The 108,134-nt window shown below is 65.8% G+C and carries 119 protein-coding genes and 4 tRNA genes (2 of these 123 running past the window's edge); 65 read left to right on the forward strand and 58 right to left on the reverse strand.

Translation table 11 applies throughout. From position 1 onward, the window contains the following. Both ACTF4R_RS01780 and ACTF4R_RS01785 read right to left on the reverse strand, forming a co-directional pair. A protein-coding gene (locus tag ACTF4R_RS01780) for an aldehyde dehydrogenase family protein (protein ID WP_440005772.1) crosses the window boundary here: on the reverse strand, positions 1-329 show its 5' end (the start). It extends 1,210 nt beyond the left edge of the window; 329 of the gene's 1,539 nt are visible here — the first part of the coding sequence; it begins with the start codon at positions 327-329; the stop codon falls past the left edge of the window. Positions 330-511: 182 nt separating this feature from the next. Continuing rightward, on the reverse strand, positions 512-1,333 hold the full coding sequence (locus tag ACTF4R_RS01785) for an RIO1 family regulatory kinase/ATPase domain-containing protein (RefSeq protein WP_433623931.1): 822 nt from the start codon (positions 1,331-1,333) through the stop codon (positions 512-514). Positions 1,334-1,574: 241 nt separating this feature from the next. Here ACTF4R_RS01785 and ACTF4R_RS01790 point away from each other — a divergent pair, with 241 nt between their 5' ends. Next, complete coding sequence (locus ACTF4R_RS01790) at positions 1,575-2,579, forward strand: DHH family phosphoesterase (RefSeq protein WP_440005773.1); 1,005 nt, start codon at positions 1,575-1,577, stop codon at positions 2,577-2,579. A gap of 97 nt (positions 2,580-2,676) precedes the next feature. Here ACTF4R_RS01790 and ACTF4R_RS01795 read toward each other — a convergent pair whose 3' ends face one another. Continuing rightward, positions 2,677-3,444 carry a DUF3179 domain-containing (seleno)protein gene (locus tag ACTF4R_RS01795; protein ID WP_440005775.1) on the reverse strand — a complete coding sequence of 256 codons (768 nt, stop codon included), beginning with the start codon at positions 3,442-3,444 and terminating at the stop codon, positions 2,677-2,679. Positions 3,445-3,545: 101 nt separating this feature from the next. Here ACTF4R_RS01795 and ACTF4R_RS01800 point away from each other — a divergent pair, with 101 nt between their 5' ends. Both ACTF4R_RS01800 and ACTF4R_RS01805 read left to right on the forward strand, forming a co-directional pair. Then, a complete protein-coding gene (locus ACTF4R_RS01800; RefSeq protein WP_440005777.1) occupies positions 3,546-4,037 on the forward strand; it encodes a TlpA family protein disulfide reductase in 492 nt (163 codons plus the stop codon). Next, on the forward strand, positions 4,034-4,741 hold the full coding sequence (locus ACTF4R_RS01805) for a cytochrome c biogenesis CcdA family protein (RefSeq protein WP_440005779.1): 708 nt from the start codon (positions 4,034-4,036) through the stop codon (positions 4,739-4,741). Before ACTF4R_RS01800 ends, ACTF4R_RS01805 begins: the two co-directional genes overlap by 4 nt. A 13-nt stretch (positions 4,742-4,754) precedes the next feature. On the opposite strand, the gene ACTF4R_RS01810 is transcribed toward ACTF4R_RS01805, so the two are convergent. Next, entirely contained in the window at positions 4,755-4,937 is a 183-nt protein-coding gene (locus tag ACTF4R_RS01810; protein ID WP_440005781.1) for a hypothetical protein, read from the reverse strand. Between the two features lie 143 nt (positions 4,938-5,080). On the opposite strand from ACTF4R_RS01810, the gene ACTF4R_RS01815 reads away from it, so the two are divergent. Together ACTF4R_RS01815 and ACTF4R_RS01820 are read left to right on the forward strand one after the other, a co-directional pair. Continuing rightward, complete coding sequence (locus tag ACTF4R_RS01815; RefSeq protein ID WP_440005783.1) at positions 5,081-6,109, forward strand: Gfo/Idh/MocA family protein; 1,029 nt, start codon at positions 5,081-5,083, stop codon at positions 6,107-6,109. 45 nt (positions 6,110-6,154) lie between these two features. Further along, on the forward strand, positions 6,155-6,325 hold the full coding sequence (locus tag ACTF4R_RS01820) for a DUF7838 family putative zinc beta-ribbon protein (protein WP_433623947.1): 171 nt from the start codon (positions 6,155-6,157) through the stop codon (positions 6,323-6,325). 204 nt (positions 6,326-6,529) lie between these two features. On the opposite strand, the gene ACTF4R_RS01825 is transcribed toward ACTF4R_RS01820, so the two are convergent. From ACTF4R_RS01825 to ACTF4R_RS01875, 11 genes are all read right to left on the reverse strand, one after another. Further along, positions 6,530-6,916: a hypothetical protein gene (locus ACTF4R_RS01825; RefSeq protein ID WP_440005785.1), complete on the reverse strand. Its 387-nt coding sequence runs from the start codon at positions 6,914-6,916 to the stop codon at positions 6,530-6,532. 200 nt (positions 6,917-7,116) lie between these two features. After that, on the reverse strand, positions 7,117-8,553 hold the full coding sequence (gene gcvPB, locus ACTF4R_RS01830) for an aminomethyl-transferring glycine dehydrogenase subunit GcvPB (RefSeq protein ID WP_440005787.1): 1,437 nt from the start codon (positions 8,551-8,553) through the stop codon (positions 7,117-7,119). 43 nt (positions 8,554-8,596) lie between these two features. Further along, the gene (gene gcvPA, locus ACTF4R_RS01835) at positions 8,597-9,937 is read right to left on the reverse strand and encodes an aminomethyl-transferring glycine dehydrogenase subunit GcvPA (RefSeq protein WP_440005789.1); all 1,341 of its coding nucleotides are present in this window, start codon (positions 9,935-9,937) and stop codon (positions 8,597-8,599) included. Beyond that, positions 9,934-10,317, reverse strand: coding sequence for a glycine cleavage system protein GcvH (gene gcvH, locus ACTF4R_RS01840; RefSeq protein ID WP_440005791.1), 384 nt, complete (start codon positions 10,315-10,317; stop codon positions 9,934-9,936). The genes gcvPA and gcvH overlap by 4 nt, the downstream gene beginning before the upstream one ends. After that, positions 10,314-11,450, reverse strand: coding sequence for a glycine cleavage system aminomethyltransferase GcvT (gene gcvT, locus ACTF4R_RS01845; RefSeq protein ID WP_440005792.1), 1,137 nt, complete (start codon positions 11,448-11,450; stop codon positions 10,314-10,316). The genes gcvH and gcvT overlap by 4 nt, the downstream gene beginning before the upstream one ends. 68 nt (positions 11,451-11,518) lie before the next feature. Continuing rightward, a complete protein-coding gene (locus ACTF4R_RS01850) occupies positions 11,519-11,683 on the reverse strand; it encodes a hypothetical protein (protein WP_433623959.1) in 165 nt (54 codons plus the stop codon). A gap of 142 nt (positions 11,684-11,825) precedes the next feature. Further along, complete coding sequence (locus tag ACTF4R_RS01855; RefSeq protein ID WP_440005794.1) at positions 11,826-12,059, reverse strand: hypothetical protein; 234 nt, start codon at positions 12,057-12,059, stop codon at positions 11,826-11,828. A gap of 77 nt (positions 12,060-12,136) precedes the next feature. After that, on the reverse strand, positions 12,137-13,831 hold the full coding sequence (locus ACTF4R_RS01860; protein ID WP_440005796.1) for a Na+/H+ antiporter: 1,695 nt from the start codon (positions 13,829-13,831) through the stop codon (positions 12,137-12,139). A gap of 261 nt (positions 13,832-14,092) precedes the next feature. Beyond that, positions 14,093-14,689: an NUDIX hydrolase gene (locus tag ACTF4R_RS01865; RefSeq protein WP_440005798.1), complete on the reverse strand. Its 597-nt coding sequence runs from the start codon at positions 14,687-14,689 to the stop codon at positions 14,093-14,095. Positions 14,690-14,759: 70 nt separating this feature from the next. Next, positions 14,760-15,551, reverse strand: a complete 792-nt coding sequence (locus tag ACTF4R_RS01870) for an ABC transporter permease (RefSeq protein WP_440005799.1) — start codon at positions 15,549-15,551, stop codon at positions 14,760-14,762. Next, positions 15,548-16,573: an ABC transporter ATP-binding protein gene (locus ACTF4R_RS01875; protein WP_440005801.1), complete on the reverse strand. Its 1,026-nt coding sequence runs from the start codon at positions 16,571-16,573 to the stop codon at positions 15,548-15,550. The genes ACTF4R_RS01870 and ACTF4R_RS01875 overlap by 4 nt, the downstream gene beginning before the upstream one ends. Before the next feature lie 134 nt (positions 16,574-16,707). On the opposite strand from ACTF4R_RS01875, the gene ACTF4R_RS01880 reads away from it, so the two are divergent. The 9 genes from ACTF4R_RS01880 (at position 16,708) to ACTF4R_RS01920 (ending at position 22,127) form a co-directional block, all read left to right on the forward strand. Further along, complete coding sequence (locus tag ACTF4R_RS01880) at positions 16,708-17,532, forward strand: NAD(+)/NADH kinase (RefSeq protein WP_440005802.1); 825 nt, start codon at positions 16,708-16,710, stop codon at positions 17,530-17,532. 111 nt (positions 17,533-17,643) lie between these two features. Then, positions 17,644-18,357, forward strand: a complete 714-nt coding sequence (locus tag ACTF4R_RS01885; protein WP_440005803.1) for an NRDE family protein — start codon at positions 17,644-17,646, stop codon at positions 18,355-18,357. A 25-nt stretch (positions 18,358-18,382) separates the two neighbouring features. After that, entirely contained in the window at positions 18,383-18,733 is a 351-nt protein-coding gene (locus tag ACTF4R_RS01890) for a helix-turn-helix transcriptional regulator (protein WP_113275538.1), read from the forward strand. A gap of 132 nt (positions 18,734-18,865) precedes the next feature. Beyond that, a complete protein-coding gene (locus tag ACTF4R_RS01895; RefSeq protein ID WP_433623976.1) occupies positions 18,866-19,249 on the forward strand; it encodes a DUF7971 family protein in 384 nt (127 codons plus the stop codon). Further along, entirely contained in the window at positions 19,246-19,761 is a 516-nt protein-coding gene (locus ACTF4R_RS01900) for a hypothetical protein (protein ID WP_440005806.1), read from the forward strand. Before ACTF4R_RS01895 ends, ACTF4R_RS01900 begins: the two co-directional genes overlap by 4 nt. Before the next feature lie 301 nt (positions 19,762-20,062). Beyond that, entirely contained in the window at positions 20,063-20,332 is a 270-nt protein-coding gene (locus ACTF4R_RS01905) for a ubiquitin-like small modifier protein 1 (RefSeq protein WP_113275541.1), read from the forward strand. Further along, a complete protein-coding gene (locus tag ACTF4R_RS01910; RefSeq protein ID WP_440005808.1) occupies positions 20,333-20,587 on the forward strand; it encodes a MoaD-like domain-containing protein in 255 nt (84 codons plus the stop codon). 6 nt (positions 20,588-20,593) lie between these two features. Next, positions 20,594-20,983, forward strand: coding sequence for a DUF8048 family protein (locus ACTF4R_RS01915; protein WP_440005810.1), 390 nt, complete (start codon positions 20,594-20,596; stop codon positions 20,981-20,983). 31 nt (positions 20,984-21,014) lie between these two features. Then, positions 21,015-22,127 (forward strand): M48 family metallopeptidase, encoded by a 1,113-nt coding sequence (locus ACTF4R_RS01920; RefSeq protein ID WP_440005811.1) that lies wholly within the window; start codon positions 21,015-21,017, stop codon positions 22,125-22,127. On the opposite strand, the gene ACTF4R_RS01925 is transcribed toward ACTF4R_RS01920, so the two are convergent. Together ACTF4R_RS01925 and ACTF4R_RS01930 are read right to left on the reverse strand one after the other, a co-directional pair. Continuing rightward, on the reverse strand, positions 22,063-23,301 hold the full coding sequence (locus ACTF4R_RS01925) for a trans-sulfuration enzyme family protein (RefSeq protein ID WP_440005813.1): 1,239 nt from the start codon (positions 23,299-23,301) through the stop codon (positions 22,063-22,065). The genes ACTF4R_RS01920 and ACTF4R_RS01925 overlap by 65 nt on opposite strands. Before the next feature lie 228 nt (positions 23,302-23,529). Beyond that, positions 23,530-25,461, reverse strand: coding sequence for an aldehyde ferredoxin oxidoreductase family protein (locus ACTF4R_RS01930; protein WP_440005815.1), 1,932 nt, complete (start codon positions 25,459-25,461; stop codon positions 23,530-23,532). 224 nt (positions 25,462-25,685) lie between these two features. Between ACTF4R_RS01930 and ACTF4R_RS01935 the strand changes: the two genes are divergently transcribed. Next, on the forward strand, positions 25,686-25,811 hold the full coding sequence (locus tag ACTF4R_RS01935; protein ID WP_440006668.1) for an HVO_2523 family zinc finger protein: 126 nt from the start codon (positions 25,686-25,688) through the stop codon (positions 25,809-25,811). Here ACTF4R_RS01935 and ACTF4R_RS01940 read toward each other — a convergent pair. Further along, positions 25,808-26,446 (reverse strand): TVP38/TMEM64 family protein, encoded by a 639-nt coding sequence (locus ACTF4R_RS01940; protein WP_440005817.1) that lies wholly within the window; start codon positions 26,444-26,446, stop codon positions 25,808-25,810. The two genes, ACTF4R_RS01935 and ACTF4R_RS01940, sit on opposite strands and share 4 nt — an antisense overlap. An 82-nt stretch (positions 26,447-26,528) precedes the next feature. On the opposite strand from ACTF4R_RS01940, the gene ACTF4R_RS01945 reads away from it, so the two are divergent. Then, complete coding sequence (locus ACTF4R_RS01945; protein WP_440005819.1) at positions 26,529-26,999, forward strand: DUF5830 family protein; 471 nt, start codon at positions 26,529-26,531, stop codon at positions 26,997-26,999. Here the strand turns inward: ACTF4R_RS01945 and ACTF4R_RS01950 are convergent. Then, positions 26,983-28,233: a DUF7115 domain-containing protein gene (locus tag ACTF4R_RS01950; protein ID WP_440005820.1), complete on the reverse strand. Its 1,251-nt coding sequence runs from the start codon at positions 28,231-28,233 to the stop codon at positions 26,983-26,985. The genes ACTF4R_RS01945 and ACTF4R_RS01950 overlap by 17 nt on opposite strands. A 166-nt stretch (positions 28,234-28,399) precedes the next feature. Between ACTF4R_RS01950 and ACTF4R_RS01955 the strand changes: the two genes are divergently transcribed. Further along, the gene (locus ACTF4R_RS01955) at positions 28,400-28,618 is read left to right on the forward strand and encodes a DUF8015 family protein (protein ID WP_440005821.1); all 219 of its coding nucleotides are present in this window, start codon (positions 28,400-28,402) and stop codon (positions 28,616-28,618) included. A 220-nt stretch (positions 28,619-28,838) separates the two neighbouring features. On the opposite strand, the gene ACTF4R_RS01960 is transcribed toward ACTF4R_RS01955, so the two are convergent. Together ACTF4R_RS01960 and ACTF4R_RS01965 are read right to left on the reverse strand one after the other, a co-directional pair. Continuing rightward, positions 28,839-30,383, reverse strand: a complete 1,545-nt coding sequence (locus ACTF4R_RS01960; RefSeq protein ID WP_440005822.1) for a phosphoenolpyruvate carboxykinase (ATP) — start codon at positions 30,381-30,383, stop codon at positions 28,839-28,841. Positions 30,384-30,676: 293 nt separating this feature from the next. Then, a complete protein-coding gene (locus tag ACTF4R_RS01965; RefSeq protein WP_440005824.1) occupies positions 30,677-30,820 on the reverse strand; it encodes a hypothetical protein in 144 nt (47 codons plus the stop codon). A 262-nt stretch (positions 30,821-31,082) separates the two neighbouring features. On the opposite strand from ACTF4R_RS01965, the gene ACTF4R_RS01970 reads away from it, so the two are divergent. Beyond that, entirely contained in the window at positions 31,083-31,367 is a 285-nt protein-coding gene (locus ACTF4R_RS01970) for a translation initiation factor eIF-1A (RefSeq protein WP_433624004.1), read from the forward strand. A 189-nt stretch (positions 31,368-31,556) separates the two neighbouring features. Here the strand turns inward: ACTF4R_RS01970 and ACTF4R_RS01975 are convergent, their stop codons facing one another. Together ACTF4R_RS01975 and hpt are read right to left on the reverse strand one after the other, a co-directional pair. Then, positions 31,557-32,936 (reverse strand): uracil-xanthine permease family protein, encoded by a 1,380-nt coding sequence (locus ACTF4R_RS01975; RefSeq protein ID WP_440005826.1) that lies wholly within the window; start codon positions 32,934-32,936, stop codon positions 31,557-31,559. A 130-nt stretch (positions 32,937-33,066) separates the two neighbouring features. Next, complete coding sequence (gene hpt / locus ACTF4R_RS01980) at positions 33,067-33,612, reverse strand: hypoxanthine/guanine phosphoribosyltransferase (RefSeq protein ID WP_440005828.1); 546 nt, start codon at positions 33,610-33,612, stop codon at positions 33,067-33,069. 127 nt (positions 33,613-33,739) lie between these two features. On the opposite strand from hpt, the gene ACTF4R_RS01985 reads away from it, so the two are divergent. Both ACTF4R_RS01985 and ACTF4R_RS01990 read left to right on the forward strand, forming a co-directional pair. Then, entirely contained in the window at positions 33,740-35,350 is a 1,611-nt protein-coding gene (locus ACTF4R_RS01985) for a spermidine synthase (RefSeq protein WP_440005830.1), read from the forward strand. A 140-nt stretch (positions 35,351-35,490) separates the two neighbouring features. Next, on the forward strand, positions 35,491-36,288 hold the full coding sequence (locus ACTF4R_RS01990; protein WP_440005832.1) for an aldo/keto reductase: 798 nt from the start codon (positions 35,491-35,493) through the stop codon (positions 36,286-36,288). Between the two features lie 421 nt (positions 36,289-36,709). Here ACTF4R_RS01990 and ACTF4R_RS01995 read toward each other — a convergent pair whose 3' ends face one another. Beyond that, positions 36,710-36,904: a cold-shock protein gene (locus ACTF4R_RS01995; RefSeq protein ID WP_113275558.1), complete on the reverse strand. Its 195-nt coding sequence runs from the start codon at positions 36,902-36,904 to the stop codon at positions 36,710-36,712. 254 nt (positions 36,905-37,158) lie between these two features. Beyond that, positions 37,159-38,592, reverse strand: coding sequence for an FAD-binding oxidoreductase (locus tag ACTF4R_RS02000; protein ID WP_440005834.1), 1,434 nt, complete (start codon positions 38,590-38,592; stop codon positions 37,159-37,161). A gap of 146 nt (positions 38,593-38,738) precedes the next feature. Between ACTF4R_RS02000 and ACTF4R_RS02005 the strand changes: the two genes are divergently transcribed. After that, entirely contained in the window at positions 38,739-39,656 is a 918-nt protein-coding gene (locus ACTF4R_RS02005) for a helix-turn-helix transcriptional regulator (RefSeq protein ID WP_433624017.1), read from the forward strand. Between the two features lie 106 nt (positions 39,657-39,762). Here the strand turns inward: ACTF4R_RS02005 and ACTF4R_RS02010 are convergent, their stop codons facing one another. After that, on the reverse strand, positions 39,763-40,776 hold the full coding sequence (locus tag ACTF4R_RS02010) for a DUF7972 family membrane protein (RefSeq protein WP_440005836.1): 1,014 nt from the start codon (positions 40,774-40,776) through the stop codon (positions 39,763-39,765). Between the two features lie 285 nt (positions 40,777-41,061). Here ACTF4R_RS02010 and ACTF4R_RS02015 point away from each other — a divergent pair, with 285 nt between their 5' ends. Together ACTF4R_RS02015 and ACTF4R_RS02020 are read left to right on the forward strand one after the other, a co-directional pair. Then, positions 41,062-42,156, forward strand: coding sequence for a GNAT family N-acetyltransferase (locus ACTF4R_RS02015; RefSeq protein ID WP_440005838.1), 1,095 nt, complete (start codon positions 41,062-41,064; stop codon positions 42,154-42,156). Positions 42,157-42,428: 272 nt separating this feature from the next. Next, entirely contained in the window at positions 42,429-43,679 is a 1,251-nt protein-coding gene (locus ACTF4R_RS02020; RefSeq protein WP_440005839.1) for a hypothetical protein, read from the forward strand. 196 nt (positions 43,680-43,875) lie between these two features. Here ACTF4R_RS02020 and ACTF4R_RS02025 read toward each other — a convergent pair whose 3' ends face one another. The 4 genes from ACTF4R_RS02025 to ACTF4R_RS02040 all read right to left on the reverse strand — a co-directional run bounded on the left by ACTF4R_RS02025 (position 43,876) and on the right by ACTF4R_RS02040 (position 47,462). Continuing rightward, positions 43,876-44,712, reverse strand: coding sequence for an RAD55 family ATPase (locus tag ACTF4R_RS02025; protein WP_440005841.1), 837 nt, complete (start codon positions 44,710-44,712; stop codon positions 43,876-43,878). Positions 44,713-44,736: 24 nt separating this feature from the next. Next, positions 44,737-45,765 carry a beta-ribofuranosylaminobenzene 5'-phosphate synthase family protein gene (locus ACTF4R_RS02030; protein WP_440005843.1) on the reverse strand — a complete coding sequence of 343 codons (1,029 nt, stop codon included), beginning with the start codon at positions 45,763-45,765 and terminating at the stop codon, positions 44,737-44,739. Positions 45,766-45,960: 195 nt separating this feature from the next. Then, complete coding sequence (locus ACTF4R_RS02035) at positions 45,961-46,923, reverse strand: glycosyltransferase (protein ID WP_440005845.1); 963 nt, start codon at positions 46,921-46,923, stop codon at positions 45,961-45,963. Between the two features lie 131 nt (positions 46,924-47,054). Continuing rightward, a complete protein-coding gene (locus ACTF4R_RS02040; protein WP_433624059.1) occupies positions 47,055-47,462 on the reverse strand; it encodes a hypothetical protein in 408 nt (135 codons plus the stop codon). A gap of 89 nt (positions 47,463-47,551) precedes the next feature. Here ACTF4R_RS02040 and ACTF4R_RS02045 point away from each other — a divergent pair, with 89 nt between their 5' ends. Beyond that, positions 47,552-48,517 (forward strand): succinylglutamate desuccinylase/aspartoacylase family protein, encoded by a 966-nt coding sequence (locus ACTF4R_RS02045; protein WP_440005848.1) that lies wholly within the window; start codon positions 47,552-47,554, stop codon positions 48,515-48,517. Here the strand turns inward: ACTF4R_RS02045 and ACTF4R_RS02050 are convergent. Continuing rightward, on the reverse strand, positions 48,445-49,059 hold the full coding sequence (locus ACTF4R_RS02050) for a S26 family signal peptidase (RefSeq protein ID WP_440005850.1): 615 nt from the start codon (positions 49,057-49,059) through the stop codon (positions 48,445-48,447). The two genes, ACTF4R_RS02045 and ACTF4R_RS02050, sit on opposite strands and share 73 nt — an antisense overlap. Positions 49,060-49,141: 82 nt before the next feature. After that, positions 49,142-49,804 carry an RNA 2'-phosphotransferase gene (locus tag ACTF4R_RS02055; protein ID WP_440005851.1) on the reverse strand — a complete coding sequence of 221 codons (663 nt, stop codon included), beginning with the start codon at positions 49,802-49,804 and terminating at the stop codon, positions 49,142-49,144. Between the two features lie 103 nt (positions 49,805-49,907). Here ACTF4R_RS02055 and ACTF4R_RS02060 point away from each other — a divergent pair, with 103 nt between their 5' ends. Further along, a complete protein-coding gene (locus ACTF4R_RS02060; protein ID WP_440005853.1) occupies positions 49,908-51,356 on the forward strand; it encodes an aryl-sulfate sulfotransferase in 1,449 nt (482 codons plus the stop codon). Positions 51,357-51,370: 14 nt separating this feature from the next. Here the strand turns inward: ACTF4R_RS02060 and ACTF4R_RS02065 are convergent, their stop codons facing one another. Then, the gene (locus tag ACTF4R_RS02065) at positions 51,371-51,643 is read right to left on the reverse strand and encodes a DUF7111 family protein (protein ID WP_440005854.1); all 273 of its coding nucleotides are present in this window, start codon (positions 51,641-51,643) and stop codon (positions 51,371-51,373) included. Positions 51,644-51,748: 105 nt separating this feature from the next. Here ACTF4R_RS02065 and ligA point away from each other — a divergent pair, with 105 nt between their 5' ends. The 5 genes from ligA to ACTF4R_RS02090 all read left to right on the forward strand — a co-directional run bounded on the left by ligA (position 51,749) and on the right by ACTF4R_RS02090 (position 55,366). Further along, a complete protein-coding gene (gene ligA / locus ACTF4R_RS02070) occupies positions 51,749-53,440 on the forward strand; it encodes an ATP-dependent DNA ligase LigA (RefSeq protein ID WP_440005856.1) in 1,692 nt (563 codons plus the stop codon). Positions 53,441-53,619: 179 nt separating this feature from the next. After that, positions 53,620-54,453, forward strand: coding sequence for a spondin domain-containing protein (locus tag ACTF4R_RS02075; RefSeq protein WP_440005858.1), 834 nt, complete (start codon positions 53,620-53,622; stop codon positions 54,451-54,453). 135 nt (positions 54,454-54,588) lie between these two features. Continuing rightward, positions 54,589-54,864, forward strand: a complete 276-nt coding sequence (locus tag ACTF4R_RS02080; protein WP_440005860.1) for a winged helix-turn-helix domain-containing protein — start codon at positions 54,589-54,591, stop codon at positions 54,862-54,864. 6 nt (positions 54,865-54,870) lie between these two features. Beyond that, positions 54,871-55,170: a DUF8036 family membrane protein gene (locus tag ACTF4R_RS02085; RefSeq protein WP_440005862.1), complete on the forward strand. Its 300-nt coding sequence runs from the start codon at positions 54,871-54,873 to the stop codon at positions 55,168-55,170. 28 nt (positions 55,171-55,198) lie between these two features. Continuing rightward, on the forward strand, positions 55,199-55,366 hold the full coding sequence (locus ACTF4R_RS02090) for a hypothetical protein (RefSeq protein ID WP_440005864.1): 168 nt from the start codon (positions 55,199-55,201) through the stop codon (positions 55,364-55,366). 6 nt (positions 55,367-55,372) lie between these two features. Here the strand turns inward: ACTF4R_RS02090 and ACTF4R_RS02095 are convergent, their stop codons facing one another. The 3 genes from ACTF4R_RS02095 to ACTF4R_RS02105 form a co-directional block, all read right to left on the reverse strand. Then, positions 55,373-55,744, reverse strand: a complete 372-nt coding sequence (locus ACTF4R_RS02095) for a DUF7344 domain-containing protein (RefSeq protein ID WP_440005866.1) — start codon at positions 55,742-55,744, stop codon at positions 55,373-55,375. 283 nt (positions 55,745-56,027) lie between these two features. Beyond that, positions 56,028-56,112: transfer RNA gene (locus tag ACTF4R_RS02100), tRNA-Leu, on the reverse strand. A 259-nt stretch (positions 56,113-56,371) separates the two neighbouring features. Further along, positions 56,372-57,379 (reverse strand): hypothetical protein, encoded by a 1,008-nt coding sequence (locus ACTF4R_RS02105; protein WP_440005868.1) that lies wholly within the window; start codon positions 57,377-57,379, stop codon positions 56,372-56,374. 141 nt (positions 57,380-57,520) lie between these two features. On the opposite strand from ACTF4R_RS02105, the gene ACTF4R_RS02110 reads away from it, so the two are divergent. Next, positions 57,521-58,861: an HNH endonuclease gene (locus ACTF4R_RS02110; RefSeq protein ID WP_440005870.1), complete on the forward strand. Its 1,341-nt coding sequence runs from the start codon at positions 57,521-57,523 to the stop codon at positions 58,859-58,861. Positions 58,862-58,888: 27 nt separating this feature from the next. On the opposite strand, the gene ACTF4R_RS02115 is transcribed toward ACTF4R_RS02110, so the two are convergent. From ACTF4R_RS02115 to ACTF4R_RS02130, 4 genes are all read right to left on the reverse strand, one after another. Next, complete coding sequence (locus ACTF4R_RS02115; protein WP_440005872.1) at positions 58,889-59,524, reverse strand: DUF4145 domain-containing protein; 636 nt, start codon at positions 59,522-59,524, stop codon at positions 58,889-58,891. Between the two features lie 300 nt (positions 59,525-59,824). Further along, complete coding sequence (locus ACTF4R_RS02120) at positions 59,825-60,091, reverse strand: hypothetical protein (RefSeq protein WP_440005874.1); 267 nt, start codon at positions 60,089-60,091, stop codon at positions 59,825-59,827. Then, the gene (locus ACTF4R_RS02125) at positions 60,088-60,354 is read right to left on the reverse strand and encodes a hypothetical protein (RefSeq protein ID WP_440005875.1); all 267 of its coding nucleotides are present in this window, start codon (positions 60,352-60,354) and stop codon (positions 60,088-60,090) included. The genes ACTF4R_RS02120 and ACTF4R_RS02125 overlap by 4 nt, the downstream gene beginning before the upstream one ends. A 1,988-nt stretch (positions 60,355-62,342) precedes the next feature. Further along, the gene (locus ACTF4R_RS02130; protein ID WP_440005877.1) at positions 62,343-62,588 is read right to left on the reverse strand and encodes a hypothetical protein; all 246 of its coding nucleotides are present in this window, start codon (positions 62,586-62,588) and stop codon (positions 62,343-62,345) included. 577 nt (positions 62,589-63,165) lie between these two features. Between ACTF4R_RS02130 and ACTF4R_RS02135 the strand changes: the two genes are divergently transcribed. Next, complete coding sequence (locus tag ACTF4R_RS02135) at positions 63,166-63,369, forward strand: hypothetical protein (RefSeq protein ID WP_440005878.1); 204 nt, start codon at positions 63,166-63,168, stop codon at positions 63,367-63,369. A gap of 1 nt (position 63,370) precedes the next feature. Then, positions 63,371-64,018 (forward strand): hypothetical protein, encoded by a 648-nt coding sequence (locus ACTF4R_RS02140; RefSeq protein WP_440005880.1) that lies wholly within the window; start codon positions 63,371-63,373, stop codon positions 64,016-64,018. Positions 64,019-64,084: 66 nt separating this feature from the next. On the opposite strand, the gene ACTF4R_RS02145 is transcribed toward ACTF4R_RS02140, so the two are convergent. Further along, positions 64,085-65,236 (reverse strand): tyrosine-type recombinase/integrase, encoded by a 1,152-nt coding sequence (locus ACTF4R_RS02145; RefSeq protein WP_440005882.1) that lies wholly within the window; start codon positions 65,234-65,236, stop codon positions 64,085-64,087. A 48-nt stretch (positions 65,237-65,284) separates the two neighbouring features. Next, positions 65,285-65,369 (reverse strand) — tRNA-Leu (locus ACTF4R_RS02150). Between the two features lie 84 nt (positions 65,370-65,453). Between ACTF4R_RS02150 and ACTF4R_RS02155 the strand changes: the two genes are divergently transcribed. Continuing rightward, positions 65,454-65,774, forward strand: a complete 321-nt coding sequence (locus ACTF4R_RS02155) for a transcription initiation factor IIB family protein (RefSeq protein ID WP_113276152.1) — start codon at positions 65,454-65,456, stop codon at positions 65,772-65,774. A gap of 12 nt (positions 65,775-65,786) precedes the next feature. On the opposite strand, the gene ACTF4R_RS02160 is transcribed toward ACTF4R_RS02155, so the two are convergent. Then, the gene (locus ACTF4R_RS02160) at positions 65,787-66,275 is read right to left on the reverse strand and encodes a phosphopantetheine adenylyltransferase (RefSeq protein WP_433624083.1); all 489 of its coding nucleotides are present in this window, start codon (positions 66,273-66,275) and stop codon (positions 65,787-65,789) included. 205 nt (positions 66,276-66,480) lie between these two features. Here ACTF4R_RS02160 and ACTF4R_RS02165 point away from each other — a divergent pair, with 205 nt between their 5' ends. From ACTF4R_RS02165 to ACTF4R_RS02175, 3 genes are all read left to right on the forward strand, one after another. Beyond that, positions 66,481-66,933 carry a universal stress protein gene (locus ACTF4R_RS02165; protein ID WP_440005883.1) on the forward strand — a complete coding sequence of 151 codons (453 nt, stop codon included), beginning with the start codon at positions 66,481-66,483 and terminating at the stop codon, positions 66,931-66,933. A 60-nt stretch (positions 66,934-66,993) separates the two neighbouring features. After that, on the forward strand, positions 66,994-68,286 hold the full coding sequence (aroA, locus tag ACTF4R_RS02170; RefSeq protein WP_440005885.1) for a 3-phosphoshikimate 1-carboxyvinyltransferase: 1,293 nt from the start codon (positions 66,994-66,996) through the stop codon (positions 68,284-68,286). A 101-nt stretch (positions 68,287-68,387) separates the two neighbouring features. Next, positions 68,388-69,281: a bifunctional methylenetetrahydrofolate dehydrogenase/methenyltetrahydrofolate cyclohydrolase gene (locus ACTF4R_RS02175; RefSeq protein ID WP_440005886.1), complete on the forward strand. Its 894-nt coding sequence runs from the start codon at positions 68,388-68,390 to the stop codon at positions 69,279-69,281. Here ACTF4R_RS02175 and ACTF4R_RS02180 read toward each other — a convergent pair. Both ACTF4R_RS02180 and ACTF4R_RS02185 read right to left on the reverse strand, forming a co-directional pair. Continuing rightward, entirely contained in the window at positions 69,278-69,667 is a 390-nt protein-coding gene (locus ACTF4R_RS02180; protein WP_440005887.1) for a hypothetical protein, read from the reverse strand. The two genes, ACTF4R_RS02175 and ACTF4R_RS02180, sit on opposite strands and share 4 nt — an antisense overlap. Before the next feature lie 77 nt (positions 69,668-69,744). After that, complete coding sequence (locus ACTF4R_RS02185; protein ID WP_440005889.1) at positions 69,745-70,464, reverse strand: DUF7117 family protein; 720 nt, start codon at positions 70,462-70,464, stop codon at positions 69,745-69,747. A gap of 150 nt (positions 70,465-70,614) precedes the next feature. Here ACTF4R_RS02185 and ACTF4R_RS02190 point away from each other — a divergent pair, with 150 nt between their 5' ends. Further along, the gene (locus ACTF4R_RS02190) at positions 70,615-71,742 is read left to right on the forward strand and encodes an acyl-CoA dehydrogenase family protein (RefSeq protein WP_440005890.1); all 1,128 of its coding nucleotides are present in this window, start codon (positions 70,615-70,617) and stop codon (positions 71,740-71,742) included. A 27-nt stretch (positions 71,743-71,769) separates the two neighbouring features. Here the strand turns inward: ACTF4R_RS02190 and ACTF4R_RS02195 are convergent, their stop codons facing one another. After that, on the reverse strand, positions 71,770-72,513 hold the full coding sequence (locus tag ACTF4R_RS02195; RefSeq protein WP_440005892.1) for a four-helix bundle copper-binding protein: 744 nt from the start codon (positions 72,511-72,513) through the stop codon (positions 71,770-71,772). 801 nt (positions 72,514-73,314) lie between these two features. Between ACTF4R_RS02195 and ACTF4R_RS02200 the strand changes: the two genes are divergently transcribed. Beyond that, a complete protein-coding gene (locus ACTF4R_RS02200) occupies positions 73,315-74,499 on the forward strand; it encodes a pyridoxal-phosphate-dependent aminotransferase family protein (RefSeq protein ID WP_440005893.1) in 1,185 nt (394 codons plus the stop codon). A 211-nt stretch (positions 74,500-74,710) separates the two neighbouring features. Here the strand turns inward: ACTF4R_RS02200 and ACTF4R_RS02205 are convergent. Together ACTF4R_RS02205 and ACTF4R_RS02210 are read right to left on the reverse strand one after the other, a co-directional pair. Then, a tRNA-Leu gene (locus ACTF4R_RS02205) sits at positions 74,711-74,794 on the reverse strand. A gap of 151 nt (positions 74,795-74,945) precedes the next feature. After that, positions 74,946-75,239: a hypothetical protein gene (locus ACTF4R_RS02210; RefSeq protein WP_113275577.1), complete on the reverse strand. Its 294-nt coding sequence runs from the start codon at positions 75,237-75,239 to the stop codon at positions 74,946-74,948. A gap of 256 nt (positions 75,240-75,495) precedes the next feature. Here ACTF4R_RS02210 and ACTF4R_RS02215 point away from each other — a divergent pair, with 256 nt between their 5' ends. From ACTF4R_RS02215 to ACTF4R_RS02225, 3 genes are all read left to right on the forward strand, one after another. Next, positions 75,496-76,308 carry an inositol monophosphatase family protein gene (locus ACTF4R_RS02215; RefSeq protein WP_440005895.1) on the forward strand — a complete coding sequence of 271 codons (813 nt, stop codon included), beginning with the start codon at positions 75,496-75,498 and terminating at the stop codon, positions 76,306-76,308. Between the two features lie 76 nt (positions 76,309-76,384). Beyond that, positions 76,385-76,852, forward strand: coding sequence for an Lrp/AsnC family transcriptional regulator (locus ACTF4R_RS02220; protein ID WP_433624105.1), 468 nt, complete (start codon positions 76,385-76,387; stop codon positions 76,850-76,852). A gap of 43 nt (positions 76,853-76,895) precedes the next feature. Continuing rightward, complete coding sequence (locus ACTF4R_RS02225) at positions 76,896-78,029, forward strand: DUF63 family protein (RefSeq protein ID WP_440005896.1); 1,134 nt, start codon at positions 76,896-76,898, stop codon at positions 78,027-78,029. Here the strand turns inward: ACTF4R_RS02225 and ACTF4R_RS02230 are convergent. The 3 genes from ACTF4R_RS02230 to tbsP form a co-directional block, all read right to left on the reverse strand. After that, positions 78,026-78,199 (reverse strand): DUF7479 domain-containing protein, encoded by a 174-nt coding sequence (locus tag ACTF4R_RS02230; protein ID WP_440005898.1) that lies wholly within the window; start codon positions 78,197-78,199, stop codon positions 78,026-78,028. The genes ACTF4R_RS02225 and ACTF4R_RS02230 overlap by 4 nt on opposite strands. A gap of 156 nt (positions 78,200-78,355) precedes the next feature. Continuing rightward, on the reverse strand, positions 78,356-80,098 hold the full coding sequence (locus ACTF4R_RS02235; RefSeq protein WP_440005899.1) for a YcaO-like family protein: 1,743 nt from the start codon (positions 80,096-80,098) through the stop codon (positions 78,356-78,358). 79 nt (positions 80,099-80,177) lie between these two features. Then, positions 80,178-81,002: a transcriptional regulator TbsP gene (gene tbsP / locus ACTF4R_RS02240; protein WP_440005900.1), complete on the reverse strand. Its 825-nt coding sequence runs from the start codon at positions 81,000-81,002 to the stop codon at positions 80,178-80,180. Between the two features lie 336 nt (positions 81,003-81,338). Here tbsP and ACTF4R_RS02245 point away from each other — a divergent pair, with 336 nt between their 5' ends. Next, positions 81,339-81,479, forward strand: a complete 141-nt coding sequence (locus ACTF4R_RS02245; protein WP_433624115.1) for a hypothetical protein — start codon at positions 81,339-81,341, stop codon at positions 81,477-81,479. 140 nt (positions 81,480-81,619) lie between these two features. Here the strand turns inward: ACTF4R_RS02245 and ACTF4R_RS02250 are convergent, their stop codons facing one another. Then, entirely contained in the window at positions 81,620-83,572 is a 1,953-nt protein-coding gene (locus ACTF4R_RS02250; protein WP_440005902.1) for a hypothetical protein, read from the reverse strand. Positions 83,573-83,679: 107 nt separating this feature from the next. On the opposite strand from ACTF4R_RS02250, the gene glyA reads away from it, so the two are divergent. The 3 genes from glyA to trmB all read left to right on the forward strand — a co-directional run bounded on the left by glyA (position 83,680) and on the right by trmB (position 86,877). Then, a complete protein-coding gene (glyA, locus tag ACTF4R_RS02255; RefSeq protein WP_440005904.1) occupies positions 83,680-84,927 on the forward strand; it encodes a serine hydroxymethyltransferase in 1,248 nt (415 codons plus the stop codon). Positions 84,928-85,012: 85 nt separating this feature from the next. Next, positions 85,013-85,759, forward strand: coding sequence for a proteasome assembly chaperone family protein (locus ACTF4R_RS02260; RefSeq protein WP_440005906.1), 747 nt, complete (start codon positions 85,013-85,015; stop codon positions 85,757-85,759). Between the two features lie 65 nt (positions 85,760-85,824). After that, on the forward strand, positions 85,825-86,877 hold the full coding sequence (gene trmB, locus ACTF4R_RS02265; protein WP_440005908.1) for an HTH-type sugar sensing transcriptional regulator TrmB: 1,053 nt from the start codon (positions 85,825-85,827) through the stop codon (positions 86,875-86,877). 30 nt (positions 86,878-86,907) lie between these two features. Here the strand turns inward: trmB and ACTF4R_RS02270 are convergent, their stop codons facing one another. After that, complete coding sequence (locus tag ACTF4R_RS02270; protein WP_440005910.1) at positions 86,908-87,729, reverse strand: DUF8054 domain-containing protein; 822 nt, start codon at positions 87,727-87,729, stop codon at positions 86,908-86,910. Positions 87,730-87,825: 96 nt separating this feature from the next. Between ACTF4R_RS02270 and ACTF4R_RS02275 the strand changes: the two genes are divergently transcribed. From ACTF4R_RS02275 to ACTF4R_RS02305, 7 genes are all read left to right on the forward strand, one after another. Then, entirely contained in the window at positions 87,826-88,818 is a 993-nt protein-coding gene (locus ACTF4R_RS02275; protein WP_440005912.1) for an aldo/keto reductase, read from the forward strand. 377 nt (positions 88,819-89,195) lie between these two features. Then, on the forward strand, positions 89,196-90,656 hold the full coding sequence (locus ACTF4R_RS02280) for a twin-arginine translocation signal domain-containing protein (protein ID WP_440005913.1): 1,461 nt from the start codon (positions 89,196-89,198) through the stop codon (positions 90,654-90,656). A gap of 5 nt (positions 90,657-90,661) precedes the next feature. Further along, positions 90,662-91,651, forward strand: a complete 990-nt coding sequence (locus tag ACTF4R_RS02285; protein WP_440005914.1) for a carbohydrate ABC transporter permease — start codon at positions 90,662-90,664, stop codon at positions 91,649-91,651. Next, entirely contained in the window at positions 91,652-92,566 is a 915-nt protein-coding gene (locus ACTF4R_RS02290) for a carbohydrate ABC transporter permease (RefSeq protein WP_440005915.1), read from the forward strand. 6 nt (positions 92,567-92,572) lie between these two features. Then, complete coding sequence (locus ACTF4R_RS02295) at positions 92,573-93,766, forward strand: ABC transporter ATP-binding protein (RefSeq protein ID WP_440005917.1); 1,194 nt, start codon at positions 92,573-92,575, stop codon at positions 93,764-93,766. Between the two features lies 1 nt (position 93,767). After that, positions 93,768-93,971: a DUF8005 family protein gene (locus ACTF4R_RS02300; RefSeq protein ID WP_440005919.1), complete on the forward strand. Its 204-nt coding sequence runs from the start codon at positions 93,768-93,770 to the stop codon at positions 93,969-93,971. Positions 93,972-94,146: 175 nt separating this feature from the next. Further along, the gene (locus tag ACTF4R_RS02305) at positions 94,147-95,211 is read left to right on the forward strand and encodes a Gfo/Idh/MocA family protein (RefSeq protein ID WP_440005921.1); all 1,065 of its coding nucleotides are present in this window, start codon (positions 94,147-94,149) and stop codon (positions 95,209-95,211) included. A 12-nt stretch (positions 95,212-95,223) separates the two neighbouring features. On the opposite strand, the gene ACTF4R_RS02310 is transcribed toward ACTF4R_RS02305, so the two are convergent. Then, a complete protein-coding gene (locus ACTF4R_RS02310; protein ID WP_440005923.1) occupies positions 95,224-96,294 on the reverse strand; it encodes a DUF2332 domain-containing protein in 1,071 nt (356 codons plus the stop codon). Between the two features lie 75 nt (positions 96,295-96,369). Here ACTF4R_RS02310 and ACTF4R_RS02315 point away from each other — a divergent pair, with 75 nt between their 5' ends. After that, on the forward strand, positions 96,370-97,341 hold the full coding sequence (locus ACTF4R_RS02315) for a sugar phosphate isomerase/epimerase family protein (RefSeq protein ID WP_440005924.1): 972 nt from the start codon (positions 96,370-96,372) through the stop codon (positions 97,339-97,341). A gap of 7 nt (positions 97,342-97,348) precedes the next feature. Here ACTF4R_RS02315 and ACTF4R_RS02320 read toward each other — a convergent pair whose 3' ends face one another. After that, positions 97,349-97,810, reverse strand: coding sequence for an NUDIX domain-containing protein (locus tag ACTF4R_RS02320; RefSeq protein WP_440005926.1), 462 nt, complete (start codon positions 97,808-97,810; stop codon positions 97,349-97,351). Between the two features lie 68 nt (positions 97,811-97,878). Continuing rightward, entirely contained in the window at positions 97,879-98,433 is a 555-nt protein-coding gene (locus ACTF4R_RS02325; RefSeq protein ID WP_440005927.1) for an NAD(P)/FAD-dependent oxidoreductase, read from the reverse strand. 135 nt (positions 98,434-98,568) lie between these two features. On the opposite strand from ACTF4R_RS02325, the gene priS reads away from it, so the two are divergent. The 5 genes from priS (at position 98,569) to ACTF4R_RS02350 (ending at position 103,867) form a co-directional block, all read left to right on the forward strand. Then, complete coding sequence (gene priS, locus ACTF4R_RS02330) at positions 98,569-99,744, forward strand: DNA primase small subunit PriS (protein ID WP_440005929.1); 1,176 nt, start codon at positions 98,569-98,571, stop codon at positions 99,742-99,744. Further along, complete coding sequence (locus tag ACTF4R_RS02335; protein WP_440005931.1) at positions 99,741-100,559, forward strand: hypothetical protein; 819 nt, start codon at positions 99,741-99,743, stop codon at positions 100,557-100,559. Before priS ends, ACTF4R_RS02335 begins: the two co-directional genes overlap by 4 nt. Before the next feature lie 41 nt (positions 100,560-100,600). Next, a complete protein-coding gene (locus ACTF4R_RS02340) occupies positions 100,601-101,632 on the forward strand; it encodes a sodium:calcium antiporter (protein WP_440005933.1) in 1,032 nt (343 codons plus the stop codon). A 167-nt stretch (positions 101,633-101,799) separates the two neighbouring features. Then, positions 101,800-103,257: an RtcB family protein gene (locus tag ACTF4R_RS02345; RefSeq protein WP_440005935.1), complete on the forward strand. Its 1,458-nt coding sequence runs from the start codon at positions 101,800-101,802 to the stop codon at positions 103,255-103,257. A 73-nt stretch (positions 103,258-103,330) separates the two neighbouring features. Further along, positions 103,331-103,867: a hypothetical protein gene (locus ACTF4R_RS02350; protein WP_440005936.1), complete on the forward strand. Its 537-nt coding sequence runs from the start codon at positions 103,331-103,333 to the stop codon at positions 103,865-103,867. Between the two features lies 1 nt (position 103,868). On the opposite strand, the gene ACTF4R_RS02355 is transcribed toward ACTF4R_RS02350, so the two are convergent. Next, positions 103,869-104,174 (reverse strand): DUF7969 family protein, encoded by a 306-nt coding sequence (locus ACTF4R_RS02355; RefSeq protein ID WP_433624155.1) that lies wholly within the window; start codon positions 104,172-104,174, stop codon positions 103,869-103,871. A 117-nt stretch (positions 104,175-104,291) separates the two neighbouring features. Between ACTF4R_RS02355 and ACTF4R_RS02360 the strand changes: the two genes are divergently transcribed. The 3 genes from ACTF4R_RS02360 (at position 104,292) to ACTF4R_RS02370 (ending at position 106,110) form a co-directional block, all read left to right on the forward strand. Next, positions 104,292-104,744, forward strand: coding sequence for a ferritin-like domain-containing protein (locus ACTF4R_RS02360; RefSeq protein ID WP_440005938.1), 453 nt, complete (start codon positions 104,292-104,294; stop codon positions 104,742-104,744). Between the two features lie 108 nt (positions 104,745-104,852). After that, positions 104,853-105,143: a DUF5779 family protein gene (locus ACTF4R_RS02365; protein WP_113275605.1), complete on the forward strand. Its 291-nt coding sequence runs from the start codon at positions 104,853-104,855 to the stop codon at positions 105,141-105,143. Positions 105,144-105,327: 184 nt separating this feature from the next. Next, positions 105,328-106,110, forward strand: a complete 783-nt coding sequence (locus ACTF4R_RS02370) for a helix-turn-helix transcriptional regulator (RefSeq protein ID WP_440005940.1) — start codon at positions 105,328-105,330, stop codon at positions 106,108-106,110. 30 nt (positions 106,111-106,140) lie between these two features. Here ACTF4R_RS02370 and ACTF4R_RS02375 read toward each other — a convergent pair whose 3' ends face one another. Continuing rightward, complete coding sequence (locus ACTF4R_RS02375) at positions 106,141-106,815, reverse strand: VOC family protein (RefSeq protein WP_440005942.1); 675 nt, start codon at positions 106,813-106,815, stop codon at positions 106,141-106,143. A gap of 241 nt (positions 106,816-107,056) precedes the next feature. On the opposite strand from ACTF4R_RS02375, the gene ACTF4R_RS02380 reads away from it, so the two are divergent. The 3 genes from ACTF4R_RS02380 to ACTF4R_RS02390 form a co-directional block, all read left to right on the forward strand. Next, on the forward strand, positions 107,057-107,368 hold the full coding sequence (locus ACTF4R_RS02380) for a twin-arginine translocase TatA/TatE family subunit (protein ID WP_113275608.1): 312 nt from the start codon (positions 107,057-107,059) through the stop codon (positions 107,366-107,368). Between the two features lie 33 nt (positions 107,369-107,401). After that, a tRNA-Arg gene (locus ACTF4R_RS02385) sits at positions 107,402-107,474 on the forward strand. Positions 107,475-108,001: 527 nt separating this feature from the next. Then, positions 108,002-108,134, forward strand: partial view of a type II/IV secretion system ATPase subunit gene (locus ACTF4R_RS02390; protein ID WP_440005944.1) — the 5' end (the start) only. Its footprint extends 3,362 nt past the window's final position; only the first 133 of its 3,495 coding nucleotides appear in the window; its start codon is at positions 108,002-108,004; the stop codon falls past the right edge of the window.

Here is a 108,134-nt window from a genome sequence, read left to right on the forward strand (position 1 = left end):
TCGACCACGTCGGCTTTGCCTTCGCTGATCTCCTTGCCGCACTCCTTGGTGATGATCTCGCCGAGTTCGTCGGTGCGGTCGCGCAGTTCGTGGTAGACGTCCCAGAGGTACTCCGCGCGGTCGATGTACGAGAGATTTCGCCACTCCTCTTCGGCCGCCTCGGCGGCGGCGAGCGCGGCGTCGACGTCCGACTCCGTTCCGCGGTGGAACTCGCCCAGCGTCTCCTGGTTCGATGGGTCGACGCTCTCGAACGTCTCGTCGCCGTCGCCGTCGCGCCACTCGCCGCCGATGTAGTGGCCGTACACCTGCTCGCTGGCTTGCTGGCTCATACGGACTAAACTGGGAGCGGAGCGGTAAAAAAGGCTCTCACTTTCCTCAGCGACCGACAACGAACGGCCACGGTTCGGCGAGGACCGCCGCGCCCGCCCACGGTTCGACGTTCGCGCGAACGTCTCGGCTCGCGCCACAGAATCGAACGCCGGACGGGGCGGAGCGACGTGACGACCGGCGACTACCGGGGGGCTTCCTGTCGCTCCGTGTCCGCCAGTTTCTCTATCTCGCCCTTGACGCTGGCGGCGTCGAAGTCGTGGTCCGGACGGATGTTCACGAAGTCGAGGAACTCCCGGGCGGCGAGCAGTTCCTCGGCGGAGTAATGCTCGCGGGCGGCGACCACGGCGTCCCGGGCGCCGACCAGCGGCGCGAGCGCGGCGAGCGCACACGCGAGGTCGTACGACCGAACCTCGTCCATGCGGTTCTCGTCGACGCCGGTCGCGTCGATGAAGTACACTTCTCCGTCGTGGACGAGGACGTTCTCCCCGCGGAGGTCGCCGTGCGCGAGCTGATTGTCGTGCATCACCGCCAGCGATCCGTACAGCTTCGGGGCGTACTCCCGAACGCGGTCCGGTTCCATCTCCTCGAACGTCTCGAACTCCGGCAGGTACTCCATCACGAGCACGCCCATGCCGTCGTACTCGAACGCTTCGACCGGTTTCGGGACGTTCAGCCCGATCTCGCGCATCCGGCGGGTCGCCTCCAGTTCGTGTTCGGCCATCTCGACGGGGTCGGCGAAGTGCTCGAAGAACCCCTCGGTGCCGCTGGAGAACGCACCGAGGTTGCGGGCACTGGTGAACAGCGCGTGCACCAGCGAGTTCTGGTCGGTCGTTATCTTCACGAACCACTCGTCGTCGACGACGCATGGCGTCGAGAGCCAGTTGTCGGCGTCGATGAACTCGACCCGGACTCGTTCGCGGCCGTACCGCTTGGCTATCTCGCGGCCGACCCCCTCGAGCAGGGACCACTCGACGTTGCCGCGCACCAGCCGCCGGAATCTCATCGTCCCGCCTCTTAGGCCCCCCCGGTCATAAATACTGCCGCCGGGTGACCCGTTGGAGACCCACCGGTTCGTCCGCGTCGGGGGACGCGACGCCAGTCGTGTCAGTCACCGACCACACGCGCATCTCTCGGGATTCGTTCGGGGTCGTTCCCCGATTTCGTATAGCGGTACGAAGTTTACAACCTGCCGAGAACTCAAATATTGGTTCTAATTGATATAGACGAGGCACTAACACGTCGGCATGGGTCGCGCCCAGGAATTGGTCGACTACCTCGCCAGCGTCGATTCGCTCGCCATCGTCTGTCACGACAACCCCGACCCGGACTGCATCGCCAGCGCCCTCGCCCTCGTCGCGATCGCGGACTTCGCCGGCGTGGAGACCTCCGACGTCCTTTACGGCGGCGACATCTCCCACCAGCAGAACCGCGCGTTCGTCAACCTTCTCGACGTTCCGATGGAACGGCTCGTGAACGTGGACCTGCACGACTACGAGGGGATGGCGTTCGTCGACCACGCCGTCCCCGGCGGTCACGTCGAACTCGGCCCGGAGGTCGTCCCCGACGTGGTGGTCGACCACCACCCTTCGGAGGAGCAGGTCGACACCACGTTCGTCGACGTCCGCGAATCGGTCGGAGCCACGACGACCATCTTCGTCGGGTACCTGGAGGAGCTCGGCATCGACCCCGACGCCCGTCTCGCGTCCGCGCTACTGTTCGCGCTCCACCGCGAGCGCATCGACTACCTCCGGCATCCGACCGTGAACGAGTACGAGGCCGCGCTCAGCGTCTATCCGAACGCCGACATCGACCTGCTCGACCAGCTGTACGGAGCGTCGTTCACGCCGTCGACCGTGGACGCTATTGCGGAGGGCATCCGGAACCGAACCCAGCGCGGGGCGAGTCTCACCTCCTGTATCGGGCGGACGTCGGAGCGGGACGCGCTCGTGCAGGTGGCCGACTACCTGCAGAACATCGAGGGCGTCGACACGGTGCTCGTCTTCGGCATCGTGAACGACGCCGTCGAGATGAGTGCCCGCTCCATCGACCCCCGGGTAGACGTCGGCGACGTGCTCGTCGAGGCGTTCGGTGACGTCGGCAGCGCCGGCGGCCACACCGACATGGCGGGCGCGTCCATCCCGCTCGGCCTGTTCGCGGACGTCGACGCCGACGTGGACGAACTGGTAGAGTTCGTCTCCCGGCGCGTCTCGAACCGGTTCTTCGACGCGCTCAATCTCGAGAAGGAGTAGGCTCCAGTGACGGGACGGCTGCGACCTCTCGCGGGTGTCGACGAGCAAGGAAACGGGACGAGAGGCGACGGGTCGAGAAATCCCTCGAAACGACGAGCTACAGCGTCCCCGAGTCCGGCGGTGGCACGAGCACGTCGGTCGTCGAGTGAGACGCCCGCCACTCCCCCCACGTGGCGACCGTCGAAGCGCGGATGGCAAGTTCGTCGCCCGTTCGTGGCCCGCAGATGGCCCGCGCCAGTAGCTGACTCCAGTAGCTCCCGGTCGCCTCGTCGCGCATGACCAGGTTGCCGCTGTTCCTGAGGGAGGCGTCGGGGTCGTCCGACGACGCGCCGAACGCGTCGCCCGACTGATTCCGGGCGGCCGCACGGACACCCGGCGGCTGCCAGAGCAACCCCGTCACGCTGAAGGCTGTGGGTTCGCCGTCGACCACGCGCTCGGCGACGACGCCGCTCCGGCAGATCGGACAGTAGGTGACCAGCAGCGGCCCGCCGAACGCGTCGTTGACCACCTCGTGCCAGACGAGGACGCGCAGCGGATAGGCGCGCGCCCGTCCGTCGCGCTCGACGCCGACGAGGCGGTCGCCGTCCGCCAGCCTCGGCGTGGCCGTGTACTCGCCGAACTCGTCGTTAACCTCCACGGCGACGCCGCTCCAGTCCGCGCCGAACGCGGGGTCGGTGATGGCCGGGATGGCGTCCCGAAGCGCCCCGCGTTCGAGTTCCGCCCCGGGAACCGGAAGGTCGTCGGGCATCGGGTACTCGGCGGCGTTCGCGGTCGTCGGCTCGTCCGACCCGCCGGTCGTTCCAGGCGCGGCACAGCCTCCCGAGACGGCGGCCGCGAACGCTGCGAGATACTGCCGCCGGTCCATACGACGGCTCCGGGCCGGACGGGCTTAGTCCGAAGGCGGTTGTGAAGTTCGCTCGCACGACGGCCCGGACGCTAAGCGGCTCCGGAACCAGAGAGTTCGACATGGGCCTCGGGAGACGGCGGTTCCTCGCGCTCGGGGTGGGAAGCGGCGTTACGGCGCTCGCCGGCTGTTTCGGAGGCCGAAGCGAGGGGCTGTCGGTCGACACGCTGTCGGTCGCCGGGTCACCGGGGGAACCGGTCCGGGTCCATCCGCCGGGCAGAGTCGCGGTGCTCGACTTCTTCGCCACCTGGTGTGCGCCCTGCAAACCCCAGATGGCGCACCTCCGGCGGGTGCGCGAACGGTTCGACTCGAACGTCTTCCTGCTCTCGATAACGAACGAACGCGACCGGACCGCAGTACGGTCGTTCTGGCGGAAGTACGACGGAACGTGGCCCGTCGCGCTCGACCCCGAACTCCGCGTGGCCGAACGGTACGGTGTGCACCGACTCCCGACGCTGCTCGTCGTCGGCCCGGACGGTAGCGAACGCTGGCGGCACGTCGGTCTCGCCAGCGAAGAGCGAATCGCGACCGAGATAGAGCGGGCACTCGGATGACGGACGCCGCGACCGTCGGATTCGCGTTCACGGCCGGTGCGGTGACGTTCCTCGCGCCCTGCGCGTATCCGCTGCTGCCGGGCTACGTCGCCTACTTCCTCGGGAGCGACGCCGAGAGGTCGCCGGAAGTGGGGGTCGCCGGGCGACTGCGCCGGGCGGCGGTCGTCGGCCTGCTCGCCAGTAGCGGCTTCTTCGTCGTGTACGGCGTCCTCGTCGGTACCGTCGTCGCCCTCGGTGCGCGCACTCTCGAAGACGTCGCGATACTCGAACTCGGCGTCGGCCTCATCCTGGTCGTGCTCGGCGTGGCTATGGTCACCGGTCGCGGCTCCTGGCGTCACCTCCCGCTGCCCGAGCGCCGGCGGTCGGCGAGCGGATTCGTGCTCTTCGGCGTCGTCTACGCCGTCGCCGCGGCGGGCTGTACGGCACCGGTGTTCGTCGCCGTCGCGCTCAGGGGCCTGGCCGGCGGACCGGTCACCGCCGTCGCCACCCTCGGCGCGTACGCCGGGGGAATGAGTCTGCTGATGGTCGCGGTCACCGTTCTGTCCGCGCTCGGCCGGGACGCGCTCGTGCGTCGGTTCACCGCCCGGTCCGGACGGCTCGTTCGGGTCGCCGGCGCGCTGCTGGTCGTCGCGGGCGTCGCTCAGGTGTACTACTACCTGTTCGAGTTCGGCGGACTCGCGACGCTCGACGCGCTCGTTCCCTGACGGTCGTCGAGAATCACCGGCGCTCGGATTCGAGTTCGTCGAGTCGGACCTCTATCTCCTCCAGTCGCCGTGCGAACTGCAGGTCCGTACTGCCTCCGTCGTTAGGTTGCTCGTTCCATATCCACAGACAGCTCCGGACGTGCGGCGCGAGTCGCTCGTAAGGGACATCGCTGTGACACCCCGGACATATTGGCATACGGTACCATACTACTCCGACGATACTGTGCCTTTCGGTCTCTCGGGAAGCCAGCGGCGTGTCGGCCGCGAGCGTGGTCGTTCCCGGCACACAGTGCTACGTGGTACCACGTGACTTATGTCGGCCCGGGTGGTGAACGGGATATGGTCGGAATGGGGGCCATCGGACTCGGGGGGCTCGGCCATCTGATGCTCGACGCGTACGCGGAAATAGAAGACGTAGACCTCGTCGCGGGAACGGACGTCTCCCCGAAGGCCAGGGAGGCGTTCGAGACGGGGTACGACGCGCCGGCGTACGACGACTACGAGGCCATGCTCGACGACCACGGTGACGCCCTGGATGCCGTCACCATCGTCACGCCGCACACCCTGCACTACGAGCAGGCGATGGACTGCCTCCGGGCGGACCTCGACGTCCTGCTGGAGAAACCGATGGTGACGGACGTGGACGACGCGGTCGACCTCGTGGAGGCCGTCGACGAGCGCGACCGGGTCCTCCAGGTCGGCTACCAGCGCCACTTCCATCCCGGATTTCGGGAACTCCGGCGCATCGTCACTAGCGGGCGCATCGGCGGCGTCCACACCGTCAACTGTTATCTCGGCCAGGACTGGATAGACGTCCAGCGAGGGACCTGGCGCACGAACCCCGACCTCTCCGGCGGCGGCCAGCTGTACGACACCGGGTCGCACATGCTCGACGCCATGCTCTGGACGACCGCGACGACCCCGACATCCGTCGTCGCCGAGATGGAGTACGCGAAACCGGGCGTCGACTGCAACAGCGCGCTCGGCGTCGCCCTCGACGCGGGCGACCGGACCGCGACGGCGAGCGTGGGCCTCACCGGAGACGGCGTCGACATGACGCCGTCCGAGGGGTACGTCGTCTGGGGGACTCACGGTCAGGTGAGCTACTCCGACGACCGCCTCGTCGTCGCCGAAGGGGGCCAGACCACCGCCGTGACGACCGTCACGGCCGACACGGACTTCGGGACGCTCACGAGGGCGAAGCTGGTGAACTTCGTCGACGCGGTCCAGGGCGAGGACGACCCCGCGGTGCCGGCCGAGTACGGCCTCCAGGTGACCGCGCTCACGGAGGCCGCCTACGAGGCGGACGAGACGGGTCGGCGCGTCGACGTGACGGCGATGCTCGACGCCGCGAGGGAGGCGGAGTGACTCGAAACCAGTAGCTTGAACTTCGACACGCTCGGAGTTCGGGGCATGAGCCTCGAGATCGAACACGAGTGCCCCCGCTGTGGCGGCACCGAGACGTTCTACCGAAGCGCGAGCACCACCCTCCACCTCGGCGAGAAGACGAAGTGGCGCTGTACCGAGTGCGACTTCGGCATCGTCCGCATCGACGGCGACATCGACTCGGCCGCCTCGGCGTAAGCACCCCTTTCTTCGCGCTCTTGCGGACGAGCGGAGCGCTCGCTCTCCCCGGATAAACCGTCGAGAGCTATAGCGAACGTCGGCGGCGGCAGTACCGAATCCGGAGGTTGGTCGCACGAGTCGTCCCCCTTTCCGTTCGATTCGCTCGGGAAGATAGTCGTTCTCCAGCGGTTTGTCGCGCTTCCCTCGTAGAGCCGGTACGCACTACGAGTCCGGGTTCGCGAACGAACAGCCGCCCTCGTACGTCGGAACTTCTCCACAACGGGGGGACACCGAGAAGACGACGTTCTCCGAGTGAATCCTGCCGTATTCGGCGTCCGCGACGACGCAGTCGGCCGTCCCTTCGTCCGAGGAACGGTCCCCGTCGATGGGTCGTTCGACCCACTCGGCATCGCCGACGCGTCCGCGAAGCGTAAACGGGCCGCGAGCGTCCTCCCACGTGCAGTCGACCACGTCGCCCGGAATCGTTGCCACTTCGCCCTGTCGCGTCTCCGGGTATCCCTCCACTCGGTGAGTCGAATCGTGGATCGTCTCCCCGGCGCGTTCGATCTGTATCTGGAATCGCTGCGGTTCGTGGCTGTAGTTGGACACGGCCAGCCAGCCCAATCGCGGGGGACGACCGAACGCGTCCCGGAGGGTGTCGACGCACCCGGTGCCGAAAGCCAGGGCGGCGAGTCAGGCGGACGCGGCGAACGAACGGCGGTCCATGTGGTCGAAACGCGGCGACGAAAAGTATAAGGTTTCTGTCGGCTGCGTCCGAGACGTTCGAACGAAAGCGCCGGCCGCGTCGGCTACTCGTCGTCGAGCGCGTGCCACGACAGCCGCAGGTTCCGGGCGGCGCTGGCCTGGTCGATGCGCTTCGCCGTCGTGCGCTCCGGCGCGGCGGCCAGCGCGGACTCGTCCTCGCCCGCCACGGCGTCGAACGCCTCCGCGAGCTGGTCGAGCGTCTCGCGGTTCTCCACCTCGGTCGGCTCGGTCATCAGCGCCTCGGGGACGATCTCCGGCCACTTCGTCGTCGGCGGGTGGACGCCGTAGTCGAGCATCCGCTTCGCCACGTCGGCGGCGTCCTGGTCGCCCGCGCTGGCGACGAACTCGTGGTGGAACGGGCCGTGGGGCACCTCGTACGATATCTGCTCGGCGAGGTAGTTGGCGTTGAGCACCGCCTTCGCGCTGGCGTCGGCGAGCCCCTCGTCGCCGAGGCGAGCGATGTAAGCGTACGCCTTCACGAGCACGAGCCAGTTGCCGGCGAACCCGTGGACCTTGCCGATGGTCTCCTCCGGGTCGAACCGTTCGTACGTTCCCTCCGCGGACTCGTCGGTCTCCCGCACGCGAGGTGCAGGCAGGAACGCAGCGAGTTCGTCGGTGACGCCCACCGGACCGGCACCCGGACCGCCGCCGCCGTGCGGCGTGGCGAACGTCTTGTGGACGTTGTAGTGCATGATGTCGAAGCCCATGTCGCCCGGCCGGGCGCGACCGAGCAGGGCGTTCAGGTTCGCCCCGTCGTAGTACAGCAGTCCGCCCGCGTCGTGGACGATGGCGGCGATCTCCTCGATGTCGCGCTCGAACAGCCCGAGCGTGTTCGGGTTCGTGAGCATGAAGAGCGCCGTGTCCTCGCTCGCGGCGGCCTCCAGGGCGTCGAGGTCGACGCGGCCGTCGTCACCCGAGGGGAGTTCGACCACGTCGTAGCCGCCCATCGCCGCGCTGGCGAAGTTGGTGCCGTGAGCGCTGTCCGGGACGAGTATCTCGTCGCGGTGGCCCTGGCCGTTGGCCTCGTGGTACGCCTGCGCGACGAGGATGCCCGTGAACTCGCCGGCCGCGCCCGCGGGGGGCTGGAGACTCACGGCGTCCATCCCGCCGATGCGCGCCAGGTAGTCCTGGAGTCCGTACAGCAACTCCAGCGTCCCCTGGACGCTCGCCTCCGAACGGTCCGGGTGGACGGCCGCGCCGGGCAGCGCCGCCACGTCCTCGGTGAACTTCGGGTTGTACTTCATCGTACAGCTCCCGAGGGGGTACGGGCCGCTGTCGACCCCGTAGTTCATCTGCGAGAGACGGGTGTAGTGGCGCGCCAGTTCGGGTTCGGAGAGGTCGGGCAGTTCGAGGCTGTCCCGCGTGAGGTCGTCAGGTAGCGGCGACTCGTCGACGTCGACCGTCTCGCCGTCTTTCTCCGACAGCAGCGGTTCGTAGAGGTCCTCGTCCTCGCGCTGCCATCTGGCCTGGTCGTACTTCACGCGAACCACCCCGCGGTGGGCGCGACGTGGTCGTCGCGAGCCCTCATCGCGCCACCTCCGCCAGCATGGTGACGAACTCGTCGACGGCGTGTTCGTTCGTGTCGGTGACACAGACCTGTATCTCGTGTTCGCCGACGTCGTGGACGGCGAACCCCTTCGATTCGAGGTCCTCGACGATAGGTGCCGCGGGCTGGTCCGTGTGGGCGACGAACTCGCGGAAGTGGTGGCGGTCGTGGACCGGTGCCTGGACGCCCGTCACGTCGTCGATGCGATCGGCGAGGTCCCGGGCCAGCGTCACGCAGTCCTCCGCGAGGTCGAGCAGGCCCGACGGGCCGAGGTAGGCGGCGTGAATCGCCGCCCGGAGCGCGACCCAGGCCTGGTTCGTGCAGATGTTGCTCGTCGCTCGCTCGCGGCGGATGTGCTGTTCTCGGGTCTGGAGCGTCAGCGTGTACGCCCGATTGCCGTCGCCGTCCTCGCCCGCGCCGACGAGGCGGCCCGGCACCTGCCGGACGAACGCCTCGCGCGTGGCGAACAGGCCGAGTCCCATGCCGTAGCTCGTCGGCAGCCCCAGCGTCGCGGCGTCGCCGACGACCACGTCGGCGCCCACCGCCGCGGGCTCCTGGAGCAGCGACAGCGCCACGGGGTCGGAGCCGAGACAGAACAGCGCGCCGTGGTCGTGCGCGAGGTCCCCGACCGCGTCGAGGTGTTCCTCGATGGTCCCGCGCGTCGTCGGGTTCTCGGCGTACACCATCACGCAGTCTTCGTCCAGCGCCGCCGCCAGCGCGTCCACGTCGACGTTGCCGTCGTCGGTCCCGTACGTCTCTACCTCCAGGCCGGGACCGGCGGCGTAGTTCTCGAGGACGCTCCGGCGGTCGTCGAGCAGGTAGTCGGGGACCAGCACGCGGTCACCGCTGGTCTCGCGGACGCGCGCGGCGAGCAGCGCCGCCTCCGCCAGCGCCGTCGCGTGGTCGTACATCGAGGCGTTGACTATCTCCAGGCCCGTCAGCTCGACCAGCATCGACTGGTACTCGAACAGGGCCTGCAGGAATCCCTGGGTCACCTCGGGCTGGTACTGCGTGTAGGAGGTGAGAAACTCCGAGCGCAGCGAGAGGTGGTCGACCAGCGAGGGGACGTAGTGGTCGTAGTGGCCGCGACCGAGGAACTCGGTGAGGTCGCGGTTCTTGCCGAGCATCGTCCGGAGTTCGCGCCTCGCCTGCGCTTCCGTGCGCCGTTCGATGCCGAACTCGCCGTCGAACTGGACCGGCCGGGGGATGTCGAACAGCTCCTCGACCGAGTCCGCGCCGACGGCGTCCAGCATCGCCGCCGTCTCCGTCGCCGTGTGCGGGGCGTACGGGCTGCCCGCACTGCTCTCTCGTCCGCTCATTCGATCTGCTCGCGGTACTCCTCGGCCGAGAGCAGGTCGTCGAGTTCTCCCGCGTCGTCGAGTTCGACCTCCATCATCCAGCCGTCACCGAACGGGTCGTCGTTGACCAGTTCCGGTTCGTTCTCCAGCGCGTCGTTGACCGCCGTGACGCTGCCCGAGACGGGGGAGTACAGGTCCGAGACGGCCTTGATGGACTCGACGACGCCGAACTCATCGCCCTGCGTCACGTCGTCGCCCTCGTCCGGCAGTTCGACGAAGACGACGTCGCCGAGTTCGTCCTGCGCGAAGTCGCTGATGCCTATCTTGGCGGTGTCGTCGCTCTGTTCGACCCACTCGTGCGATTCCAGATACTTGCGGTCCTCGGGTACTTCGAAGCTCATTGTTTGTCCTTGAGGAACGGCGTGCTCTCAATCTTTGCCTTTTTCGACTGGCCGCGAACGACGACCCTGACGACCGTGCCGGGGTCGGCGTACTCCACGGGAACGTAGCCCAGCGCGACGGGTTCGGACAGCGTCGGACTCATCGTTCCGCTCGTCACTTCGCCGATGATGGTGTCGTCCGTGTCGGTGATGTCGTAGCCGTGGCGCGGCACGCCCCGGTCGATGAGCCGGAGGCCGACGAGCGTCTCCTCGACGCCGTTTTCCTTGGACACTTCGAGCGCGTCCCGGCCGACGAACTCCGTGTCGAGTTTCACGGTGAATCCGACGTTCGCCTCGTAGGGGTCGCGCGGGTTCTCCTCGGGGTCGAAGTCCTGCCCGGACAGCAGGAATCCCATCTCGATGCGGAGCGTGTCGCGCGAGCCGAGTCCGCAGGGCTGGGCCTCGATAGCTTCCCAGACGGTTTCGGCTTCGTCCGACGACAGGATTAGCTCGAACCCGTCCTCGCCGGTGTAGCCCGTCCGGGCGACCCAGCAGGTGACGCCCGCGACGGAGGCGTAGCGGGCCTCGAACTTCGAGATGTCGACGACTCCGTCGTCGGCCGCGTCGTCCAGCGCGTCGGCCGCCTCCGGCCCCTGGACGGCGAACATCGCGTAGTCGTCGGTGAGGTCGTGGACCTCGGCGTCTAAGTCCCACTCGTCCCGGAACGACGTCCAGCGCCGATGCATCTCCTCGTCGTGACCCGCGTTCGGGACGAAGAGGAACTCCGCGCCGTCGTCGCTCGGCGTCCGAGTGCCGGTCGACTCGACTTCGTCCGCGTCGGGCAAGCGGTAGACGACGGTGTCGTCGAGGACGACGCCGTCCTCGTCGGTTATCATCGCGTACTGGGAGTCGCCTACCCCGAGTTCGGTCACGTCGTTGGTCGTCAGCCGCTGCATCAACTCCTCGGCGTCGGGGCCACGCACCGCTATCTCGCCCATGTGGGAGACGTCGAAGATGCCGACGTCCTCCCGGACGCTGCGGTGTTCCTCCGTGATGGAGTCGAACTCGACGGGCATGTCCCACCCGCCGAACTCCGTGAAGGTCGCGCCCCGCTCGTCGTGGTGGTCCCGCAACGGCGGTTTCCGAAGGGCCATACCTCACCCTCCGGAGCGGGACAAGTAATGCTTTGTTTTCTCGGCGAGCTGGCCTCCCATCGTTCCGGTCAGGCCGGCTCGACGATGATGTCGCCGTCGCGCTTCTTGAAGACGAGGCGGTCGCCCTCCTCTACTTCCTGGTCGTCCGCGGCGAACTCCTCGCGGACGGCCTTGATCAGGCTGATCCGCCACCGCTGGGTCACCGTCGTCGTACCGAGTATCTGCTCTGCCATGTATCGTCCACTCGTGATTCGGCATTATTAGACATTCTTAGCTATTCCGACGATATAGTCTAGATGGACAACTCGCTCGTCTGCGGCTTCTGACGCGGTCTCGCGGGTGAACGACGGTGGCTGGCGACGGCGCGCCCGACGCCTACGACCGCGTCGCCGCGGCCCGAGACAGCAGCGTCGTCGCGTCGACCGCGACGTCGGTGCTGTCACAGGCCGGACACCGGGCCGTCAGCGACCACTCCCGTTGCCGGCAGCGGTCGTCGGGCTCCGCGTCCGGGGATGCCCCCGAGTTCGCGGGAGCGTCGAGCGTGACGAGCGCCGCGAGGTCGACCAGCAGGACGAACGATCCGGCGTGTCCGCAGTTGTTACAGCTCATGGATTGTCGGACCGACTGGTGCGTTCGACGCGTCGGCCGTGCCGGAGTGGTTCCGTCCCCGTACTTGAAGGTTCGGCTCAGTCGTCGGCCGCCGGTCTCGTCTCCAGACCGTACTCGGCGGCGCGCGTGCGCCAGAACTCCTCGTACCCCTCGTGGTCGGGGTCCTCGCGGACCGTGCTCTCGCCCACCTCGATGCGGTCGAGTTTCATGTTCACCTCCTCGATCAGGCGTTCGCCGACGTCGTCGCTGATGACGCCGGACCGCATCGCGTCCATGATGGCGCTCTTCTCCTGTTTGAGGACGCGACGCTCGCCGACGAGGAGCTCCTCGTGGCGTATCTCGGGGTTCTCCCGGAGGAGCTGGGAGATGGTGTCGTTGAGGTCCTCTTTCTCGCGCTCGTACTCGCCCCGGAAGTCCTCGTACACGTCGGGTGGGAGGTCGCCCTGGTCGTGCAGGCGCTCGGCGGCCTCCAGCGCGGAGTCGACTGCGCGGGCGCGACCGGTGAGCAGTTCGTACAGCTCTTCGGCCTCCGACCGGGTGACGATTCCGAGCCGGTCGAGCAGGTTCCCCATCGTGAGGCCCTGGACGACGAGGCTGAAGGCGGCGACGCCGAACACCATCGAACGCAGTTCCGTCTCCCGGGGGAAGTCGCTCGGGAGTCCCAGCACGAGCGCGATGGGGATGGAGGCGTGCAGGCCGCCCCAGACCATCACGTGCTGGTACTCCAGCGGCACCTTGCGGCCGTCGAAGTAGTTCGCGAGCGCCGTCGACGGGTAGACGATGACGGCGCGAACGACGACCGTCAGGACGATGGCGACGAGGATGAGCTGCCAGTTGTCTATCATCTGGGCGATGGGCGTCTTCGCGCCGATGAGGACGAAGATGAGAGTGTTGACGAGGAAGGCCGCAGTGTCCCAGGTGTTGAACACCGATATCTTCGTCTGCGGACTCATCGCGTACTCCGCGCCGCGGTTGCCGATGAACATCCCCGCGGTGACCGTCGCGATGACGCCGCTGACGTGCAGGTAGTGTTCGGCGAGCATGAAGCTGCCGTAGGCGAGGATGAGCGTCAGCACTATCTCGGTCATGTGCTCGTCGAGGTTGACCATCACGCGGTAGACGACGTATCCCGCGGCGAGTCCGACGAGCATACCGCCGACGCTGGCGACCACGATCTCGACCGTCGCGTCCCCGACGGTCCCCAGCGTCGCCAGTTCGCCGAGGTCGGTGGAGGGGTCGGTCTCCGTTATCAGCACGAAGAGCGTCGAGAAGACGACGACGCCGACGCCGTCGTTGATGAGGCTCTCGCCCTCGACGAGGGTGGCGAGGCGCTCTGGCGCGCCGAGTTCCTCGAACAGCGCCAGCACCGAGACGGGGTCGGTCGGGAGGACCATCGACGCGAACAGCAGCGAGAGCAAGAGCGGGTAGCCGAAGGCGTAGCTCCCAAGCCACCCCAACAGGAGGATGGACAGTATCAGCCCCGGAACGGCCAGCGTTATCACCGGTCCGAGGTTCTCCCGGAAGCTCTCGAGGTCGGTCGTCGCCGCGCCCTCGAACAGCAGCGGCGGTAACAGCACGAGCAGGATGAGGTCGTGGGAGAGCGCGATGTCGATGTGGATGTCGAGAATCGAGACGCCCAGTCCGGCGAGCAACAACGCGATGGTGTAGGGGAACCGGCCGATTTTCGCGACGAACACGCCCACAGCCGCTGCGATGATGAAAACTTCGAGCAGGTTGATGAGCCCCGTCGTGATTCCGGTCGGTGCAGCCATTACCGAACGTTTCGCGTGAGAGCCATTAAAGTCGCATCATCCGGAATCTGCCCTGAGCGCTGGTGACAGCCCGGAAACCACTCTGCGCCGTGATAGTGGTGAACCGTCGCACGCTTTGGGGACGGAGCCTGGACTGCAGCGGCCGCTCGTGGTCGTCGCGAACGGCGATCTCCGCGACTCCGGGTCAACGAGTCGAGTTGCGAGAGAACGGCACCGAATCCCCGCCGGAGCGGTCGATTCGTCGCCGATGGGCGGACTCCGTCACTCGTCCGGCCCGAACGCGTCGTAGTAGAGCACCGCGAGTACGGTCCGGCCGTCTCGAACCTCGTCGTCGGCGACCGCGTCGCGAAGCGCGTCGAACGTCGTCGTCTCCGGTCGGATGCTCTCGTTGTGGTCCAGTTCCTGTTCGGCCGTCGGCGTGCAGCCCCGGGCGACGAAGTAGTGCAGGACCGAGTCCGCGATGCCGTTGGCGGGCTCGACGGTGGTGAGGTGGTCGACGGTCTCGGCCTCGTACCCCGTCTCCTCGGCGAGTTCGCGGCGGGCCGCCGCGTCCAGGTGCTCGTCGTCCGGTTCGACGCCGCCGACCGGTAGGCCGCGCGAGACCCGCGAGACGGCCTGTCGCCACTCCTCGATGACCACCACGTCGCCGTCCGACGTGAACGGGAGGACGACGACGCTCTCGGGTTCGGAGAGGTAGTCGAACTCCGTCTCCGCGCCGTCGGCCATCCGCACGTCTTCGTTCACCACGTCGAAGCCGGGGCAGGAGTAGACCACCTCGGCGTCGAGCGTCTCCCACGCGAGCGAGTCGTCCGGGGCGGTCGCGTCGTCGACCGCGTCCGGGTCGTCTTCGGCTGGCATGTGCGGGCGTTGGCGGCGTCGCGAGAAAGGGACACCGGTCGCGGTCGCGGTCGCGGTCGAGTGCGGGGTATCAGTCCGTCAGGCCGTACCCGCGCCGGAACAGGGCCACGTCGAGCGCGACGACGGCGACGGTCATCGCCGACAGCACGGCGAGCGACACCGTCGGGTCGACCTCGGAGACGCCGAGGAAGCCGTACCGGACGCCGTTGACCATGTACACCATCGGGTTGAGCAGCGAGAGCTCCTGGTACGGCGAGGGGAGTTCCCGGATGGAGTAGAACACGCCGCCGAAGAAGACGAGCGGGCGGACGATGAACTGGTTCATCATCGTCAGGTTGTCCCAGTCGTCCGCCCAAAGCCCGCCGACGACGCCGATGCTCGAGAACAGCACGGTGATGACCAGCGCGAACGCCACGAGGTAGAACGGCTGGACACTGGCGAGGTCGACGTGCGTGAAGAACGCGCCGACGACGGCGATGAGCGCGCCGACGAGCAGTCCCCGGGTCGCGCCGGAGACGATGTAGGCGGCGACCATCCGCGAGTACGACATCGGCGACGTGAGCGCCTCCTCGATGTACTCGTTCCAGCGACCGTGGAAGATGGAGAACGAGGAGTTCTCGAAGGCGTTCGCGATGGCTCCGAGGACGACCAGTCCGGGCAGGATGTAGAGGATGTAGGGAATCGACTGGCCGCCAGCCCGTACGCTCCCGACGCGCCCGCCGAGGATGACGCCGAACACGGAGAAGTAGAGCACGTTCGTCACGAACGGCGGGACGAACGTGTTCCGCGGCCGACGCAGGAATCGCAGTATCTCGCGCTTCGTCAGCGTCTTGAACCCCGTCAGCCCCGAGACGAGACTCATCGACGCTCACCTCCGTCGCTGGCGACGGTGGCCGCTTCGGTCGCCCGCTCGTCGGCCTCGTCGTCTCCCGCTATCGTCGCGTCGTCCTCGCGAGTCATCTCCACGAACACCTCCTCGAGCGACGTGCGCGAGATGTCGAGGTCGACTATCTCGTGGCCGGCGCGGTCGAGGTCGCGCACGAGGTCCGGCGCGACCAGTCCGCCCTGGCGCGCGGTGACGACGAGGCGGTCGCCGTCCAGTTCGACCGACTCGACGTCGTGGTCGTCGCTCGCGGTCGCGGCGAGCGCGTCGAGGTCGGGCGCGGTCGCCGGCGGGTCGCGCAGCGTGACCGTGATGCGGTCCGGCCCGCGCTCCATGAGGTCCTCGGGGGTGGCGACCGTCAGCAGGTTGCCCGAGTCGAGGATGGCTACCTCGTCGCAGAGGCGCTCGGCCTCCTCGATGTAGTGGGTGGTCAGCAGGACGGTCGTCCCACCCTCGTTCAGTTCGGTGATGAGGTCCCAGAGGTCGTGGCGCAGTTGCACGTCCACGCCCGCGGTGGGTTCGTCGAGGATGAGCAGGTCCGGGTCGGTGATGAGCGCCCGCGCGAGCATGAACCGCCGCTTCATCCCGCCGGAGAGCCAGTCGAAGCGCGTGTTCCGCTTCTCGTAGATGCCGACCCGCCGCAGGACCTCGTCGGCGCGCTCGCCGGCCTCCTCCTCGGGGATGCCGTGATAGCCGGCCTTGTGCTGGAGCACCTCCCGGATGGGGAAGAATCGGTCGACGTTGAACTCCTGGGGCGCGAGACCGATGAGGTCGCGGGCCTGCTGGTAGTCGTCTTCGACGTCGTGACCGAACACCTCGGCGCGGCCTCCGCTCCGCCGAACGAGGCCGACGAGGATGTTGATGAACGTCGTCTTGCCCGCGCCGTTCGGCCCTAGCAGTCCGAAGAAGCTCCCCGCCGGAATCGAGAGCGTGACGCCGTCCAGCGCCTGCACGTCGTCGTAACGCTTCCGCAGATCCTCGGTTTCGATGGCGGCAGTCATTCGGTCCCGCTAGTCGCCTGGTCGCGTTAAGGGCGTTGATGGCGGCCGGTCGCGGTCGGGCATCGTGGCGGTCGCGCCCGAACGACGAGCGGTCGTCGGCGGGTTTTTGGGTCGCGGGGGAGAACTGCGACGTGATGCACGTCGGAATCGTCGCCCAGCGGGGGAACGACAGGGCCGCCGACCTCGCCTCGCGCCTCCGCGAGACGCTGGAGGCGGAAGACGTCGACATCTGGGTCGACGAATCGACCGCGGAGCAGATCGACGCCACCGGCGTCGACGTGGACCGGATGACGGAGTGCAACCTCGTGGTGAGCATCGGCGGCGACGGCACCTTCCTGTTCGCGGCCCGCGGCGCCGGCAGCACGCCCATCCTCGGCGTCAACCTCGGCGAGGTGGGGTTCCTGAACGCCGTCAGGCCCGACGAAGCGGTCGAGGAGGTGTGCTCGGAGGTGGCGACGTACCGCGAGACGGGTGCGATTCCCTCCCGCAAGGCCCCCCGGCTCGTCGCCTCGGGAGACGGCGACTGGTCGACGCATCCGGCGCTGAACGAGATATCCGTGCAGGGCGCACAGCGCGGCCACGGTCAGGGCGGCGAGTTCGAGATTCGCGTCGGCGACACCACGTACGACGCCGGCCACGCCGACGGCGTGCTCGTCTCGACGCCGACCGGGAGCACGGCGTACAACCTGAGCGAGGACGGACCGCTGGTCAACCCCGACGTAGACGGCCTGGTGATAAATCAGATGTGCGCGACCGACCCCATGCCGCCGCTGGTCGTCGACCTCGACGAGGACATCGAGATTCACGTCTCGGAGACTCCGTACGCGGTCGTCAGCAGCGACGCCACCCGCAGGCAGGTCGCGGTTCCCGAGACGGTCAGCGTCTCGCTCACACCGGAACCGGCCCGCATCGCCGGCCCCTCGGCGGACTTCTACAAGGCGCTGGAGAAACTGGACTAGCCTCGGCGGGGGCGTCCGCCGGTCCCGGCGCGGGCCGCCGAGTCGGTGCCTGGGGCGCGGAGTCCGCCGACCGACGAACCACTTTAACCGTCGGCGACCCTATCTGAACTCGTGTGTACACTCATCGTCGCGTGGCAGGTGTTCGACGATGCGCCGGTCGTCGCGGCCGCGAACCGTGACGAAGCGCTCTCGCGACCCGCGCGTCCGCCCGCCGTCATCGACCGGAGTCCGACCGTCGTCGCACCCCAGGACGAGGAGGCGGGCGGGACGTGGATCGGTTACAACGAGGAGGGCCTGTTCGTCGGCGTCACGAACCGCCGGACCGACCTCGACGGTGTGCGCTCGCGGGGGCTGCTGGTCCGGTCGGCGCTCGCCCGCGCGTCGGCGGACGAGGCGGTCCGGTACGTCGAGAACGAACTGGCCGACCGCGAGTACGCGGGGTTCAACCTCTTCGTCGCCGACGCCGACGCCGCGACCGTGATGGAGTGGGACGGCGTCCTCCGGACGAGGCACCTCGACCCCGGCGTCCACGTCGTCGTCAACGACGGCCTGAACGACGCCGCGTCGAAGGCCGAGCGCATCCGCGAGGCGGTTCACCCTCACCGCGGCGGGTTGGACCACGACGAGAGTCTCGACGAGTGGATGGCCCACGCCAAGGACGTGCTCGCCGACCACGACGTCGGCGCGTGCGTCCACGGCGACGGCTACGGCACGCGGTCCTCGTCCATCGTCGTCCTCCGGGCCGACGGCGGGGCGACCTACGAGTTCGCCGACGGGCCGCCCTGCGAGACGGCGTATCGCGACGCCGCGGAAGGTCAGCTTTAAACCGCCGCCGATACCTGTATAGGATATGAGCACGGCTACGTCCGAGGAGGACCTCACCGAGGACGAACGCAGGGGTCTGGAACTCGTGCGCGAGACGGGCGGCATCCACCAGAGCGACTTCTGGAAGGAGATGGACGTCTCCTCGCGGAAGGGGAGTCGAATCATCGAGTCGCTCGTCGAGAAGGAGATGGTCCAGCGCGAGGAGACCGTCTACCAGGGCCACAACACGTACTACATAACGCCCGCCGCTCGCGACCTCGACTTTTCGCTCCTCATGGCGGGCGACATGCTCTCGCCGTTCATCGGCGAGGAGGAGATAGACCCCGAGAGCGACGCCTTCTCGCAGTGGATGATGAACCTCGCCTACGAGGAGTAGTTCGCCCTCGCACGCCGGCGAGACGCGAGTCGTCCGAACGGTCCCGGCCCGCACCGTCAGCGCTCCCTGGCGCGACGAACGGCGTCCGTTTCCGGGCGAGAGTTTTTGAACCATAACGCCCAACGCCACGCCATGGACGAGATAACGCTCTTCGTACCCGAGACCATCGTCGAGTCGCTTCCCGAAGACGGCGGGGACGCCGAACAGGACATGCGGCGGGCGGTCGAGGGCTGGGAGGCTCGACTGAACCGCCTCCGCGAGGAGACCGACGGCGACGAGGAGGTCGCCAGCGCCGTCGTGGACGTGCTGGAGCGATTCGAGGAGCGCTGGGAGCAGTACGACGACTTCGTCGCGGAGCTACGCGCCTGGGGACAGTCGCCCATCTACGCGATGGCGTGGCGCGACCTGATGGGGTCGCTCGTTCGCCAGCTGTACGACCACGAGGAGCTGGCCGAGCGCGTCGACCGCGAGCGCCACGCCCGCCTCGTCAGCGACGGCATCCGCCCCGGCAAATGAGCGACGGGGGACCGACCGAGGACCCGCCGGACGCCGAGGACGACGCACCGCTCTCGCGCGTCCGCCGCGCGAAGACCGAGCGGGCGGCTCGGCCGCCGACGCGCGGTCTCGACGCCGGCGCTGTGGCCGTCGGTCTCGTTCCCGCCCTCGGCGCGAAACTCGCCGCTGCGCTGCTGTCGCTGCTGCCGCTCCCGGGACTCACCGACGTCGCGGCGCTCGCCAGCACGCTGGCCATCCCGCTCGGCGGGTACGTCGCGGGACGCTACGCCGGCACGGGCGACGCTACTCGCACGGGAGGAGACCGACGCCGCGGCGCGCTTCACGGCGCGCTGGCGGTCGCCGGAACGCTGGTCCTGACGGGGGTCGGCGCTGTCGCCGTGGCGACGCGGCCGCTGGCGGCCGTCCGGGCGATTCTCGTCGCGGACGCCGGCGGCCCCGGTCTCCTCGCGGCAACAGTCGTCGCACTCGTGACCGCCGGCGGCGTCGCCGGTGCGCTCGCGCGGCGGCCGTGAGGGCCGCGGGCGTCAGACGGCGGCGAGGACGAGCACCCAGAACCCGAGCGAGACGACGCCGGTGACGACGAACCCCTTCCAGAAGTCCTCGGTCGGCGGCAACGGTGTGTCGTTTCTGTGAGCCATCTTCTCGTTCCCTCCCTGGAACTCGGGAGGGAGAAAGCTTGAGCTTCGATGCGCCGCCTTTTATGAGGGGTTGCGGCGATAGCGGGCCCGAACGACCGCCGGGAAGACGAAACGCTGTCACGGTGGCGGGATGCCACCGACCGGGATTTATGTCGCCGGCGTCCGAGGAGTCGGTATGGACCTGACGCTGCGGTTCTTCGCCAACTTCCGCGAGGCCGTCGGTCAGAAGACGCTGGAACGGGAGTACCCCGACGACGCCACCGTCGGGGACGTCCTCGAATCGCTGGTCGAGGAGTACGACCTCGACCTCTTCGAGGACGGCGAGATGCGCGACCAGTTGAGCATCATGAAAAACGGGACCGACGTGGTCCACATCGAGGGCCCGGAGACGTCGCTCTCGGACGGCGACACCCTCTCCGTGTTCCCGCCGGTCGCGGGTGGGTAGATGCGCCGCGAGAAGTCCTTCCGCGGCATCTCGAAGCGACTCGCCCGGAACTACCTGGAGAATCTGGGCGGCGAGGTGCGGGACGACGGCGACGTCGAGGGCGACGACTGGCGGGCGTCGCTGTCCGCCGAGAAAGTGAACATCGGACCGAGCGTGGAACTGACGGAGGTGACGGTCGTCTTCGAGGGCGACGAGGACGCTCTCGACCCGCTGGTCGAGGAGTTCTCGCAGAAGGCGATGCGCGCCGGGGGGTGACGGGACGTGACGGGCGACCCCCACCCCGTCGACGGGCAGGTCGTCCTCCTGGCGGGCGCCAAGGCCAGCGTCCCGCTCGAACGGATTCCCGACCTGCTCGAACGCGTACAGGCCGACCTCGGCCCGCGCCTGGACGCCGTCCGCCGCCGGTTCGAGTGCGTCCACGAGGACGGCGAGCGCGCCGTCTTCCTCGTCCCGGACGACCACTGGCGGACGGTCGGCGACCGTCTGGACTTCGGCCGACGGGAACGCGACGCCGTCCGCCGGGCGCACGAGGAGCAACTGCTGCGTCTCGGCAGTCGAGAGGACCGACGCGAGGAGTTCGCGTCGGCGCTGGAGTTGCGGACGGCCGTCGTGGTGGGCCGACGGGATGGCTCCGACGCGCCGGAGCGGTAGATTGAATCCCCGGGCGTGAGACGGAGCGGGCGTGTACTCCGCCGTCGTCACGGTTCTCGCCCACGCGACGCTCGCGCTGGCGAGCTACGGCCTCGCCGGCGCGCTGGCGGCTCGCGTCGCCCGGACGCAGGCGTCACGGGTACGGACGGCGGCGCGCCTGCGAACGCTCCGGCGCGCCGGCAGCCTCGTCGGCGGGAGCGGAGCGGTCGTCGTCTCGGAACTCTCGGGAGTCACGCCGTTCGTCGCGGGAACGCTCCCCGCGGGCATCGCCGGCACCGCCTACGGCGCGGTGCTCGTCGCCTGCGTCGTCTTCCTCGGTCCCGTCCTGCTGGTCGTGATCGCGGTCGACCTCGCCGTTCATCCGTACCGGCGCGAGGTGCGGCCGGTGGACGCGACCCGTTCGGACGTGGTTCGCTGGTTCCTCGCCCGCGTCCCGGCGATGCCGCTCGCGGTCGGGGTCGCCGCGGTCGTCGTCTGGGTCGCGCCCGCCGGGTGGGGCAGGGTGGTCGCCGCACTCGCCGTCGCCGTCGCGGGTGCCGCCGGGATGCCCGTCCTGCTCTCGTACGTGCTGCGCGCTCGCCCGCCGACGCCCGGCGAGTGCGCGTCGCTCGCCGACCTGCCCGACGACGTGCGCGTTCGCGTCGTCCCGGACGCCACCCGGGTCGGCGTGGCGTTCGCGGCGGGCGTCGCTCCCGGCGCTCGCTACGTCTTCCTCGCGGAATCGCTGTTCGACGTGCTCGGTCCCGCTGAGCGGCGGGCCGTGCTCGCCCACGAACTCGCCCACCACCGGCGAGGACACGTCGCGCTCCGGGTCGTGCTACCGATGTGTCTGCTCGTCCCGCTCGTCGCGGCGGTCGAGTTTCACGTCGACGGCGCGTTCGCCGCGGTCCTCGTCCTCTCGCTGCCGGCCGCCGTCGCGCTGTTCCGGGTCGTCCGGTGGACGGAGTACGACGCGGACCGCTGGGCGGCCGACCGCGCCGGGGCCAGCGCGCTGGCCGGCGCGCTCTCGGAACTGGCCGACCGCAAACTCGTGCTCGCGGGACCGGGGCGGCATCTCGGCGCTTTCGCCTCCCACCCCTCTATCGAGAGGCGCGTCGCGCGCCTCGGTCGAGCGCCTCCAGGGCGGCGTCCAGGTCCGCGATGAGGTCGCGGGGGTGTTCGACGCCGGCCGACACCCGGAGCAGCGAGTCGGTGATGCCGAGTTCCGCGCGCTCCTCGGGCGACAGCGGCGAGTGCGTCATGCTCGCGGGGTGCTCTATCAGCGACTCGACGCCGCCGAGACTGACCGCCAGTTCGAACGCCTCCAGTTCCGCGACGAACCGCTCGACGTCGGCGAGGTCGCCCGCGAGTTCGAACGACAGCACGCCGCCCGCGCCGTCCATCTGCCGCCTCGCGAGGTCGCGCTGGGGGTGCGATTCGAGCCCCGGGTAGTACACCGTCTCGACGCGGTCGTGTTCGTCGAGGAACGCGGCGATTTCGGCGGCGTTGGTCTCGTGCTGTCGCATGCGCAGCGGCAGCGTCTTCAGGCCGCGCAGCGTGAGGAAGGCGTCGAACGGCGCGAGCACGTTCCCCATCCCGACCTGCTGGAGGAACCCGATCTCGTTCGCGAGGTCGTCGTCGTCCGTGACGGCGACGCCGCCCAGCGAGTCGCTGTGTCCGTTGAGGTACTTCGTCGTGCTGTGGACGACCACGTCCGCGCCGAGGTCGAGCGGGCGCTGGAAGTACGGCGAGAGGAAGGTGTTGTCCACGCCGAGGCGGGCGTCGGCGGACGCCGCAATCGAGGCGATGGCCTCGATGTCACAGAGCCGGAGCAGGGGGTTCGTCGGCGTCTCCATCCAGACGAGTTCCGTCTCCTCGCGGACGGCGTCGGCGACGTTCTCCGGGTCGCGGGCGTCGACGAAGTCGACCGCCACATCGAGGCGGTCCCGGAACAGTTCCTTCAGCATGGTGTTCGTCCCGCCGTAGAGGTCGTCGAACGCGACGACGTGGTCGCCGGGTTCGACGGTCGCCGTGACCGTCGCGACGATGGCCGACGTGCCGGAGGCGAAGGTCATGGCGTGGTCGCCGCCCTCCAGTGCCGCCAGTCGCTTCTCAAGGGCGTGGCGCGTCGGGTTTGCCAGCCGCGAGTAGAGGTACTCGTTGTCCTCGGGGTCGAGGTCCTCGAGGGCGGTGTCGGGGTCGATGCCGGGCACCTCGTACGTCGACGAGAGGTGGACGGGCATCGTCACGTCGCCCGCCCGCTCGTCGTGCGACGGTTGCTCGCCGTGGGTCACCGCCAGCGTCTCGAACCGAGGGTCCGCGTCGGAGGGGTCGGTCATGCCACCGGTCCCTTCGGCATCCTAACTTAGTATCTTTCGATGCGGCAGGTGTTGCCATGCGCCGAGAGAATCGCGCTCGCACACGAATTATCGCCGAACATCGTCCGACATCGTTCCAGACGAAGAGGAGAGAATACAACGGTCCGTCGCGGCGAATCGGCCGGGTCAGGACCGCCGCGACCGTCGCGCGCGCCGCGACGGACGGGACGAGAGCGTCCGCCGGTCGTTTCAGTCGTCGCCGGAGGCCGCGGCACCGCCGCCGCCGACGCCGGTCCCCGGTCCCACGTCGATGCCGAGTTCGTCCAGTTTCTCGTCGGGGACGACGCCGTCCTCCCAGCCGCGGGCCGAGTAGTACTCGTCTTTCAGCTCCGCGAGTTCGACGAGTTCGCCCTCCGAGCCACCCTTCCCGGGGATGGCCTCGGGGCTTCCCTCGACGAACCGGGCGGGCAGGTCGTCGTCGCTCCCGTCGAAGCCAGCGAGGTTGTTGTAGTAGCGTTCGAGGTTGTAGATGCGTTCGCCGGCCGTCAGCATGTCGTCCTCGGACCAGTCGAGGCCGGTCATGCCGTTGAACTGCAGGACGTACTCCTCGATGCCCTCCGCGAAGGCGTTGAACTTGCAGATGTCGAAGCTGTCCGAGATGGCGTGGAGGTCCTGGAAGGTGGCACAGAGTTCGCCCTTCCCCTCCCACTCGGTCGGTTCGACCTTCTCCGGGATGCCGAGAATCTCCGCGGACGGCGTGTAGCCCCGGAGATGGCAGGCCCCGCGGTTGCTCGTCGCGTACCCGATGGCCATCCCCTTCATGCTGCGGGGGTCGTAGGCGGCCATCGTCTGGCCTTTCACGTCCAGCGACATCTCGGGGTCGCCCAGTTCCGCGGCGGCCCGTCCCGCGCCCTCCGCGAGCAGGTCCGCGAGTTCGTCCTCGCGGTGGGCGATGCGCTCTATCATGTCGAGCATCGTGTCGGCGTCGCCCCAGTCGAGACCCTCGTCGAGGTACCCTTCCTCGGTGGCCTCCATCGCCATCGCCATCGTGTTGCCCACGTCGATGGTGTCGATGCCCACGTCGTTACAGCGGTCGATCATCGCCGCTATCTTGTCGCGGTCGTCGTTCATCGAGTTCGGACCGAGCGCCCACGCCGACTCGTACTCGTAGGACTCCATCCGGACGTTCATGTCCTCGCCCTTGTGGTGGACGTCGACCTCGACCTCCTTCTTGCACGCCACGGGGCAGGAGTGACAGGTCGGCTCGTCGACGAGGATGTTCTCGCGGACGTTCTCGCCGGAGACGTTCTCGGCGTCGATGTTCGGCTCGTCCGGCTCCGACTCGGCCTCGCTGTGCGTGCTGGTGTACGAGGCGTTGCGGGTCGGTAGCCCGTCCATCTCCTCGGTGAGGTTCATCAGGACGTTCGTGCCGTACATCGAGAGGCCGCCCTCGTTCGGCGCGGTCACGTCCGACTCCTGGATGGCCTGCATCGCCTGCTTGTGGCCCTTCTGGAACGTCTCCGAGTCGGCGGGCTGGGGCATCTTCGTCGTCGACTTCACGACGACCGCCTTGAGGTTCTTCGACCCCATCACCGCGCCGGTGCCGCCGCGGCCGCTGGCGCGGTCGTCCTCGTTCATGATGCAGGCGTACCGCACCTCGTTCTCGCCCGCCGGCCCGGCCGCCATCATGGAGAGGTTCTTGCCGTAGCTCCCCTCGACCTCCTCCTCGATGGTGTCGCGGGTCTCGTGGACGCCCTTGCCCCAGAGGTGGGAGGCGTCGCGGAGTTCGACCTCACCGTCCTCGACGAAGGCGTAGACGGGGTCGTCGGCCTGCCCCTCGAACAGCAGGCCGTCGAAGCCGGCCCACTTCAGTCGCGCGCCCGACCAGCCGCCGTGGTGGCTGTCCGTGACGGTGTTCGTCAGCGGCGACTTCGTACAGACCGCGATGCGTCCGCTCATCACCGTCTGCGTGCCGGTCAACGGTCCGTTCATAAAGGCGAGCAGATTGTCGGGGCCGAGCGGGTCGACGTCCGGTCCCTGGTCGAACACGTACTTCACTCCGAGTCCGCGCGCACCGATGTACTTCTTCGCGTCCTCGTCGTCGACGCCCTCGTAGTCGACCGCTCCGTCCGTGAGGTCGACGCGGGCGACGTGGTCCTGGAAACCGCCTAAGTCAGTCATAGTAACTTCTATCCGTTATAATGGTGCGCTAGCACGTTATTCGTTCCCATCCTTGGGTAACCGATTTCGGTTACGTCAACGACGGCCGGGCGGTAGTGAAAACAGTGATACGGTCGGCGGCCGGTCGTTCACGCATGGGCGACGAGACGAACGCGGGCGAGGAGTCCGACGGGGGTGCGGCCGAGGCGGTGGGCGGCGCTACGGCGACGGACGCGAACGAGGAGGTGGACGACGCGACGGGCGGTCGGCCGTGTCCGACGTGCGAGGAGCCGATGTTCCGCCGCCACTGCAAGTACGTCTGTCCGAACCACGGCGTCGTGATGGACTGCGGGGACACCTTCTGGAACTAGGTCAGCGCCTCGCGGGCCGGTTGCACGAGCAGGGCGAGCGCGACGACCGCCGCCGCGGCGACGAGCCACCAGTTCTTCCCGACCGACCCTGCAGCGAGCGTCTCCAGCGACCCGCCGGCCAGCACGGCGGCGGCGGTCCAGGGCACCTCGCCGAGCGCCGTCCCGAGGACGAACGCGCGCAGGGGGACACCCGAGAGCCCCGCGGCCGCCGAGACGGGGTCGGAGGGCGCGGGCGCGAGCCGCGAGGCGACCATGCCGCGCAGGTCGCCGGTCGCGTCGAAGAAGCGCTCGCCCGAGGCTCCCAGTCGCCCGGCGACGCCGCCGTCGCCCCGGAAGTACTGCGCGCCGAGGAACGGGACGCAGGCGCTCGCGGTCGTGCCGGCGAGCGCGACGGGGAAGCCGACGACCGGGCCGTAGACGTACCCGACCGCCAGCGCGACCGCCGAGGTCGGCCACGCCAGCACCGGACGGACGAGATAGACGAGGAGGAACGCGCCCGCGGCGAGCGCGGGGCTGTCGGTGACCGCCTCGACCTGCCGGTAGACGAGGTCGGGCGAGACGACCAGCCCCGCGGCGACGACGACCGAGAGGACGGCGAGACCGGCGAGTTGCCGGCGGTGCTGACGCACTGCCATTCACCCCAGTTTGCCCGCCGGACGGCTAAGTACTTTCTTCCGCGCGCAACTTTTAATCCGTCAGGTGGCCGATTCGGAGACGATGAGCGAAGAGGACGATGCACCCCGTGCATCGAAGGGTCCGAGCGGCGAGAGCGCCGAGGCGGGCGAGTCAGGGAGCGGGCCGGAGGCGGACGCCGGTCGGCGCGACGGCGACGGCCGGGACGACCCCGTGGCGCTGGGCGTCGAACTGCTCGGGAAACTCGAACACGCCGAACTGTCGGTCGCGGAGGCGGTCGACCGCATCGAGACCATCACGACCGACCCCACGACGACCCGGACCATCCTCGACGAGGCCGAGAAGCGGGGCATCGTCGAACGCGAGCAGGGCATCATCCGGCCCACGGGCGGCGGGTTCGTCCGGTTCGAGAGCGAGGTCGTGGTCAAGGAGGGCGACTTCACCTGCCAGCGCTGCGGGGCCGGCATCTCCGAGGGTCACTTCGTGAAACTCGACGCCGGCGAGCACGGTCCGTTCGGTTCGTCCTGCATCCGGAAGGTCACTGGTCGCGACTGAGTCGGTCGACGAGTCGCTCGATGGTCCGCTGCTGGCGCTCCAGCAGTTCGTTCTGGCGTTCGACCGCCTCGGTGAGCGCCGCCAGTCGCTCCTCGACGTCGTCGCCCATGTTCTCCTCGGCGGGCTCGAACCCGGAGCCGGCGAACCCGGACGACTCGCCGTCGGCCGTTTCCTCCCGGGATTCGGCGGTCGACTCGCGACCCGTAGTCGCGAGCGCTCCGTCGCCGCCGGTACCGGCGGGTTCGTCCTCGGACACCGCGTCGTCGGCGCTCACAGCGTCGGCGCTCTCCGTTCCGCCGCTCGCCGCATCTCCGACGGGGTCGTCCGCCACGACGGAGCCGCCGGAACCGGTCTCGACGTCGGCGCTCACGTCGCCGGCGTCGGTCGCGGTCCCGGCGTCCGTGTTCGCCGTATCGCCGACGGCGTCGGCGGACCCGTCGTCGGCGCCGGCGTCGGAATCGGTCTCGACGACCTGGCCGTCGTCGTCGAGTTCCGGCGGGTTCGCCTGGATGGGGTCGACGCCGCCGCCGAACGGGTCGTCGTCACCGGCGTCGTCGGCGTCACCAGCGTCGGACGCTTCGTCACCGGCGTCGTCGGGCGCGGCACTGCGCTCGAACTCGGCGTACGAGTCGGCGTCGTGGTAGGAGAGCAGCGCGCGCTCGACGCGTTCCCGCACCTCTCGCGTTCGGTCGCTGGGCGTCTTGACGCGCTGCGGGCGACCGTCTGCCTCGATGATTATCTGGGAGGAGACGGTGCCCTCCTCGACGTCGAGGCGGGTCACGTCCTCGAAGTGGTACTGCTCGAAGTCCTCGTCCCAGACGGCCTCGCCGACGTGTTTCACGACGCGTGCGCTCGTGACGACGAGCGTGAGTTCGCTGAACTGGTAGGTCTGGATGACCTGCTCGTTGGCGTCGGTGACGCCCGCGCCGTTGAGCACGCCCGCGAGGACCGGGTGGAGGGCGTCGTGGAGGCGCTTGGCGGGGACCGTGAACTCCTCGACGCCGTCGATGCCGTAGTCGAGGGCGACCGTCGCCTTCCGTCGGCCCTCGCTCACCTCGATGCGCTCGGCGTCGTGGGAGTACTCCACGACGGACTCGTCGCTCAACAGGCCGTCGCCCCGGTAGATGAGCGTCCGCGTCGGCGTCACGTAGAGGGCGTCTTCACCGCCGAGGGGGACCGTCGCGGCGACTTGTTCGTCGCCCAGCGTGGACTGTACGATTTCCGGAATACTCATGAAGTGGAATGGATACCCCCGTGTCTTAAATCCGCCGGGTGGTCAGTCGTGACGACGAACCGGCAGGTCGGCAGTCGCATCGACTACTCGACATGGAACGGTCGGTTCCCGGTTTCGACCGCGGACGACCGTCAGAACTTCACGTGAGAACCCCGTTCACTGGGACATGGGATACACCTGGCAGTACTACGACCTCGTTCTCGCTGCCATCTTCGTCAGCCTGATAGGCGGCGTCGCCGTCGGGCAGTTGACCGCCATTCCGACGACGACCACGGCGATAGCCGGCGGGTTCGTCGGCGTGCTCCTGGTCGGTCACGGCCTGTTCGTCAACGGCCCGGTGGACGCGCCGGACGACCTCACCGACGAGATCGACTCGCTGAACTGATTCGACGCCCGCCGCGAGTCGAACTCCCGGTCGAGGAGCAGTCGTCCCCGCGGGCGGCGTCGGAGCGCGGTACGCCGGTCCACACCCGGAGCAGGTGCGGCCTACCCCCTCTGGTGCGGTCCCTCCCTGACGGTGCGGCGCGCCCGTCGCTGGACGGCGACGACCGTCCGAGCGGACGCCCTCGTCCGGCGGCCCACGTCGGGGCGCGACGCGGGAGGGGTCAGTAGACGGCGTCTCGAATCTCTTCGTCCAGGTCCTCGAACGTGTCGAGGTGGACCAGCCGCTCGGTGCGCAACTCCGCCAGCTTCCGCTCGTGGTCGTCGACGTTGTCCGCGACCGAGAACGCGTCCACGTCCATCCCCGGCACCGACGCGGGGACGGTGAGGCCCGTCGCCTCGTCGTCGGTCCACTCGACAGTGCCGCGGGCGAGTTCGCGCAGGATGGTCACCGAGTCCTCGACGCCGATGTCGGTCCCGCCCAGGTCGCCGGTGTTGAGGACGAAGCAGTCGACGTCGAGGTCGGTGACGAGGTCGCGGAACCGGTTGCCCTCCTCGCCCTTCGAGCCGACGATGAAGGGGTTGGTCCCGACCACGCGGATGGCCTCGCCCGCCTTCGAGGGGTCGCCCGCGCTGGTCTGGACGGACTCCCCGAGCATGAACGCCACCGCGGCCTCCTCGGGCGAGAGCTTCGCGACCGGTGGCATCGTCGGGTTGCGCGTGATGAAGAACACCTGGTCGACCGACTCGAGGTCGACGTCCTCCCCCGCGGACGAGAGGTGTTCGCGCTGGATGACCGCCCGACCGTTGGACGTGTGGCGGTCGCTGTCGAAGTCGACGGTGCCGTCGTCGGCCACGTCGACGTTCTCCAGGACGGCGGACTCGTGCGTGACCGCGTCGTACATCGCGGGCTGTTCGTCGGCGTCGAGTCCGATGGTCTTGACGTACAGCCCGTTGCCCTCGCTCCCGGCGACGGTGCCGTCGGGAAGCAACGCACAGACGTCGTCCTGGAGCATCGTCGCTTCCTCGGGCTCGTCGAGTCGGAGACCGTGAGCGGTCAGCGTCGACTTGCCGGTCGCCGACAGTCCGAGGAACAGCTGTCCGACCTCGTCGAGACCGTCGCCGTCGTCGTCCGCGCCCGCTTCGCCGCGCCGGAGTCGGACGCGCTTGCTCCCGGCGTGGAGGCCGAGTCCGCCCCCGCGCTTGGCGTGGTACATGAACAGGCGGAGGAAGGACTTCTTGGCCTCGCCGGTGTAGTCGCTGCCCAGCACGGCGGTCACGCCGTCGTCGGGGAGGACGCGGACGGCGACCTCGTCGCGCTCTGGCACCTGGATGGTGACGAAGTCGGGGTCGGGCGCTCGCTGGCCGTCCTCCGCCGTCACCGGCTCGAACAGCTTCGCCCACGCGAGGGCGATGCGCGCGTACGGTTTCGGCACGTACAGCCGACAGCGGTAGGAGTGGTCGGGGTGGCGGCCCATCCGGCGGTCCAGACAGACCATCTCGTGGTCGCGAGCGTACTCGATGGCGTCCTCGACGTGTGCGTAGTCGCTCGCGTCGAAGTCGTCGTCGACCTCGTTTCTCGTCCGGTCGGCGTTGCGCGAGCGGTGGTCGCTGACGTACGACGGGGAGCCGAACTCGGTCGTCGTTTCGAGGTTCTCGGAGAACTCCCGGAGTCGTTCCAGCGATGGGTCGTAGACGACGCCGTCCGCTTCTACGGGATCGAGCAGGGCGGTCGTCGGCGTTCGGACCCTCGGCGCGGAGTCTGACATCGTGGTCGAAGACAACAGGGGGAGGTTTAATTATTCACCGTTTATCGCCCTCCAGAGCGCCTGTAACGCGAATTTTGTTTTTCACTCCCGAGTAAATCGTCCGGTTCCCCGCATCGTCGAACCGCTCCGCGACGGACGGTCGCTCGCCCCGTGCGGCGTGACCGTGACGGCCCCGGGTGACGCGTCTCCGCGAACGCTCCGAGCGACCCGAGAAGGCGGTCCCTTCCGCCACCGGGGCGCCGACTGCAGCCGTTCCCGCTCCGCCGACCGTCACCCGGACGCCCCGTCGCCGTTCAGTTTTCGTCGTCTTCGTCGTCTTCGTCGGTTTCGTTCTGGATGCGCTCGGTCTGTTCCTCCGCGTCCATGCTCTGTGAGTCCCCGCCGTACTGGTTCTGTTCTTCCTCGGTCTCGTTCTCGCGGTCGTTCTCGTCGGACATGCGTCCGAGGTACCACGCCGAACCGCACGAGCGAACGACTCGCGATAGTCGGACGGTGGCAGACGTCCGGGCGGCACGGTCGGCGTTCGTCGAGGGGGTGGAACGGTCGGCGTCCTTCCAGGTCGGCGGTGTTCGCCGGGGTCTATCGCCGGGAATCGCCGGCAGTGAGCGCCGTACCGGGCGACGACGAACGGTCTACCACCGTGTCAGATGGTACCGGGACTCTCCGATGGTTTATACGTGTGACGTGCGTAGTGAAGGTGTGAGTGAAGAATCCGGGCGTCGGAATCTCCGAATGCCCAACAACGACGAGCTGTTCGCGGTCGTCACCGAACACAACGGCGGGAACCACGTTCGCGTCCAGTGTGAGGACGGCAAGAACCGGATGGGACGCATCCCTGGCCGAATGAAGTACCGAACCTGGATCGACGAGGGCGACGTCGTCGTCGTCGAACCCTGGGACTGGCAGGACGAGAAGGCCAACATCGAGTGGCGGTACACCGGCCAGGACGCCGACCAGCTTCGCGCCGAAGGCCACATCGAGTAATTTCGCTCGGCCAGAGAGGTGACGTTCGCAGAACGACCGTTCTTCGACGACGCTACGCCAGAGACGTCTCCGCTGCTCGCTCGAAGTCGTCCGGTCCGACGACCGAGACAACGGGTTCGGATTCACGAGAAATCCGTGCTCCCTGACGGCGTCGACCGCCGTACTCCCGCGGTCCACTCGGTCGGCGAATCAGTCGCCGCTCGCGGGGCGGTCCCGTGATTCGGTCGGGGTCTCCTCACCCGGCGCGTCGAAGAGAGGGCTCTGTTCGCCGGGGGCGAGGGCGTTGAGGACGAGCGCCGTCAGCGCCGTCACGACGACCGGTTCCCCGAAGAAGGTCCGTGCGGCCTGGGGAAGTCCGCCGAGCGCGTCTGGGCGCGTGGCGACGCCGAGACCGAGTCCGAGGGAGACGGCGACGATGACCATGTTCCGGCGGTCGAGGTCGGTGTGGAGGAGGAGCAGGCGCGTGCCGCTTGCGGCGACCATCCCGGCCATCAGCAGGACGGCCCCGCCGAAGACGGCGCTCGGAATGGTCGCGACGGCGGCACCCACCTTCGGGCTGAGCCCGAGTATCGCGAGGATGACGCCGGCCACGCCGACGACGTGGCGGCTCATCACGCCCGTGAAGTTGACGACCCCCACGTTCTGGGAGAACGACGTCACGGGGAACGCGCCGAACGCCGACCCGACGGAGCTCAGGAGACCGTCGGTGAACAGTCCGCCGCGGAACTCCTGGCCGGTCGGGTTCCTGCCCTCGGCGGCCGTGATACCGGACATGTCGCCGACGGTCTCCATCGCGGAGACGAGGAACAGGAACGCGAACGTGACCATCGGGACGGGTTCGAACGCGAGACCGAACGCGCCCGGTCGTGGAACCGCGAACCAGGCGGCCTCGCCGACGGGCGCGAAGTTCACGAGGCCGAGCGTGACGGCGGCCACGTAGCCGACCGCGATACCGGTCAGCGTGCTCAGGAGTCGCGTGATGCCGTCGGTGAACAGGTTGAGCGCGACCGCGACGAACAGGACGAGTGCGGCGAGACCGACGTTGTGTACCGCGCCGTAGTCGCTGGCACCGACGCCGCCCGCCGAGTAGTCCATGGCGACGGGGACGAGGTACAGTCCGATGATGACCACGACCAGTCCCGTCACGAGCGGCGGGAAGAAGGGCCGGATGCGTTCGAACTGCCAGCCGATGAGCCCCTCGACGAGGAAGCCGGTGACGAGAATCGAGCCGAAGACGGCACCGAGCCCGTAGTTCACGCCGACGGTCGTCGCCGCGCCGACGAACGTGAAACTCGTCCCCATCACGATGGGGAGCCGCGACCCGACCGGCCCGACGGCGTACGCCTGGACGACCGTCGCCAGCCCGGAGAACAGGAGCACCATCTGGACGACGTAGGCGGTGTTCGCCGCCCCGAGGCCGACGGCACCCGCGACGATGTACGCGACCGCCGTCGCCGGAACGATCATCACCGAGACGTGCTGCAGCCCCAGCAGGAGCGACTTCGGCCACGGCGGCCGTTCGTCGAGTTCGTACTCGAGGTCGATCTCCCCGTCCGTGTCGGTCGTCATCTGTACTCCCCAGGAGTCGGCGACCTGCAATAATAGTTTCGCGTTCGAGCGTATATCCGCCTTCTCTACCTCGATAATATGCAAGTTCGTGTATTCTACCTGCGGAGCGCCGCCAGTCGAGTCCGGCCGGTCAGTGAATCGTGACCTCGTAGTCCTCGACGGAGATGTCGACGAGGCTCGTCGCCTCGTAGTCGGTCTCGTCGAGCGCCGTCTCGCCGACCTTCCGGATGACGACCGCGATGTCGGCTATCTCGGCGCCGATGTCGTCGAGCGCGTCGCAGATGGACGCAAGCGTTCCGCCCGTCGACAGCAGGTCGTCGACGATGAGCACGCGGTCGCCCTCCTCGACGTCGTTGATGTACATCTCCGACTCCGAGTAGCCCGTCGTCTGGTGGAGTGCCACCTCGCCGTCGAGGCCGTACTCGCGCTTTCGGATGACCACCAGCGGGACGTCCGTCTGCAGGGAGAGCGCGGTCGCGATGTGGATGCCCATCGCCTCCGGGGCGACTATCTTGTCCACGTCGAGGTCGGCCGCCCGCGTGAGACCGACGACGACCTCGCGCAGCAGTTCGGGTTCGAGCATCGGCACCCCGTTGCTGATGGGGTGGACGAGATACTGGTAGCCGTCCTTGTCGATTATCGGCGCCTCGTGGAGTGACTCGTGCAGTCGGTCCATGTGGTCCGTTACTCGAAACGTGGCAAAAACGGTTCGCTCTCCGATCGGGAGCCGACCTCGACGCCATCTCACGGCCCCTGCCGTGCGGGAGAAGGAATTATTGAGTCGCCTCCCGTACGGGTTCCGGATGGCGGCGTTTCGAGACCGCGAGTGGAGACGGGTGTCCAGGCCGGAACTGGCGGTGTTCGTCTCGGGGGTCACCAGCATGGGGCTGGAGATACTCGCCGGACGCATCGTCGCACCGCAGTTCGGGAGCAGCATCTACACGTGGGGCAGTATCATCGCGGTCTTCCTCGCGGCGCTGAGCCTCGGCTACTACCTCGGTGGGAGACGGGCGGCGTCGCGAGCGACGAACGAGCGGCTGACGTGGCTGTTCCTCGGTACCGCGGCGTACGTCGCGGTGCTCGTCTTCGCCAGCGACACGCTGCTGGCCGTGGCCGCGACGATTCCGCTCCCCGCCCGGTTCGCCTCCCTTCCCGCCGTGACGCTGCTCTTCGGCCCGCCGACGTATCTCCTCGGGTTCGTCAGTCCGTACGCCGCGGAGCTCTCCGAGAAGGAGGGTCCCGGCGAAGCCTCCGGGCACGTGTACGCGCTGGGGACCGTCGGCAGCATCGTCGGCGCGTTCGGGACGACGTTCTTCCTCGTCCCGGCGCTCGGTATCGAGCAGATAGGGCTCGGATTCGGGCTACTGCTCGTCGGGACGGCCCTGTGGCTCGCTGCGCCCGCCGCCCGTCCGAAGCCGGTGTACGCCACGCTGGGCGTCGCACTGCTGCTCGTCGCGGCGGCCGGCGGCGGGTCCGTGGGCTTCTCCGCACACGGCGAGGTCGTCTACCACACCCAGACGCCGTACCAGGAACTGGAGGTCGCGGACCGCGGCGGCGTCAGGACGCTGTACCTGGACGGCCAGCGACACAGCGCGATGGACCTTGACGACCCCGACCGGCACGTCTTCGACTACACGCGGTACTTCCACCTCCCGTACCTCATGACCGACGACGTCGACCGGGTGCTGTTCGTCGGCGGGGGCGGGTTCACCGGCCCGAAACACTTCGCCCGGGAGTACGACGCGACGGTCGACGTCGCGGAGATAGACCCCGAGGTCATCGACGTCGCCAAGCGGTACTTCGGCGTCGAGGAGTCCCCCCAGTTGAACGTCTACAACCGGGGCGGACGGCAGTTCCTCCGGGAGACCAACCGGACGTACGACCTCATCGTGCTCGACGCCTACAAGAAGGACAAGGTCCCGTTCCAGTTGACGACGGTGGAGTTCATGCGGTTGGCCGAGCGCCGACTCTCCGACGACGGCGTCCTGTTCGCGAACCTCATCTCCGCGCCGAGCGGTCCCGCCTCGAAGTTCTACCGCGCAGAGTACGAGACGATGGCGCAGGTGTTCCCGCAGGTGTACGGCTTCCCGACCGCGGGCGTGAGCGCCGTCCAGAACATCGAGGTCGTCGCGACGAAGGACCCGCGACGCATCACGCAGGCGGAACTCCGGGCGCGGAACGCGAACCGCGACATCGGCATCGACCTCTCGCGGGAGATCGACGACTACCGGACCGGGCCGAAGACCGGTGACGTTCCGGTGCTCCGCGACGACCATGCCCCGGTGAACAGCCTCCTCGACCCGATGGCCGGTCAGCGGTACGTCGTCGAACGGGGGCACAATCGGTCGACGGAGCCGTCGGGGAGTCGCGCCGCTCGCCCGACGGTCGCGCGACCCGCCGAAAGCGCGGGATAGCGTCACCCTACCTCGCGCGGCGGACGTGACTCGCCGACGGACGACGGTGCGGTTCACCGTCGACTCGCGAAGCTATAATCTATCTAACGGGAACGGAGTACCGGAAAGAGCCATAACGGGGCCGGTCGACGGCTTGGACGATGGTCGACACACTCCCCGACGTCGGTATCGGAACCTACGATACCGACCCCGACGCGTGCGCGGCGAGCGTCGAGACCGCGCTGAACTACGGGTATCGCCACGTCGACACCGCCGAGATGTACGAGAACGAGGCCGCGGTCGGCGACGCCATCGCCGCTGCCGACGTCGACCGCGACGAGGTGTTCGTCGCGACGAAGGTGCATTCGGCGAATCTCTCGTACGACGACGTGCTGGAACGCGCCCGGACGAGTCGCGACCGGCTCGGCGTGGACGTCATCGACCTCCTGTACGTCCACTGGCCGCTGCGGGCGTACGACGCGGAGGAGACGCTCGCGGCGTTCGCCGACCTCCACGACGAGGGCGTGATTCGCAACGTCGGCCTCTCGAACTTCACGCCGGAACTGCTCGACGACGCGCTCGCACACCTCGACGTCCCCCTGTTCGCCCACCAGGTCGAGTGCCACCCGCTGCTCCAGCAGGAACGGCTCCGGGCGGTCGCCCGCGAACACGACCACTACCTCGTCGCGTACTCCCCGCTGGCGAAGGGTGCGGTGACCGAACTGCCCGAACTGGTCGAGATCGCCGAAGCGTACGACGCGACGCCGGCGCAGGTGGCCCTCGCCTGGCTATCCTCGAAGGAGAACGTGGTCGCCATCCCGAAGTCCACCTCCGAGGCGCACATCCGGGAGAACTACGAGGCACGGCAACTGTCGCTCTCGGACGAGGACCGGGAGCGCATCGACGCCATCGACCGCGAAGAGCGACAGGTCGACTTCGAGGACGCGCCCTGGCGCTGACGACGCGACCGGGAGCGGCGAGGACCACTACCCCGAACGGCGGTGCATCGCCCCGACGAACGGGCAGGTCGATCACCGACTCCGTGCCGGAAGGGACCTCTTTTCGACGTGTGGTTCCGAAGACCACTCAGTCCAGTACGGTGACCGAATCGACGTCGGGCAGCGTCTCCCACTCCGCGTCGGGGGCCGTCGCGTCGACCGGACCGCTACTCTGTGGAACCGGGCCGACGTCGACGCCGGTCGCTCCCCCTACCGCCGCGAGTCCTCCCGATAGTCGTCGACACTGGGGTTCGCCCGGTACTCGACGCGGGAGCGCAGGCCGTCGGAGAGCGACGTTCGAAGCTCTCGCTCCCGGGTAGTAGTACGTCGAAAGAAACGAAGTAACGCTACGTCGCCTCGTGGCGACGGTGCGAAATCCTAGTTATGCGCGGACGACGTTCGTCGCGCGCGGGCCCTTGGGGGCCTGTTCGATGTCGAATTCGATCTCGGTCCCTTCCGTAAGGTCCTCGCCGCCAACGTCCTCCATGTGGAAGAATACGTCGTCGTCAGAGTCCTCAGTCGCGATGAAACCGTAGCCGCCCGTGTCGTTGAAGAAATCAACCTTACCGTTTGCCATTGCAACTAAACCAAAGCCGGGTACACGGTTAAGGGTTCCGAATCTGTGCTCTAAATCGGGTTTTTCTAAGACGAATGTCCGTCCACGCCGCTTATTTTCGGAAATATGAACGAGAAAAAGGGACTTCCCCTGGAAATAGTGCCCAATCAGTCACAACGAGCGGGAAGTCCCGTGGTATCTACAGTTCCTCCCCCGGCGTACTTTCGACGTTTCCCACGGGCACGTTTCCCGGGCGACCCTTTCCATTCTCCGACTCATTCACCGGGCCGGCCCCTACCATCGGTCCGTGCGCTCCCGGACGGCGCGACGTTCTGGTTGCGGCTGAACAGGTTCGTCGGGTCGTACTCGTCCTTCAGCGCGACCAACCGGTCGTATGCCGACCCGAACGTGGTCCGCATCGTGTCGTCGCCTCCTTCCAGGAATCCCGGAAAGTTCAGGTAGACCGATCCGTCCGAGAACTGGCGCACGTCGTCGAGGCAGTCGCGGACCCACTCGACGTTGGCCTCGTCGTTCGCGGCGTCCTCCCAGTTCGCCTCCACGCCGAGGAGGAACGGCGAGTACCGGCCAGCGAAGGCGCTCTCCTCGACGTCGACGTCCGTGATGGCGCCACCGAGCTGCCAGACGTCGACCGTCGATAGCGGGGAGGGTGCGGCGTCGGCCCAGTACTCGATCCGGTCTATGGCAGTATCCGGGAGACCGTCGAGATAGAGCGACTTCCAGTAGTAGCGCATTCCCTCGGGATACTCCTCGTCGAGAAGCTGCTGGAACTCGGCGTAGGGCACCGTGTCGCTGAAATCGGCTATCGGCTCGATGAACTCCCGCAGTGGCGCCAGTTCGTCCTCGCCCACGGTGGCACGGCCGGCGTAGCAGCCCATGATCGCGAACTTCTGCTCGTGGAGTTCGTCGGCCGAGAACAGCTCCTCGTCCGGAAGTTCGCCGGCGAAGACGAGGGTGCTGATCTCCTCGGAGGCCGTCGCGACGAACTCGCGGTAGGCCTGCAACACCTCGGTCAGCCGGTCGCCCGGATAGAACACGAGGCAGGTCGCGACCTCCGGGCCGACGGGGTGGAGGTCGTACTCGAAGGCAGTGACCACCCCGAAGTTGCCCCCGCCACCGCGAAGCCCCCAGAATAGGTCGACGTTCTCTTCCGCACTGGCCGTCACGAACTCGCCGTCGGCCGTGACGAGTTCGACCGAACGGAGGTTGTCACAGCTCAGGCCGTACTTGCAGCGGAGGTGACCGATGCCGCCGCCGAGGGTCAGCCCGGCGATACCGGTATCCGAAACGACCCCGCCCGGCGTCGCGAGACCGAACTCCTGGGTTTCGTGGTCGAGGTCCGCCCACGTGGCGCCGGCCTGGGACCACGCCGTCCGCGTCTCGGGGTTCACCCGAACCCCGGTCATCTCCGAGAGGTCGATGACGAGGCCGCCGTCGCAGACAGCCGTGCCTGCGACGTTGTGCCCGCCACCGCGAACCGCTACGAGAAGCTCTGTCTCGCGCGCGAACTCCACCGCACTGATGACGTCGGCGACGCCCGCACATCGCGCGACGAGGGCAGGACGCTTGTCGATCACCCCGTTCCAGACGGCGCGGGCGTCGTCGTATCCGGGAGTATCGGGACGAATCAGCTCACCGCGCAACCCCACTTCGAACTGGTCGATTCGTTCGTCGTCGACGCGCTGTATCATACCATTTCGGACGACGGCGGGAGTGTTGGCCTCATCTATCGAGCACCGTTCGACGTCGCGAACGGCGTTCACCACGTGAGACGCGGTTCAGCTCGTGCCAGCTAGAACTATTGTCCTCGCTACCGTCTCTCGATAGAGGGATTCCCATGGGACCCCAGGAGGACGAAACGAATCCTGACGACCCGGCTCTGCCGCCGGGGTCGGCGATACTGGAGACGGTACTCGAGAATGCACGGAACCGGCAGTATCTCGGCCAGCGACTGGACGCTGCAGGCGACCGCGTCGATACGGACCTGCTCGGCGACATCGTGCGACACGGGCCGGTGCTCGAAGCGCTTCGCGAGGAGTCGCTCGACCGCGGCGAGATCGAGGAACGGTTGGACATCTCGCGGGCCACGAGCCACCGCCTGACGCAGTGGCTCGACGAACGAGGCTTCGTCGAGAAGGTCGATAGCCGGCTCCAGTTGACGGGGCGTGGCGAGGCCGTCGCCGACGAGGTCCTTCGGTTCGAGGCGAACGTTCGAACCGTCCACCGGTTGGCACCGCTTCTGGACGTCATCTGTGAGGACCACCAGGAGTTCGTCGTGGAGCCGTTCGTCGACGCGACCGTTACCGTCGCCGAACCGGACGATCCGTATCGGCCGGTCGAGCGGTTCGTCTCACTCGTCGGCGAGTCGGAGACCTTCCGCGGGTTCAACACGACGCACATGGCGCCGCTGGTCCTCGGCGAGTTCCACCAGCAGGTGTTCGACGGAACCGACAACGAGATCATCTACCTCCCGCGAACGGTCGACAAGCTCTTCGAGACCTATCCGGAGCAGGCGACCGAGGCGGTCGACGGCGGACACCTGGCTCTCCGGACGCGCGACGATCTCCCGTACGGACTCGCCATCTTCGACGAGCGCGTCGGGATCGGCGGCTACGACGAAGCGACGGGCATGATGCAGGTGTTCGTCGACACCGAATCGCCCATCGCTCGCGAGTGGGCCGAACGCGTCTACGCGTCGGTCAGAGCAGATTCCGAACCGCTCGACGACGAACGATTCGATCCGATGCGCCAATAGGACATCCGGCGTGCGACGAAGCGTCGTACAACCCCTCCCGTGCCGAAATCGATCACGCTGACAGATCGCGTTTCGTTCGAGAACTACCACGACCGCCGGGCGGCGTCTACCCGTCGAATCCCGGTTCGGCATCCGAGTCGAGCGTGAAGACGGTCGATTCGAGGGAGTGTTTCGAGACGGTGAGGATGCGAAGCATGTACGAACTGAGGAGGACGTACGGCGAGAGCGCAACGACGAACGCGATATCGACGTAGAAGAGCCGGGGCTCGACCGCCGGGAGTTCCGTCTGCGGGAAGAGTCCGGCGTCTATCGCGAGCAGCACGTACGAAGTGAAGACGATCACCGGGAGCGAGAGGACGAGGAGGTTGCTCGACAGATCCCGAAGCTCTCGTTTGAAGTAGAGCGTCGTGAAGTACTCGCGGCCGGACGCGAGAACCGTGAGCGTTCGAAGCAGCGCGTCGAGCGACTCGCGGTCCGATTCCGAGAGTTCGGAGCCGTGGACGGCTTCTAGGCGACGGGCCATGTTGATGTGGCGGGCGTACGGGTAGTCGAGACTGCTCAGCAAGACGACCGACAGACGGGAGTTGGTGTTCCGGAGGCGATCCTCGATCACCGACAGTTGTGCGTCGACGTCGCAGACGAAGGCTTGCAGATCTTCTCTCGCCCGCTCGCTATCGGTGCGGGCGTCGGCGTCTCGGAGCGACGTCGTTTCCGAGCGAATCGCCCTGATGACGTACCCCAGGAACGGCTCTAGTCCGGCCGGGCTCACGCCGTCGTCAACGAGCTCCTCCAGTTCGATCTGGAACTCGATGGAATCTTCGATACGTGACAGCTTGACCTGGAGAGGAGCGAACTCCTGGGCGAGGGCAGCGGTGTTGATCGAGAGCACGACGGAGACGAAGAGGATGATTCCACCGAGGAGCGTGTTGAACAGCGTCTGGACCGCCCGCGTCTCCGTGACCAGTCGCTCCATCTTGAACTCCCAGGCACTCCCAACGATCAGGAGCAGCGACAAGATGACGATCAGCATGACCAGCGTGAGCGCCCGTCGATCCCCGTACAGGAGGACCCACTGGACCAGCCGGCGGACCGGACCGTCGGGCCAATCCTCGGAAGACACGAGGTCAGCCCTCCCCGTCGGATTCCGAGAGCCGGAGCCAGATAACGAACATCGAATCGGTCAGTGCAATCGTACCCGACGTACTCTAATTACTCTTTGGCTCCCGAGGATAACACGGCCCATCGACGTTCGTCCGTTTCTCTTCGAGGACCGGGATGGAACGCTGGCCACGGAGCTGGGACAGTACTCAGGTTCACCGTCGTCATCGTGAATCCGACAGACCCGTGCAAGGAACCGAACTCGAACCACCCCAATGCTCATGATTGGTCGATATGACATGTCCGTATGCAGGTTCGTCGTGTTCGCAACGAAGCGGCAGATCTACGCCGCTACGTCGAGGAGTGCTGGTTACCCTACCACGAGGATTTGAGCGAAACCGTCGCCGCGCATTCTCTGATCGACGACCCTGATGTACAGGACGTAGTAGAGTTCCACCTCGACCTGCTCGATTCGCCATCGAACCGTCTGTGGGTCGCACTCGACGACGTCGACGACCCGACGACGTCGCTGTCGACGGCCGATGCGACGTTCGCCGGGTTCGTGCGGACGAGTCTCGAGCCGTCTCCCCAGCAGTTCGACTGGCCCGACAGGCTCGAAGTCAGTGACTTCTGGGTACACGAGTCCTACCGTGGGTCGGGACTCGCCGACGACCTGATTGCACGCGCGATGCAACAGGCGCGGGAGGACGGTTGCGAAGAGCTGACGCTCGACGTCGCAATCGAGAACGAGCGGGCGATCGCCTACTACGAAAATCTCGGCTTCGAGGTTCAGGGCCTCGGGATGCACGTGCCGCTGCAGGACGTCACGCTGGAAGCCAGCGACAGTGAACCGATGACCGGTAATCACTCGTCCGTCCATCTCCGCCGGGTTCGCGTCGAGGAAGACGTCATGGATCGGTTCGTCGACGAGTGCTGGCTCCCGTTCTGGCGAGATCTGGGTGATGCCGTCGGTGAGCAGCATCTCAGTCCGGACCTCGACCGGGACGCGCTGGTCGAGGATTTCCTCGAAGGGTACGACGTCCCGGACAGGCGATGCTGGGTCGCTCTCGACGACGTCGAGGACTCGACGGTCGGCCTCTACGAGATCGACGCCGTCTTCGCTGGCTGGCTGAACGCCGGGCTCGAACCGAGCGACCGATTCCTCGACCCGCCGGAACGGCTGTTCGTCGGAAATCTGTACGTCGGACCGTCCTACAGAGGGTCGGGACTTGCCGACCACCTCGTCGCGCGGGCGATACAATACGCACGTGAGGAGGGTTGTGTCGAACTCTCGCTCGGAGTGGAAGTGGCCAACGAGCGAGCGATGGCGTACTACGAGAAACTCGGGTTCGAACCACATCGACAGCGGATGTCCGTCCCCCTCGATGCCGTCGAGACGTAGCTCGTCCTCCCTTCGCTAGACATCATCCGATGGAAAGCGGATTCTCGGTAATAGTTCGGCCTCGGCACTCGAACGGAGACGGTGTACTCGTACCGCTCAGTCGAATCCATCCGTACTCACTTCGGCAAGTGATATTCGGACAGAATCGAACGCGATGGCACCGCGCTAGCAGTACGCTTCGAATTCGGCAGAGTTGGGCGGTCTGTCGCACGGTACTCACGCGGAGACGTCGCCACCAGCCGTTAAGAACGTCCACGATGAACCGTCAGACGATGTCTCGTTCTCGATCGGGCGACCGCGACGGTCCGACGCTAGTGGCGGCCGAGTGCGAGGGGTCGATCGGGCTGCAGATCGACGTGGGGGTGCTGGTCGCGCACGCGCCGGGAACCGACCCGGGGCGGCTCCAGTCGTTTGCGACGCAAGCTGCCGAAGATACGGTCGACGAACTCGCGTCGGTCACGGACGTCGCCTGGCGGTTCTACCTCGAGGACGCGGTACCGCTCGCAGACCACGACAAGCGACGGCCCTCGGAGTTCCTCGACCGCGCCACGCATCAGATGGTCGAGGGGCCGTACGACTTGATCCTCGTCGTGACGGACGTTCCGCTCGTCTCGAGCAAAGAGCGGTTCGTCCCCGGACTGGCGTCGCCGCTCGCTCGCGTCGCGATCGTCTCGACGAACAACCTCCGCAGTGCGCCCCGCAACGACCCTCGACGCTCGCTCGAGGACGACGCCGTCCGCTGGAATACGGCGACGCTCGTGGTCCACCTCGTCGGACACATGCTGGGCGCCCGTCATCGCGACGCCGACGGGGGCGTCATGGAGCCGTTCCAGTTCGATCCGGATCGACGGGCCGTTCCGTCGATCGACGCGGACGTCGAGCGGTATCTCCATCGGATCGCCGCGGAGCTCTCCGCGGCCGAGGCCCGCCCACGCGGTCCGGTAGAGCGGCTGACCTTCCACGCGGCCAGTGCCGTCCGAAACCCCGGACGGATCCTGCAGGCGCTCGGTAACAGCCGGGCACCGTTGTTGCCGCTCTCGTTACCGAAGCTGTCGACGGCCGCGCTGGCACCGACGCTCGTCATCGTCTTTAGCGCCGAATCCTGGGACGTCGGCTTCCACATGACTAACGTGACGGCAGCGCTGTTCGCGGCCGTCAGTATCTTCACTGCAACGCTCTACCTCCTGTTCGTCCAGAACCTCTCCTTCCCGCGGAAGCGACATCGGATCGTCACCGAACACACGGCCCTGGTCAACGTCACGGTCTTTTTCGTCCTCCTTCTGGCGATGGTCGGCTTATTCGGGCTCGTGTGGGCGATCATCCTCGTCATCGAACTGGTCGTCTTCCCGCCGAACCTGATGTCCAACTGGCCGAGCCTGGAGGAGCCGACCGTGGGCTTCATCGATCTCGTCCGGACCGGTGCGTTCATCAGCACCATCGGGGTGCTCTCGGGCGCGTTGGCGGGCGGGATCGAGAGTCGGATCATCGTCAGCCACCTCGCACTGTTCCCCGACCGACCGTAACCTTCCCACTCGAATTCAAACGTCCCGATTTTCCTGAGAGAAGTGGTACTAGTAATTCGATGGCCTCGGCACTCATAGGGTTCGTCACCGCCGGCCGCCACGCCGACTCGGAACGCTCTCTATCGTCATCGGCCACGCGAGGCTACGGCCCGGCACACAAAAGACCCTTTTCCACGACGGTTCGCGCCGCGGTCGACTACCGTATCTTGCGGACGTTGCTGATGTCGAAGCCGGCGTCGTGAATCTCGGTCTCGAACTGGAGGATGTCCTCGGCCTCGATGCGCGAGAGGACGCCCCGGAACTCCCGGACGAACATGGTGCGGTCGCGTTCGTTGCCGCCGCTCTCCCACTCGAAGTTCAGGGTGCCGTCGGCCGCTCCAGTCAGCGTCCCCATCTGGGTTTCCGTGAGGCTCTCCTGGTTGACGAGCACGAGCACGAGGCCGCCCCACGACTGGGACGCCTTCTTCAGCCCGTGCAACAGCATGGTCACCTCGCTCCAGTCGACCTGCTCGTCGGGGAGCGCCGTGAGGTCGGTCAGCGCGTCGACGAGCACGAGGCCGCCCGGGGCGTGCTCGGTCAGGTAGTCGCCGAACGCTTCGAGGACGTCCCGGCGGTCGTGGGCCTTCCCGAGGTCGGCGAGCGTGCGCCGTTCGCCGACGTACCAGTCGCGCGGGATGGGACTCAACTGGAAGTACTCGCCGGAGAGGTCCTCGAACTCGATCTCGGTCATCGCGGCGTCGACGAGTTCGTCGTCGATGGTGTGGAGTATCTCCTCGCGGATCTCCCGCGGGCTTGCGGTGAAGGAGACGTAGTGAATCTCGTCGGGGGGAGTGGCCGCGTCGGCCACCGAACCGTAGTGGAGGTCGAAGAGTTCGGGGTCCGCGTGCGCGAGAGCGTTGATGGTCGCACTCGTGTAGCAGAACTCGCGCGCGCCCGCTCCGGGGTCGCCCGCCAGCAGGACGACGCTACCGGGCGGCGACCCGCCGCCGATCAGCGAGTCGAGTTGCGAGACGCCGAACGGAATGCGGTCCATGCGCTCGCTTCTCGAGGGGGGTCCTTACCGTTTACGCTCGCCGACAGGTCCGCCGTCGGCGCTCCCCGCGTCGGAACTCCCCGCTTCGGGTTCGCGCACGTTCGCACCGCGGTTGCGCGGCCGGGCGACCAGCACCTCGCCCCCGCAGCCGACCGCGTCGAGCGCGGTCCGGGCCGCCTCCCGCGCCGCGTCCGCCCGGTCGCGGTCGGTGACGCCGTACAGCGCCGGTCCCCACGACGACTGGCCGGCCCCGGTGACGGCGCTCGACTCCCGCAACCGGGCCACCACGTCGCCGACCGGCGGCCGGTAGACGCCGCCCTGTTCGTCGGCGTACCACGCGCCGTTGAGACGACCGATCTCCGCGACGGCGTCGCCGAACGTCTCGCAGTCGCGCTCGGTGATCGCCGGGAGCGCCCGGCGCAACAGCACCGCTCCGATGTCGTCGGCGACGGCGGGGTCCGCGCGCTCGACCACCGAGCGCATGCTGTCGTCCTCGTCGTCGCCGTTGCGGCCCGGTTCGGCGTCGGGGAGCGCGACGACGAACCGCCAGTCGTCGGGCACCGGATGGCGGGCCGCGACCGCCGGCACCGACCACTCCCCGGGAGCGGGCCTGTCGGCCGTGAAGCGCTCGACCGGGTGGCCGGCGTCGACGACGAACCCGCCGCGCTCGAACGTGGCGACGCCGACGCCGCTGCGTCCCCCGCGGTCCAGGTCAGGCGCGCGCTCGCGGACGGCGGGCTCGCGGTCGTGCGCTCGCGCGACGGCGGCGAACACCGAGAGCGCGAGCTGCGTCCCGCTGCCGAGACCGACGTGCCGGGGCAGCGCCTCGTGGACCGTCACGGCCGTCCCCGGCACGTCGAGCAGGTCGACCGCTCGCCGGGCGTACTCGCGGGCGGCCGGGTGGTCGCAGTCGACGCTCCTCGCGGGGGTCGCTTCGACCCGGACCCGCGGTTCGTCGAGCGCGACGCCGACGCCGCCGTACAGTCGCTCGTGGGCCAGCGAGAGGTTCTGGAAGCCGAAGTGGAGTCGCGCGCCGGCCGTCACCTGCACCATGGCGGTAGTCGGGGGAGAAGCGGAAAGGGGGTTTCGGCAGTGGCAATTCGCTCGGGAGCGTCGAACGCGTCCGCCGCCGACCGCTTCGCGCCGTGGTCGCGACTCGGCGGACTCGGCGAGCGCTGCACTGCCGGTGGGACGCGTACATCGAGCCTTCGACCCGAAAATCGTGGCGTCCTCGTCGTTCGACGGTCGTCACTCGGCCATCCGGTCGAGGACGTACTCGGCCGCCGGCTCCGCGCCGTTTTCGTACTCCGGCGACGCCGGCGGGTGCCGGACCGCGCGGGCGACGTGGGGGATGGAGTGTTCGACCTGAAACCCGGTGAGGCCGTTGCGCTCGATGACCCGCGAGACGCCGTGTTGCTCGTCGGTGAACGGGTAGATGATGCAGGGCGTACCGGCGACGCCGGCCTCCATCACCGTCGAGTAGCCCGAGCAGACGACAACGTCGGCGGCGCGTATCCACGGGACCATCGAGGGAACGCAGGTCCAGTCGGAGTCCCCGACGAGCGTGACGCGATTGCCCTCGGCCCGGAGCGTCTCGGCGAGCGTGTCGAAGTTCGTGGAGTAGGTACTCGGGACGACGAGGACGTCGAGGTCGTCCGGCGGGGTCGAGGCGTCGGGTGGGTCGAGCGCGACGGGCGGGAGGTAGACGACCCCGGGCGGGTCGCCCACGTCCGGTTCCCAGACGGTCGGATAGAGGAACCCTTCCGCCACGGACAGCTGGTAGCGGTTGAGGAGCCACGTGAACACCTGCTCGACGGCGGCGTCGTAGTAGGACGCGGCGTTGTGCGTGAGCACGTACAGCGGCGTACCGGTGGTCTGGGCGGCCATAGCGGCGAACATGTCGTCGGTGACGAGCGCGTCGGGGTCCACGCGGCGGAGCCACCGCGCGAGGTCGTACACCCGCTTGCCGCTGCACGGGACGCTCTTGAAGACCACGTCCAGCAGCGACCCGCCCTGGTAGTCGCCGATGAAGTCGACCGTCGCCGGGCGGTACACGTCGTAGCCGTTGTACTCGATGAAGCGAGAGCCGGGGCCACCGCCGGCGAGGACGACGTCCGTTGCTGGCCCCTCGAGCGCCTGAGCCACCGCGAGCATCCGGGTAGCGTGGCCCGCGCCCTCCGGATAGTGTGCGACGGCGACGGTCCGGCTCATGAACCCATGTCTACGGTCCCGGGGGAAGTATATTTGGATTCAGTCGTTCCGTCGCTACATCGCTTCTCTCCCCGGATAAGTTCGACTGTGCCGCCGGATGCAAGTTCGACGCAGTCCGGCCGTCGCCCGGGTCACGCCAGGTCGTTGTCCCGCAACAGGTCCGCGAGCACGTGGACGTACAGGAGCACGGCGGTGAAGACGGCGACGGGCACCGAGACGACCAGGAGCGCCGCGACCAGCGCGCCGCCGACGACGGCGTGCGAGAGGATACGCTCGTGTTCCATGTCGTCGACGTCCTCGAACACCCAGTCCTGGTCGCCGAACGCGGCGGTCGGTTCGGCGAGGCAGGCCCGGAGGTGTCGCCAGTCGCCCGTCCGGAAGCGCGTGAGCACGAAGTGGTCGAGGTCCACGAAGACGCTCAGCAGGACGCCGTAGCCGAACAGCGCCGCCAGGACCAGTGGGCCGAACGTCCGCGAGAGAGGGACGAGCATGAGACCTGCGGCGACCGCGCCGAGGAGGAAGTGCTCCCGCGAGTACATCGTTCGACTCGACGGTGGCACCGCGACGCCTTAACTGCACTCGGTTCGGAAGAGGTACGTTCAACTGTCCCGGGGCCGCCTGTTCCGCTATGGCAGACCACGCCGCCGAGCGCGTGACGCTCGCACGGATGCCCTCCGGAGTGGCGGTGACGACCACCGTCCACACGTACGAGGGGCGCACGGACGGCCCCACGGTGTACGTCCAGGCCGCCCAGCACGGTCGCGAGGTCAACGGCACGGAGGTGTGCCGGCGGCTCCACGACGACCTCTGCGAGGCCGACCTCGCCGGCCGGGTCGTCGTCGTACCGGTGGCCGACCCGCTCACCTTCGACCGCGTGTCCTACACGACGCCCGAGGGGCTGGACAGCGTCAACCCGAACATGAACCGCGTCTGGCCCGGCGACGAGGCGGGGACGCTCCACGAGCGGATGGCCGCCCGGCTCTGGACGTACGTCGAACGCGCGGACGCGGTCGTCGACCTCCACACCGGGAGCCCCGACATGCTCACGCACGTCGTCTTCATGGAGGGCGACGAGGCGTCCCGGGGGCTCGCGGAGGCGTTCGGCACCGACCTCCTGCTGTCCGAGGAGGCGGACGAGGACGCCGACGCCGAGTGGCAGCGACGCGACTTCGGCGGGAAGCTCAGGGTCGCCGCCACACGGGAGGACATCCCCTCGATAACGCCGGAACTGGCCCACAACAAGCAGGTCGTCGAGGACGCCGTCGAGACGGGCGTCGTCGGCACGCTGAACGTCCTCCGGCATCTCGACGTGCTCGACGGGTCCCCGGTCGACGACGGCGACCCGACGCTGGCTCGAAACCACCTCGGCCGGGTCGAGGCGCGCGACTCCGGTCTCTTCGTCCCCGACCCCGACCGGGAACTCGGCGAGCGGGTCGACGCCGGCGAGCGTGTCGGCACGCTGTACGACCCGACGACCTACGAGACGCTCCAGGAGGTCGAGACCGACCGCGCGGGCGTCCTCTACTCGCTGACCCAGGAGGCGACCGTGACCGGCGGGGAGTCGCTGGTGAACGTGGCGCTCGTCCGGGAGTAGCGGCGATACCAGACGACGGGGCGTCCGGCCTCGGGGACGCGGGCGACCACGACGCCGCGAACCCAGCGCGGACGGACCGGTTCCGAGAGGCCCGTTGCCTGGTCGTAGTGGCCGTTCGCGTCTCCCTTCGTGACGAATCCGGCGTGGGGTGCCGGGCAGTTCCGTAGCTCCCGGCAGTCGTCCGCCGCGACGAACGCCGGGCGCGCCTCGTCGTACCAGTTCTCGCCCTCCTCGACCCAGAACCGCGCCCGGTGGACGACGGGTAACCCGTCCGCGCGGCCGTCAGGAGCGAAGAGTATCACGTCGCCGTACCCGCCGAGCGACCGGTAGCCCGTCCCGCGTCCGGCGCGGACGGTCACGACGCCGTCCCGACTTCCCCGGGGGCGGGTGTACTCCTCGTCCACCACGACCACCGCGTCCCCCACCTCGACGTTCGGGGCCATGCTGCCGCTGACGACCGCGTACGTCGGCGGCCGGACGCCGGCGGTCGCGAGGACGACGAGGACGACGGCGACGGGCGCGACGCGACGGAGTCGGGGCACGACGGCGACAGTCGACCGGCCCGCGCTTTGTTATCTGGCGCTTGCCGGGCGCCAGGCTCTGATTTACGCCCGATAGGGGCCGTCAGTCGACCGGGTCGACGTACTCCGGCGGGACGCGTTCCGTCGCGTAGACCCCCTCTCCGCGCCGGGTGACGCGCCGACCGTCCGCGACGAGACCCTTCGCGTCCACCGCCAGCACCGCGGGGTCGTCGGCGTGGCGGCGGCCGACCGCCCGCGCCCCTTCACGCGTCTCCGAGAGGTGGACCTCCTGGCGGCCCATGGGCCGCAGTCCCTCGTCGCGAATCGCGTCGAGGTTTCGCGGCGCAGTGCCGTGGTAGAGTTCGTCCGGGACGGCGGACTCGTCGGTTTCGGACGTCCCGCTCGACTCGGCGTCCGCGTCGAGGGTCACGTCGACCGAGTGGCCGTAGGCGGCCCGGATTCGCCCATCGTGGCGCTCGAACCGCCCCTTCGGGTCGGTGGCGACGACGGCGTCGACGTGTTCGGCGGTGGCCCAGTCGTAGCGCTCCGTCACGGCGGTGGCGAGGGCGTCGTCGTCGGTCCATCCACGGTCGTCCAGTTCGACGCCCGCGTCGTCGGGGAAGTGGCGAAGCGCACCGCTGCAGAACTTCGAGAGGCGCTTCCGCCGGTCCGCCGAGAGGACTCGGCGGCACCGTTCGTCGCAGGCCGGGCAGGCGTCACCGGCGACGTAGCCGTGCTCCGGACAGCGAACGACCGTCTCGGTCACGTTCGCCTCTCGTGGCCGGCGACGGATAGCTCTCCCGGCGCTACGCACGTCGGTTCGTGTAACAATCCGGAACATTCTTGCCGGAGATTTGGGAACTGAGACTATGAACCGGAAGTCCGCCTATCGGGCCGCGTTCGCGACGCTCTCCATCGCCATCGCGCTCGCGCTCGTGACACAGATGGTGCTAGCGGGAGCCGCACCGAACGCCGTCTACGAACGCCGGGCGGACGCGCCGTCCGGTTCGCAGGACGCCGTCGTCGGCGAGCGCGGCGGAATCACCGTCGTCACCACCCAGAACGGGGACATGCGTTCGGTGTCGGGCGAGCTCATCGCGTTCAATCCCAACGGGACAGTCCGCTACCACACCGACGCCCACAGCACGTACTGGGACGTCGACCCGGCTCTCACGGGGTCGGCGTCGGTGACCTACGTCGCCACCGAGCGACTCAACGCGTCGGTCTGTGCGTCCGGACCGCTGTCGGACCCGGGCGTCAACTGCCGGCGCAACGTCGTCGAGCGCCTCAACCTCTCGACCGGCGAGGTGACGCGGCTGTACAGCCACCGCGCGGAGAACGGTCGCTGGCACGACGTCGACGTCATCGACGACTCGCACGTTCTGGTCGCCGACATCGGCGCGGACGCGGTCTTCGTCGTCAACACCACGTCGGGCGTCCGGGAGTGGACCTGGACCGTCGAGAGCGACCTGCCCGTCGAGAGCGGCGGCGCGTACGACGCTGACTGGTCGCACATCAACGACGTGGAGTACCTCGAAGACGGCCGCGTCATGGTCGACCTTCGCAACCAGGACCGGGTCGCGTTCCTCAACGGCAGCGGCCTGATGGAGAACTGGACGCTCGGCAGCGAGGACGAGTACGGCGTCCTCCGCGAACAGCACAACCCCGACTACATCCCGGCGTCGGAGGGCGGTCCCGCCGTCGTCGTGGCCGACTCCGAGAACGACCGTCTCGTCGAGTACCAGCGCGAGAACGGGTCGTGGCACCGGTCGTGGACGTGGCGGGACGACCGGATGCAGTGGCCCCGGGACGCCGACCGCCTGCCGAACGGCAACACGCTCGTCACCGACACCGTCGGCGACCGCGTGTTCGAACTGGACGAGTCGGGCGACGTCGTCTGGTCGGTGCCGGTCGACCGCGCCTACGAGGCCGAACGCCTCGGCACGGGCGACGAGAGCGCGGGCGGTCCGAGCGCGGAGCGCGCCGGCATCGCCTCGCACGCCGTCGAGACGGACGAGCGCGGCGTGGTCGGCAACGTCGAAGCCGGCATCCGCAACCTGGTCCCGCCGGTCGTCGAGAACGGACTGCTCGGCTACTTCTTCCCGTGGTGGATGGGCTTCTGGGACGTGCTCGCCGTCTTCGCGCTGGCCGGCGTCCTCCTCGCCTGGGCCGCGGTCGAACTCCGGTGGGTCGGTCCGTCGGTGACCGTGCAGTTCCCGGTCGAGGTCGAGAACGCGAGCGTCGTCTGGTCTCTGCTCCTGTTGCTCGCGCTCGCCGGCGTGGCGTACGTCCTCGACACCGTCTCCGGACTGCTCTGAGTCGCCGGCCCGGGCTACATCCCCATGTCGCTCGCCGCCTCGGGCACCGGAACCGCGTCCGGACGCACGCCGAGCAGTTCCGCGGCGTGGTCTATCGCCATGTCGAAGCCGTAGTACCGCTCCAGTTCCTCGCCGTCCGCCGTCTCGCGCACCTTCAGCATCCCGTACCCCTCGCGGTTCTGCGAGACCGCCGCCGTCCGCCCGTCGGTTTCGAGTTCGAGGACGCGCTCGCGGTCGGTCTCGCTGTAGCGCGCCGTGACGCCGTTCTCCGCTCGCGTGTCGGTCATGCTCGCCGGTTCGAGCGCCCCCCAGTCGAACGTGTCGGTTCCGGTCCGCGAGCGCTTCGAGGCCGTACCGAGCGATTTAATCCGGGGCGCTGGCAACGTCCGACGATGGAGTTCGCGGAGTTCGCCGGGTGCGCGTCGGAAATCGAGGAGATGAGCGCCGACACCGAGATCGTCGAGGCGGTCACCGACCTGCTGGTGGCGGCCGACGACGACCTAGAGGCCCTGGCGCGGTTCGTCCAGGGCCGGGTGTTCCCGGCGTGGGACTCGACGACGCTCGACATCGGACCGAACTACTGCTACGAGGCCATCGCGCGGGCGGCCGGCCGGAACGTCGCCGCCGACGACGTGGAAGCGAAACTCGCCGAACTGGGCGACGTCGGCGAGGTAGCGGCGAGCTACGACTTCGGCGGTCAGCAGGGTCTCGGCGCGTTCGGTGACGGTAGCGAAGACGGCCTCACCGTCGCCGAGGTGTACGACGAACTCGCCGCGCTGGCCGCCGTCGAGGGGTCCGGCAGTCAGGACACGAAGATAGACATCCTGTTCGGCCTGTTCAACCGCACCGGGTCGGCGGAGGCGCGCTACCTCGCTCGTCTCGTCCTCTCGGAGATGCGCATCGGCGTCGGCGAGGGGACCGTGCGAGACGCCGTCGCCGCCGGCTTCGACGTGCCCGTCGAGGAGGTCGAACGCGCGTTGCAGGTGTCGAACGACTACGGCCGGGTCGCTCGCGTCGCCCGCGAGGACGGCACCGAGGGGCTCGCGGCGCTCGATCTGAGCGTCGGCCGGCCCGTGCAGGCGATGCTCGCGCAGGCCGGAACCGTGAGCGACGCGCTCGACGACTGGGAGGAGGCGGCCGTCGACTGGAAGTACGACGGCGCGCGCGTCCAGTTACACTACGACCCCGACGGACTGGACCTGCCGGGGGACCGCGACGCGCCCGCGGGGTCCCCGAACGTCCGCGTCTTCTCGCGGAACATGGAGGACGTGACCGACCCGCTCCCCGAAATCGTCGAGTACGCGGAGGCGACGCTCGACGAACCGGCGATACTGGACGGCGAGGTGGTGGCGATGGACGGCGGCGAACCGCTGCCGTTCCAGGAGGTGCTGCGGCGCTTCCGCCGCAAGCACGACGTGGCCCGGGCACGAGAGGAGGTCGCGGTCGAACTCCGGGCGTTCGACTGCCTCCACGCCGGCGGCGAGGACCTGCTGGAAGTCCCCCTGACCGAGCGCCACGACTGCCTCCGGGACCTGCTGGGCGACGACGTCTCCGAACTGGTCGTCAGCGACGACCCGGACGACATCGCCGACGTGGAGGCCGACGCGCTCGACTCCGGCCACGAGGGCATCATGCTGAAGAACCCCGAGTCGACGTACTCGCCGGGTCGCCGCGGGAAGAACTGGCTCAAGCGCAAGCCGGACGTGGAGACGCTCGACCTCGTCGTCACCGGCGCGGAGTGGGGCGAGGGCCGCCGCGCGAGCTTCCTCGGTACCTTCCTGCTGTCCGCGTGGACCGACTCCGGCTTCGAGACCATCGGCAAGGTGGCCACGGGCATCACCGACGAGGAACTGGCCGAACTGACGGAGCTGCTCGAACCCCACGTCGCCGCCCAGGACGGCCAGGAGGTCGACCTCTCGCCCGAAGTCGTCTTCGAGGTGGGCTACGAGGAGATTCAGGAGTCTCCCACCTACTCGTCGGGGTACGCCCTGCGGTTCCCCCGCTTCCTCGGCGTCCGAGAGGACAAGGACCCCGAGGACGCGGATTCGCTGGACCGCGTCGAGCGACTGGTCGACCAGCAGTGAGCGCGGGGCTCGCTTCGTGGACCGTCCGCGTCCGCCGCGTTCCACGCGCCGCCGACGTCGTCGCGGAGAGTCCGGACGGATTCTAGAGAGAGTCCCCAGAGACCCCGGAGAGAGCTTGAAAAACGCACTTTCGTGTGTCCGGTGTCCCTCCGTCCGTGCGCCGACGCGCACGATAGACCATGCCACCGAAAACACCGAACGAACCGGGGGAGAGCGAGCGAACGAACGACGTGCGGACGTCTCGGCGGACCGTTCTGACGTGGTCGGCGGGGGTTCTCTCCGCCGTCGGCCTGTCGCGGCTCGGTGTGGGCGGCCACGCGTCCGTCGCCGCACGCTCGGACGACGGCACGAACGCTGCGACGACGTTCACCGTGCGAATCGAGAACGTCTCGAAGCCGACCACGCTCGAGACGTCGGCGAACGGCGACGCCGGGGAGCAACCGATTCCGCTGTCGCCGGGCGCGTACGCCGTCCACGACGAACCGGCACCGATGTTCACCGCGGGGGAACCCGCCCGCGACAACGGACTCGAAGCGCTCGCGGAGGACGGGGTGCCGATGGAACTGGCGTCGTCGCTGTCCGAGCGAATGGAGGTGTCGGACAGCGGAGCGTTCGACACGCCAGTCGGCGCGGACGAACCGGGACCGCTCGGGCCGGGGGACGCCTACGAGTTCTCCGTCGACGCCTCGCCGGGCGAGCGACTGTCGTTCGCGACGATGTTCGTCCAGTCGAACGACCTGTTCTACGCGCCGGACGACAGGGGCGTCGCGCTGTTCGACGAGGAAGAACCGCTCGACGGCGACGTGACCATCGCGGTCGGCCTCTGGGACGCCGGGACCGAGCGCAACGAGGAACCCGGGCTGGGAGAGAACCAGGCTCCCCGCCAGTCCGGGCCAGACACCGGCCCGTCGGAGGACGAACCGGTTCGGCTCGTCACCGACGTCGGCGACGGTTACGCGTACCCGCACACGTCCGACGTGATTCGCGTCACGCGCACGCCGGAGATGAGCTGAGCGGATGGACGAGCACCGGGGACGGCGGCGACAGCCCCGTCTCCCCGGAGCGCTACTCACTCGCTTTTTCACGGGTCGCGACTGCCGTCCGGGGGCAGCATTAACTGGACCGAAGGCGAACATGTCCAGCGTGGAATGGAAAAGGTTCTGTGGTACCTCCTCGTCGGCACCCGCGGCGGGGAGAACCGCGCCCGCATCATCGGGGCGATCGACGAGCGACCACGGAACGCGAACCAGCTCGCCGACTGCCTGGAGCTCGACTACAACACCATCCGTTACCACCTCGACGTGCTGGTGGAACACGACGTACTCGAGACCGGCGGTGACGAGTACGGCAAACTCTACTTCCTCACGGACCGCTTCGAACACCACAAGGAGGAGTTCGAGCGCATCACGGACCACGTGGAGTGACCCGACATGGCAACGATGAACGCCACGACGCTGTTCGGCATCGTTCTCTCGGGCGTGAACGTACTCATGCTGCTCGCGCTGACGCTCGTCTGGCTCCGCAACTATCGGACGTTCCGGACGCCGCTCGCGTTCGGACTGCTCGCGTTCGGCGGAGTGCTGCTGGTCGAGAACGCCCTCGCCATCTACTTCTTCTTCAGCATGCGGATGCTCTTCTCGCCCGACCCGACGGTCCAGACAGTCGTCGCCGTCCTCCGGGGTCTCCAGTTCGTCGCGCTCGGTCTCCTGACGTACGTGACGATGAAGTGACGGAGTCGCCCTTCGGTAGCGTGAGGGTATGCACGAGACTGGATTCGACGCCAACGGCGGCGTCCCGACTGCTGCACCGTTGGCTCGGTCGACGGAGCGCTGGTACCGCGACGTGGAGAGTAGCGTCCTCTATCGCCTCGTCGGCGTCGTCGAACCTCCGAACGTCGAGGTGGTCGTTCGCCGGTCGAACCGATAGCGAAGGTCATTCTTCTTCGAACTCTTCGACGGTAGTTTCTATCTTCGTTAGCAATCGTTCGACCTTCGCGTTCGGATAGTAGCGGATTTCCCTGTTCGGGACGTCGTAGTCTACGATCCCTCCGTCTTCGAGCTTCGGACCGTGGACGTGAACGAGAACCGATAGTAGATGGTCTTCCCCGGGCGATTCGCCGTGTCGCTTCTGTTCGAGCTTCTTGATGTAGTTAATTATCTCTTCGATAGAATGAACCTGTCCCGGTGCGTCGCGAAGATGCTTGATGACTCCTCGTCGCTGGTAGTTACTCAGGATCTCCAGTATCTCGTCTGTAGAGAGCGACTCCTCCCGAGGATCCTCGTTTCCCCGTCCCCCTTCGGCCATACTGTCAACGTCTACTCGGACGCCCATAATGTTATTGGGATAACAAAACGGGGCCGAACGCATCACAATACTATCGATTCTGAAGGGACCCCTATCTTCTGCTCGAACGTTTCAGATGGTGAGGTCGCTCGTGGCAGGGTTCGAATCCTCGATCTACATTCGTCGCTCGCCGTTCGGCGTCGCGACAGAATGCGCGGGACCGGATTCGAACCGGAGGAAACCTCACTCCGTTCGGGTTCCAGGGCTCGAATCGGTCCTGCTCTTCGCTCACTGCGTTCGCTCATGCGCGGGACCGGATTCGAACCGGCGGACTCCTACGAGACAGCGTCCTAAGCGCTGCGCCGTTGGCCTGGCTTGGCTACCCGCGCTACCACGGGTTTCACGCCCTTACACCCATATATTCGGCCTATAACGTTATAAAACCACCCCCGTCACAGCGCCTACCGCTGTGGACAATTGAATTAAGACATCTGAGTTGTTTGCCGACATCTAGTTGCCACTTATAAAAGCAGTAAATGCCCTTACTTGTTTACCCCCGAAAAACGGGCATTTGCGCGGAGAGGCGGAGTAGGTCTAATGGTCCCTACTGATACCTCCGAGGTCCTTCTCATAGACAGTATTGTTATACTATTCGGGGAATTTCGTCCGGTAAACCTTCTCGTCCAATATACTGTAGAAGTTTGCCCCAGTACCGATTTTATCTAAGTCGTCATCTCTAATGATTAGGATAATGTCGCTTCCGTCTTGGAAATGGTTATCAATTAGAAGCTTTGCAAAACGACCATCGTTTTCTCCAGAGACTCCTTCTTGGGCAAAAATAATCCCGAGGTTAGATTTTGATGCCTTCATTTTATTAATGAACTTACTTACTTCACCGACACCTACAGATTGTCCCCAATTCTTGCACTCTATGGGAATAAATCTATTAAAATCGTCAAATAAAGTGATGTCACGAGAACCAACGTATTCCGCAACGATATCGAACTCACCTAGAGACGTTCTATCGTTCCTCTCTCTTATGTTCAGAAATTCTACTCCGCTAATCAGCATCGCAGCAAGGTCCTCCAGCTTGTCCCCTTTATCTGATTCTGGCCCCTCTCTCATCTGTTTTAATAAGGAGTTATATTCTGACCCATCAATCTCGAATTCGTTATACTCAATGGACGAATAGACATATTCTGACTCAGCGACTGCACTTTCTTCAGGAAGGTGTCCGGTATATGAAAGAATATTAACTACTTTTTTAGCGTCCTCCTTGCTGAAGCTTTTTAGGTCATATCTAGCAAACTGGTCTCCTTCCTCAAAAATTACAAGTTCTACGTTTGTAATCAGCAATCCGTACTCCGCGTCTTCTTCGGATAATATAGCCGAGGTTTTACTAAAACGCGTAGATGAAGATTTTCCACGGGGGTAGAATTTGACTTCTGTGGCTAGATAAGGTTTTGTAGCTAAGTTCCTAGCCACTATACAATCAACTCCAACGTCTGCGTTCATACCGTAAAAGATATTCTCATCGGGATAACCAAGTATCTCAATTAATTTCAATGCTTCAGACTCAAATGTTGAGAAATCTGAGAGACCGTTTATTTCGTACTGAGAAAGCCTTTCTAAATGCTGGGAAAGTTCCCTCTCCATTACTTGTATAGACTTTAACTAAGACGATTGTTTATATTACCTTTGGTTGACGACTTGAATAAGAACATTCGTAATAACCTTAGATTTGAGGAAGGAGTGATGATATGGTTATATTAGGTATGCGTAGATAAATGGTGTCAGATGACTGACGACCGACGATTGACTACCGACCGATTCTATGGTGGAACCAGTCAACGTCTACAACTTCTGCAAGAGTTCCTTGCCTTCCTTGAAGATGGGGAGACCAAACGGTCGGAGGCGAAGGATTGGATTTTGGAGAACACTCGTGCCAGTAGTAGAGATGCAATTGACCATCACTTTGGCTTCTTAAATGCAATCGAACTGATTGACCTTGATGGCAACGCGGTCTCGATAGACTGGCGTGGCAAGCAGTATCTGGAATCACCTGAGTCGTCCGTTCTCTATAGCGCCCTCCGTGAGAACGTAAAGGGGTTCGACTCAATTCTGACCCAGCTTCAGGAAGGCCCGATGACTGACGAGGATATCATGCGTCATCTAAAGAACAAATTCGAGGACATCAATATGGATTCTCCAGGGGTTGCTACCCGCCATCGAGAATGGTTGCAAGTCCTCGGTTACCTGGAACGGTCTAGGGGTTCGAACTTCTTAACCGAGAAGGGTGGGGAAGTTACTACGGGCGGGATGACCGACCATGACCGAGTCCAGCAGTTACGTCGTCGGTTATTAGAAACCGAGATGCCTTGCGTCCCTACTGGCCAACAGGACCTCACAGAAGACATCTATCCGGCTGTGAAGCGCGAGTACTCCGACCTATGTGATGACTCCTACCGATGCGAAGATGCCCATGAGAACGGACGTGACCAACCGGAGTGGCAACACGCGGTAAGGGACATCCAACAGCGGATTGCAGACAGGGAGGAGGGGCGGATTCATCGCCACGACGAGGTGGGTAAATGGCTGTATCTGCCGCGGAATTCTCGAACCGAACAAGAGGGGGAAGAGGCTAGTCACAAAGGTACTTCTACCGATGATTCGTCCCAACAGACCGATGATGAGTCCGGAGTCTCCGAGTCGGTGACGGAATTGCCTGGCGGGAGTGAAACAACGCAACGACGTGAAGCCGTTCGCGAAGAAGTAGTTCGGGACGAAGCACTAGTGAACGATATCAAATCCATGTACGACGATAGGTGCCAAATCTGCGGTGAAAAGCGCCTACAGGGGCCTGAAAAAGGATATTCTGAGGTTCACCATCTAATGCCACTTGGCGACGATGGCCCAGACATTCCTGAGAACGTCGTCGTTCTCTGCCCTAACCATCACATCGATTTCGAAAGTGGGATGCTATCGATAGATCCCGAAACATTCGAAATCAGTCATCGATACGACCACGATGTTGACGGTCGTGAACTGCTTCTCAAAGACGGCCATGAAGTCGGAGGAGGGTACATCAACTATCACAACCAAGTCGTTGCCCACCCGGAAGCTGAATCGGGACGCTGACACCCTTAGACAGGGTCCTTTTTACTGTTAATTTTCATCCCGTTGTTGTATACCTTCTAATTTATTCTCGGGAATTTCACCAAAAGACTCCTCAATAAGTTTCTCATTAGAGATAGTCAACTCAACAATTGTATTGACTAAACGGAAAAGACGAAGGGTCGTTTCAGCATCGTCATAGGAATAAATTTCGCCAGCATGAACATAGTCGTTTCCAGTAACTCTGACTGAGTCAAGTGCCTTCTGGATACGTTCATCTATACGACCCTCTTCGAGAAGTTCGCCAATATTCGCATAGAGGCTTTGGTCCTCATTCCCTGTCAATTCTTGTGTAAGTTTTTCCATCGCCAATCGAAGAATCGCGGCAGCAGCCTTCGGGGATTCGCTTACGACCTTACGGGCTTCATTATAGTCTTCTTTCACTTCTGGGGGCATATCCTCATTTGGAAGGGGGGCAGGCGATTCTCCGGGATAAAGTAACTTTTGATTAACCCAAACTCCATATTCCCTACAATTCCTGCAATAACTTAATTTAGCATCGTATGGATTACTTCTAAACCCGCTGGACCACTTTATACTATCCCATTTTTGACTCGCATATGCATCGCAGTGAGGGCAATTGAAGGCATCTGCTTCAAATTTTGGAGGGACATAATCTTCAGACATATTAGTTCTGCTTGCTTATACAATAAAGAAGATTTCGTTACAGAATAGGCACAGACAGTAGAATAGCAGTTAGAGTAGAAATGCATTGGTGACTCGCCGTTTGGAGATATACGAATATCATCGCAGAGGTCTCTCCGTCTCTCGTCTGTCGATTTTGTTCTTTGGAGGTTCTGTTTGTCTCTCACTCATCTGTTCGTAGTCTTCTTTCATTCAGTGTAGTCCGCTACAGGCTTGTAGGACAAAATCTGGCTTCTAACCGTCGGGCCTGTCCATACATAGTGTTTTGCTAAAGGAGATAGGCTATTCTTCGGCTAAGTCCTTCATGACACTACTGATGCCTTGTTGGGCTTCCCTGTTTCCTTCCCTCTCGGATAACTCGTACATATTCCCGTCAGCATCGTATGCGATGACCGTGATACCGACGTGGTCCGGGGGAAGAGGCACATTCTCAAGGTCATCCTCGACGACCTCATACATCTTGATCTCCTCGTCTGGATGGCCCGGCGGCTTCATGCGGTCCCGGTGAACAATTGAATACTGCTTCTCGTCGGGGAGGTGGTCGTTCATGCGTTCTTCTGAAGTGGACTACTACCAGACGGGTCGTCCAACCGGCTAACAGTCCCATCCGCCTGATACGCGATGACCAACATGTTCAACGGGTCGGGCAAATCTGGAACAGCGATACGGTCTGTTTCGTAGCCTTTCCGTGCGTATTTCGGGTCTGAAGGCGGGCGTTGGGAATCAATCAGGGTGATACTGTAGGTCTTCTCGGTCGGTGCGATGTCGTCGTGGTGGTAGTCTCGGAGGGCGTCGATTTGGAGGTCGTCCATTAAGTGTTAGTTCGACTGCCGGAATATAGTTCCTCGCCGGTGTTCTGATAGCCCTATCAGCCCTCTACTTTCGCCGACAGCCCTCACAGAAAAATCGCCCGTCACTTCAACCACTACGTCTTTGGGTGGGTGAGACTGTGAGACTGTCTACAATTTCACTCACCTCTAACCACAGCACCTCTCAGGTTGAAGATAACCGAGGACGATGATTCTCTATATTGGTCAACCACGACCGTCAACGTCGTGCAGCAAGACGTCAGCACTCTCGAATGGACTGCTGTAGAACGGTGACCGACTTCACTTCCAATAGTTGCAGCTACCTCCCAGAAGGTCAGCTACGTACAACTGCCGTGCCTCTATGAATCGTTGAACCTACGAACGATGGAAACCCCTTCAAACACGGTCACGCTGATTAGACGATTTGTTGGCGGCCTTCAATGACCAAGACATGGGACAGAGGAAACTTCCCCAAGAGACCAGTACCGATGCGACTGTCATTCGACGTATGACCTACATGGAACAGGCCAAAGATGAAAGCCAGCAGCTTGTCGGGGAAGCTGGTGACGCTACCACAGGATGGCGAGTGTATCTGGGTCTTCGTCGGGGAGGAACTGCTTATTCAAATCACCCCCCAATGGTGGCTATCTCGTTGACGGTGTACGCTATACCCTCATTGGTCATAGAAGGTGAGTAGTAACACGTCTATCGAGAGGGATAGCGTGAAACGATGATTCCCCTTCAGGACGTAAACGACAGCGATAGACCTCTTCCTACTGTACCTCACTGACCATTGGTGGGCATCTGTTGGTGGTAGCCAGCCTCTATTTGCATACTTTATCAACGGTGGCTGAATGGGGCGTATGAGGGTATAGTTAGTAGGGTACGGGAATTCTCCCTTCCCCGTTAGATAGGTTACCCGTCGTTACAACGTAACCATCCCCGTGGAAGGAGGAAAGGGGACTATAGGGGATAGGAGGAAGGTTACTATCTATACTATATTGTAATCTACTCTCCACCTCCAAGGGGAGGGGTTCTCCATATACTATATTATTGGATTTAGAGAGGTACACCCGGGTTCAGTGAGTGAATTCTATTCTTTTGGGTACCTATTCCGGGATAGATTACAAGTTGATATAGTAAAGGACTGTATCCTCGGGGTATCGGTATCCCTCTTCACCAGTAAGAGAAGTAGAATGGTATATTAAAGGGAGAGAATACATGAAAGGGGAGTTTGCGAAGGCTATCGGAGAAAACAAAGAAGTTGACGGTAGTGGGCGTCTTCCAAGGCCCCATCTCTGCTAAGGGAAGCATCTACAAACGAGGTTGGAACGACGGATACGGACGTGAATAGTCACCACGTTCCGCTGCCTACTGAGGCCGTGTCACAGCATCCTGATGTACATTGACGCCAATAAGGGGTTTCCATCCAAGGAGACGAAGCAGGACCATAGTCGTATAGCAGCTGTACGTGAGTGAGTATAGAGACGGTCACAGAGAGTACCCGAGGAGAGTAATCCTCACCCCATACGCACTATTTCAGAATGACGATTTGTTCGCGGAGGTCTCCGAATTCACCCCGAACTCCCAGTCCGATACCGAGTTTTTCTGGGATTGATTCGGTTGAGACTGCGTTGACTGGGATTGGCTAGTCGTATACCGAGAGACCACATCTGCATGACTCCCGGTACTTCGAGGAGTGGCTTTCACCAGTAGCCCGCCGAGAGGTATCGTCCCCCAGACACCGGTTATTGTTCCTTGACTGTAATCGGCGGAATCTACCCGCCGCCCTCTGACGTTGTTATCGTTCACTCGGTATGCCTTCTTGTCGAAATGTGGGAGTTGAAGGAGACGCCGAGAGACACTCGCCATCTCCGAGTAGACATGAACCTCGGACTGGTCCTTCGCCCATCGGAAGAGGGTTTCTTTCTCCGAGGGGTTGAGTGCTGAGTCCTCCTGAATATTGTCGAGGAGAGTTCGACCAGACGAACTCATTCGTCCTCCCTCAATCGGTGAACTATCGCCATGTGCGTCGTTCCGCGAACACCGGTGATGTTCTGTCCATCCCAATTATCGACTGACGTCCACCTGCCGGACCCTTGTTTGATTCGAACATGCTGTACTGTGACAGCGTCGGATTCAATCATTTCGGTCATTGTCGTCCGATAGCCGGACGCTATATCGAACCAGATGCCGGGTCTATCCTCAACAACATTGGTCCGCTTCTGCTTCGTCATAAGACGCGGGTCTTCTCGGACTGCGTTAATCATCCTGTTCTTACGGTTTCTTCCAATCATAGAGTCGGGTTACTGGTACGGGTTTGTTCATGCGAGATGACCGAATCCGAATCACTTTCTGCCAGCAACCTATAGGAAAGGTTGCGGGAGTGTGATTCGGTCGCCTCTCGCACCGATTCGGCGACGCCGTACACGGGTGATAGCTTGTGAGGCGGCCCGCCCGGCGGCGTCATTCGTTCGGCGTATAGTTCCCATCTATCCACTGCATCTGTAACCGAAGAACTCCCTGCATTTAGTTCTGGCCATTCCTTGCTATCAGGCCCTGATACGGCTATTATCGGCGTCTCCTGATTTCTCTGATAGGGCTATCAACGCCTTTATTTCTACTATATAGATTTAAATAAAACCCTGCAAAAACGTCTGGACTGATAGGGCTAACAGGAAGGAAAATCCTCGAAAAACGCCTTATCGCTAATAGGGGTATCTGCATATATGCTTTAGGAGTTCTCTAGTTAATTGTTCTTTATATTAAAACAAATCGATGATACTAAGGATTCCTATATTTACACCTATAACCATGTCTGGAGGTGAGAATCCTATCGGTCAACTCATCAGTGCTGTATTTATCCTCATTGTCGGACTTACCATTATTCAGGTTCTGGGAGGTTCTGACCCGGGAAATACTTTATTGGTGGAAATAATGGATTCGTCAGAACTTATTATTAAGGGCCTTATACTATTGGTTATAATTGGAGTTATAGCAGGTATATCGGGAGAATAATATGTCATCAAACCAAGCAACTACCGGAAAAGAAAACTCTCCCGATAGAAACTCTCCAGCGATAGAATCAGCTGTAGGGTCTGAACAGGGCCAACAGATTCTCGAATTGCAAGCACAAACACTCCGACGATTAAATGATGAATGGCTAAGGATTATCCGGATTCATTTGATATTTGCTGGTGGGATTGTTACAGGAATCTCATTCATTGGTCTCGAATCTCTTACAGCGCCTTCTCAACCTAATCTTTTGACGGCTATAGCATGGCTATTTACTTCCATATTTACTGCCATGTCTGCTGTAGCTTGGCTAAGCCGGACAATAAGTGAACGTCCTTTGTATACGGATTTAACGCTTTTTGTATTAGATGATGATATAGACTATAAAACTAGAATTAACTTTGCCGACTCCAAAATATCCCTGTTAAAGAACCTATTTTTGAATAATCCAACTATTTCAGAGTTCGAAGATTACATTCAAAAGCCTGATTCAACCAAGGGTTCGAATACTAACGACTATCAAGAAGCAATAGAACATAACAGACATATTATAAAGTCCCGGGAAGAGTACGTTGATTTCGTCCATCGAGAACTGAATATCCTCTTCCTTTTCACCTTGGCAGGAATCATATTTTTAGTGTCTATAAAATAAAACAAGTATATGTGACTGCGCATCATAATAGTTGGTAGTCGTCGATACATTTCTGGGTCTTGACTGTCAGCCCATCCGGTCCAACGCGTCTCGGCGGTCCTCTACGGGGACAGCGTCGTACTTCATGGTCGTTTTGACCGACTTATGGCGAAGCTGGGCCTTTGTCGCTGCGAGGTCACGTTCGTGCGTCATGTACGTGCCGACGCTATGGCGAATCGCATACCATGATAGCTGACGATTGTCGGTCCGAATCCCGGCCTTGTCGCAGAGACGCCGCAACAGACGACCGAGACTCTTCGACCCGTATGGGTTGTCGTGGGTAGTCAACCACAACGTCTCTGTGTCGTCGTATCGAGAGTAGTTCTTGCGTTCCTCCATCCAACGTTCGAGGGCCTTCGCAGTCCGGTCGGTGAGACTGACCATCCAGTTATCCCGGTTCTTGCTGGACTCTTCTTTGGGGATGCGCAAGACCTCGTTCGATACGTCAACCCACGATGTCTTCGCCCGTCGAACCTCGACTGGTCGTAGGCCCGTATCCAGACTCGTCCAGACCAACGAGGTGATTTTCCATCCGTCAACTTGGTTCCAGTCTTCGGGAGTCACTTCGTCAGCTGGCTTATCCAGCGTCTTCGCAACGTATCCCTTCCATTCAGTCCGCTTCTTCGGAGTGAGGCTGTTGTAGCTGGGGATATTCCCATGTTCGAGGGCTGCTTCTCGAATCGCCCGGCGTTCATCTACAGTGAGGAAGTCACGGGGCTTCCCTCCACCGCTACTATCGAAGGTGAAATCGGGTTTCCACTCGTCTTTCCCGTACTTGTGGGCCAGCCACCGAAAATACCGTTTCAGCATTTCCTCGATTTTCCCCTTACTGGCGTGGGACCGGTCGCTGTATGCGACCTCTTGCAGATACTCGTCAGCGTCCTCGTGTGACGGTGGAATCCGATACTCGTCGTGATGGTCCCAGACCCATCGGTCGAATGCAGCAGCCCTATAGCCACTCTCGTAGACCGTGTATGCCGAGTAACCGAGGGCCTTATCTGGGTTCTTCCCGAGGTGGAGTAACCACTTGAGGAACTGTTCGCGGTAGCTGTGGTAGTCCACAAACTGTTTCTCGGACAGTCGGTCTTCGTTGTCCGATGGGACGATTACAATGTTCCTACCTGGGTCCAAATCGGCGTCTATTCTATTGTCGCTGGAGTTCGTTGGATTCCCTGACATGGTCGATGTGCAGGGCGAAAAACCGCGTGACAGCGCAGGGTTAGTCAGTGCGCGGGACCGGATTCGAACCGGCGGACTCCTACGAGACAGCGTCCTAAGCGCTGCGCCGTTGGCCTGGCTTGGCTACCCGCGCTCACCGTTTCGTTCAGAACTGCTCCTCAAGAAGCTGTCGTTCTGGACGAGGGCTTAATGTATCGGCGGGCGCTACCCGGTGTACGTGTACCGCGCACGCGACCAGGTGGAAAACGAGGAGTGGCTCGCCGAACTCCAGCAGGTCGCCGACCGACTCGACCTCGACACGCCCGCGCGTTCGCGGGCCGCCGACCTGTTCCTCTCGACCGTCGCCCGGTCCGACGACGCCGAGGAGCGGTCGAAGCGCGCCGTGGCGGCAGCGAGCCTCTACGCCGGGGCGCTCATCGAGGGGGACCAGCGCTCCCAGCAGGCGGTCGCCGACGCCGCGGGGGTCGCGCGGCTGACCGTCCAGCAGCGCTGGAAGTCGATTCTCGAAGAAGCGGGGCTGGAACCGCCGTCGTGGTAGCGAGAAGGGCCGCTACTCCTGGGGTTTCCGCCCGTCGCGCTCCGGCGTCAGGTTGCCGTGCTCGTCGATTTCGCCCTCGACGATGCGCGTGCTCGAGATGATGTTGCCGTCCTCGGCCTCGACGTGGTCAACGACGATTATCTCCAGGGGGTCGTGGCCGCGCTGCTCGCGAATCTCGTTGATGCGCTGGCCGCCGTCCCGGGTTTCGGGCGAGACGACGAGCGCGTCGAACTGCGGTTCGGTCGCGATGCCGGTCGGTTCCTCCAGCTTTCGAACCTGGAACTCGCGGTCGAACTCCTCGGCGATGGCCCGGAGCTCGGCTTCGAGGTCGCGCTTGCGCTCCTCGAAGGAGCGGACGTACCGATCGACGTGACGCGTCTTCGGCGCGAGTTCGTCGCTCGTCAACCCGACGGTCACGTCACCGCGTTCGAACGCCCGTTCGAACAGTTTTCGGTGACCGTCGTGAACCGGGTCGAACGTCCCCCCCAGCGCAACGTCCATACCCCGGCGAATGGTACCGCGGGGTTTATCACCTTCGGAACATCCTCGCCGCCTACTGCGGTTCGCGTCCGCTTCCAGCCGTTCTGTCGCGACCGGACGCGGACGACGACCGCGCGACGGGACTCGAATCCGGTCCCGCGATACCGAACTCGATAGCCGAAACGGACAACCGCGCAGGGGGCGAACGATGCAGGGGGTGTACGAAATGGGGGGATATCTGGTCGCGATAGACGGCTCGCCAGCGAGCAAGGACGCGCTCCAGTACGCGCTCGAGATGGCGCGAGACACCGGGGCGGCGGTGACGGCGATTCACGTCGTCTCGCCCGAGCAGTTCTTCGTCGGCGGCGACGAGCCGCCGGAGAGCTTCGCGGAGGCCGACGACGAACTCCTGCTGTCGAGCGTCGAGGACGCCGAGACCCGCGGACAGGAGTTGCTCGACGAGGCGACGGCGGTGGCCGAGCGCGCCGACGCGGAGATAGAGACGGGGATGCTGTACGGCGAACCGGTCGAGCGCATCACGGAGTACGCCGACGAGGAGGACTTCGATGCCATTTACGTCGGCCACCGCGGGACGTCGGAACGGTACGAGGGGCTGTTCGGCAGCGTCGCCAAGGCGGTCGCCGGGCGCGCGACGGTACCGGTGACCGTCGTGCGCTGAGCGGCGTCCATAGTTGCGGCAGGCGGTATGCTGATACCGCCCCAGGTAGACGTGGCGCACATGGACACAGAAATCACGCCGTCGACGCTCGCGGGGACGGCGCGCGCACCGCCGTCGAAGAGCTACACCCACCGCGCGATTCTCGCGGCGGGCTACTCCGGTGGCGCGCTCGTGTACGACCCGTTGATAAGCGCCGACACGGAGGCGACGATGCGGGCCGTGGACGCGATGGGCGGCGACGTGACCGAAACCGAGAGCGGGGCCGTCGAGATCGACGGCTTCGACGGCCGGCCCGACGTACCGGCGGACGTGCTCGACTGCGCGAACAGCGGGACGACGATGCGCCTCGTGACGGGGGCGGCCGCGCTCGCCGACGGCATCACCGTCCTCTCGGGGGACGCGTCGCTCCGGTCGCGCCCGCAGGGACCACTCCTCTCCGCAATCGATGAACTCGACGGACGCGCCGAGAGCACTCGCGGGAACGGACGAGCGCCGCTCGTCGTGCGAGGACCTATCGAGGGCGGCACGGTCTCGATGCCAGGCGACGTCTCCTCGCAGTTCGTCTCCTCGCTGTTGATGGCCGGCGCGCTCACCGACGAGGGCGTCGAGGTCGACCTCGAGACGGAACTGAAGTCCGCACCCTACGTCGACATCACGCTCGAACTGCTGGACGAGTTCGGCGTCGAGGCCGGCAAGGGCGGCGACAGCTACCACGTGGAGGGCGGCCAGTTCTACGAACCGACGGACGGCGAGTACCACGTCCCCGGCGACTTCTCGTCCATCTCGTACCTGCTTGCAGCGGGCGCGGTCGCGGCCGACGAGGACGCCGCCGTGCGCGTCGAGGGCGCGTACCCGAGCGCGCAGGGCGACACCCACATCGTTCCCGTGCTGGGGCGGATGGGGGCGGACGTGGACTGGAACCGCGACGACGGCGTCGTCACCGTCCGGCGCTCGTCGCTCTCGGGAACCGAGGTAGACGTCGGCGACACGCCCGACTTGCTGCCCACCGTCGCGGCGCTCGGCGCTGTCGCGGACGGCGAGACCCGCATCGTCAACTGCGAGCACGTCCGGTACAAGGAGACCGACCGCGTCTCGGTCATGGCCGAGGAACTCGAGAAACTCGGCGCCGCGGTCGAGGAGCGCGAGGACGAACTCGTGGTGAACGGCGGCGAGTCCGACCTCCGGGGGGCCCGCGTCGAGGGGCACGCCGACCACCGTATCGTGATGGCCCTCTCCGTCGCCGCGCTGGCTGCCGACGGCCCGACGACGGTCGGCGGCGCCGAGCACGTCGACGTGTCGTTTCCGGACTTCTTCCAGGTGCTGTACGACCTCGGTGCCGACATAGACCGGTAACCCGGTCGATAATGCATAGATATGCATAACACGTCTTCTTTTGGATGGGAAATGGGCACGAACCCGAATATTGAAGGGCGTCCGGACTCCACTCTCCGGTAATGACGAACGTCATCGACGGCGACGCCGTCGCCGCGGAGATTCGCTCCGACCTCGAAGCCAGCGTCGAGACGCTCACCGACGCGGGCGCTCGACCGGGGCTCGCCACGGTGCTGATGAGCGACGACCCCGCCAGCGAGACGTACGTCTCGATGAAGCAGAACGACTGCGAGGAGGTCGGCATCGAGAGCGTCCACGTCGAACTCGACGAGGATGCGCCCGCCGAGGAGCTGTACGACACGGTCGAGGAGCTGAACCGCGACCCCGACGTTCACGGAATCCTGGTCCAGATGCCCCTCGTCGACCAGGTCGACGAGCGTCGCGTGCTCCGCACAGTCGCCCCCGAGAAGGACGTCGACGCGTTCCACCCGGAGAACGTCGGACGGCTCGTCGCCGGCGACGCCCGGTTCAAACCCTGTACCCCCCACGGCATCCAGAAGCTCCTCGAACACGAGGGCGTCGAGACCGAGGGGGCGGAGGCGGTCGTCGTCGGACGCTCGAACATCGTCGGCAAGCCGATGGCGAACCTCTTCGTCCAGAAGGGGCCGTTCGGAAACGCGACGACGACGGTCTGTCACTCCCGTACGGCGGATCTGGCGGCGCACACCCGCGAGGCGGACATCGTCGTCGCGGCCGCGGGCGTCCCCGAGCTAATCGACGGTTCGATGCTGAAGGAGGGCGCGACCGTCGTCGACGTCGGCGTCAACCGCGTGGACGCGGACACCGAGAAGGGCTACGAACTCGTCGGCGACGTCGAGTTCGAGTCCGCGAAGGAGGTCGCCGGCACCATCACCCCCGTCCCGGGCGGCGTCGGGCCGATGACCCGCGCGATGCTGCTCTACAACACCGTGAAGGCCGCCAGCCGGCAGGAGGGCGTCGACGTAACCCTGCCTTAATATCGCTCGTTCCGGTCGCGGTCGGTCCGTCGCGCGCTCGCATCTCGTCTACGGCCGTCGCTCGTTCTCTCCCCCTCGGGATTCTCCCGTCGCCAGTCGCGCTGGCTCGCGGTCCGGTCGTCGTGCTCTTCGCGCCGATAGGCCGCGCCCTCGCCGTCGAAACCGCGGTCGGTCGGTCGCCGGTCGCGCGTGCGCCGCTTCTGCAGGACCAGCAGGAGGACGACGACTCCGAGGATAGCGAGCCCGGCCAGTCGAGCGAACGCGTCGCTCCCGGGCGAGAGTGCAGTACCCCAGTCCAGCCACGGCACGACCACCGCCGCGACGAGCGCGGCCGCGACTATCACCCTGACGAGCCGGCCACCCGACGAGGGACCGTCGGTCGCCATATCTTGACAATAGGTAGCAGTTGGCAAAAGCGTTCGCTACCGGTCGAGAGTCGGTGGTCGACGAGGCGACGCCACGGCTACTCGCCGACGCGGCGGAGGCGGTCGCGGGCGCTGACCAGCGCGTCCTCGTCGTCGTCCCGGAGGTGACGCGCCAGTTCCCTGGCGGCCGCGACCAGCGACTCCGCCGTCTCGGGGTCGATGCCGCCCTCCAGCGCCCGCACGCGCCGGACGTGCTCGCCCAGCGTCTCCAGCGCGCTCCGACTCTCCCGGGAGACGTCCCGGTCGTCGACCCACGTGGTCAGGTCGCGGTGGTACTCCCGGAGCGCGTCGCCGACCGCCAGTCCGCGCACGTCGTGCATGGACTCCGGCACTTCGGCGGGCGCGGGTCGGTCGCCCATGTCCGCGCCGCGCAACAGCGAGAGGAAGTACAGTTCCTCGTCGTCGGTCGGGTCGAACGAGCGTCCGAACACGTCCGCGGCGTGGCGGAGTTCCTGTGCCGCGAGATACGTGTCGTCCAGCGTCCGGAGGTCGCCGCCGTCGATGAACCCGCGCTTGTGGACGTACTCCCGGGCCGACTCCTCGGCGTCGGCCGCGACCTCGCGCGTCGGGCGGGCGTCGACCGAATTCCGCACGTCGGTGAGGTCGAGGTCCGCCGGACTGTCGGTGTGCTGGCGACGCTCCTCGTCGACGCCGATGCTGCGCACGCTTCCACAGTCCGGACACTCGACGGTTCCCGTCTCGTAGTACGACCACCGCGTTCCGCAGTCCTTGCACTCCCGCCGGCCGCGCACTTTCATGTCCGTACGTTGGCGGGCCGCGTTGAAAACTCCCGGGTGCCGCTCTCCTCCACGCTCGGCTTCCCACGTTCTTCGGTCCACCGCTCTCGTCCGTCGACCCGTCCGCGAGGAACGGGCAAGTTTTTCCTTCACCGTCCGAAACTGCGTGGTATGAACCTCTCCGAGGAACAGCGCCACATCCGGGACACCGTCCAGGAGTTCGCCGTCGAGGAGATTCGACCCCTCGCGGCCGACTGCGACGAACGCCAGGAGTTCCCCGAGGACGTCTGGGACGAGATGGCCGACCTCGGCGTGACCGGGATGACGGTCCCCGAGGAGTACGGCGGTCTCGACGTGGACCGACTCACGTACAGCCTCGTCAACGAGGCGGTCGCCTACGGGAGCCTGTCGGTCGCCACGGCGCTCTCGGTCCACTGTCTCGCCACCTCCTGCATCGCGGAGTTCGGCGACGAGGACCAGCGGGAGCGCTGGCTGCCGGAGATGGTCGACGGCCGTCCCGTCGGCGCGTTCGCGCTCTCGGAACCGCAGGCCGGGTCGAACCCCGCCGAGATGACGACGGAAGCGAGGCGAGAGGGCGACGAGTACGTCATCGACGGCAAGAAACAGTGGATTACTAACGGCCAGCGGGCGGGCGTCGTCGTCCTCTTCGCCAAGACCGACCGCGACGACCCCCGGAGCGTCACGCAGTTCGCCGTCCCGAAGGACGCCGACGGACTGGAGGTCGGCAAGAAGGAGGACAAACTCGGTCTGCGCGCCAGCGACACGACGACGCTCATCTTCGACGACGTGCGGATTCCCGCGGAGAACCGCCTCACCGAGGAGGGCCGCGGCCTCTCGGCGGCGTTCCACATCCTCACCGGCGGTCGCATCGGCATCGCCAGCCAGTCCGTCGGACTGGCCCAGGCCGCGCTGGACGAGGCGGTTGCCTACGCCCAGGACCGCGAGCAGTTCGGCGAGCCGATAGCCGACATCCAGACCATCAGGCACAAGCTGGCCGACATGCAGACCAAGGTGCAGGCGTCGCGCCTGCTGACCCGGGACGCGGCGCGCACCGACGACCGCGGCGAGACGCCGGAGATGGCCGCCAGCATGGCGAAGTACTTCGCCAGCGAGTCCGCCGTCGACGTGACCAACGAGGCGGTCCAGATTCACGGCGGCTACGGCTACACCACCGACTTCGACGTCGAACGGTTCTACCGCGACTCCAAGATTACGACCATCTACGAGGGCACGAGCGAGATACAGAAGAAAGTCATCGCGCGAAATCTGCTCGACTGACCGGCGTCGCCGAGAGTCGCTCTCGGCCTAGAACTGGGGCTGCCGGCCGCCGCCCTGCTGCATTCCGCCCTGCTGCATTCCGCCCTGCTGCATTCCGCCCTGCTGCATTCCGCCTCGCTGGCCTCCGCCACGCTGCATTCCGCCCTGCTGCATACCGCCCTGCTGCATTCCGGTCTGTTGGCCGCCGCCCTGCTGCATTCCGGGCTGCTGCATTCCGCCCTGCTGTCCCATCTTCTGGAGCACCTGGTACGTGGAGTCGAGCGTCCGGTCGAGCACGTTCGCCGTCTCCTGCGTGTGGGGTGCGTCGTGGCGATGGAGTTCTTCGAGCGTCTGTTCGCCGACGTTCAGCAGCGCCTCGGCGACGTACGGCGTCGTGGCTGCGTTCCGCGATATCGCTTTCGCCGTCAGATGTGCGATGTCGCTCACGTCCTCGCAGAGGCGCGCACAGTCGGCCATCTGGGGACCCTGCTCGATGCACTGGTCCGCACACCACTCCGCGACCTGCTCGACTTCGAGGCAGTCGTCGAGACACATCCGCATCTCGCTCGTCAGATGGTCCTCGAACTTCTGGCCCTGCTGGATTTGCTGTCCCTGCTGGGGTTGCTGGAACTGCTGTCCCTGCTGGCCGAACTGGGACTGCTGGCCGCCTTGCTGTGGCTGGCCCGACTGCTGGCCCCGTCGGGACTGCTGACCGCCACCGCCGGTCTGCTGTCTCGATCCACCGTAGCGTTGCCCACCGCCTGCCTGCGGCTGCTGGTACTGGTGTGCCATTGTTTTCTCCGCTCCCACGCGGGAGCACTCGCCAGTACAGTCGACCACCGGTTAAACCGCCGCGACCGTTCCCGACCGTTCAGGTGCCCGGGTCGTTCCGTTTAGCTTCGTCCGGACCGTTCAGGAGCGACACCGACGAGACGTTCACCGGGAGTTTGTCGTGGTGAAAACGAGTCGTTACTCCGGCTCAACTGTCGTTCGAACGAGAAATAGCCGCGACTGGAACGGGTATCTGTCGGCAGCTGTCCTCGCTCGACCCGTCCCCGGCGGGTCGAGCGAGCGGCCGATTCGACGGCCCGGATAGCACGGCCCGTTCCGACAGTGCGGCCGTGAGTGTCGCAGCGTCCCCCGGCAGCGCGGACGGTCGTCGAGACTGGCGCTCGCGGACTCGTACCCCGGAACCGTCCCGGGCACAGGTCCGCGTCCCCCGGCGGCCGCGTTCGTCTCCGGTCACCGCCCCCGACGAGCGACGGTTCCCGCGTCGTACGCGGGTCGCGCTCGCTTCGATGCCGGTCGAACGACGGCCGCCGTCGATGGCCGGTCCCGGCCGGGCTCCCCAGTCCCGACCGGGGGTCGGAAACCGCTTTCCAGTCCTCGCCGTCGCGTCACCCCCAGTGTCTCCGTTGCGTTTCTCGCCCAGCGTTCACTGGGCACCCCACGATATGCGGACGGCGGAGATAAAGCGCCGCGACCGTTTCGACCGTTTTCCGCTGGAAACCCCGGGTTTTCCGATTTAGCCTCGCGTTGGAGAGCAGTTCCGCGAGGACGAGGTTTTTGTGCCGGGCCGTAAAACGGAGCGGTATGGACAGACCGGACGTCGGAGAACTGACGCCGCCGGACAGGACGTTGATGGGACCGGGCCCGAGCGAGGTCCATCCGCGCGTACTTCGCGCGATGAGTACGCCGCTCGTCGGCCACCTCGACCCCTCGTTCGTCGAGATAATGGACGAGGTGCAGGAGCTCCTGCGGTACGCGTTCCGCACCGACAACAAATGGACCATTCCCGTCTCCGGCACCGGTTCGGCGTCGATGGAGACCGCCATCGGCAACCTGGTCGAACCCGGCGACACGATGCTCGTTCCGACGAATGGCTACTTCGGCGGGCGGATGGAGTCGATGGCCGAGCGCGCGGGCGGCGAGGTCGTCCACGTCGACGCGCCGTGGGGCGAACCGCTCGACCCCGTGGACGTGGAGCGGGCCTTCGAGGAGCACCAGCCCGACGTGTTCGGGTTCGTCCACGCCGAGACCAGCACGGGCGTCCTCCAGCCCGACGTGCCGGAACTGACGAGCATCGCTCACGACCACGACGCGTACGTGATCGCCGACACCGTCACGTCGCTCGGCGGCGTCGAACTGCGCGTCGACGAGTGGGACGTCGACGCGGCCTACGCCGGCCCGCAGAAGTGTCTCTCCTGTCCGCCGGGCGCGAGTCCGCTGACGCTCAACGACCGCGCCATGGAGAAAGTGCTCTCCCGGGACGACCCCGCCCGGTCGTGGTACCTCGACCTCTCGCTGCTGGAGGGGTACTGGGGCGACGAGCGCGCCTACCACCACACCGCGCCCATCACGAACGTGTACGCGCTCCGCGAGGCGCTCAGGCTCGTCGCCGAGGAGGGCATCGAGGAACGCTGGCAGCGTCACCGCGAGATGGCCGGTGCGCTGAAGGCCGGCGTCGAGGCGATGGGCGGTTCGATGAACGCGCCGGACGACTACTGGCTGCCGAGCCTCAACGCCGTCCGGGTGCCCGACGGCGTCACCGACACCGACGTGACCGACTACCTGCTGAAGCAGTACGACCTGGAGATAGCCACCGGGCTGGGCGACCTCGACGGCGACATCTTCCGTATCGGGTGCATGGGCTACTCCGCGCGCCCCCAGACCGTCTCCTACCTCGTGAGCGCGCTCGGCGACGCGCTGGACGACCAGGGGGCCGACGTCGACGTGGAGGCCGGACTCGCCGCGACGAGCCGGCGGCTGGGCGAGTAATCCGTCACCGCGATTCGCCTCCCGGTCGACGCTCGGGGAGGACGCTGACCTGTTTTCTCGTCAGAGGGCGAACGGCTCGGCCCCTCGCCGGCACCACCGCTGGCCGGCGTGACGTCGCGAAAACGTTTTGCGAGGGTCCGCGAGGGACCGCAGTTTGCGAGGGCAAGACGCTCCGTCTTGCCGCACTGTTCCGGCCCGTCGGGGCCGTCAGTGCGAGGGAAGGGATTTGAACCCTTGGACCCCTACGGGAGCGGATCTTGAGTCCGCCGCCGTTTCCAGGCTTGGCTACCCTCGCACCGTGGGTCGTTTTCGTCTCGGCGTTTCCACCTATGGTCTCCGAATCTATAAACGCCCTCCGAAATCGTTCGACGGCGCGCACGCAGCGACAGACGGTCGCCGTCGCTGATAGACGAGACGGCGACGACAGAAAAGGGACGTCGACGGTCCTAGCGGGCCAGGATGGAGATGACGCCGCGAAGCGAGCTAGCGGGGGAGGGCCGCCGCTCTCGGACCGGGGATTTCCGCTTGGCGATGAGCGTCCACAGCACGAACCCCATCCCGGTACCGACCGCCGACGCGGTCAGGCCGATGGTGGCGAACGCGATGGTCTGGGCGAACAGCACCACGACCGAGGGGAGACTGGTTCGGAGCGGAACGCTCGCGTCCTCGTCACGGAGGGTTGGAACGAGCGATAGCATGATGACGATGCTTCCACCGAGGAATACGAAGTCTTGCCACATTGGTATCAGTTCTCGACAGTACCCCTCTGGGGAGAGAGGGGCCGACTGCTCATTACAAATCTTAACTCACATCCGAATAAGTATTCCGAACCATCCACGGGGATGCGATTTTGGCTCACGTGACCACCACTCACGCGAAGCGACAGCACGACCGCGCACCGTCGACGACCGCGGTCGTCTCCGCCGACGCGTCGTTTCACCTCTCCGACGTGTCCGGAACCGACAGCCCTTTCCTCGCTCCCGGACAGCCACGACCATGACCGACATCGACGCGCGCGTCGAACTCGCCGAGCGCGCAGCGACCGAAGGGGGTCGCGTCGCGGCGGACGGCTTCCGGACGGACCTCGACGTCGAGACGAAAGACGGAAAGACCGACGTGGTCACCGAGGCCGACCGTGCGGCCCAGCGGCGGGTCGTCGAACTCGTCCGCGAGGAGTTCCCCGACGACGCCATCGTCGGGGAGGAGGAGGACGCGCTGAAGGCGGTGCCCGAGGAGGGCGACGCCTGGGTCGTCGACCCCATCGACGGCACGAACAACTTCGTCCGCGAGACGCCGCTGTGGATGACGAGCGTCGCGGCGGTCCGCGACGGCGAACCGGTGGCGGCGGCGAACGTCGCCCCGGCGCTGGGCGACGCCTACGTCGCGGGACCGGACGACGCCGCCAGGAACGGCGACGCCCTGTCGGTCAGCGACCGTACCGACCCGGAGACGTTCGCCGTCGCGCCGACCATCTGGTGGGGGTTCGACCGCCGCGACGAGTACGCCGCGGCCGTCCGGAGCATCGTCTCCCGGTTCGGGGACATGCGTCGCATCGGCTGCGCCCAGCTCACGCTCTCGATGGTGGCGAGCGGCGCGCTCGACGCCACCGTGACGAACGTCTCGCCGAATCCGTGGGACAGTGTGGCCGGCGTCCACCTGGTCCGACGGGCCGGCGGGACCGTAACCGACGTTCACGGCGACCGGTGGACGGTCGGCAGTCGCGGGCTGGTCGCCTCGAACGGCGAGGCACACGAGGCCGTGCTGGCCGCCGCGCGCGACGCCGAGTCGGAGCGAACCGACGGCGGGTAGTCTACGCCCGCGGCGAGTTCAGTCACTCGTTCCGATATGTGTAAGGATATTTATCTCCGGGGGGACAGGGTAGCGTATGAAGTTGGATGACACGGACCGCGCCATCCTGCGGGCGCTCCAGTCCGACGCGCGGACTCCTTTCAGCGAGATTGCTCGACAGATAGACATGTCCAGCGCGACGGTCCACGACCGCGTCAACCGGATGGAGGAGGAAGGCGTCATCAGCGGCTACCACGCCAAGGTGAACCCGAAGGAGGTGTCGCTCGGCATCTCGGCGTTCGTCGGCCTCCGCGTCGAGCAGGGCCGGGAGAAAGACACCCTCGCACGTCTCGAAGACATCGACGGCGTCCAGGAGGTCCATCTCACCACGGGGTCGTGGGACGTGCTGATGCGCGTGTACGCCAGGGACGCCGACGAACTCCGTGAACTGATGTTCGAGAACATCGCCCAGATGGACGGCTTCTCGCGCTCTCAGACTATGGTCGTCCTCGGGACGCCGTTCGAGAGCGAGGAACTTCCCCTGAGCGCCGCCGACGAGGAGTGACGAGACCGGAACCCTGAAATCCGCTCGCTCCGGTGGCACGGACATGGACACTGCAAGCGGACGTATCGACTCCGAGCGCGCGTGGGCCGCCGGAGTCCTCGCAGCGTTCGTCGTCCTCGTCGGCGGCGTGGTCGCGTTCCCCCGGCGAGTGTACGACGAGTTCGTCTGGCACTACTTCTGGGGACCGGTCGTCGCCGACGCCAAGGGTGCACAGTGTGCCGTCCGCGAGGGCGGGACGACGAATTTCCTCTACGAGGCGAACGCCTGTGCGACCGCGCCAGAACCGGTCGCCGTGCCGGGATACACCCTCGTCTCCGAGGTCGGCTACGCCGTCACGCTCATCGCCGCGCTCGTCGGTCTCGTCTTCCTGCTGCGCAGACTCGACGTCGGCCAGGACCGGAGCCTCTTCTTCGCGCTGTTCCCGTTCATGCTGTTCGGCGGCGCGCTCCGGGTCGTCGAGGACGCCCTCGATGGAGGTCTGCAGGGCGTCGACGTCGCCATCTCCTACCCGTGGAACACGCTCATCATCAGTCCCGTCATCTACTTCACCGTCTTCTTCGTGACGCTGGCGGCGCTCGTGGCCAGCGTCTTCTTCGCGCGACGGAACGTCGTCGACCGCTACGAGTACCCGCTGTTCGGAGTCGGGGCAGTGGCGCTCGTCGCCACGCTCGGGTACCTCCTCGCGCTCTCGTTCAGCACCGAACTCGTGACGCTCAACCTCCTCGTCCCCGCGGTCGTCCTCGGCGGCGCGACGCTGGTGACGGGCGTGACGTGGTGGGCCATCGAGACGTTCGAACCGGAGATAAACGCCGGGACGGGAGCCATCGGCGCGGTCGTCATCTGGGGGCACGCCGTCGACGGCGTCGCCAACGTCGCGGTGCTCGACTGGGCGGGCGCGCTCGGACTCGCGGGCCAGTACGGCGCGAAACACCCGGTCAACCGCGCCATCGTCTCGATCACCGACTCCGTGCTTCCCGCGTCGATCACGTCGGTCGTCGGTACCGCGTGGCCGTTCCTGTTCGTCAAGATACTCGCCGCCGTCGCCGTGGTCTGGGTGTTCGACCGGCACATCTTCGAGGAGAGTCCGCGGTACGCCATCCTGTTGCTCATCGCCATCCTCGCGGTCGGACTCGGACCCGGGAGCCGGGACATGCTCAGGGCGACGTTCGGCGTCTAGTTCAGGCGTTCCAGCGTCGACTCGGGGAAGTACCGGCCGCCGCAGTTCGGACACTCCGCGACTTCGAGGGTGTCCGCGACGTCCCCGAAGCCGAACTGCTCGCCGGGTACCGTCCCCCGTGACAGCGGCGTTCCGCAACTCGCACACGTCAGGTCGAACTCGGTCGTCATGCGATTCCCGCGGAATCGTTACTGAAATTGTTCATAATTATGGTCCTGGCCGGTATCACGTACGACAGTATCTAACATAAGTTCCTGGGTGGCGTTAACATGGAGTCTCGAACGCCATCGACGAGAGTGCGGCGAGGAAATTACCGACTGACCGTGTCAGGGGTAGGGGTGGAGTTGCCGGTCCAGGCACGGGTCGAATCCGAGGTCCGCGGGCACGGAGCGAGCGCGCTCGCCGAAGAAGGGGTCGCCGGTGAAAAGTGGCTGGGCCTCCGGCGCGAGCACGCGCACCGCCTCGAATCCGAGGCGCTCCACGTCCCGTGTGGTGAGCCGCGAACCGTACACGTCGAAGGCGTCGTTCGCGCGCGCGACGACCGCTTCGAGTTCGTCCTCGCCCTCCGGCGGGTCGTCGACCCCCACCCGGTCGCTCGGCACCGTCGTCTCCGGGTCGACGAACTCGCGGGCCGCCGCCGGAAAGTCGGCGTAGCGCGCGATGGCACCCTCCGCGTCGGACGCCGCCTCCCGCCCCATCATCGACAGCTCCTGCCAGTTCTGGAGCGCCTCCGCGAGCGCCGACCGCGCCGCGGCGGCGGGGGCGAGGTTCGCGCCGGAACCGACCGCGAACCGCGGCCACTCGGCGTCGTCCCCGCGATGCACCGCCACGGCGACCACCGGAACGTCGACGTCCTGCGTGACGAGCAGCGGCGTCACCGAGAGGTCCTCCGCGCGCGCTCGCTTCGCGAGCGTCCGGAACCCCTCGTCGTCCACGTCGAGTCCGAGCGGGTCGAACGTGGAGTACCACGACAGCATCGTCGCGTCGCGTTCGACGACCTCGTACAGTCCCGACAGGAGCGCCTCCGTGGTCGAGTTGCCGAGGCCCAGTCCGGTCGTTATCGGCGGCTTGAATCGCGGTTCCGTCGGCGGGAACTGGACGAACTCCGCCGGGAGGGTGACCGGTTCGCCCGTCGCGAGGTTCCGGCCGGGAACCCAGGCGCACTCCGTCGCTGCGGCGGGCCACCCCTCCGGTCGGACGAACTCGCGCGGCGGGACGGCGTCGTCGAGCGCGGACGCCGGCGCGACCCCGAACTCGGACTCGCGGTAGACGCCCGCACAGTAGCGCTCTAGGGCCTCCCCGAGCGCCTTCATCAGTGCGGCGTCCCAGTCGGCGGCGACCCCGGCGGCCTGCTCCGCCGCGCGGGCGTCGCTGAACGCCGACGTGTCGGTCACCTCCGCGAGGTAGTACGGAACCGGGAACGAGGCCACCTCGCCGAGCGAGGCGACGACGCCGACGCGCTCGTCCAGCGCCCGCTCCGCGCGCTCGACCGACTCCTCGACCGACGCCGTCGCGTGCCCGACCGAAAGGGTCCGGTCGCGCGCCTCTCCGCACGTCTCGCAGCCGGGGACGGGCAGGAGCGTCCGCTGGGCGTGGGGCAGTTCGAGGACGCCGCCCAGGACGGGCGATTCGTCGCCCGACAGCAGCGCGACCGCCTCGCGCCCGGCGAGTGCGCCCGCGAGCCGCGCCGTCGCGCGTTCGACCGGCTCGTCCCGGGCCTCGTCGCTCGTCGGCTCGTCCCCGTCGTCGACGTTCGCCGCCACGCGGGTTCGCAGACAGTCGTAGCAGGCCGTTCCCGGTCCGAAGCCGGAGACGGCGGCGTCGACGTCCCCGAGCGCGTGCCCGCCGACGCCCCCGAGTTCGACCGCCAGCCACGGCGTCCCGTCGCTCGCTCGGTTCGCACGCGAGAACGCGTCGTCGCCGACGCCCCCGACGACGACGCCGAACTCGACCGCTTCCAGGTCCGCCGCCGCACACTCCCGGGCCGTCCCGTCGGCGTCCGAGAGCGCTGCCCGGACCGCGTCCGCAGCGGGACCGTCTCCGACGACGCCGAACTGTCGCTCGTTCATGCGGGGACCCAGACGCCCGCGTGTCAAAAGCGACGCGGATAGCTACCGCTGTCGGAAAAAGAACGAAAAGAACGCGTCGTCAGTGGAGGATGCTCTGGGCGACGCCGGCCAGCTGGTCCGCGTCGGCGCCCTCCAGTTCCTCGTGTGCCAGCTTCAGGCGCAGGCGGGGACGACCGACGTCGATGGGGACCTTCTCCGTTCCGATGAGGCCCATGTCCTCGAGCTTCGTCTTCGTCCGCGAGAACGTCGCCTTGCTCGCGATGCCGACGTCCTCGCCCCACTTGCTGATGTCGTACAGCAGCGCCTCGTTCTTCGCGGCGACGAGCAGGCTGATGGTCACCTCGTCGAGGCCGTCACCGTCACCGCGTGCGGTTTCGAGCGAGGCGAGCACGCTGTCGAAGTCGTCCTCGGCCTCGGGACTGATCTCCTCTTCCAGCGTCGCTCGCACGCGCGAGAGCGGCGGCGTGCGCAGCGAGAACTCCTCCGCGTCGTCCCAGCGCGTCGTGTACGCGTCGTTGGCCGCCTCAACGAACCCGTCGTCGTCGCTCGTCAGCCCGCCGACGTGGTCGCCCGCAGCGACGAGCGCGATGACCAGTTCGTCGGTGATGAGCAGCTCGTTCCCGGACGGCTCCTCGGTCGTGCGCATCGTGAGCGCGCCCTCGTCGATGAGGTCCGCGGCGTTGCTGGCGATGATGAAGTCCTCCATCACGTCCTTGAGGATGGATTCGTCGGCCAGCATCCGCATCTCCGGCAGGTCGCCGTCGTACCCCGTCGCAGCGTCGACGAGCTGCTCGATGACGTCCGCCGAGGGGTTGACGACGAGCATGCTCTCGGGCGATTCGTCGATGGCAGTTCGTAAAATTTCACTGACACTTTTATTCAGCAGGTTCGATTTTGTTTCCATGTCTACGCCGACGAGATTCATCTATTTAATTTTAACGCTCGAACTCGACGGAAATCATAGGTTATGTTGGATGAACAATTGGTCAACGGGGTAATTACAATCGGTAGCGACGTATAATGGGTCCGTGACCGTCGTACCAGATACTGCCCCGTGCTGGAAAAGAAATTTCGGCCGTCGTCGTCCGCTCCGACCGTCTGTCCCGGAATTACGTCGGTCGAAACGACCACCGAATCGACGACGCCGACGGCGGGCGTCGAGTAACTCCAACTTACTAATTACATTTTCCTTGAACAGTCCGAAAGAATGAAGTGTGGATGTGAAGTATGAACTAATGTCATGCGACGTAAGATACGCCAGTGGTTCACGGAACATCCGAAGGCAACGAACCTCGCATTCAGCCTGCTGTTTGGATACACGATTCTGGCAGAGTACGGGATTTCGCCGCAGGTCCACTCCGGCGGAGCGACGGGTCCCTAGTCGGCGAGGGCGGTCAGGACTTCGTCGGACCAGCAGAGTTCTCCGGCGAACACTATCGGCATTTTTGCATGTTCGAGGAACGTCCGTAGCTCCGAACGAGAGAGTTCGAACGCGGCGTCGTCCCCGTGGAGATAGATGTCCTAGTTGTCCTGGATGTACGGCTGATAGCCGCTGCCGACCATCCGAACCATTAACGACCGATATCTGAACTCGTACCCGTCGCCGTCGCTCTCGATTTTTCCGACTATGGGGAAGGTAGTCTCGCTCTGGGCGAGTTGATACGTCCCGTCGCCGACGACGGAGTAGTCCTTCCCGGTCATGATGCGCCTGCGGGACAGTTGCATCGCCGTCTGGATGCTGAATCCGTTCATCAGCAGTCGAGCGAACGAGACGCCGACCTTCGCCGCCTGCTTGTTCAACACCTTGTTGAACGTAACCGCGCCCGCGACGCTCCCCTTCTTGACCAGTTCCATCCCCTCGTAGTACGACCCGCAGGCGTTCAGGAAGAACGTCTGAACGTTGCTCTCCGCGATGTTCGCGACGGAGAGATTCCCGTCGGTACATCGGAGGCCGTCTTCCTCGCAGTGTCCGATGTAGTGGACGAAGTCGCGCGGCGTCTCCAGCACGCCCGCGAGTTCGTCGCGGCGAAGGTACTCCCGCACCGTCACGTCCATCGGGAGCTCCTCGGCCCGCTCGCGATAGATGTCGGCGGCGCTCTCGTGCTCCGTCTCCATCTCCTCGTCGTTCAGAATCAGCGCCACTTCTATCTCGTCGCCCTCCCTGTCGAGGTAGTCGAACCGGTTCTCGTACGCGGTCGGTTCCACCTTGAACACGTCGATGGGGACGCCGTCGGCGAGCCAGCCGTGGACGCGTCCGCGGTGCAGTTCCGGCTTGACGCGGTCGACCGACGTAACCGGACCGGCGCCGGTACGGCGGTAGGGTCTGGCGGTCGCTCGTCCGGGAATCTCCGGCGCGCCACGGTAGAAGTCGTCCAGCGACGCGTCGAGGAGTTCGCCCGGATTCAGCTCCGACGTCTCCGGCAGGTAGACGAGCGAGAGGTTCGAGAGCATGTACGGCAGCGACGAGACGTTGTCCACGACCGGGTCGACGTAGGTCGAGAGATGCCAGTCCGGCAACTCGTCGTCGACGCGCTCGAACGGCGCGAGCATGTAGGTGACGAGCTGTTCCGCGGGCGACGATTCGTACGTCTCCTTGGCGTCGATCTCCACCTCGTCGAGCAGCGGTAGCTCCGCGAGATTCCAGCTGTGCGGTCCCGCGTTGCGGACCAGACAGTCGAGGAAGAACACGCGCCTGAGCATGTCGGCGGCCTCGTGCTGGAACTGCGGAAGCGGACTGAACGAGTACGTGTAGTCGAGTGCCGGCGCGCGCAGCACCGGGGCGTCACGGCGCTCGGCTTTCACGTCCGCCTGCAGGTAGTACGCGAGCGGTGCGGCGACGAACAGCGAGTCGAAGTCGTCCGGTACGAGCAACTCGATGCCGACGTCTTTCCGCCGGTCCCGGACGGTCTCCGGAACGTCGGTCTGGTTGCCGACCGATATCCGGGGCGGATGGCCCCGGAGCGTGGGAAACGACCGGTCCGGCCCCGTGGTCTTGTGGGAGGCGGAGAGGGCGGTGAGCGCCGTCGCCAGGCCGTGCGGCGTCGGCGGCACCGTGACGGTGTCGACGGGTACCTCGTGGTGGCTCCGGAACCCGAACGTCACCCTGGTCGGCGCCGTGAACTCGACGATGAGTTCGTCGAAGTCGTCCGTCTTCCGCACCGTCGCCGGACCGGAGAACCGAAGGTAGGTCTTGACGTTGCCGTGGACGTTGACGAGGTAGTCGCTGTCCGACAACGAGAGCGTACCGGAGTCACCCCCGTGTTCGTAACGTTCGCCTGTTGTAAGGTCGGTGACGATTGCCAGACTCGGCGGAAACCGCAGTTCGGACGCCACTCCAGTGACCGTCTCGTCGACGGGGCGGTCGATGTCGAGCGGGGTACTGCTCCTGCGCCAGTCGGGTGCGTCTATGGAAATCCCCGTTTTCGTCCGGTCGAATGCCCGGATACCGTCGTTCGTCTCCTCCCACTCGATCATGCCGGCAGTAAAACTGTTATCCCACCATTAACTTATATTTCTATCGGGGAGAGGAACTCTATTCACCGAAAGGTAAACTTATACGCCGTGCTGTCTCCGAGTACCACATGAAGTACGACCACGTACGGGAGGTCGACCCCGACGTCGCAGACGCACTTTCGGCAGAGGTGGACCGCCAGCGCGACACGCTCGCCATGATCGCGAGCGAGAACCACGTGAGCGAGGCCGTCCTCGAGGCCCAGGGGAGCACCCTCACGAACAAGTACGCCGAGGGCTACCCCGGCGAACGCTACTACGGCGGCTGTGAACACGTCGACACGGTCGAAGAGCTCGCCATCGAGCGCGCCAAGGAACTCTGGGGTGCCGACCACGTCAACGTCCAGCCGCACAGCGGCAGTCAGGCGAACATGGGCGTCTACCTCGCCGTGCTCGACCCCGGCGACAAGATTCTCTCGCTCGACCTGACCCACGGCGGCCACCTCAGCCACGGCCACCACGTCAACTTCGCCGGCCAGCTCTACGACGTCGAACACTACGAGGTCGACACCGAAACCGGCACCATCGACTACGACGCGCTCCTCGACCACGCCCGCGAGTTCGAGCCCGACATCGTCGTCTCGGGCTACTCGGCGTACCCCCGGCAGGTCGAGTGGGAGCGCATCCAGGCGGCCGCCGACGTCGCCGACGCCTACCATCTCGCCGACATCGCCCACATCACCGGACTCGTCGCGGCGGGCGAACACCCCTCGCCCGTCGGCGTCGCGGACTTCGTCACCGGCTCGACGCACAAGACCATCCGGTCGGGTCGCGGCGGCATCATCATGTGCGACGAGGAGTACGCGGACGACGTCGATTCGGCCGTCATCCCTGGCATGCAGGGCGGTCCGCTGATGCACAACGTCGCGGGCAAGGCGGTCGGATTCAAGGAGGCCCTCCAGCCCGAGTTCGAGGAGTACGCCGCCCAGACGGTGAAGAACGCGGAGGTCCTCGGCGAACAGCTTCGAGAGCACGGGTTCGGCCTCGTCTCCGGCGGCACCGACACGCACCTCGTGCTCGTCGACCTCCGGGAGTCCCACGAGGACGTGACCGGCAAGGAGGCCGAGCAGGCGCTCGAAGACGTCGGCATCGTCCTGAACGCCAACACGGTGCCGGGCGAAACGCGCTCGCCGTTCGTCACCAGCGGCATCCGCGCCGGCACGCCCGCGCTCACGACCCGCGGCTTCGACGCCGACGACATGCGCGAGGTCGGCGACCTCATCGCGAAAGTCGTCGACAACGTCGACGACGAGGACGTGCGAGCGGACGCCGCCGAACGCGTCCAGAAGCTCTGCGACGCGAACCCCCTGTACGAGTAACCGTCCTCTTCGTTTCCCGCGATTCTCCGGCGCTCCCCACTATTTGGGGATGGAGACTAAGTGCGCATCCGTCGTACCGTACGGCATGCCCGACGGAGAGCCTCCAGTACGCGCGTCGTTCGAAATCACCACCGAACGGGAGCCGAGCGCGACGCTACTCGCCGGCTTCTCGGAGTTCGGACTGGCCGGCCTGACTGCCGTCGACTACCTCGCCGACCACCTCGGCCTGGAGGAGACCGGTCACGTCACCGCCGACCAGTTGCCCGCCATCACGCCGTTCGAGAACGGCCGCCCCCGCCACCACACCCGGCTCTTCTCCCGGCCCGACCTCGACGTCACCATACTGCTCGGAGAACTCTTCGTCCCGGCGTGGGCCGCCGACTCGTTCGGCCGGTCCATCATCGACTGGACCGAGGAGAACGGAGTCGAGGAGATCGCCGTCCTCTCCGGCATCCCCGTTCCGCACGGCCCCGAAGAGCACCGCGTCTTCCACATCGCCACCGAGGACTACCGCGACAGTCGCCTCGCCGACGCGGACGTCCCCGGGATGGGGCACGGCTTCCTCGACGGCGTGAACGCGACGCTCGTCGGCCAGGGAATCGACTCCCCGCTCGGCGTCGGCATCTACGTCACGCCCGTCCACGCCCAGGCTCCCGACGTCGAAGCCGCGCTCCGACTCATCGCCGCCGTCGACGAGGTGTACGACCTCGACGTCGACACCGGACCGCTGGAGGCGTTCGCCGAGGAGGTCAGCGGGTACTACGAGGAACTGTCCTCGCGACTGCAGGCCGCGAGCGAGGAGGAGCACGCCACCGACAGGATGTTCGTGTAGCCGTCGCGGTCGCGGTCGATGGAAAACGGGGGGAGATAAGGCGCTCGGTCGGCTTGCCAGTAACAATGACCTCGGACGACCTCTACCGCACGCTGGAGCGCGTGGGGGAGCGGTTCAATCTCGGCGAGTACGAGATAGACGCCTACCTTACCGTCCTCGAACACGGGGACCTGACCGCGAGCGAGATAGCCGAACGGACCGACATTCCCCAGCCGCGGGTGTACGACACTGTGCGGAGCCTCAGCGACCGCGGACTGGTCGAACTGCGCGAATCGCGGCCGATGAAGGTCATCGCCATCGACCCCGAGGAGGCGTTCTCCAACGTCCAGTCGTCGCTCGACGAGATGATAGCCGGCCTCGAATCGCGGTACACGGCTCCGGGACGCGACACCGAGGCCGTCTCGCTGGTGAAGTCCCGCTCGACCATCCTTCGGTACCTCGAAGACGTCGTCGACGCGGCGGAGTACGAACTCGCGCTGTCGCTGACGCCCGACCTGCTCGACCGCTTCGCGGAGCAACTCGCCGCGGCCACCGACGACGGCGTCAGCGTCGAACTCATCGTGACGCCCGCCTCTGAGGCACCGGACCCGGACGAGTTCGACTACGCCGCCGTCGCTACCACGGTGCGCGCCCGCCGCGGCATCACGACCCCTGTCATCGCCGTCGCCGACGGTCGGTACTCGATGTACGCGACGCAGGACGCGTTGCGCGACGACCGCGACCGCTACGGCGTCATCTTCAACCGTTCCGCGCTGGGCTTTCTCGTCTCCGGGTTCTTCGGAACCGTCCTCTGGACGACCACCGAGCGCACGCTCTTCTCGAACGGCGAGGGCCGCTCGTTCCCCCGGCGGTACGCGTCCATCCGGCGCTGCGTGAAAGAGATACAGGGGCTGGAGGGCGAGTTCTACGCCACCGTCGAGGGCCGGGACATCGAGACGGGCGAGTCCCGCGTCGTCGAGGGGAAGATCGTCGGCTTCTCCTTCGAGGCGGGCGAGCGCGTCGCCGGGATGACCGTCGAGACCGCCGACGGCGAGGTCACCGTCGGCGGGCAGGTTGCGGCGCTCGAAACCATCGAGGCCCACGAGATTCGCGTCGGGAAAGGCGAACCGCCGGCGTAGGCGAGTCGGTCGAGTTCTGACCGCGCCCGGTCAGTCGAGCGTGACGCTGCGCTGACCGCAGTCGGGACAGGCCAGCACCGTCTCGGGCGGAGCCATGGGGTTCGTCGTCGCACTGCCACAGCAGTCGTCGGTGGTCGTCTCCGCCAGCGGAACGTCGCAGGCCGGACAGTCCTGGAGGAAGGTCCGCAGCGCGGACGCGGCGGGTGCGCGCAACGCGACGGGGACGCCGTCGTCGGCGAGCGCTCGCACCGCCGCAACCTCCGCGACGGCGACGGGTCGCGGCAGCCACGTCTCGCTCGCCGGACCGCCGCCCGAGAGGACCACCCAGCGACCCTCCTCGACCGTCTCGACCGTCTCTGCGTGCTCGGCGACGCTCCGGACCGCGGTCGCGAGGTCCTCGTTCCGAACGTCCGCCATCGCCGCACGCCAGCGTTCGCGGAACCGCTCGTCGAGGTGGACGGTGTCGCCGACGGCGTGCAGGACGCCCGCGTCGACGAGGGCGTCGGCGGCGCGCTCGCCCGTCGCGTCGTCGGCCCCGGACGCGAGCGACCCCGGGTCGTCGGGCGAGGAGTCGGACGGGCCGGCGGCGTGCGGGTCGTCGATTCCCGGGAGCGCAGCGACGAACCGCGGTGCGAACCGTGGCGTCCCGGGGACGACGTATCCCCGAAGTGCGATGACGCCGCTGCCGACCGTCCCGAGCGCGAGGGCGGCGAGGCCACGAACCGTGCGCCTGGCGGGTGACCAGAGTCCAATGCCCGCGCACGCGAACGCGAGGAGGGCACCGTTGACCGCCGTACAGGGCCAGCACCGATTCTCGCCCGTGTGTTCCGGGTTCCGGAGAGCGTCGAGCATGGAAGAGTGGGGAGTGTTTGGTCGCGGGCCGGTTTCAGTGTTCGGGGCTCCCGGGGCCCACAGTCATTTGCCGACGGGCGACCAGCAGGCGAACGTATGACTGAGATGGAGTACACGACGCTCGGCGACACCGGTCTCGAAGTGTCCCGGTTCTGTCTCGGCTGCATGAACTTCGGCAGCGAGCAGCCGTGGATGATCGGCGACGAGGAGAAGAGCCACGAGATCATCGACCACGCGCTGGACCTGGGCATCAACTTCCTCGACACGGCGAACGTCTACTCGCACGGCGAGAGCGAGGAGATCGTCGGCGACGCCATCGAGGACCGGAACCGGGAGGAGCTCGTCGTCGCAACGAAGGTGTACGGTCAGATGGGCGACCACCCCAACGGCCAGGGTCTCTCACGCAAGCACGTACTCGACCAGATCGAGGGGAGTCTGGAGCGACTCGGCACCGACTACGTCGACCTCTACCAGATCCACCGGTGGGACGAGTCGACGCCCATCGAGGAGACGCTGTCGGCGCTTGACTACCTCGTCGAAACGGGGCGGGTGCGGTACATCGGCGCGAGCACGATGGCCGCCTGGCAGTTCCAGCGGGCGCTCGCGGAGAGCGACCTGAACGACTACGAGCGGTTCACCTGCATGCAACCGGAGTACAACCTCGTCGACCGTCACGAGGAGCAGAACGTCCTCCCGGTCTGCGAGGAGGAGGGCGTCGGCGTCATCCCGTGGTCGCCGCTCGCCGGCGGCTTCCTGACGGGGAAGTACGACCGCGACGGCGACCTCGACGAAGGCCGGGCCGCCAGCGACGAGTACACGGAACAGCGGTTCACCGACGAGAACTGGGCGGTCCTGGACGCGGTCCGGGAGGTCGCAGACGAGGTCGACGCCACTCCGGCGCAGGTGAGCCTCGCGTGGCTCCTGCATCAGGACGTCGTCACCGCGCCCATCGTCGGCCCGCGGACGCTCGACCACCTGGAGGAGAACGTCGCCGCGCTCGACGTGTCGCTGTCCGACGAGCAGGTCGAACGTCTCGAGGAACCGAACACCCCCATCTGGTCGCGTGAAATCGCCGGAATCGAGGAGTAGACGGTCCGGTGGCGTCGACGTTCCGTCGACCGGTGCAAGCGACTCGACAACGGCGTGTGGACTTTCGCGGCGTTGTAAATACGACGGAAACCCTCGCTGTATTATTCTTATTAAATACCTGGAAATAATATGGTTTTGCCGGGAGTTTTTTACGTCTGTACCACGTCAGTCGACCGGTCCAGCGTTCGTTTCCGGCCGTAAGACTGTACCTGACGGTTTCTGGCGAGTCGGACGAACGTAAGGGAACGGCCATAACTTGTTTTACGTCGGTACGTCTGCTTAGCCCCGTGTGCGAAAGTGAGTTAGTCGAGAAAGTTACAATTAACATAGTCAATCATGGCGAAGATATAAATGCTCCAACTCCCATTTTTTGAGCTATGGTAGGTGCTAGCTCGCGTGATGGCGTATCACGGCGAAAGTTCGTAAAAGCAGTCGGTGCGTCGGGTACCGCTGCCGGGCTCGCGGGCTGCACGAGCCGCGGTCAGGTCGCCAATCCGAACACGATAAAGTGGGCGGCTGACTCCGACGCGGCCGACAACGCCGGCGCTATCAACAAAGCGCTACACGAGGCAGGGTTGTCCAAGGACATCGAGGTCGATGTCCTCGCCGGTTCTTCGCAGACGGGCGTCCGTCAGTCCCAGTACCAGCGCTGGCTCTCGGCCAACCTCGAAGAGCCGGACATGCTCCTGATGGACAGCGGGTGGGCGTTGACGTTCATCGCCCGCCGTCAGGTCATGAACCTGAGCGACGCTCTCCCGCAGAACATGGTAAAAAGGGCCAAGAACGACTACTTCGAGGCCAGCGTCCAGACCGCGACGGCCAAGAACGGTGACCTGTACGCTATCCCGCTGTTCCCGGACTTCCCGACGATGCAGTACCGGAAGGACCTCGTGAAGGAAGCCGGATTCCAGCCGGACAAGAACAACTGGGCCACCGAATCGATCGACTGGAAGAAGTTCTCGAAGGTGACAAAGGAGGTGATGAAACAACAGAACGACAAGAAGAAAGGGTCGATGCCCTACGGGTTCACCTTCCAGGCCGACATCTACGAGGGACTGTCCTGCTGTGACTTCAACGAGTTCATGAGTTCGTGGGGTGGGGCGTACTTCGGCGGCTTCGACAACCTGTTCGGTCCCATCGGCGAGCGACCCGTCACCGTCGCAGAGAAACCGGTCGTCGACTCCATCAAGATGATCCGGACCTTCATCCACGGACCGAACGCGCCGAACACGCTGGACGATTACGCGGGTCCCATCTCGCCATCCGCGGTGCTGTCGTGGACCGAGGAGACCTCGCGAGCACCGTTCACGAACGGGAACGCGGTCATGCACCGCAACTGGCCGTACTCCATCGTCCTGAACGGTGCCGAAGACGTGTTCGGGAAGGACCTGGGCGTCATGCCCATTCCGTACGGCGTCAAACCGAACAACGCCAAGTACAAGCGGACGGGCGGACCGGTCGCCGCGCTCGGCGGCTGGCACATGACCGTCAACCCGAACTCGCCGAAGATTCAGAAGTGCATCGAGGTGCTCCGTGCGATGATGCAGCCGTCGTTCAAGTTCAAGCTATTCGAACTGATCGGCTGGCTTCCGCCGGAACCGGACCTCCTCAAGTCGAAACAGGCCCGGGAAGTTCCAATCATCGGTCGGTACATCGATCAGCTTCGGATCGCCGGACAGAACGCTATTCCACGGCCCGTGACGGCGGTGTGGCCCCAGCAATCGGGCAAGATTGCCCAGAGCGTCCACTCGGCCTACTCTGGCGGTCAATCTCCGGAGAGCGCTATGCAGTCGCTGAAGAGCCAGCTCAAGTCGATAGAGGCGTACAACTCTGATTAACAACTATGGCAACTGAATCTGAACAAGGTTTACCGGAACGAGAGAAGTCGGGAGCGTACGCCAGTACGGTCCGATGGATCGAGAATCTGAGCGAGACGCAGTTTGCGTATCTACTGTTGGTCCCGGCGCTGCTGCTGCTCGGCGTCATCGCCCTCTGGCCGCTCGTCCGGACGTTCCAGATGTCGCTGCACGCCGACAGCATCCGGGGAGCGTCCCAGATCGGCGAGTTCGTCGGGTTCGAGAACTACGTCAACCTGCTCACGGGGAAACTGGACGTCGTCGCACTTCCCCAGCCGTTCATCGACGTCAGTTCGCCGTTCAAGAGCGCGCTGATCGTCACGTTCATGTTCACCATCGCGAGCGTGCTGCTCGAGACCCTCATCGGCTTCGGGCAGGCGCTCGTCCTCGACCAGGAGTTCCGTGGACGGCGCTGGGTCCGGGTGGCGATCATCCTCCCGTGGGCGGTTCCCATCGTCATCCAGGGGATGATCTTCTACCTCCTGTTCTCGCCGGGCATCGGCTTCGGGGCCGACCTGCTTCACACTTGGCTCGGCTTCTCGGAGACGCCGCTGGTCAACAGCCCCGAGGCGCTCTCGATAATCGTCATCGCCGACGTGTGGAAGACGACGGCGTTCATGGCGCTGCTCATCCTCGCGGGGATGCAGAGCATCAACCGGAGCCTCTACGACGTTGCGAAGGTCGCGGGCGCGTCGAAGTGGCAGCAGTTCAAGATGATAACCCTGCCGCTCATCTTCCCGACCGTGATGGTCGCGATGCTGTTCCGCACCATCGCCGCGATGCGCATCTACGGCCTCATCGAGACGGTGTCGGGATGTACGACGGTGCCGTCGCTGTCGTGTCTCGTCGTCTCGACGTTCAGCACGCGCCGATACGGGACCGCGTCCGCCATCGCGTTCGTCACGGCGGCCATCATCGCCCTCGTCGTGTCGGTGTACATATTCAAGTTCCGCGACAGCGCACAGGGGGGAATGTAGATGTCGCAAGCAGAGGAGAGTCGCGGACGCATCCAGCAGTGGGCCAAAGATTCGATGGAGGACCCCGAGAGCACCTACCGGGGCCTGTTCTACCTCGTGACGGTGTTCTTCCTGCTCACGACGCTGTTCCCGTTCTACTGGCTGCTCGTGCTGGCGCTGACGCCGAGCAACAAGATATCGAACATGGGACTACTTCCGAGGGGGTTCAACCCCGAGGCGTTCGTCACCATCTTCGAGCGCCTGCCGTTCCACGTCTACATGTTCAACAGCTTCGTGCTCGCGCTGGTGACCACGGCCATCGTGCTGGTGCTCGCCAGCCTCGCGGGCTACGTGTTCGGACGGCTGGAGTTCCCCGGGCGAGGGCCGCTCATGCTGCTCATCCTCGCCATCTCGTACTTCCCGCCGGCGGCGTTCCTCATCCCGCTGTTCCGGCTGTTCACGGGGAACGTCGAGATATTCGGGCTCAGCAGTCCGATGCTGTACAACACGCCCGGCGCGCTGTTGCTCCCGTTCAGCGCGCTGTTCATGCCCCTCTCGATATTCATCCTGACGACGTTCTACGGCCAGATACCGGACGGGCTGGAGGACGCTGCGCGCATCGAGGGGACGACGCGTCTCGGCGCGCTGTTCCGGGTCATCATGCCGCTGTCCGCGCCCGGTGTGGCGACGGCCGGCGTGCTAACGTTTATCAACGTGTACAACGAGTTCTTCTTCTCGTTCCTGATGACCGACGGACAGGCGAAGAACTGGGCCCCCATCGTCTGGGGCATTCTGGGCTACCAGGGGCAGTACGCGTCGTCGTACAACCTCATGGCGGCGGCGAGCATCGTGGGCGTGTTGCCGATCGCCATCCTCGTCGTCATCGCACAGGAAAAGATCGTCAGCGGACTCACGGCAGGAGCGCTCAAGGAGTGATACAGAATGGGTGAAGTCAACCTCGAACACGTCTCGAAACGATACCAGGATGTAACGGCAGTCGACGACATGAACCTCGAAATCGAGGACGGCGAGTTCGTCACGCTCGTCGGCCCCTCGGGCTGCGGCAAATCGACCACGCTGGAGACCATCGCCGGTCTCACGAAGCCCACGGAGGGGAAGATAACTATCGCCGGGCGAGAGGTGACGAATCTCCCGCCGAAAGACCGCGGGATAGCGATGGTGTTCCAGAACATCGCGCTGTTCCCGCACATGGACGTCTACGACAACATCAGCTTCGGGCTGCGGCTGCGCGATTACGACAAAGACGAGATCGACCGCCGGGTCGACAAGGCGGCCGACATCGTCCAGCTAGAGGGGATGCTCGACCGGATGCCGGACGAGATGTCCGGCGGGCAGCGCCAGCGCGTCGCCATCGCGCGCGCCATCGTCAGGGAGCCCGAGGTGTTCCTGATGGACGAACCGCTGGCGAACCTCGACGCGAAGCTGCGCGTCCACATGCGGACCGAGCTTCAGCGGCTCCACAAGGAACTGGACGCCACCATCGTCTACGTCACCCACGACCAGGCGGAGGCGATGACGATGTCCAGCCGCATCGCGGTCATCAACAAGGGCGAACTCCAGCAGTTCGCGCCGCCACTGGAATGTTACAACGCACCGGCGAACCTCTTCGTCGCCGGGTTCATCGGCTCGCCGAGCATGAACCTCATCGAGGGAACCGTCGACGAGTCGGGGCTGGACCTGACCGACTACCACATCGATTTCGACCCCGGCCAGCTGGACGGCGTCGGACCGGGCGACCACGTGACGCTGGGCGTCCGTCCCGAGGACGTCTACCTCGTCGAGGACGCCGAAAAGGTGGCGCACCCGTCCGGTCGCATCGACGCCCAGACCGACGTGCTCGAACCCATGGGCGACGAGATATTCGTCTACCTCCTCACCGGCGAACAGGAGATGGCCGGCGGCGGTATGGACGCCGAAGCCGAGGACGCCCACCAGCTGCTGATGAGCGTCGACCCGGACAAGGAACTGGAGGCCGACGCGGACGTCGAGGTCGTGCTGGACAGCGAGAACGTCCACCTGTTCGACACCGGGACCGGCGAGGCCATCACGCACGACCTGCAGTTCGCGGCGACCGAGACGGAACCCACCGGCACGGAAGCGGAGGGGGACGACTGAGATGGTCACCCAGACCGGCTGGCTCTACCTCGGCGCGGGGACGCTCCTGTTTTTCTTCTGGGCGTACGGGATCGTCTCGTTTGCTCTGGACCTGAAGCACAAGATACTCCCCGGCGTGAAAGGCTGGCTGGCAGAGCGACGCGAGCAGAAGCAGGAAGAGGAAAAGGAGCGCGAACGAGAGGAACGCAAACAACAGTTGTACTGACGTGTCGAACCGCGCCGAACCCCTACGCGCGGTCTGCTCTCCTCCTGCCGGTAGTTACTGGGGGCCAGCGGAACAGTCAGACTTTTTTCAGGTAGCAACATGAGAATTACCAGCGACGCTGACGGCAGGACCAGAAGGGAAAAGAATAACACCGTCTCACGGGTGAGCGGTAACCATGAGTAGCAGTGAGCCGGTCCGAGTCGGCCTCGTCGGTCTTGGGAATATTGGACACTACCACGCCGACCGGATCACTGATATGCCTCACGAGATCGTCGGCGGTGTCGATATCAACCCCGACGCCCGTGCTCGGTTCGCCGAGAAATACGACACGCGCTCGTTCGAGAGCTACGAAGAACTGTACGAGTCCGACGTCGACGCCGTCATCGTCACGACGCCGAACAAGTTCCACGAGGAGTACGCGGTCGCGGCGCTGGACGCCGGTCTCGACGTGTTGCTCGAAAAGCCGCTCGCCCACACCCTGGAGAGCGCCGAGCGCATCGCGGAGGCGGCCCGCAACGCCGAGGGGTTCTGCATGGTCGGGTTCCACAACCGGTTCCGCAACCCCGTCGAGATAATCAAGGGCTACCAGCAGGAGGGCCGGTTCGGCCAGACCCGCCACGTCGAGGCGAACTTCATCCGCCGGCGCGGCATCCCCGGCCGCGGGTCGTGGTTCACCAACCGCGACGTCGCGGGCGGCGGCGCGCTCATCGACATCGGCGTCCACGCCATCGACCTCGCCCTGCACTTCCACGACTTCCCGGAGGTCGTCGAGGTCAGCGGTGCGGTGCGCTCGCAGTTCGGCGACCGCGACGATTACACCTACCTGGAGATGTGGGGCGAGGACACCCAATCGGGAACGTTCACTGTCGACGACTCGGTGACCGCGTTCGTGCGCTGTGCCGACGGCCGGACCATCTCGCTCGAGGTCGCGTGGGCGGCCAACCGCGACTCCAACGAGGAGTTCTTCATCCGCGGGACGCAGGCCGGCGCGCGCTTCGACAAGCACGACGACTCGCTCACGCTCTACGAGACCAGCATGGTCGGCGCGGACCACTTCTCGGACAGCGACGTCGAGACGCGCCAGGAGGACCCCCACAAGGCCGAACAGCGCGTCTTCTTCGAGGCGGTCCAGGAGGGCGTCGCCCCCGGTCGCAACACCGTCGACCAGGCGCTGTCCGTCCAGCGAGTCATCGACGGTATCTACCGCTCCGCAGAACAGGGCGGCTCCGTGGAACTGTAACGTCCGAACCGCTCAGACCAGCCACTCGACCCACTTTCCGTGCTGTTCGTAGACCGCCAGCGACCGCGACCGCTCGCCGTCGAACCACTCGAGTACGAGCGCGTTGTCGCGCTCGGCGGCGGCGTGACCCGAGAGCCAGTGCAGTTCGCGGTCGGCTGCGGCCGCTGCGACGGTCTCCCGGAGTTCGGCGTCCCGCTCTTCGTCTAGCTGGTAGCGCATCTGCGTGTCGAAGAGACAGACCGGTCGCGACGCCGGAATCCCGTCGAGCACCGAGGGGAGCGCCTCGACGGCGTCGCCCTGCCGAAGCTCCGGCGGGTCCTCGCGGGCCACCGCGATCGCGGACCGCAGGAGACGGTGGCGGGTCGCGTGTTCGGGCCAGACGAGCGCCCGAAGCCAGCGCACGTCGTCCTCGTCGGTCACGTCGAGGGGGTGGAGGTCGACGCCGACGCGCGAGGCGACCGGAGGGAGTTCGTCGGACAGCGGCGGTGGGCGCTCGCCGACGACGTCGGCCTCGACGCGCGCCGGCGAGTCGGGACCGCACCGCACCGGCCGCCCGGCGTCGCCGACCGGCCAGTCCACCGGAACCGGCCCGTACTCGCCCGTCGCTGCGTACTCGTACCGGTAGCGGTCCCAGCACAGGTTCAGACCCGCGCTCGGGCCGAGTTCCACGAGCGCCAGCGGTTCCCCGTCAACTTTCGCCGAGACGTGCGCGAACGCCGGGAGGAGAGCGGCACAGCGTCGGACGGCGTTGGTCTGGGTGCGCCGGGTCCGGAGCAAGGGGCGAATCTCGTCCTCGTGGACCGCGCAGAAATCGCGGAACGCCGGCAGCGGGTCCGACTCTCCGGGGTCGAGCGGACTCTCGGTCACCGTGTCGTAGAACGCCGCGAGTTCGTGGTCGGCCCCGCCGAGCAGGAGGGAGTGGACGCTCCCGAGCAGCAGGTGGGGCGGCGAGCGACCCTCGGGCACCGTCTCGGCGAGCGCGAGCAGGTCGGGGTCGTCGGCGACGCCGCGCGCGAGGCGTTCGTACAGCGGCGAGGTGCCGACGGCCCAGTCGGCGAAGTTCCGGAACGAGTCGGCGAGCATAGGGGGGCCACGCGCCGGGGGCGTGTAAGCGTTGGCACCAAAATATTATTCCCGAGCCGGGTTGTCGTTTCGGACATGGACATCGGCGTTCTCACTGTCCCACTCGGAGGAGAGTCGCTCGAAGACGCGCTCGCCTACCTCGACGACATCGGGGTCGACGCGGTCGAACTCGGCTGTGGCGGCCACCCCGGTCAGGACCACCTGCCCCGCTCGGAGTACCTGGACGACGAGGAGGCCCAGGACGACCTGTCCGCTCTGCTCGACGAGTACGACATGTACGTCTCCGCGCTGGCGACGCACAACAATCCGCTGCATCCCGACGAGGAGACCGCCCAGCAGGCGGACACGGACCTCCGGGAGGCCGTCGAACTCGCGGACCAGCTCGACGTCGACGCCGTCACCTGCTTCTCCGGTCTCCCCGCGGGCGGTCCCGAGGACGAGGTGCCGAACTGGATTACGGCGCCGTGGCCGGGCGAGCACGCCGACGCCCACGAGTACCAGTGGGAGGAGGTCGCCATCCCGTACTGGCGCGACCTGGCCGAGCACGCCGCCGACCACGACGTCGAGCTGGCGGTCGAGATGCACCCGAACATGCTCGTCCACGAACCCGCCGGGATGCTGGAACTCCGCGAGGCGACCAACGAGTACGTCGGCGCGAACTTCGACCCCTCCCATCTCTACTGGCAGGGTATCGACGTGCCCGAGGCGATTCGGTTCCTCGGCGAGCACGACGCCATCCACCACTTCCACGCGAAGGACACGAAGGTGTACGACGCCAAGGCCCGCTACAAGGGCGTGCTCGACACGACGCCGTACACCGACGAGTCGGAGCGCTCGTGGCTGTTCCGCTCGGTGGGCTACGGCCACGGCGAGGAGCACTGGAAGGACGTGGTGAGCGCGCTCCGGATGGTCGACTACGACGGCGCGCTCTCCATCGAACACGAGGACTCGCTGACCAGTTCCCGCGAAGGGCTGGAGAAGGCGGTCGACATGCTCGAACGCGCCGTCTTCGAGACGACGCCCGGCGAAGCCTACTGGGCGGAGTAGCGACGGTTCAGCGGTCGGACAGGAGCGGTTCCGGATGGAACGTCTCCCCGCCCTCGGTGAACGCCGTCCGCGGTTTCCACTCGCAGACTATCTCCTCGTCGAGTTCCGGTTCGCGGCAAGTGAACTCGTCGCGTTTGTACGGCCAGTCCTCGGCGATTTCGACCTCGTACACGCGCCAGACCTCGTGCTCCCGCCTCCCGTCGAAGGTGAACACCTCCTCGTAGGTTTCGCGGTAGGCGACGTCGGCCAGCGAGACGCCGAGTTCCTCGCGGAACTCACGGCGGAGCGCGTCCTCGCTGTGTTCGCCGAACTCCACGCCGCCGCCGAGGAGGTAGTAGAACGGGTCGTCCCCGTCCGGGTCCCGGTCGCGAGCGACGAGGAGTTCCTCGCCCGCGCCGCCCGTTCCGTCATCGTCGCGAGAACGCCGGACCACGCCGCGAGCGACCACTCGGATGCGTTCGTCGGCCATGCTATCCCGGAACTGTTCGCATTCCGAAAAGTGTGTCGAACCGGGTCGGCAGTCGGTGAACGCCGGCCTCACTCGGCGTCGGCCGGCGTGTCGAAGTCGTGGAAGTGTTCGCCTTTCTCCTTGCTCAGGATGTCGAGCGCGGCGGCGCCGCCGTCGCCCGCGGAGATGACGGCCTGCCACTCCTGGTCGCGGACCATCGCGCCCGTCGCGTAGACGTTCTCGACGCTGGTCTCCATGCTCAGGTCGACCGTCACCGTCTCGTCGTCGAACTCGCAACCGGCGTCGTCCGCGAGGTCGCGGTCGGCACCCGTCGCCAGGACCACGTAGTCGGCGTCGTAGTCGCCGTCGTCGGTCGTCACGCGAACGGCATCGCCGTCCGGGTCGACGCTGGTCACCTCCTCGCCCTGGCGGCGTTCGACGCCGAACTCGTCGACCTGGTCGCGAGCGTCCTCCATGAACTCGGTACCGTCTCTGCTCTCGATGCCGAGGTAGTTGTACAGGTGGGCCTTGTGCATCCACGTCTCGTCCGCGTCGAACACCGTCGTGTCGAGGCCGTTCTTCTCCGTGAACAGTGCGGCGCTCAGGCCGGCGGGACCTCCGCCGACGACGATTACGTCCGTCATGTTATACCGTACTCACCCTTTCCAGAAAAAACCGGCTGTCGGATGACAGCGAGGTCGAACGATGGGGGCGCGGCGTTCGGCGTCGGACGAGAAGACAGCATGTTTTTAGAGGCCGGCCTTCGGAGAGCAACTACGATGGAGGAGCGAACGCGAGCGTATCTCCGCGGGCGGTTCGGCGACCACTATCGACGGACGGAGCCGTCGCTACCGCCGGGTGCGGACGAACGCGAGTGGGGCTACATCCCCTGGACCGCCGGTCCCGGGACGACGATGGTCCGGCACAGTTCGCTCCTGGACCTCGGCGACCTCGGCGACTTCCTCTACCGCGAGCGGCCGCGCCACGTCTACTTCTCGGCCGGACGCTACGCCGACCCCGGCGCGAGCACGATGGACGACAAGGAGTGGCAGCGCTCCGACCTCGTCTTCGACCTGGACGCCGACCACCTGCCGGGCGTCGACCCCGACGCCGACTCCTACGCCGAGATGCTCACCACCTGCAAGGCGGAACTGCTCGACCTGCTGGACCTGCTCGAACGCGACTTCGGGTTCGAGGACACGACGATAGTGTTCTCGGGTGGCCGTGGATACCACGTCCACGTCCGCGACGACGGCGTCCAGCACCTGGACCGCGACCAGCGCCGCGAGGTGGTCGACTACGTTCGGGCCGCGGACCTCGAGTTCGATTCGCTCGTCGAGACGGAGACCGTCGCCGGCATCGGGCTGAAGAACCCGACCGAGAAGCGCACGCTACCGACCGACGGCGGCTGGGGGCGACGCGTCCACGACCACCTCGTGTCGTTCGTCGACGAACTGCTGGCGCTGGACGAGGCGACCGCCATGGAACGTCTCCAGGAGTTCGACGGCATCGGCAGCGGGAAGGCGGAGGGCGCGCTCACCGCCGCGCGGAACAACCGCCGCGAAATCGAGGCGGGCAACGTCGACGTACACCCCGCCTTCTACCAGCTCGCGAAGATTCTCGCCGCGGACGTGTTCGAGGACCAGACCGCCGCGGTGGACGAACCGGTGACGACCGACACCCACCGGCTCATCCGCCTGCCGGGGAGCCTCCACGGCGGGAGCGCGCTCCGGGTCACCCGCATCGAACGCGACGAGGTCGACGAGTTCGACCCGCTCGTGGACGCCGTCCCGGAGACGTTCGTCGGCCACGACGTGACGGTCGAGCTACGCGAACCGGCGACGGTCGAGCTACTGGACGAAACATTTACACTCTCCGCCGGTAATGTATCGGTTCCCGAATACGTAGCCAACTTCTTGATGGCGCGTGGACGGGCCGAAAAGGGGAAAGAATGAATCTCGACGAACTCCGCAGCGTTCAGAGCAAGGAGCGGTCGAAGGACAGCCTCCAGCACCTACGGGAGTCCTTCTACGCGGAGGTCGGCGAGTACATCAGCGAACTCCGCGAGGAGCGCGAGCGGGCCGCCGAACGGGCCGACAGCCCGTTCGACTCCGAGGAGGTCAATCGGCTGACCGACGAGATAAAGACCGCCGAGGAGGTCGTCGAGGCCATCTACGAGCGCAGGGTCGGCAAGGTCGTCAAGCGCGCGAGTCTGGCGGCCGCCGACATGCCGGCCGACGAGGAGGGCCTGACGACGGAAGAACAGGAGCTGTTTGCCGACCTGGTCGAGCGCATCGAGTCGAACAAGCAGACGGTGCTCGACGTGCTGGCCGGCGAGAGCGACGGCACGTCGAGCGACGAGTCGTCCGACGCGACCACCGGTTCGCCGGTCGACACCGCCGCCGGGACGCCGGCCGACGCGGCGAACGGCGGCGTGCCGGAGACGACCCCCGGCGGAGCCGACGCCGACGCGCCGCGCCCGAGCGAGGAGGCGGAAGCGGTCGCCGCCGATTCCGACGCCGGCGCGAGCGGTGACGGAACGCCGGACGGCGAGTCCCGGGACGACGCGGACGGCGCAGGCGGGGACGCGGGCGACGACTCGTTCGCCGGACTGGACGACCGGACGACGGTCCGCATCACCAGCGACGTCGGCGAGATTTTCGGCGTCGACGAGCGAGCCTACGACCTCTCGACCGAAGACGTGGTCACGCTGCCGGCCGCGAACGCCGAACCGCTGCTCGAACGCGACGCCGCCGAGCGCCTGGAGTAGTACGTCGCTAATTTAAGCTTCTGGTGAGAAGTGGCGACCGGATGCTCGCCGCGTTCGCCTGGTACGTCGCGCTGGCCGTCGGCGGCACCGCCGTCGTCTGGAAGGGGAGCAGCACGCTCGAACGGTCGAGCGAGCGGCTGGCGACGTGGTACGGCCTTCCCCGGGCGGTCCAGGGAGCCGTCGTCGTCGCGGTCGGGTCGAGCTTCCCCGAGCTGTCGAGCGTGGTCATCGCGACGTGGCTCCACGGGACCTTCGACCTCGGCGTGAGCGCCATCATCGGCTCGGCCGTCTTCAACCTGCTCGTCATCCCGGCCCTGTCGGGAATCCTCGCCGACGGCGTCGAGGCCGACCGCACGCTCGTCTACAAGGAGGCGCAGTTCTACATGATAGCCGTCTCCGTCATCGTCATCACGTTCGCGCTGGCGGTCATCTACAACCCCGTCCTGCCGCTCGACTCCGGGAGCGGCCAACTGTCGGGGGTTGTCACGCGTCCGATGGCGCTCGTTCCGGTCGCGTTCTACGGCGTCTACGTGTTCACCCAGTACCAGGACACGCAGGACCACGTCACTCCCGACTCGACCGGCGACATCGACCTGCTCCGGCAGTGGGGGGCGCTGGCGGTCAGTCTCGTCGTCATCGCCGTCGCGGTCGAGGGGCTGGTGACGTCCGCGCGCGGCTTCAGCCGCCTCTTCGACACGCCGGACTTCCTCTGGGGACTGACCATCATCGCCGCCGGCACCAGCCTCCCGGACACCCTCGTCAGCGTTCGCGCCGCCCGCGCCGACAGGGGCGTCGTCAGCCTCGCCAACGTCCTCGGGAGCAACGTCTTCGACCTGCTGGTCGCCGTCCCTGCGGGCGTGCTCGTCGCGGGACGGGTGACCGTGAACTTCGCCGTCGCCGTCCCGCTGCTCGGCTTTCTCACCCTGGCGACGGTCGTCGTGTTCGGCGTCCTGCGCACGGAACTGGCGCTGTCGAAGGGAGAATCCTGGGGCCTGCTGGTCATCTACCTGCTGTTTATCGCCTGGATGGTACTGGAGACGTTCGACGTGACCAACACCGTCCCCGGAGCCTGACGTGCGGTCGTCCGCGAGGGCACGCCCGTCTGGTGATACGCGAACCGTTCCGGGATACCCGAACCGTTTCGGGACGCCCGAACCGAACCGTCCCGGGACGCCCGAACCGAATCGTCTCGTGACATCCGACCCGAAACGCCTTCGGAGTGCGCGACGAACCCACGCGTATGGACACGTACACCGCCGGAGACGTCACCCTGCAGAAGGTCCGGGAGTACGTCTGGGAGATTCCCCAGGAAGGCGGCATGAACGCCCCGGCGCGGGTGTTCGCCAGCGAGGAACTGCTCGACCAGATATCCGACGACAAGACGCTCCAGCAACTGAAGAACGCGACCCACCTGCCGGGCGTGCAGAAGTACGGCATCTGCATGCCGGACGGCCACCAGGGGTACGGTTTCCCCGTCGGCGGCGTGGCAGGCATCGACGCCGAAGACGGGTGCATCTCGCCCGGCGCGGTCGGCTACGACATCAACTGCGGCGTCCGGATGATGCGGACGAACCTGACCTACGACGACCTCAAGGGGAACGAGGAGGAACTCGTCGACTCGCTGTTCGCCAACGTCCCCTCCGGACTCGGCGGAGGTGGCGTCGTCGAAGCGGGCGTCGACACGGTGGACGAGGTGCTCGACCGCGGGATGGCGTGGGCGCTGGAGGAGGGGTACGCCACCGAGGCCGACCTCGCCCACTGCGAGGACGAAGGCGTCCGCGAGGAGAGCGACCCGAGCAAGGTCTCCCAGAAGGCGAAAGACCGCGGGAAGAACCAGCTCGGGAGCCTCGGGTCGGGCAACCACTTCCTCGAGGTCCAGCGCGTCACCGACGTGTTCCGGGCGGACGTGGCCGACGCCTACGGGCTCGAGGAGGACCAGATCGTCGTCCTCATCCACTGCGGGAGTCGGGGACTGGGCCACCAGATCTGTACCGACTACCTCCGGGACATCGAGAAGGCCCACGCCGGCCTGCTGTCGAGGCTACCGGACAAGGAACTGGCCGCCGCGCCCGCGGGGAGCCAGCTCGCGGAGGACTACTACCAGGCGATGGGCGCCGCAATCAACTTCGCGTGGGTGAACCGCCAGCTCGTAATGTACCGCACGCGGCAGGTGTTCGAGCGCGTGTTCGGCCGCGACTGGCGCGACATGGAGATGGAGCTGCTGTACGACGTGGCACACAACATCGCCAAGAAGGAGACGCACAGCGTCGACGGCGAGGACCGCGAACTCTACGTCCACCGGAAGGGCGCGACGCGGGCGTTCCCGGCCGGTCACCCGGAGGTTCCCGGCGCGTACCTCGACGTGGGCCAGCCCATCATCATCCCCGGGAGCATGGGGGCGGGGAGCTACGTCCTCCGGGGCGGCGAGCGGTCCATGGACCTGAGCTTCGGCTCGACGGCCCACGGCGCGGGTCGCGTGATGAGCCGCACACAGGCGAAGAAAGACTACTGGGGCGGCGACGTGCAGGACGAACTGGAGCAAGAGCACATCTACGTGAAGGCCCAGAGCGGCGCGACCGTCGCCGAGGAGGCGCCGGGCGTCTACAAGGACGTCGACGAGGTCGTCCGCGTCTCGGACGCCCTCGGCATCGGGGACAAGGTGGTTCGCACGTACCCCGTCTGCAACATCAAGGGGTAGTCCGCGACCAGTAGCTAAAGCGCAATTTTCAGTTTAGCAAAACTATTCGGGAGTTCCGGACGCCCCCGACGGTATGCGACGGCGAACGATGCTCGGAGCGGTCGCCGCCGGGGTCGTGTCGGGGGCGTTCGGCGGCGTCCTCCGGCGTCGAACCGGCCCGGAACTCGGCGTGACCGCCGACCCGGCTCCGGCGGGACCGCCGGTGACGCTCTCGGTAGACCTGCTGACCGGGCAGACCGACGCGGACCCGGCGCGGTTGCGAGTCACCTTCCGGAGCACCGCCGATGGTCCTCGAACCGTCGTCGCGGCCTACCCGTTTCCGTTCGCCGACCGTGTCGGCGTCGAACGCGAGAGCGACGCGAAACTCGTCCTGGCGTACGAGGCGGTCGGCGACCGCGGCGACTGCTGGCGAACCGCGCTGCCCGACGTTCGACCGTCCGTCGGCCGTCACGCGGTCGCACCGGGCGACCGCCGCTCCGTGGAGTGGTCGGTGCTCGGTCACCCCGGCAACGACACGTGTTTCCCCCGGGGCGCGTACCGCTTCGAGACGACCTACGAGGTCGACGGGACGACGTTCGACTGGGGGTTCACGGTCCGGGTCCGGAACTGAGTCAGGTCCGGAAGTCGAAGTTCGGCGCGTCCTCGGGGCGCAGCGGCGTGGGCGGGTCGAGTTCCTCGCCCGCCTCGAAGTTCACGAAGTTGAGGTAGAAGACCTCCCCGCAGCCCTCGCCGTCGGTCTCGCTCGCGCCACAGACTATCTCGACGCCGTCGGCCTCCTCGAACTCCTCGTAGGCGTGGGCGTACTCCCAGCCGGAGAGCGGGTCGCGCGTGACGGACTTGTCGGCCATGCTCGGTTCGCGTTCCAGCGTGACGATGGCTCCGCAGTAGGGACAGTAGTATCGAACGGGAACGGTCACGGACGACCGTAGGCGCTCGAACGGCTTAACCCAGTCGCCGACCGGAGTCGACCGTTCGGGGCGAGAGGCTCCCGCCGCCACAACGATAACGTCGTCTCGCGACGTATATCATCGCGCATGACGAACGAAGAGATCACACGGCTTCTGCAGAAGGCCTACGGCGACGAAATCGAGACGGTGATGAACTACCTGACGAACTCGGTCGTCCTCGACGGCGTCAGCGCCGAGGAGGTCAAAGAGAGCCTGGCGACGGACATCCAGGAGGAACTCAACCACGCCGAGATGCTCGGCCAGCGACTGAAACAGATTGACGAGCGCCCGCCGGCCTCCTACGATTTCGAGGCGCACCAGGAGAGCCTCCAGCCGCCGGAGAAGAGCACGGACGTACTGTCGGTCATCGACGGGGTCATCGACGCCGAAGAGGACGCCATCGAGACGTACCGCTCCCTCATCAACGCGGCGCGGGACGCCGACGACCCGGTCACCGAGGACCTGGCGGTCACCATCCTGAGCGACGAGGAAGCCCACCGCTCGGAGTTCCGCGGGTTCAAGCGCGAGTACGAGGAGTAACGTCGCTCGCCGAGGCGGATTCCGCGACCTCTTTTCGGTTTGCGGCGGCGTCGGTTCAGCGCCGAAACAAGGGTAAGGATTTTCTCGGGGGAGCGTGAGCGACTCTCCATGAGCAACTCCGGTTTCGATCTGGACCTCCAGGCGGTCGAGGAGGAGATAGACCACACCGAGGACGCGCGGGTTATCCTCGGCGTCCTCGACGGCACGACCCCGGCGGAAGAGCGCGTGGCGGCCGTCGAGCGCGGACACGTCCTCGTGCTGGCCATCGACGGCGACCTGAACGAACTCGCCGCGGACATCGCACCCGCCGTCAAACGTCGCGACGGCAGCCTCGTCCACTTCCGGGAGTTCCTCGTCGTCTCGCCGGCCGGCGTGGACATCGACACGAGCGAACTGTAGAACGGAGGAGGGACCGAGCGTCAGCGGGCCGCTGAGGGCCGGTTAAACAGACGAAGTCGATTTTATTAAATCTTCCATTTGAGCGAATGGAAGTGTTTCCTGGACGAAGAGCTCTCCAAGCGGGCTGGAATCCAGTGCGGGAGAACTGGAAAAAGCTAACGGGGACGGCTCCGGGGGTACGTGTATGGAAGACTGCGGACCGTTCGTCGAGTACGTCCTCCGGTCGAGAGCGCGCACGAACGTTCTCATGGCGGTCTCCGAGGGCTCCAACTCGACGCAGGCGTTGCTCGACAGCGACCTCGCGAGCGAGTCGGCGGTGTACAACGCGTTGACCGAACTGCAGGACCAGGGTCTCATCCACGAACCGCGCTCGAAACGGTGGGCCCCGACCGGCGCGGGGGCGGTCGTCGCCGGGCTCATCGAGCGCCAGCGGGAGACGGAGTCGGTTCTGGGCGCGGACCCCGAGTACTGGCAGAACCACGACGTGACGGCGCTGCCGCCGGCGTTCCGTACCCGACTCGCCGACCTGGCCGGTGGTGTGGTCGTCCGTGCGACCGACACGCAGCCGTCCCGCGCCATCCGGGAGACCGAACGGCGACTCGCGGAGCCGGACTCCGTCGCCGTCCTCGCGCCGATATACAACGAGCGATTCGACGCCGCCGCACAGGACGGCGAGAGCTTGCAGCTCGTGCTCGACGCGGGAGTGATCGACGACCTTCGCGAGGGAGCCGACGAGGGCGAGAGCGAGGCGGACGTCGACGGAATCCGGGTCGCCGAGTTTTCGTTCGCGATGACCGTGACCGACGACTACGTGATGCTCTCGCTACCGACCCTGGACGGGTCCTACGACCCCAGTACGGAGTTCATCGCCGAGTCCGAGCGAGCACAACGCTGGGGGCGACAGCTGTTCGACTGCTACTGGGAGGACGCGCAGGCGCTCGAAGCGTACCTGACGGAGAGCCGCTAGGGACCGAGCGTTTCGGCGCCCGCACCGGTCTCAACGGAAGGTCAGGGAGTGGCCGTCGGGGTCGCGAACCCGGACGCCGTCGGACAGCGTCCGAACGTCACAGGCGCGGTCGGCGACGCGCTCGGCGGCGGCGTTCGGGTCGTCGGCGTCGAATCCCACGTCGACGTGGACGCCGCCACGGGCGTCCGCGATACCGAGTTGGGGTTCCCAGAGTTCCAGGTCGACCGGACCGCCCATGCGGACGCGCCGGCGGTCGCTACCGCGGTCGTACGTCTCGAAGCCGAGGTCGCCGTAGAACGACTCGGCGCGCTCCACGTCTTCGACCTCGAGCACTATCTCGAAGATGCCCGTAATCGCCTCGTCGCCGTCGCCACCACCGCCGATCTCGACGCAGTTGCCGTCGGGGTCGTAGAAGTACAGCGACCGCGCCGACCCGAACTCGTGTTCGACGAGGTCGAACTCCCCGTCGAGGCAGTCGTACCACTCGTCGTAGCGGTCGGCGGGCGCGGCGAACGCGAAGTGAGTGTGGAGTCCGCCGCGCGGGACGCCGCCGGGTTCCCGGAGGACGAGCCGGTGGTCGCCAACCTCGAAGGCGACTTCGCCGTCGCTCTCGCGGGCGGAGAGGTCGAGATGCGTCTCGTAGAACGACCGCGCGCGGTCGAGGTACTTCGCTTCCAGCGCCAGCCAGCGCAGTCCCGCGAGCATGCGTCGAATTACGCAGCCGCGAGGCTTAAAACGTCGGGCGACGCCCGTTCCAGGACGTCGCTGCAAGCCGTCTCGCACCGACTCCGCTGCCAAAAGAGTGAGGTTCCCCCGGAGTCAATCGGCGTGTACCGGAAGTTCCGCGGGCGTTCGCGGCCGAGCGCGAACGTTCGTATCGCGTCTTTTCCAGTCCTGTGAAAGGCAAAAAGCCTATAATTGCCAGTCGGTAAGCAACAGGTAGAGGATGTTCGAAATGATACCACTGTTCGGGCCGGTGCCGGGCGGGATGGAACTGGCGGTCATCCTGCTGATAGCCGTTCTGCTGTTCGGCGCCAACAAGATTCCGAAGCTGGCTCGCTCGACGGGCGAGGCGATGGGCGAGTTCAAGAAAGGTCGCGAAGAGGTCGAGCAGGAGCTTCAGGAGATGCAGAGCTCCGGCAGCCAGACGGCACCGAGCGACGTCGGTGAGGCCGACGCCGAGCGCGTCCAGAACGTCGACCAGACCGACGCCGAAACTTCCCAGGACACCGAGACCGAACGCGAATCCGAACGGTAACCCTTTTTTCGACCCTGCCCGGGGTTCGAACCGGGGCGTGTGGCCTAGCGGACAGGGCGAGAGGTTCCTAACCTCTCGATCGCGGGTTCGAATCCCGCCACGCCCGCTGTTCTGTGACGAGCGAACGCGAGGAACGAACAGCGAAGCGTGCGGGTCGAACCCTGCGAGACGCAGCGCGAACGGAGTGAGCGACCGTCTCGCTCCGGTTCGAATCCCGCCACGCCCGTTCTTCTTCGCTTCGCTCAGCCGAACGGCCGTGCCGTAGTCCCTCTCGTTCGCTCACTCGCGGGACTCCCGCCACGCCCGCTGTTCTGTGGCGAGCGAACGCGAGGAACGAACAGCGAAGCGTGTGCCCTTCGTTCCCAGCTCGCCAGTGAAACTTTTATTACCTGTCGATTAGCATGGGTGATTGCGGTACGACGGTTCGTCGATACCGCAACCAAGTCAGGCGTCGCGGACGCGTCGGAAGGCGCGTCCGGTTCTCCCCCACCTACGCACCACCTTCGCGATAGTTAACGGAGATTACAGCAGAAAACTCGCCGTCTGCGAGGCGAAACTCCGGTAGCCAACCGATATCATATGTATATTTATTTGAACAAGGATTTTTAATGGATTAGTCACTTCCGGTAGTCAATGGCAAGCGACGAGTCCGCAGCGCTCGACGACGAAGAGAGCGCAGGACCCGGCGGAGTCCGTCTGTCGGACGGTCTCCCGGCGCGCGTGGCGGTCGGGGAGTACACGTGGGAGGACTTCGAGGAGGAGTTCT

The organism is Halomicrococcus pelagicus (assembly GCF_051917725.1).
GTDB lineage: Archaea > Halobacteriota > Halobacteria > Halobacteriales > Haladaptataceae > Halomicrococcus.

What these genes read in the sequence shown, in the direction of transcription:
- ACTF4R_RS01785 (WP_433623931.1), bottom strand. Translation starts at nt 1,333, where the DNA reads ATGAGATTCCGGCGGCTGGTGCGCGGCAACGTCGAGTGGTCCCTGCTC.
- ACTF4R_RS01790 (WP_440005773.1), top strand. Translation starts at nt 1,575, where the DNA reads ATGGGTCGCGCCCAGGAATTGGTCGACTACCTCGCCAGCGTCGATTCG.
- ACTF4R_RS01795 (WP_440005775.1), bottom strand. Translation starts at nt 3,444, where the DNA reads ATGGACCGGCGGCAGTATCTCGCAGCGTTCGCGGCCGCCGTCTCGGGA.
- ACTF4R_RS01800 (WP_440005777.1), top strand. Translation starts at nt 3,546, where the DNA reads ATGGGCCTCGGGAGACGGCGGTTCCTCGCGCTCGGGGTGGGAAGCGGC.
- ACTF4R_RS01805 (WP_440005779.1), top strand. Translation starts at nt 4,034, where the DNA reads ATGACGGACGCCGCGACCGTCGGATTCGCGTTCACGGCCGGTGCGGTG.
- ACTF4R_RS01810 (WP_440005781.1), bottom strand. Translation starts at nt 4,937, where the DNA reads ATGCCAATATGTCCGGGGTGTCACAGCGATGTCCCTTACGAGCGACTC.
- ACTF4R_RS01815 (WP_440005783.1), top strand. Translation starts at nt 5,081, where the DNA reads ATGGTCGGAATGGGGGCCATCGGACTCGGGGGGCTCGGCCATCTGATG.
- ACTF4R_RS01820 (WP_433623947.1), top strand. Translation starts at nt 6,155, where the DNA reads ATGAGCCTCGAGATCGAACACGAGTGCCCCCGCTGTGGCGGCACCGAG.
- gcvPA (WP_440005789.1), bottom strand. Translation starts at nt 9,937, where the DNA reads ATGAGCGGACGAGAGAGCAGTGCGGGCAGCCCGTACGCCCCGCACACG.
- gcvH (WP_440005791.1), bottom strand. Translation starts at nt 10,317, where the DNA reads ATGAGCTTCGAAGTACCCGAGGACCGCAAGTATCTGGAATCGCACGAG.
- gcvT (WP_440005792.1), bottom strand. Translation starts at nt 11,450, where the DNA reads ATGGCCCTTCGGAAACCGCCGTTGCGGGACCACCACGACGAGCGGGGC.
- ACTF4R_RS01850 (WP_433623959.1), bottom strand. Translation starts at nt 11,683, where the DNA reads ATGGCAGAGCAGATACTCGGTACGACGACGGTGACCCAGCGGTGGCGG.
- ACTF4R_RS01855 (WP_440005794.1), bottom strand. Translation starts at nt 12,059, where the DNA reads ATGAGCTGTAACAACTGCGGACACGCCGGATCGTTCGTCCTGCTGGTC.
- ACTF4R_RS01860 (WP_440005796.1), bottom strand. Translation starts at nt 13,831, where the DNA reads ATGGCTGCACCGACCGGAATCACGACGGGGCTCATCAACCTGCTCGAA.
- ACTF4R_RS01865 (WP_440005798.1), bottom strand. Translation starts at nt 14,689, where the DNA reads ATGCCAGCCGAAGACGACCCGGACGCGGTCGACGACGCGACCGCCCCG.
- ACTF4R_RS01870 (WP_440005799.1), bottom strand. Translation starts at nt 15,551, where the DNA reads ATGAGTCTCGTCTCGGGGCTGACGGGGTTCAAGACGCTGACGAAGCGC.
- ACTF4R_RS01875 (WP_440005801.1), bottom strand. Translation starts at nt 16,573, where the DNA reads ATGACTGCCGCCATCGAAACCGAGGATCTGCGGAAGCGTTACGACGAC.
- ACTF4R_RS01880 (WP_440005802.1), top strand. Translation starts at nt 16,708, where the DNA reads ATGCACGTCGGAATCGTCGCCCAGCGGGGGAACGACAGGGCCGCCGAC.
- ACTF4R_RS01890 (WP_113275538.1), top strand. Translation starts at nt 18,383, where the DNA reads ATGAGCACGGCTACGTCCGAGGAGGACCTCACCGAGGACGAACGCAGG.
- ACTF4R_RS01895 (WP_433623976.1), top strand. Translation starts at nt 18,866, where the DNA reads ATGGACGAGATAACGCTCTTCGTACCCGAGACCATCGTCGAGTCGCTT.
- ACTF4R_RS01900 (WP_440005806.1), top strand. Translation starts at nt 19,246, where the DNA reads ATGAGCGACGGGGGACCGACCGAGGACCCGCCGGACGCCGAGGACGAC.
- ACTF4R_RS01905 (WP_113275541.1), top strand. Translation starts at nt 20,063, where the DNA reads ATGGACCTGACGCTGCGGTTCTTCGCCAACTTCCGCGAGGCCGTCGGT.
- ACTF4R_RS01910 (WP_440005808.1), top strand. Translation starts at nt 20,333, where the DNA reads ATGCGCCGCGAGAAGTCCTTCCGCGGCATCTCGAAGCGACTCGCCCGG.
- ACTF4R_RS01925 (WP_440005813.1), bottom strand. Translation starts at nt 23,301, where the DNA reads ATGACCGACCCCTCCGACGCGGACCCTCGGTTCGAGACGCTGGCGGTG.
- ACTF4R_RS01930 (WP_440005815.1), bottom strand. Translation starts at nt 25,461, where the DNA reads ATGACTGACTTAGGCGGTTTCCAGGACCACGTCGCCCGCGTCGACCTC.
- ACTF4R_RS01940 (WP_440005817.1), bottom strand. Translation starts at nt 26,446, where the DNA reads ATGGCAGTGCGTCAGCACCGCCGGCAACTCGCCGGTCTCGCCGTCCTC.
- ACTF4R_RS01945 (WP_440005819.1), top strand. Translation starts at nt 26,529, where the DNA reads ATGAGCGAAGAGGACGATGCACCCCGTGCATCGAAGGGTCCGAGCGGC.
- ACTF4R_RS01950 (WP_440005820.1), bottom strand. Translation starts at nt 28,233, where the DNA reads ATGAGTATTCCGGAAATCGTACAGTCCACGCTGGGCGACGAACAAGTC.
- ACTF4R_RS01955 (WP_440005821.1), top strand. Translation starts at nt 28,400, where the DNA reads ATGGGATACACCTGGCAGTACTACGACCTCGTTCTCGCTGCCATCTTC.
- ACTF4R_RS01960 (WP_440005822.1), bottom strand. Translation starts at nt 30,383, where the DNA reads ATGTCAGACTCCGCGCCGAGGGTCCGAACGCCGACGACCGCCCTGCTC.
- ACTF4R_RS01965 (WP_440005824.1), bottom strand. Translation starts at nt 30,820, where the DNA reads ATGTCCGACGAGAACGACCGCGAGAACGAGACCGAGGAAGAACAGAAC.
- ACTF4R_RS01975 (WP_440005826.1), bottom strand. Translation starts at nt 32,936, where the DNA reads ATGACGACCGACACGGACGGGGAGATCGACCTCGAGTACGAACTCGAC.
- hpt (WP_440005828.1), bottom strand. Translation starts at nt 33,612, where the DNA reads ATGGACCGACTGCACGAGTCACTCCACGAGGCGCCGATAATCGACAAG.
- ACTF4R_RS01985 (WP_440005830.1), top strand. Translation starts at nt 33,740, where the DNA reads ATGGCGGCGTTTCGAGACCGCGAGTGGAGACGGGTGTCCAGGCCGGAA.
- ACTF4R_RS01990 (WP_440005832.1), top strand. Translation starts at nt 35,491, where the DNA reads ATGGTCGACACACTCCCCGACGTCGGTATCGGAACCTACGATACCGAC.
- ACTF4R_RS01995 (WP_113275558.1), bottom strand. Translation starts at nt 36,904, where the DNA reads ATGGCAAACGGTAAGGTTGATTTCTTCAACGACACGGGCGGCTACGGT.
- ACTF4R_RS02000 (WP_440005834.1), bottom strand. Translation starts at nt 38,592, where the DNA reads ATGATACAGCGCGTCGACGACGAACGAATCGACCAGTTCGAAGTGGGG.
- ACTF4R_RS02005 (WP_433624017.1), top strand. Translation starts at nt 38,739, where the DNA reads ATGGGACCCCAGGAGGACGAAACGAATCCTGACGACCCGGCTCTGCCG.
- ACTF4R_RS02015 (WP_440005838.1), top strand. Translation starts at nt 41,062, where the DNA reads ATGCAGGTTCGTCGTGTTCGCAACGAAGCGGCAGATCTACGCCGCTAC.
- ACTF4R_RS02020 (WP_440005839.1), top strand. Translation starts at nt 42,429, where the DNA reads ATGTCTCGTTCTCGATCGGGCGACCGCGACGGTCCGACGCTAGTGGCG.
- ACTF4R_RS02025 (WP_440005841.1), bottom strand. Translation starts at nt 44,712, where the DNA reads ATGGACCGCATTCCGTTCGGCGTCTCGCAACTCGACTCGCTGATCGGC.
- ACTF4R_RS02030 (WP_440005843.1), bottom strand. Translation starts at nt 45,765, where the DNA reads ATGGTGCAGGTGACGGCCGGCGCGCGACTCCACTTCGGCTTCCAGAAC.
- ACTF4R_RS02035 (WP_440005845.1), bottom strand. Translation starts at nt 46,923, where the DNA reads ATGAGCCGGACCGTCGCCGTCGCACACTATCCGGAGGGCGCGGGCCAC.
- ACTF4R_RS02040 (WP_433624059.1), bottom strand. Translation starts at nt 47,462, where the DNA reads ATGTACTCGCGGGAGCACTTCCTCCTCGGCGCGGTCGCCGCAGGTCTC.
- ACTF4R_RS02045 (WP_440005848.1), top strand. Translation starts at nt 47,552, where the DNA reads ATGGCAGACCACGCCGCCGAGCGCGTGACGCTCGCACGGATGCCCTCC.
- ACTF4R_RS02060 (WP_440005853.1), top strand. Translation starts at nt 49,908, where the DNA reads ATGAACCGGAAGTCCGCCTATCGGGCCGCGTTCGCGACGCTCTCCATC.
- ACTF4R_RS02065 (WP_440005854.1), bottom strand. Translation starts at nt 51,643, where the DNA reads ATGACCGACACGCGAGCGGAGAACGGCGTCACGGCGCGCTACAGCGAG.
- ligA (WP_440005856.1), top strand. Translation starts at nt 51,749, where the DNA reads ATGGAGTTCGCGGAGTTCGCCGGGTGCGCGTCGGAAATCGAGGAGATG.
- ACTF4R_RS02075 (WP_440005858.1), top strand. Translation starts at nt 53,620, where the DNA reads ATGCCACCGAAAACACCGAACGAACCGGGGGAGAGCGAGCGAACGAAC.
- ACTF4R_RS02080 (WP_440005860.1), top strand. Translation starts at nt 54,589, where the DNA reads ATGGAAAAGGTTCTGTGGTACCTCCTCGTCGGCACCCGCGGCGGGGAG.
- ACTF4R_RS02085 (WP_440005862.1), top strand. Translation starts at nt 54,871, where the DNA reads ATGGCAACGATGAACGCCACGACGCTGTTCGGCATCGTTCTCTCGGGC.
- ACTF4R_RS02090 (WP_440005864.1), top strand. Translation starts at nt 55,199, where the DNA reads ATGCACGAGACTGGATTCGACGCCAACGGCGGCGTCCCGACTGCTGCA.
- ACTF4R_RS02095 (WP_440005866.1), bottom strand. Translation starts at nt 55,744, where the DNA reads ATGGCCGAAGGGGGACGGGGAAACGAGGATCCTCGGGAGGAGTCGCTC.
- ACTF4R_RS02105 (WP_440005868.1), bottom strand. Translation starts at nt 57,379, where the DNA reads ATGGAGAGGGAACTTTCCCAGCATTTAGAAAGGCTTTCTCAGTACGAA.
- ACTF4R_RS02110 (WP_440005870.1), top strand. Translation starts at nt 57,521, where the DNA reads ATGACTGACGACCGACGATTGACTACCGACCGATTCTATGGTGGAACC.
- ACTF4R_RS02115 (WP_440005872.1), bottom strand. Translation starts at nt 59,524, where the DNA reads ATGTCTGAAGATTATGTCCCTCCAAAATTTGAAGCAGATGCCTTCAAT.
- ACTF4R_RS02120 (WP_440005874.1), bottom strand. Translation starts at nt 60,091, where the DNA reads ATGAACGACCACCTCCCCGACGAGAAGCAGTATTCAATTGTTCACCGG.
- ACTF4R_RS02125 (WP_440005875.1), bottom strand. Translation starts at nt 60,354, where the DNA reads ATGGACGACCTCCAAATCGACGCCCTCCGAGACTACCACCACGACGAC.
- ACTF4R_RS02130 (WP_440005877.1), bottom strand. Translation starts at nt 62,588, where the DNA reads ATGACGAAGCAGAAGCGGACCAATGTTGTTGAGGATAGACCCGGCATC.
- ACTF4R_RS02135 (WP_440005878.1), top strand. Translation starts at nt 63,166, where the DNA reads ATGTCTGGAGGTGAGAATCCTATCGGTCAACTCATCAGTGCTGTATTT.
- ACTF4R_RS02140 (WP_440005880.1), top strand. Translation starts at nt 63,371, where the DNA reads ATGTCATCAAACCAAGCAACTACCGGAAAAGAAAACTCTCCCGATAGA.
- ACTF4R_RS02145 (WP_440005882.1), bottom strand. Translation starts at nt 65,236, where the DNA reads ATGTCAGGGAATCCAACGAACTCCAGCGACAATAGAATAGACGCCGAT.
- ACTF4R_RS02160 (WP_433624083.1), bottom strand. Translation starts at nt 66,275, where the DNA reads ATGGACGTTGCGCTGGGGGGGACGTTCGACCCGGTTCACGACGGTCAC.
- ACTF4R_RS02165 (WP_440005883.1), top strand. Translation starts at nt 66,481, where the DNA reads ATGGGGGGATATCTGGTCGCGATAGACGGCTCGCCAGCGAGCAAGGAC.
- aroA (WP_440005885.1), top strand. Translation starts at nt 66,994, where the DNA reads ATGGACACAGAAATCACGCCGTCGACGCTCGCGGGGACGGCGCGCGCA.
- ACTF4R_RS02175 (WP_440005886.1), top strand. Translation starts at nt 68,388, where the DNA reads ATGACGAACGTCATCGACGGCGACGCCGTCGCCGCGGAGATTCGCTCC.
- ACTF4R_RS02180 (WP_440005887.1), bottom strand. Translation starts at nt 69,667, where the DNA reads ATGGCGACCGACGGTCCCTCGTCGGGTGGCCGGCTCGTCAGGGTGATA.
- ACTF4R_RS02185 (WP_440005889.1), bottom strand. Translation starts at nt 70,464, where the DNA reads ATGAAAGTGCGCGGCCGGCGGGAGTGCAAGGACTGCGGAACGCGGTGG.
- ACTF4R_RS02190 (WP_440005890.1), top strand. Translation starts at nt 70,615, where the DNA reads ATGAACCTCTCCGAGGAACAGCGCCACATCCGGGACACCGTCCAGGAG.
- ACTF4R_RS02195 (WP_440005892.1), bottom strand. Translation starts at nt 72,513, where the DNA reads ATGGCACACCAGTACCAGCAGCCGCAGGCAGGCGGTGGGCAACGCTAC.
- ACTF4R_RS02200 (WP_440005893.1), top strand. Translation starts at nt 73,315, where the DNA reads ATGGACAGACCGGACGTCGGAGAACTGACGCCGCCGGACAGGACGTTG.
- ACTF4R_RS02210 (WP_113275577.1), bottom strand. Translation starts at nt 75,239, where the DNA reads ATGTGGCAAGACTTCGTATTCCTCGGTGGAAGCATCGTCATCATGCTA.
- ACTF4R_RS02215 (WP_440005895.1), top strand. Translation starts at nt 75,496, where the DNA reads ATGACCGACATCGACGCGCGCGTCGAACTCGCCGAGCGCGCAGCGACC.
- ACTF4R_RS02220 (WP_433624105.1), top strand. Translation starts at nt 76,385, where the DNA reads ATGAAGTTGGATGACACGGACCGCGCCATCCTGCGGGCGCTCCAGTCC.
- ACTF4R_RS02225 (WP_440005896.1), top strand. Translation starts at nt 76,896, where the DNA reads ATGGACACTGCAAGCGGACGTATCGACTCCGAGCGCGCGTGGGCCGCC.
- ACTF4R_RS02230 (WP_440005898.1), bottom strand. Translation starts at nt 78,199, where the DNA reads ATGACGACCGAGTTCGACCTGACGTGTGCGAGTTGCGGAACGCCGCTG.
- ACTF4R_RS02235 (WP_440005899.1), bottom strand. Translation starts at nt 80,098, where the DNA reads ATGAACGAGCGACAGTTCGGCGTCGTCGGAGACGGTCCCGCTGCGGAC.
- tbsP (WP_440005900.1), bottom strand. Translation starts at nt 81,002, where the DNA reads ATGGAAACAAAATCGAACCTGCTGAATAAAAGTGTCAGTGAAATTTTA.
- ACTF4R_RS02245 (WP_433624115.1), top strand. Translation starts at nt 81,339, where the DNA reads ATGCGACGTAAGATACGCCAGTGGTTCACGGAACATCCGAAGGCAACG.
- ACTF4R_RS02250 (WP_440005902.1), bottom strand. Translation starts at nt 83,572, where the DNA reads ATGATCGAGTGGGAGGAGACGAACGACGGTATCCGGGCATTCGACCGG.
- glyA (WP_440005904.1), top strand. Translation starts at nt 83,680, where the DNA reads ATGAAGTACGACCACGTACGGGAGGTCGACCCCGACGTCGCAGACGCA.
- ACTF4R_RS02260 (WP_440005906.1), top strand. Translation starts at nt 85,013, where the DNA reads ATGCCCGACGGAGAGCCTCCAGTACGCGCGTCGTTCGAAATCACCACC.
- trmB (WP_440005908.1), top strand. Translation starts at nt 85,825, where the DNA reads ATGACCTCGGACGACCTCTACCGCACGCTGGAGCGCGTGGGGGAGCGG.
- ACTF4R_RS02270 (WP_440005910.1), bottom strand. Translation starts at nt 87,729, where the DNA reads ATGCTCGACGCTCTCCGGAACCCGGAACACACGGGCGAGAATCGGTGC.
- ACTF4R_RS02275 (WP_440005912.1), top strand. Translation starts at nt 87,826, where the DNA reads ATGACTGAGATGGAGTACACGACGCTCGGCGACACCGGTCTCGAAGTG.
- ACTF4R_RS02280 (WP_440005913.1), top strand. Translation starts at nt 89,196, where the DNA reads ATGGTAGGTGCTAGCTCGCGTGATGGCGTATCACGGCGAAAGTTCGTA.
- ACTF4R_RS02285 (WP_440005914.1), top strand. Translation starts at nt 90,662, where the DNA reads ATGGCAACTGAATCTGAACAAGGTTTACCGGAACGAGAGAAGTCGGGA.
- ACTF4R_RS02290 (WP_440005915.1), top strand. Translation starts at nt 91,652, where the DNA reads ATGTCGCAAGCAGAGGAGAGTCGCGGACGCATCCAGCAGTGGGCCAAA.
- ACTF4R_RS02295 (WP_440005917.1), top strand. Translation starts at nt 92,573, where the DNA reads ATGGGTGAAGTCAACCTCGAACACGTCTCGAAACGATACCAGGATGTA.
- ACTF4R_RS02300 (WP_440005919.1), top strand. Translation starts at nt 93,768, where the DNA reads ATGGTCACCCAGACCGGCTGGCTCTACCTCGGCGCGGGGACGCTCCTG.
- ACTF4R_RS02305 (WP_440005921.1), top strand. Translation starts at nt 94,147, where the DNA reads ATGAGTAGCAGTGAGCCGGTCCGAGTCGGCCTCGTCGGTCTTGGGAAT.
- ACTF4R_RS02310 (WP_440005923.1), bottom strand. Translation starts at nt 96,294, where the DNA reads ATGCTCGCCGACTCGTTCCGGAACTTCGCCGACTGGGCCGTCGGCACC.
- ACTF4R_RS02315 (WP_440005924.1), top strand. Translation starts at nt 96,370, where the DNA reads ATGGACATCGGCGTTCTCACTGTCCCACTCGGAGGAGAGTCGCTCGAA.
- ACTF4R_RS02320 (WP_440005926.1), bottom strand. Translation starts at nt 97,810, where the DNA reads ATGGCCGACGAACGCATCCGAGTGGTCGCTCGCGGCGTGGTCCGGCGT.
- ACTF4R_RS02325 (WP_440005927.1), bottom strand. Translation starts at nt 98,433, where the DNA reads ATGACGGACGTAATCGTCGTCGGCGGAGGTCCCGCCGGCCTGAGCGCC.
- priS (WP_440005929.1), top strand. Translation starts at nt 98,569, where the DNA reads ATGGAGGAGCGAACGCGAGCGTATCTCCGCGGGCGGTTCGGCGACCAC.
- ACTF4R_RS02335 (WP_440005931.1), top strand. Translation starts at nt 99,741, where the DNA reads ATGAATCTCGACGAACTCCGCAGCGTTCAGAGCAAGGAGCGGTCGAAG.
- ACTF4R_RS02340 (WP_440005933.1), top strand. Translation starts at nt 100,601, where the DNA reads ATGCTCGCCGCGTTCGCCTGGTACGTCGCGCTGGCCGTCGGCGGCACC.
- ACTF4R_RS02345 (WP_440005935.1), top strand. Translation starts at nt 101,800, where the DNA reads ATGGACACGTACACCGCCGGAGACGTCACCCTGCAGAAGGTCCGGGAG.
- ACTF4R_RS02350 (WP_440005936.1), top strand. Translation starts at nt 103,331, where the DNA reads ATGCGACGGCGAACGATGCTCGGAGCGGTCGCCGCCGGGGTCGTGTCG.
- ACTF4R_RS02360 (WP_440005938.1), top strand. Translation starts at nt 104,292, where the DNA reads ATGACGAACGAAGAGATCACACGGCTTCTGCAGAAGGCCTACGGCGAC.
- ACTF4R_RS02365 (WP_113275605.1), top strand. Translation starts at nt 104,853, where the DNA reads ATGAGCAACTCCGGTTTCGATCTGGACCTCCAGGCGGTCGAGGAGGAG.
- ACTF4R_RS02370 (WP_440005940.1), top strand. Translation starts at nt 105,328, where the DNA reads ATGGAAGACTGCGGACCGTTCGTCGAGTACGTCCTCCGGTCGAGAGCG.
- ACTF4R_RS02375 (WP_440005942.1), bottom strand. Translation starts at nt 106,815, where the DNA reads ATGCTCGCGGGACTGCGCTGGCTGGCGCTGGAAGCGAAGTACCTCGAC.
- ACTF4R_RS02380 (WP_113275608.1), top strand. Translation starts at nt 107,057, where the DNA reads ATGTTCGAAATGATACCACTGTTCGGGCCGGTGCCGGGCGGGATGGAA.